This is a genomic window from Streptomyces sp. NBC_01352, assembly GCF_036237295.1.
Lineage (GTDB): Bacteria > Actinomycetota > Actinomycetes > Streptomycetales > Streptomycetaceae > Streptomyces > Streptomyces plumbiresistens.
The window spans coordinates 398,353-511,855 of record NZ_CP108354.1 but is presented as its reverse complement, the minus strand read 5'-3'; the positions used below and the strand labels follow the sequence as shown (position 1 = coordinate 511,855).

106 protein-coding genes and 9 pseudogenes (2 of these 115 running past the window's edge) are annotated in these 113,503 nt (G+C 69.2%); 64 read left to right on the top strand and 51 right to left on the bottom strand.

Features of this window, described 5'->3' with window-relative positions; genetic code table 11:
- The 13 genes from OG252_RS02600 to OG252_RS02540 form a co-directional block, all read left to right on the top strand.
- Window positions 1–583, top strand: partial view of a phosphotransferase family protein gene (locus tag OG252_RS02600; protein WP_329333335.1) — the 3' portion only. Its footprint begins 392 nt before the window's first position; 583 of the gene's 975 nt are visible here — the last part of the coding sequence; its start codon lies off the left edge, out of view; it ends in the stop codon at window positions 581–583.
- Between the two features lie 40 nt (window positions 584–623).
- The gene (locus OG252_RS02595; protein ID WP_266452207.1) at window positions 624–1,880 is read left to right on the top strand and encodes an acyl-CoA dehydrogenase family protein; all 1,257 of its coding nucleotides are present in this window, start codon (window positions 624–626) and stop codon (window positions 1,878–1,880) included.
- Window positions 1,877–2,653, top strand: a complete 777-nt coding sequence (locus OG252_RS02590) for an SDR family oxidoreductase (RefSeq protein WP_266452209.1) — start codon at window positions 1,877–1,879, stop codon at window positions 2,651–2,653. The genes OG252_RS02595 and OG252_RS02590 overlap by 4 nt, the downstream gene beginning before the upstream one ends.
- Window positions 2,654–2,757: 104 nt before the next feature.
- Window positions 2,758–3,498, top strand: coding sequence for an SDR family NAD(P)-dependent oxidoreductase (locus OG252_RS02585; RefSeq protein ID WP_266452211.1), 741 nt, complete (start codon window positions 2,758–2,760; stop codon window positions 3,496–3,498).
- An 86-nt stretch (window positions 3,499–3,584) separates the two neighbouring features.
- The gene (locus OG252_RS02580) at window positions 3,585–4,361 is read left to right on the top strand and encodes an enoyl-CoA hydratase-related protein (RefSeq protein WP_266453198.1); all 777 of its coding nucleotides are present in this window, start codon (window positions 3,585–3,587) and stop codon (window positions 4,359–4,361) included.
- A gap of 60 nt (window positions 4,362–4,421) precedes the next feature.
- Window positions 4,422–5,570: an acetyl-CoA C-acetyltransferase gene (locus tag OG252_RS02575; RefSeq protein ID WP_266452213.1), complete on the top strand. Its 1,149-nt coding sequence runs from the start codon at window positions 4,422–4,424 to the stop codon at window positions 5,568–5,570.
- Window positions 5,571–5,675: 105 nt separating this feature from the next.
- Window positions 5,676–6,296, top strand: coding sequence for a TetR/AcrR family transcriptional regulator (locus OG252_RS02570; RefSeq protein WP_266452215.1), 621 nt, complete (start codon window positions 5,676–5,678; stop codon window positions 6,294–6,296).
- 172 nt (window positions 6,297–6,468) lie between these two features.
- On the top strand, window positions 6,469–7,644 hold the full coding sequence (locus tag OG252_RS02565) for an ABC transporter substrate-binding protein (RefSeq protein WP_266452216.1): 1,176 nt from the start codon (window positions 6,469–6,471) through the stop codon (window positions 7,642–7,644).
- Window positions 7,645–7,710: 66 nt separating this feature from the next.
- Window positions 7,711–8,070, top strand: coding sequence for a nuclear transport factor 2 family protein (locus tag OG252_RS02560; RefSeq protein WP_266452217.1), 360 nt, complete (start codon window positions 7,711–7,713; stop codon window positions 8,068–8,070).
- Window positions 8,071–8,117: 47 nt separating this feature from the next.
- Complete coding sequence (locus OG252_RS02555; protein WP_329333331.1) at window positions 8,118–8,504, top strand: hypothetical protein; 387 nt, start codon at window positions 8,118–8,120, stop codon at window positions 8,502–8,504.
- A gap of 66 nt (window positions 8,505–8,570) precedes the next feature.
- Window positions 8,571–8,891 carry an EthD domain-containing protein gene (locus OG252_RS02550; RefSeq protein WP_329333329.1) on the top strand — a complete coding sequence of 107 codons (321 nt, stop codon included), beginning with the start codon at window positions 8,571–8,573 and terminating at the stop codon, window positions 8,889–8,891.
- Window positions 8,892–9,028: 137 nt separating this feature from the next.
- On the top strand, window positions 9,029–10,528 hold the full coding sequence (locus tag OG252_RS02545; protein WP_329333327.1) for a class I adenylate-forming enzyme family protein: 1,500 nt from the start codon (window positions 9,029–9,031) through the stop codon (window positions 10,526–10,528).
- Window positions 10,529–10,630: 102 nt separating this feature from the next.
- Entirely contained in the window at window positions 10,631–11,671 is a 1,041-nt protein-coding gene (locus OG252_RS02540; protein WP_329333325.1) for an MBL fold metallo-hydrolase, read from the top strand.
- 94 nt (window positions 11,672–11,765) lie between these two features.
- On the opposite strand, the gene OG252_RS02535 is transcribed toward OG252_RS02540, so the two are convergent.
- The 3 genes from OG252_RS02535 to OG252_RS02525 are packed head-to-tail and all read right to left on the bottom strand — an operon-like array spanning window position 11,766 to window position 14,787.
- The gene (locus tag OG252_RS02535; protein WP_266452225.1) at window positions 11,766–12,524 is read right to left on the bottom strand and encodes an SDR family NAD(P)-dependent oxidoreductase; all 759 of its coding nucleotides are present in this window, start codon (window positions 12,522–12,524) and stop codon (window positions 11,766–11,768) included.
- Between the two features lie 35 nt (window positions 12,525–12,559).
- The gene (locus OG252_RS02530; RefSeq protein ID WP_329333323.1) at window positions 12,560–13,588 is read right to left on the bottom strand and encodes a phosphotransferase family protein; all 1,029 of its coding nucleotides are present in this window, start codon (window positions 13,586–13,588) and stop codon (window positions 12,560–12,562) included.
- A complete protein-coding gene (locus OG252_RS02525) occupies window positions 13,585–14,787 on the bottom strand; it encodes an acyl-CoA dehydrogenase family protein (RefSeq protein WP_329333321.1) in 1,203 nt (400 codons plus the stop codon). Before OG252_RS02525 ends, OG252_RS02530 begins: the two co-directional genes overlap by 4 nt.
- A gap of 132 nt (window positions 14,788–14,919) precedes the next feature.
- On the opposite strand from OG252_RS02525, the gene OG252_RS02520 reads away from it, so the two are divergent.
- The 4 genes and pseudogenes from OG252_RS02520 to OG252_RS02505 all read left to right on the top strand — a co-directional run bounded on the left by OG252_RS02520 (window position 14,920) and on the right by OG252_RS02505 (window position 17,191).
- A complete protein-coding gene (locus OG252_RS02520) occupies window positions 14,920–15,648 on the top strand; it encodes a TetR/AcrR family transcriptional regulator (protein WP_329333319.1) in 729 nt (242 codons plus the stop codon).
- Between the two features lie 16 nt (window positions 15,649–15,664).
- Window positions 15,665–15,973, top strand: a pseudogene (locus OG252_RS02515) (SDR family oxidoreductase); the annotation flags it as partial.
- A 22-nt stretch (window positions 15,974–15,995) separates the two neighbouring features.
- Window positions 15,996–16,307 (top strand): hypothetical protein, encoded by a 312-nt coding sequence (locus tag OG252_RS02510; protein WP_329333318.1) that lies wholly within the window; start codon window positions 15,996–15,998, stop codon window positions 16,305–16,307.
- A gap of 32 nt (window positions 16,308–16,339) precedes the next feature.
- Window positions 16,340–17,191 carry an arylamine N-acetyltransferase family protein gene (locus tag OG252_RS02505; RefSeq protein WP_329333316.1) on the top strand — a complete coding sequence of 284 codons (852 nt, stop codon included), beginning with the start codon at window positions 16,340–16,342 and terminating at the stop codon, window positions 17,189–17,191.
- A gap of 773 nt (window positions 17,192–17,964) precedes the next feature.
- Here OG252_RS02505 and OG252_RS02500 read toward each other — a convergent pair.
- Window positions 17,965–19,218: an MFS transporter gene (locus OG252_RS02500; RefSeq protein ID WP_329333314.1), complete on the bottom strand. Its 1,254-nt coding sequence runs from the start codon at window positions 19,216–19,218 to the stop codon at window positions 17,965–17,967.
- Between the two features lie 158 nt (window positions 19,219–19,376).
- Window positions 19,377–19,616 carry an AMP-binding protein gene (locus OG252_RS02495; RefSeq protein WP_266452237.1) on the bottom strand — a complete coding sequence of 80 codons (240 nt, stop codon included), beginning with the start codon at window positions 19,614–19,616 and terminating at the stop codon, window positions 19,377–19,379.
- A 104-nt stretch (window positions 19,617–19,720) separates the two neighbouring features.
- On the opposite strand from OG252_RS02495, the gene OG252_RS02490 reads away from it, so the two are divergent.
- Window positions 19,721–20,086: an iron chaperone gene (locus OG252_RS02490; RefSeq protein WP_266452239.1), complete on the top strand. Its 366-nt coding sequence runs from the start codon at window positions 19,721–19,723 to the stop codon at window positions 20,084–20,086.
- 198 nt (window positions 20,087–20,284) lie between these two features.
- Here OG252_RS02490 and OG252_RS02485 read toward each other — a convergent pair whose 3' ends face one another.
- A complete protein-coding gene (locus OG252_RS02485; RefSeq protein WP_266452241.1) occupies window positions 20,285–21,019 on the bottom strand; it encodes a dienelactone hydrolase family protein in 735 nt (244 codons plus the stop codon).
- 825 nt (window positions 21,020–21,844) lie between these two features.
- Window positions 21,845–22,318, bottom strand: a complete 474-nt coding sequence (locus tag OG252_RS02480) for a hypothetical protein (RefSeq protein WP_266452248.1) — start codon at window positions 22,316–22,318, stop codon at window positions 21,845–21,847.
- A 186-nt stretch (window positions 22,319–22,504) separates the two neighbouring features.
- Here OG252_RS02480 and OG252_RS02475 point away from each other — a divergent pair, with 186 nt between their 5' ends.
- Entirely contained in the window at window positions 22,505–23,320 is an 816-nt protein-coding gene (locus OG252_RS02475) for a sulfite exporter TauE/SafE family protein (protein ID WP_266452252.1), read from the top strand.
- A 413-nt stretch (window positions 23,321–23,733) separates the two neighbouring features.
- On the opposite strand, the pseudogene OG252_RS02470 reads toward OG252_RS02475, so the two are convergent.
- Together OG252_RS02470 and OG252_RS02465 are read right to left on the bottom strand one after the other, a co-directional pair.
- A pseudogene (locus OG252_RS02470) lies at window positions 23,734–23,918 on the bottom strand (Tn3 family transposase); the annotation flags it as partial.
- A 458-nt stretch (window positions 23,919–24,376) separates the two neighbouring features.
- The gene (locus OG252_RS02465) at window positions 24,377–25,108 is read right to left on the bottom strand and encodes a MerR family transcriptional regulator (RefSeq protein WP_329333309.1); all 732 of its coding nucleotides are present in this window, start codon (window positions 25,106–25,108) and stop codon (window positions 24,377–24,379) included.
- Window positions 25,109–25,162: 54 nt separating this feature from the next.
- On the opposite strand from OG252_RS02465, the gene OG252_RS02460 reads away from it, so the two are divergent.
- On the top strand, window positions 25,163–25,450 hold the full coding sequence (locus OG252_RS02460; protein ID WP_266452256.1) for a hypothetical protein: 288 nt from the start codon (window positions 25,163–25,165) through the stop codon (window positions 25,448–25,450).
- A gap of 379 nt (window positions 25,451–25,829) precedes the next feature.
- Here OG252_RS02460 and OG252_RS02455 read toward each other — a convergent pair whose 3' ends face one another.
- Window positions 25,830–26,387 (bottom strand): hypothetical protein, encoded by a 558-nt coding sequence (locus tag OG252_RS02455; RefSeq protein ID WP_266452258.1) that lies wholly within the window; start codon window positions 26,385–26,387, stop codon window positions 25,830–25,832.
- Between OG252_RS02455 and OG252_RS02450 the strand changes: the two genes are divergently transcribed.
- The 6 genes and pseudogenes from OG252_RS02450 (at window position 26,386) to OG252_RS02425 (ending at window position 31,840) form a co-directional block, all read left to right on the top strand.
- Window positions 26,386–26,520 (top strand): hypothetical protein, encoded by a 135-nt coding sequence (locus tag OG252_RS02450; protein WP_266452260.1) that lies wholly within the window; start codon window positions 26,386–26,388, stop codon window positions 26,518–26,520. The two genes, OG252_RS02455 and OG252_RS02450, sit on opposite strands and share 2 nt — an antisense overlap.
- Window positions 26,508–26,978: pseudogene (locus tag OG252_RS02445) on the top strand (amino acid permease); the annotation flags it as partial. The gene OG252_RS02450 and the pseudogene OG252_RS02445, both read left to right, overlap by 13 nt.
- A 296-nt stretch (window positions 26,979–27,274) precedes the next feature.
- Window positions 27,275–27,364 (top strand): K(+)-transporting ATPase subunit F, encoded by a 90-nt coding sequence (gene kdpF / locus OG252_RS02440; protein WP_055544543.1) that lies wholly within the window; start codon window positions 27,275–27,277, stop codon window positions 27,362–27,364.
- Window positions 27,365–27,372: 8 nt separating this feature from the next.
- Window positions 27,373–29,037, top strand: coding sequence for a potassium-transporting ATPase subunit KdpA (gene kdpA, locus OG252_RS02435; RefSeq protein WP_266452265.1), 1,665 nt, complete (start codon window positions 27,373–27,375; stop codon window positions 29,035–29,037).
- Entirely contained in the window at window positions 29,034–31,166 is a 2,133-nt protein-coding gene (kdpB, locus tag OG252_RS02430; protein WP_329333305.1) for a potassium-transporting ATPase subunit KdpB, read from the top strand. The genes kdpA and kdpB overlap by 4 nt, the downstream gene beginning before the upstream one ends.
- Before the next feature lie 5 nt (window positions 31,167–31,171).
- Window positions 31,172–31,840, top strand: a complete 669-nt coding sequence (locus OG252_RS02425; RefSeq protein WP_266452267.1) for a potassium-transporting ATPase subunit C — start codon at window positions 31,172–31,174, stop codon at window positions 31,838–31,840.
- Window positions 31,841–31,997: 157 nt separating this feature from the next.
- Here OG252_RS02425 and OG252_RS02420 read toward each other — a convergent pair whose 3' ends face one another.
- The gene (locus tag OG252_RS02420) at window positions 31,998–33,194 is read right to left on the bottom strand and encodes an RNA-guided endonuclease InsQ/TnpB family protein (protein ID WP_329333303.1); all 1,197 of its coding nucleotides are present in this window, start codon (window positions 33,192–33,194) and stop codon (window positions 31,998–32,000) included.
- Window positions 33,195–33,349: 155 nt separating this feature from the next.
- On the opposite strand from OG252_RS02420, the gene OG252_RS02415 reads away from it, so the two are divergent.
- Window positions 33,350–34,033: a response regulator gene (locus OG252_RS02415; protein ID WP_266452270.1), complete on the top strand. Its 684-nt coding sequence runs from the start codon at window positions 33,350–33,352 to the stop codon at window positions 34,031–34,033.
- 45 nt (window positions 34,034–34,078) lie between these two features.
- Window positions 34,079–36,622 (top strand): sensor histidine kinase, encoded by a 2,544-nt coding sequence (locus OG252_RS02410; protein ID WP_329333301.1) that lies wholly within the window; start codon window positions 34,079–34,081, stop codon window positions 36,620–36,622.
- Window positions 36,623–36,724: 102 nt separating this feature from the next.
- Here OG252_RS02410 and OG252_RS02405 read toward each other — a convergent pair whose 3' ends face one another.
- The 6 genes and pseudogenes from OG252_RS02405 to OG252_RS02380 form a co-directional block, all read right to left on the bottom strand.
- Window positions 36,725–38,548: a WD40 repeat domain-containing protein gene (locus OG252_RS02405; RefSeq protein ID WP_329333299.1), complete on the bottom strand. Its 1,824-nt coding sequence runs from the start codon at window positions 38,546–38,548 to the stop codon at window positions 36,725–36,727.
- A 322-nt stretch (window positions 38,549–38,870) separates the two neighbouring features.
- Window positions 38,871–39,596, bottom strand: coding sequence for an SDR family NAD(P)-dependent oxidoreductase (locus OG252_RS02400; RefSeq protein WP_329333297.1), 726 nt, complete (start codon window positions 39,594–39,596; stop codon window positions 38,871–38,873).
- Between the two features lie 252 nt (window positions 39,597–39,848).
- Window positions 39,849–40,175, bottom strand: coding sequence for a carboxymuconolactone decarboxylase family protein (locus OG252_RS02395; RefSeq protein ID WP_329345061.1), 327 nt, complete (start codon window positions 40,173–40,175; stop codon window positions 39,849–39,851).
- A gap of 77 nt (window positions 40,176–40,252) precedes the next feature.
- Window positions 40,253–40,660, bottom strand: a complete 408-nt coding sequence (locus OG252_RS02390; protein ID WP_329333295.1) for a (R)-mandelonitrile lyase — start codon at window positions 40,658–40,660, stop codon at window positions 40,253–40,255.
- 519 nt (window positions 40,661–41,179) lie between these two features.
- A pseudogene (locus OG252_RS02385) lies at window positions 41,180–41,479 on the bottom strand (SDR family NAD(P)-dependent oxidoreductase); the annotation flags it as partial.
- 408 nt (window positions 41,480–41,887) lie between these two features.
- A pseudogene (locus OG252_RS02380) lies at window positions 41,888–42,153 on the bottom strand (IS110 family transposase); the annotation flags it as partial.
- Window positions 42,154–42,341: 188 nt separating this feature from the next.
- On the opposite strand from OG252_RS02380, the gene OG252_RS02375 reads away from it, so the two are divergent.
- The 3 genes from OG252_RS02375 (at window position 42,342) to OG252_RS02365 (ending at window position 44,704) form a co-directional block, all read left to right on the top strand.
- Entirely contained in the window at window positions 42,342–42,545 is a 204-nt protein-coding gene (locus OG252_RS02375; protein WP_266452275.1) for a cold-shock protein, read from the top strand.
- 120 nt (window positions 42,546–42,665) lie between these two features.
- Window positions 42,666–43,556, top strand: a complete 891-nt coding sequence (gene ku / locus OG252_RS02370; RefSeq protein WP_266452278.1) for a non-homologous end joining protein Ku — start codon at window positions 42,666–42,668, stop codon at window positions 43,554–43,556.
- 686 nt (window positions 43,557–44,242) lie between these two features.
- Entirely contained in the window at window positions 44,243–44,704 is a 462-nt protein-coding gene (locus OG252_RS02365) for a hypothetical protein (protein ID WP_329333292.1), read from the top strand.
- Window positions 44,705–44,783: 79 nt separating this feature from the next.
- Here the strand turns inward: OG252_RS02365 and OG252_RS02360 are convergent, their stop codons facing one another.
- A complete protein-coding gene (locus OG252_RS02360; RefSeq protein WP_266452282.1) occupies window positions 44,784–45,635 on the bottom strand; it encodes an MBL fold metallo-hydrolase in 852 nt (283 codons plus the stop codon).
- 372 nt (window positions 45,636–46,007) lie between these two features.
- Here OG252_RS02360 and OG252_RS02355 point away from each other — a divergent pair, with 372 nt between their 5' ends.
- Entirely contained in the window at window positions 46,008–46,355 is a 348-nt protein-coding gene (locus OG252_RS02355; RefSeq protein WP_329333289.1) for a hypothetical protein, read from the top strand.
- A gap of 180 nt (window positions 46,356–46,535) precedes the next feature.
- On the opposite strand, the gene OG252_RS02350 is transcribed toward OG252_RS02355, so the two are convergent.
- The 5 genes and pseudogenes from OG252_RS02350 to OG252_RS02330 all read right to left on the bottom strand — a co-directional run bounded on the left by OG252_RS02350 (window position 46,536) and on the right by OG252_RS02330 (window position 50,798).
- Window positions 46,536–46,748, bottom strand: a complete 213-nt coding sequence (locus OG252_RS02350; protein WP_266452284.1) for a hypothetical protein — start codon at window positions 46,746–46,748, stop codon at window positions 46,536–46,538.
- Between the two features lie 796 nt (window positions 46,749–47,544).
- Window positions 47,545–47,982, bottom strand: a pseudogene (locus tag OG252_RS02345) (DNA polymerase III subunit alpha); the annotation flags it as partial.
- A 101-nt stretch (window positions 47,983–48,083) separates the two neighbouring features.
- Complete coding sequence (locus OG252_RS02340) at window positions 48,084–48,722, bottom strand: SMI1/KNR4 family protein (RefSeq protein WP_329333287.1); 639 nt, start codon at window positions 48,720–48,722, stop codon at window positions 48,084–48,086.
- A 211-nt stretch (window positions 48,723–48,933) separates the two neighbouring features.
- Window positions 48,934–49,209, bottom strand: coding sequence for a hypothetical protein (locus OG252_RS02335; RefSeq protein ID WP_266452289.1), 276 nt, complete (start codon window positions 49,207–49,209; stop codon window positions 48,934–48,936).
- A gap of 755 nt (window positions 49,210–49,964) precedes the next feature.
- The gene (locus OG252_RS02330; RefSeq protein ID WP_266452291.1) at window positions 49,965–50,798 is read right to left on the bottom strand and encodes a PIG-L family deacetylase; all 834 of its coding nucleotides are present in this window, start codon (window positions 50,796–50,798) and stop codon (window positions 49,965–49,967) included.
- Window positions 50,799–51,429: 631 nt separating this feature from the next.
- Here OG252_RS02330 and OG252_RS02325 point away from each other — a divergent pair.
- The 6 genes and pseudogenes from OG252_RS02325 (at window position 51,430) to OG252_RS02300 (ending at window position 58,204) form a co-directional block, all read left to right on the top strand.
- The gene (locus OG252_RS02325; RefSeq protein WP_329333282.1) at window positions 51,430–51,855 is read left to right on the top strand and encodes a hypothetical protein; all 426 of its coding nucleotides are present in this window, start codon (window positions 51,430–51,432) and stop codon (window positions 51,853–51,855) included.
- A gap of 159 nt (window positions 51,856–52,014) precedes the next feature.
- Window positions 52,015–53,022: an ATP-binding cassette domain-containing protein gene (locus tag OG252_RS02320; RefSeq protein WP_329333280.1), complete on the top strand. Its 1,008-nt coding sequence runs from the start codon at window positions 52,015–52,017 to the stop codon at window positions 53,020–53,022.
- Window positions 53,019–53,812: pseudogene (locus OG252_RS02315) on the top strand (ABC transporter permease). The gene OG252_RS02320 and the pseudogene OG252_RS02315 overlap by 4 nt, the downstream one beginning before the upstream one ends.
- Before the next feature lie 855 nt (window positions 53,813–54,667).
- Window positions 54,668–55,987: an aminotransferase class I/II-fold pyridoxal phosphate-dependent enzyme gene (locus OG252_RS02310; RefSeq protein ID WP_329333278.1), complete on the top strand. Its 1,320-nt coding sequence runs from the start codon at window positions 54,668–54,670 to the stop codon at window positions 55,985–55,987.
- Between the two features lie 64 nt (window positions 55,988–56,051).
- Window positions 56,052–56,945, top strand: a complete 894-nt coding sequence (locus OG252_RS02305; protein ID WP_266452299.1) for a dihydrodipicolinate synthase family protein — start codon at window positions 56,052–56,054, stop codon at window positions 56,943–56,945.
- Between the two features lie 2 nt (window positions 56,946–56,947).
- Complete coding sequence (locus OG252_RS02300; RefSeq protein WP_266452301.1) at window positions 56,948–58,204, top strand: MFS transporter; 1,257 nt, start codon at window positions 56,948–56,950, stop codon at window positions 58,202–58,204.
- Window positions 58,205–58,441: 237 nt separating this feature from the next.
- Here OG252_RS02300 and OG252_RS02295 read toward each other — a convergent pair whose 3' ends face one another.
- Window positions 58,442–59,518 carry a carbon-nitrogen hydrolase family protein gene (locus tag OG252_RS02295; RefSeq protein WP_266452303.1) on the bottom strand — a complete coding sequence of 359 codons (1,077 nt, stop codon included), beginning with the start codon at window positions 59,516–59,518 and terminating at the stop codon, window positions 58,442–58,444.
- Window positions 59,519–59,808: 290 nt separating this feature from the next.
- Between OG252_RS02295 and OG252_RS02290 the strand changes: the two genes are divergently transcribed.
- Window positions 59,809–60,699: a helix-turn-helix domain-containing protein gene (locus OG252_RS02290; RefSeq protein WP_329333274.1), complete on the top strand. Its 891-nt coding sequence runs from the start codon at window positions 59,809–59,811 to the stop codon at window positions 60,697–60,699.
- Between the two features lie 323 nt (window positions 60,700–61,022).
- On the opposite strand, the gene OG252_RS02285 is transcribed toward OG252_RS02290, so the two are convergent.
- Window positions 61,023–61,670 (bottom strand): TetR/AcrR family transcriptional regulator, encoded by a 648-nt coding sequence (locus OG252_RS02285; RefSeq protein WP_329333273.1) that lies wholly within the window; start codon window positions 61,668–61,670, stop codon window positions 61,023–61,025.
- 180 nt (window positions 61,671–61,850) lie between these two features.
- Between OG252_RS02285 and mhpA the strand changes: the two genes are divergently transcribed.
- The 13 genes from mhpA to OG252_RS02220 all read left to right on the top strand — a co-directional run bounded on the left by mhpA (window position 61,851) and on the right by OG252_RS02220 (window position 75,616).
- Complete coding sequence (gene mhpA / locus OG252_RS02280; RefSeq protein ID WP_329333271.1) at window positions 61,851–63,407, top strand: bifunctional 3-(3-hydroxy-phenyl)propionate/3-hydroxycinnamic acid hydroxylase MhpA; 1,557 nt, start codon at window positions 61,851–61,853, stop codon at window positions 63,405–63,407.
- On the top strand, window positions 63,404–64,492 hold the full coding sequence (locus OG252_RS02275; protein WP_329333269.1) for an alpha/beta hydrolase family protein: 1,089 nt from the start codon (window positions 63,404–63,406) through the stop codon (window positions 64,490–64,492). Before mhpA ends, OG252_RS02275 begins: the two co-directional genes overlap by 4 nt.
- Before the next feature lie 9 nt (window positions 64,493–64,501).
- Window positions 64,502–65,371, top strand: coding sequence for a dioxygenase family protein (locus tag OG252_RS02270; RefSeq protein ID WP_266452313.1), 870 nt, complete (start codon window positions 64,502–64,504; stop codon window positions 65,369–65,371).
- Window positions 65,368–66,438: a maleylacetate reductase gene (locus OG252_RS02265; RefSeq protein ID WP_266452315.1), complete on the top strand. Its 1,071-nt coding sequence runs from the start codon at window positions 65,368–65,370 to the stop codon at window positions 66,436–66,438. Before OG252_RS02270 ends, OG252_RS02265 begins: the two co-directional genes overlap by 4 nt.
- 707 nt (window positions 66,439–67,145) lie before the next feature.
- Window positions 67,146–67,538 carry a YybH family protein gene (locus OG252_RS02260; protein ID WP_266452318.1) on the top strand — a complete coding sequence of 131 codons (393 nt, stop codon included), beginning with the start codon at window positions 67,146–67,148 and terminating at the stop codon, window positions 67,536–67,538.
- A 118-nt stretch (window positions 67,539–67,656) separates the two neighbouring features.
- On the top strand, window positions 67,657–68,178 hold the full coding sequence (locus OG252_RS02255; RefSeq protein ID WP_266452320.1) for a helix-turn-helix transcriptional regulator: 522 nt from the start codon (window positions 67,657–67,659) through the stop codon (window positions 68,176–68,178).
- Window positions 68,179–68,526: 348 nt separating this feature from the next.
- The gene (locus tag OG252_RS02250; protein ID WP_266452322.1) at window positions 68,527–69,123 is read left to right on the top strand and encodes a DUF1269 domain-containing protein; all 597 of its coding nucleotides are present in this window, start codon (window positions 68,527–68,529) and stop codon (window positions 69,121–69,123) included.
- Window positions 69,124–69,271: 148 nt separating this feature from the next.
- Entirely contained in the window at window positions 69,272–70,390 is a 1,119-nt protein-coding gene (locus OG252_RS02245; protein WP_266452324.1) for a glycosyltransferase, read from the top strand.
- Between the two features lie 319 nt (window positions 70,391–70,709).
- Complete coding sequence (locus OG252_RS02240; protein WP_266452326.1) at window positions 70,710–71,516, top strand: IclR family transcriptional regulator; 807 nt, start codon at window positions 70,710–70,712, stop codon at window positions 71,514–71,516.
- A gap of 100 nt (window positions 71,517–71,616) precedes the next feature.
- Window positions 71,617–72,624 carry a PDR/VanB family oxidoreductase gene (locus OG252_RS02235; protein ID WP_266452332.1) on the top strand — a complete coding sequence of 336 codons (1,008 nt, stop codon included), beginning with the start codon at window positions 71,617–71,619 and terminating at the stop codon, window positions 72,622–72,624.
- Window positions 72,625–72,671: 47 nt separating this feature from the next.
- Window positions 72,672–73,883, top strand: coding sequence for a cytochrome P450 (locus OG252_RS02230; protein WP_266452343.1), 1,212 nt, complete (start codon window positions 72,672–72,674; stop codon window positions 73,881–73,883).
- Between the two features lie 18 nt (window positions 73,884–73,901).
- Window positions 73,902–74,987 carry an S-(hydroxymethyl)mycothiol dehydrogenase gene (locus tag OG252_RS02225; RefSeq protein ID WP_329333263.1) on the top strand — a complete coding sequence of 362 codons (1,086 nt, stop codon included), beginning with the start codon at window positions 73,902–73,904 and terminating at the stop codon, window positions 74,985–74,987.
- Window positions 74,984–75,616, top strand: coding sequence for an MBL fold metallo-hydrolase (locus OG252_RS02220; RefSeq protein WP_329333261.1), 633 nt, complete (start codon window positions 74,984–74,986; stop codon window positions 75,614–75,616). Before OG252_RS02225 ends, OG252_RS02220 begins: the two co-directional genes overlap by 4 nt.
- A gap of 97 nt (window positions 75,617–75,713) precedes the next feature.
- On the opposite strand, the gene OG252_RS02215 is transcribed toward OG252_RS02220, so the two are convergent.
- Window positions 75,714–75,863, bottom strand: a complete 150-nt coding sequence (locus OG252_RS02215) for a hypothetical protein (protein ID WP_266452349.1) — start codon at window positions 75,861–75,863, stop codon at window positions 75,714–75,716.
- Window positions 75,864–76,733: 870 nt separating this feature from the next.
- On the opposite strand from OG252_RS02215, the gene OG252_RS02210 reads away from it, so the two are divergent.
- From OG252_RS02210 to OG252_RS02200, 3 genes are all read left to right on the top strand, one after another.
- Complete coding sequence (locus OG252_RS02210) at window positions 76,734–77,726, top strand: aldo/keto reductase (protein ID WP_266452351.1); 993 nt, start codon at window positions 76,734–76,736, stop codon at window positions 77,724–77,726.
- Entirely contained in the window at window positions 77,727–78,317 is a 591-nt protein-coding gene (locus OG252_RS02205; RefSeq protein WP_266452353.1) for a TetR family transcriptional regulator, read from the top strand. It begins immediately after the preceding gene.
- Window positions 78,318–78,658: 341 nt separating this feature from the next.
- Entirely contained in the window at window positions 78,659–80,275 is a 1,617-nt protein-coding gene (locus tag OG252_RS02200) for an MDR family MFS transporter (RefSeq protein ID WP_266452355.1), read from the top strand.
- A 144-nt stretch (window positions 80,276–80,419) separates the two neighbouring features.
- Here the strand turns inward: OG252_RS02200 and OG252_RS02195 are convergent, their stop codons facing one another.
- Window positions 80,420–81,016, bottom strand: coding sequence for a DUF1269 domain-containing protein (locus OG252_RS02195; protein WP_266452357.1), 597 nt, complete (start codon window positions 81,014–81,016; stop codon window positions 80,420–80,422).
- A gap of 147 nt (window positions 81,017–81,163) precedes the next feature.
- Here OG252_RS02195 and OG252_RS02190 point away from each other — a divergent pair, with 147 nt between their 5' ends.
- The 3 genes from OG252_RS02190 (at window position 81,164) to OG252_RS02180 (ending at window position 84,379) form a co-directional block, all read left to right on the top strand.
- Entirely contained in the window at window positions 81,164–81,748 is a 585-nt protein-coding gene (locus OG252_RS02190) for a TetR/AcrR family transcriptional regulator (protein ID WP_266452359.1), read from the top strand.
- A gap of 651 nt (window positions 81,749–82,399) precedes the next feature.
- Entirely contained in the window at window positions 82,400–83,125 is a 726-nt protein-coding gene (locus OG252_RS02185) for a TetR/AcrR family transcriptional regulator (RefSeq protein WP_329333253.1), read from the top strand.
- A gap of 507 nt (window positions 83,126–83,632) precedes the next feature.
- A complete protein-coding gene (locus tag OG252_RS02180) occupies window positions 83,633–84,379 on the top strand; it encodes an SDR family NAD(P)-dependent oxidoreductase (RefSeq protein WP_266452363.1) in 747 nt (248 codons plus the stop codon).
- A 54-nt stretch (window positions 84,380–84,433) separates the two neighbouring features.
- Here the strand turns inward: OG252_RS02180 and OG252_RS02175 are convergent.
- Window positions 84,434–84,766, bottom strand: a pseudogene (locus tag OG252_RS02175) (IclR family transcriptional regulator domain-containing protein); the annotation flags it as partial.
- A gap of 112 nt (window positions 84,767–84,878) precedes the next feature.
- On the opposite strand from OG252_RS02175, the gene OG252_RS02170 reads away from it, so the two are divergent.
- The gene (locus tag OG252_RS02170) at window positions 84,879–85,604 is read left to right on the top strand and encodes a TetR/AcrR family transcriptional regulator (protein ID WP_329333251.1); all 726 of its coding nucleotides are present in this window, start codon (window positions 84,879–84,881) and stop codon (window positions 85,602–85,604) included.
- Between the two features lie 35 nt (window positions 85,605–85,639).
- Here OG252_RS02170 and OG252_RS52270 read toward each other — a convergent pair.
- The 13 genes and pseudogenes from OG252_RS52270 to OG252_RS02110 form a co-directional block, all read right to left on the bottom strand.
- Window positions 85,640–85,933, bottom strand: a pseudogene (locus OG252_RS52270) (nuclear transport factor 2 family protein); the annotation flags it as partial.
- A gap of 21 nt (window positions 85,934–85,954) precedes the next feature.
- Window positions 85,955–86,905, bottom strand: a complete 951-nt coding sequence (locus tag OG252_RS02165) for a PDR/VanB family oxidoreductase (RefSeq protein WP_266452367.1) — start codon at window positions 86,903–86,905, stop codon at window positions 85,955–85,957.
- Window positions 86,906–86,918: 13 nt separating this feature from the next.
- Complete coding sequence (locus OG252_RS02160; RefSeq protein WP_266452369.1) at window positions 86,919–88,211, bottom strand: Rieske 2Fe-2S domain-containing protein; 1,293 nt, start codon at window positions 88,209–88,211, stop codon at window positions 86,919–86,921.
- Between the two features lie 268 nt (window positions 88,212–88,479).
- Complete coding sequence (locus tag OG252_RS02155) at window positions 88,480–88,728, bottom strand: hypothetical protein (RefSeq protein ID WP_266452371.1); 249 nt, start codon at window positions 88,726–88,728, stop codon at window positions 88,480–88,482.
- A gap of 537 nt (window positions 88,729–89,265) precedes the next feature.
- A complete protein-coding gene (locus OG252_RS02150) occupies window positions 89,266–89,388 on the bottom strand; it encodes a hypothetical protein (RefSeq protein ID WP_329333246.1) in 123 nt (40 codons plus the stop codon).
- An 89-nt stretch (window positions 89,389–89,477) separates the two neighbouring features.
- Window positions 89,478–90,353, bottom strand: a complete 876-nt coding sequence (locus OG252_RS02145; RefSeq protein WP_266452375.1) for an oxidoreductase — start codon at window positions 90,351–90,353, stop codon at window positions 89,478–89,480.
- Between the two features lie 86 nt (window positions 90,354–90,439).
- Entirely contained in the window at window positions 90,440–91,198 is a 759-nt protein-coding gene (locus OG252_RS02140) for an IclR family transcriptional regulator (protein WP_266452377.1), read from the bottom strand.
- An 18-nt stretch (window positions 91,199–91,216) separates the two neighbouring features.
- The gene (locus OG252_RS02135; protein WP_266452379.1) at window positions 91,217–91,453 is read right to left on the bottom strand and encodes a hypothetical protein; all 237 of its coding nucleotides are present in this window, start codon (window positions 91,451–91,453) and stop codon (window positions 91,217–91,219) included.
- 119 nt (window positions 91,454–91,572) lie between these two features.
- A complete protein-coding gene (locus tag OG252_RS02130; protein WP_266452381.1) occupies window positions 91,573–92,763 on the bottom strand; it encodes a cytochrome P450 in 1,191 nt (396 codons plus the stop codon).
- A gap of 10 nt (window positions 92,764–92,773) precedes the next feature.
- On the bottom strand, window positions 92,774–93,916 hold the full coding sequence (locus OG252_RS02125) for an NAD(P)/FAD-dependent oxidoreductase (protein ID WP_266452383.1): 1,143 nt from the start codon (window positions 93,914–93,916) through the stop codon (window positions 92,774–92,776).
- Window positions 93,913–94,107 carry a ferredoxin gene (locus OG252_RS02120; protein WP_069758255.1) on the bottom strand — a complete coding sequence of 65 codons (195 nt, stop codon included), beginning with the start codon at window positions 94,105–94,107 and terminating at the stop codon, window positions 93,913–93,915. The genes OG252_RS02125 and OG252_RS02120 overlap by 4 nt, the downstream gene beginning before the upstream one ends.
- Before the next feature lie 801 nt (window positions 94,108–94,908).
- The gene (gene katG / locus OG252_RS02115) at window positions 94,909–97,128 is read right to left on the bottom strand and encodes a catalase/peroxidase HPI (RefSeq protein ID WP_266452386.1); all 2,220 of its coding nucleotides are present in this window, start codon (window positions 97,126–97,128) and stop codon (window positions 94,909–94,911) included.
- 33 nt (window positions 97,129–97,161) lie between these two features.
- A complete protein-coding gene (locus OG252_RS02110; RefSeq protein WP_266452388.1) occupies window positions 97,162–97,599 on the bottom strand; it encodes a Fur family transcriptional regulator in 438 nt (145 codons plus the stop codon).
- A 1,221-nt stretch (window positions 97,600–98,820) separates the two neighbouring features.
- On the opposite strand from OG252_RS02110, the gene OG252_RS02105 reads away from it, so the two are divergent.
- From OG252_RS02105 to OG252_RS02095, 3 genes are all read left to right on the top strand, one after another.
- The gene (locus OG252_RS02105) at window positions 98,821–99,231 is read left to right on the top strand and encodes a GlcG/HbpS family heme-binding protein (RefSeq protein ID WP_329333238.1); all 411 of its coding nucleotides are present in this window, start codon (window positions 98,821–98,823) and stop codon (window positions 99,229–99,231) included.
- A gap of 102 nt (window positions 99,232–99,333) precedes the next feature.
- Window positions 99,334–100,563, top strand: a complete 1,230-nt coding sequence (locus OG252_RS02100; protein WP_329333236.1) for an alpha-hydroxy acid oxidase — start codon at window positions 99,334–99,336, stop codon at window positions 100,561–100,563.
- A gap of 326 nt (window positions 100,564–100,889) precedes the next feature.
- Window positions 100,890–101,642 (top strand): dienelactone hydrolase family protein, encoded by a 753-nt coding sequence (locus OG252_RS02095; RefSeq protein ID WP_329333234.1) that lies wholly within the window; start codon window positions 100,890–100,892, stop codon window positions 101,640–101,642.
- Window positions 101,643–101,915: 273 nt separating this feature from the next.
- Here the strand turns inward: OG252_RS02095 and OG252_RS02090 are convergent, their stop codons facing one another.
- The 7 genes from OG252_RS02090 to OG252_RS02060 all read right to left on the bottom strand — a co-directional run bounded on the left by OG252_RS02090 (window position 101,916) and on the right by OG252_RS02060 (window position 108,025).
- Window positions 101,916–103,109 (bottom strand): cytochrome P450, encoded by a 1,194-nt coding sequence (locus tag OG252_RS02090; protein WP_329333232.1) that lies wholly within the window; start codon window positions 103,107–103,109, stop codon window positions 101,916–101,918.
- A gap of 16 nt (window positions 103,110–103,125) precedes the next feature.
- Complete coding sequence (locus tag OG252_RS02085) at window positions 103,126–103,803, bottom strand: CoA transferase subunit B (protein ID WP_329333230.1); 678 nt, start codon at window positions 103,801–103,803, stop codon at window positions 103,126–103,128.
- Window positions 103,803–104,585 carry a CoA transferase subunit A gene (locus tag OG252_RS02080; protein ID WP_266452401.1) on the bottom strand — a complete coding sequence of 261 codons (783 nt, stop codon included), beginning with the start codon at window positions 104,583–104,585 and terminating at the stop codon, window positions 103,803–103,805. Before OG252_RS02080 ends, OG252_RS02085 begins: the two co-directional genes overlap by 1 nt.
- 125 nt (window positions 104,586–104,710) lie before the next feature.
- Entirely contained in the window at window positions 104,711–105,514 is an 804-nt protein-coding gene (locus OG252_RS02075; RefSeq protein ID WP_266452403.1) for an SDR family NAD(P)-dependent oxidoreductase, read from the bottom strand.
- Window positions 105,515–105,594: 80 nt separating this feature from the next.
- Window positions 105,595–106,458, bottom strand: a complete 864-nt coding sequence (locus tag OG252_RS02070) for a fumarylacetoacetate hydrolase family protein (protein ID WP_266452405.1) — start codon at window positions 106,456–106,458, stop codon at window positions 105,595–105,597.
- Window positions 106,455–107,327, bottom strand: coding sequence for a fumarylacetoacetate hydrolase family protein (locus tag OG252_RS02065; protein WP_266452407.1), 873 nt, complete (start codon window positions 107,325–107,327; stop codon window positions 106,455–106,457). Before OG252_RS02065 ends, OG252_RS02070 begins: the two co-directional genes overlap by 4 nt.
- Window positions 107,328–107,410: 83 nt before the next feature.
- Window positions 107,411–108,025, bottom strand: coding sequence for a carboxymuconolactone decarboxylase family protein (locus tag OG252_RS02060; RefSeq protein WP_266452408.1), 615 nt, complete (start codon window positions 108,023–108,025; stop codon window positions 107,411–107,413).
- A gap of 115 nt (window positions 108,026–108,140) precedes the next feature.
- On the opposite strand from OG252_RS02060, the gene OG252_RS02055 reads away from it, so the two are divergent.
- Window positions 108,141–108,962 carry an IclR family transcriptional regulator gene (locus tag OG252_RS02055; protein ID WP_329333225.1) on the top strand — a complete coding sequence of 274 codons (822 nt, stop codon included), beginning with the start codon at window positions 108,141–108,143 and terminating at the stop codon, window positions 108,960–108,962.
- A 46-nt stretch (window positions 108,963–109,008) separates the two neighbouring features.
- Here OG252_RS02055 and OG252_RS02050 read toward each other — a convergent pair whose 3' ends face one another.
- The 3 genes from OG252_RS02050 to OG252_RS02040 form a co-directional block, all read right to left on the bottom strand.
- Window positions 109,009–109,764, bottom strand: a complete 756-nt coding sequence (locus OG252_RS02050) for an SDR family NAD(P)-dependent oxidoreductase (protein WP_266452411.1) — start codon at window positions 109,762–109,764, stop codon at window positions 109,009–109,011.
- Window positions 109,765–110,036: 272 nt separating this feature from the next.
- A complete protein-coding gene (locus OG252_RS02045; protein WP_266452413.1) occupies window positions 110,037–111,413 on the bottom strand; it encodes an FAD-binding oxidoreductase in 1,377 nt (458 codons plus the stop codon).
- Window positions 111,414–111,542: 129 nt separating this feature from the next.
- Window positions 111,543–112,289, bottom strand: a complete 747-nt coding sequence (locus OG252_RS02040) for an SDR family NAD(P)-dependent oxidoreductase (protein ID WP_329333222.1) — start codon at window positions 112,287–112,289, stop codon at window positions 111,543–111,545.
- Between the two features lie 675 nt (window positions 112,290–112,964).
- Between OG252_RS02040 and OG252_RS02035 the strand changes: the two genes are divergently transcribed.
- On the top strand, window positions 112,965–113,503 hold the 5' portion of the coding sequence (locus OG252_RS02035; protein WP_266452417.1) for a hypothetical protein. The gene runs 4 nt beyond the window's last position; only the first 539 of its 543 coding nucleotides appear in the window; the start codon lies at window positions 112,965–112,967; its stop codon lies off the right edge, out of view.

Here is a 113,503-nt window from a genome sequence, read left to right as displayed (position 1 = left end):
CTCCGTGCTGCGGCGGCTGCACGAGACCGACGTCGGCACACCCGGCCTGGACGCGCCCGAACCACTCGACGCCGCCGGTGAGCTGGCACGCTGGAGCCGCACCCTGCACGCCGTACCGTCCGAACTGCGGCCAGGAGGCGAGGAGTTGCTCAAGCGCCTCACCGACGACGTGCCCGAGGGTCTGCCGCCGGTGCTGCTGCACGGCGACTTCCGGCTCGGGAACGTGCTGTGCGTCGGCGAGCGCGCGGTGGCGGTCGTCGACTGGGAGATCTGGAGCGTCGGCGACCCACGCATCGACCTGGGCTGGTTCCTGCTCTTCGCCGACCACCGCAACTTCCCGCAGCTCGGCCGCGCCGTACCCGGCCTGCCCACCGAGGCCGAACTCCTCGACGCCTACGGCGATGGCGGCCCGGCGTTGCCCGCGATGGACTGGTTCCGCGCCCTGGGCCGCATGAAGATGGCCGCGATCATGGGCCACAACCTGCGCCGGCACCGCGAGGGCAAGCACCACGACCCGGACCAGGAGCGACTGCCGCCCACCATCGCCGCGATGATCCGCACGGCGCGCGACATCCTCGGCTGACCCGCACCCGCCAGGCACACCACAGCATGAGGAGCAACTCGTGGACTTCGGATTCTCGCCCCGGGCGAGTGAACTCCAGGACCGTATGCGGTCGTTCATGGAACAGCACGTCTTCCCCGCGGAGGCCGTCTACGACCGGCAGCTGGCCGAGGCGGACGACCCGCACGCGCTGCCGCCGGTGATGACCGAGCTGAAGGAGAAGGCACGCGCCGAGGGCCTGTGGAACCTCTTCATGGCGCACGGCGACTGGGGCGCCGGACTCACCAACCTCGAATACGCGCCCCTCATGGAGCTGGCGGGCCGCTCCATCATCGGCCCCGAGGTGTTCAACTGCTCGGCCCCCGACACCGGCAACATGGAACTGCTCGCGCTGTACGGCACCCCCGCACAGCAGGAGCGCTGGCTGCGGCCCCTGCTGGCGGCCGGGATCCGGTCCTGCTTCGCGATGACCGAGCCCGAGGTCGCCAGCTCCGACGCCCGCAACATCCGCACCCGCATCACCCGCGACGGCGACAGCTACGTCGTCAACGGCCGCAAGTGGTACACCTCCGGGATCCTCGACCCCGACTGCAAGCTGATCATCCTGATGGGCAAGACCGACCCGGACGCGCCCACCTACCGCCAGCAGAGCATGCTGCTCATCCCCCGCGACACGCCGGGCGTCACCGTCCTGCGCGACCTGCCGATGTTCGGCTACACCGACCGGTGCGGCCACGGCGAGGTGCTCTTCGAGGACGTCCGCGTGCCCGTGGAGAACATCCTCGGCGGTGAGGGCGACGGATTCGCCATCGCCCAGGGGCGGCTCGGGCCCGGACGCATGCACTACGCGATGCGCGCCGTGGGCTTCGCCGAGCGCGCCCTGCAGCTGATGTGCGAACGCGCCACCGAGCGGGTCGCCTTCGGCGGGCCCCTCGCCGACCGCGGCGTGGTGCGCGAGTGGATCGCCCGCAGCCGTATCGAGATCGAACAACTACGGCTGCTGGTACTGAAGTCGGCCTGGCTGATGGACACCGTCGGCAACGCCGCCGCCCGGATGGAGGTCGCCGCGATCAAGGTGGCGGCGCTGGAGGTCGCCCACAAGGTGGTCGACCGCGCCGTCCAGACACACGGCGCGGCGGGCGTCAGCGACGACACCGTACTGGCCCGGCTGTTCTCCATCACCCGCGCACTGAAGATCGCCGACGGGCCCGACGAGGTGCACCTGCGCACGGTCGCCCGACAGGAACTCGCCCGGTACAGGAAAACCGACCCGAAGGCCGAACGGCAGACGGCCGACACGAAGGCAGGGGCAGCGTGAGCGCCGACACCCTCGACGGCAAGGTGGCCGTCATCACCGGCGGATCCCGCGGCATCGGCCTCGGCATCGCCACCGCCTACCGGACCGCCGGCGCGCACGTGGTCATAGCGGCGCGCAAGGCGGCCGGACTGGCCGAGGCACGCGAGGAGTTGCTGCGCGTCAAGGGCGACGGCGACGTCCACACCGTGGTGGCCAACGCCGGCGAACCCGACCAGGCCGAGGCCTGCGTCGACGAGACCATGACCCGCTTCGGCCGCGTCGACATCCTCGTCAACAACGCGGCGACCAACCCGTACCACGGCGACCTGCTCGACCTGGATCTGCCGCGCGCGGAGAAGACGGTACGGGTCAACCAGTACGGGATGATCGCCTGGACCCGCTGCGCCTGGCGCGCCTGGATGGCCGAGCACGGGGGAGCGGTCGTCAACATCGCCTCCGTCGGCGGACTGATCGTCGACCCGCACATCGGCTACTACAACGCCACCAAGGCGGCCATGCTCCACATGACCCGGCAGCTCGCCTACGAACTCGGGCCGCGAGCACGGGTGAACGCCATCGCCCCCGGCCTGATCAAGACCGAACTGGCGCGTGCGGTGTGGGAGGTCCGGGAGCCCATCCTGACCGCCAAGCTGCCGATGCGGCGCCTGGGCACGGTGGAGGACGTGGCGAACGCGGCCCTGTTCCTCGCCTCCGACGCCTCCTCCTGGATGACCGGCCAGACCCTGGTGCTCGACGGCGGCGCGACCGCCCTGCCGATCGGAGTCGACGAGTGAACGCGCCGCGACCCGCCGAACGGGAAGAACGACCGAGCCCGCCGCGCCCCGCGGACGGAGAGGGACGACCGAGCCCGCCGCGCCCCGCCGGTGACCTGTTCTCGTTGGAGGGCAGGACGGCCATCGTCACCGGTGCGTCCGCGGGGCTCGGCGCCCGGTTCGCGAGCGTCCTCGCGCAGGCCGGCGCCACCGTGTTCGCTGCCGCCCGCCGCGTCGACCGGCTGAAGGAACTCGCCGACTCCGACGCGCGCATCCACCCGGTCGCCTGCGACGTCGCAGTGGAGGCCGACCGTACGAGGCTCATCGAGGCGGCGCTGACCACCACCGGCCGCATCGACATCCTCGTCAACAACGCCGCGACCTCGGGCGAGACCCGTGCCGAGGACGAGTCGCCGGACGCCTTCGCCGACGTCCTCGGCGTCAACCTCACCGCGCCGTTCCATCTGGCCCGGCTGACAGCCGAGGCCCCGGCCCCGGCGAGCGGCGGCAGGAGCATCATCAACGTCTCCTCCATCCTCGGCCTGGTCTCGGCCGCACCCCTCGGCGGAGCGAGCTACTCCGCGTCCAAGGCCGGCCTCATCGGCCTGACCCGTGAGCTGGCCGGACAGTGGGGCTGTAGCGGGACACGCGTCAACGCGCTCGCCCCGGGCTGGTTCCGCACCGAGATGACCGAGGACCTCTTCGGCGACGAGCGCTCCCGCCGCTGGGTCGAACGCAACACCCTGCTGCGCCGCGGCGGCGACGGCCATGAACTCGACGGCGCACTGCTGTTCCTGGCCTCGGACGCGTCCTCGTACTGCACCGGACAGGTCCTGACCGTCGACGGCGGATGGACCGCGCGGTGACGGGCACCGGACCGGGCGCGCAGGACCGCGCGACGGCCGACGCCGGCCCGGGTGGCGCGGATCGCGCGGCGAGCGTCGGCGTCGAGATCCAGGACGACGGCCTCGCCCGCGTCACGCTGCGCCGGGGCCAAGCAGGCAACGCGATCGATCTCGAGACGGCGCGCGGACTCCTCGACGCGGCACGGGCCTGCGAACGTGAGGCCGTACGGGCCGTGCTGCTCACTGGCGAGGGGCAGTCCTTCTGCGTCGGCGGCGACCTCAGGGAGTTCTCCCGGCTGACCGGTGAGGCCCTGGAGAAACACCTCGTCGCGGTGACCGACGCGCTGCACGACGCCCTGCGCACGTTCGCCTCGATCGACGCGCCCATGGTGGCCGCCGTCCAGGGCGCCGTCGCCGGCGCGGGCATCGGCCTTGCCGCGGCCGCCGACGTGACACTCGCGGCCGACAACGTCACGTTCACCGCCGCGTACACCGGTATCGGCTACTCGCCGGACGCCGGGGTGAGCTGGCAGCTGCCCCGCCTCGTCGGGCCCAAGCGGGCGGTGGAGCTGCTGCTGACGAACCGCCGTGTACCGGCGGCGGAAGCCGCCATGATCGGTCTGGTGAGCCGTGTCGTCCCGTCCGGCGAACTGGCCGCCGAGGCCGAGCGGACCGCCGAGGCCCTGCGCCGCGGCCCCACCCGCGCCTTCGGCGCCACCCGCCGCCTCGTCGCCTCCGGTCAGACGGCGGATCTCACCCGGCATCTCGACGACGAGGCCCGTGCGCTCGCCGCCGCGGCCGCCTCCGACGAGGGCAGCGAAGGCGTCGCCGCGTTCCTCGACAAGCGGGCGCCCGACTTCACGCGCACCCCCTCCCGGCCCTGATCACTCAACTCGTCCAGGCCCCAGATCACTCAACTCGCCCTCCGAACCAGGGAGCCCACCGTGTCGGAAGCATTCATCGTCGGGGCCGTCCGTACCCCGGTCGGCCGCCGCAAGGGCACGCTCAGCGGCGTGCACCCGGCCGATCTCGGCGCCCATGTGCTGCGTGCCCTGCTGGAACGTACGGGAGCCGACCCGGGCGCGGTCGACGACGTGTACTTCGGCTGTGTCAGCCAGATCGGGGCCCAGACCGGAAACATCGCCCGCACCGCCTGGCTGTCGGCGGGGCTGCCCCAGCACGTACCCGGAACCACCATCGACCGTCAGTGCGGCTCCTCCCAGCAGGCCGTGCACTTCGCCGCCCAGGCCGTCGGATCCGGTGCCGCCGACCTGGTCGTCGCGGGCGGGGTGGAGGTGATGAGCCTGGTGCCGATAGCCAGCCCCATGTTCGTGGGCGAACAGGCGGGTATGGGCAGTCCCTTCGCCGGGGACGGCTGGCGCGAACACTTCGGGGACCAGGAGGTCTCGCAGTTCCGTGGCGCCGAGCTGATCGCCGAGAAGTGGGGCGTCTCCCGCGAGGACATGGAACGGTTCGCGCTCACCAGCCACCAGCGGGCCCTCGCCGCGCAGGGCGGCGGAGCCTTCGACGACGAGATCATCCCGGCCTTCGGACTCGCCGCCGACGAGGGCCCGCGTGCCGACACCACGCTCGAGAAGATGGCGGGACTGAAGACTCTCAGCGAGGACGGGCGGCTGACGGCCGCCGTCGCCAGCCAGATCTCCGACGGTGCCGCCGCCCTGCTCATCGCCTCCGCGGACGCGGTCCGCCGCCACGGTCTGACCCCCCTGGCCCGCGTGCACACCATGGCCGTGGTCGGCTCCGACCCGATCCACATGCTGACCGGCCCGATCCCGGCCACGGAGAAGGTCCTGGACAAGGCGGGCCTGTCCATCGACGACATCGACCTGGTCGAGATCAACGAGGCCTTCGCCTCCGTCGTCCTCGCCTGGCAGAAGGAGATCGGCGCCGTCCAGGAGCGGGTCAACGCCTTCGGCGGGGCGATCGCGCTCGGGCATCCGCTCGGCGCGACGGGCGCCCGGCTGATGACCACGCTCGTCCACCAGCTGCGCAGGACCGGCGGCCGCTACGGTCTGCAGACGATGTGCGAGGGCGGCGGGATGGCCAACGCGACCGTGCTCGAACGCCTCTGACCGGCCATGCTCGAACGCCTCTGACCGGATCCGATTGGCAACTGAGTTCAGCTTGGGTTTACTCTCGGGTACGGACACGGTGGGTGACGGCCATGGAGAGGGAGCATGACGAGGATCGTTGAACCGGAGGCGGGCCCGCGGTCCAAGCGCGCGGCCATTCTCACGGCCGCGGTGGACTGTTTCGGTGAGACCGGCTTCGAGGCCACCAAGTGGTCGACGGTTGCGGAGCGCGTCGGCATCGGGCAGACGGCCCTCTACCACTACTTCGAGTCGAAGACCCACTGCCTGCTCACCATCATGCGGCTTGAACTGCAGCGCTCCCACGACCGGTTCGTGGAGGCGACGAAGGACGCCGCGGACCCCGTCGAGGCGCTGCGGGCCGCGGTCCGCGCCGCCTACGACGTGTCCCCGCAGGAGGTCCTGCAGATGCGCATCCTGCAGAACCACATGGATCTGCTGTCCGGTTCGCGCAGGTCCAAGCGCGAGGAGGACGAGCGCGTCGCGGCCCGCCAGCTGGTCCAGGTCGTGGAACGGGACTGGACGACGCTGCTGGTCAAGGGCATGTCCCAAGGCTCCTTCCCGCTGCGTGACGCGCAGCTGCTCGGTGCGGGTGTGCTCGGGCTGATCGTCAGCGTGTGGCGGTGGTACCGGCCGTCGGGACCGACCCCGCTCTCGGAGGTCAGCGAGCTGATCGAGGGCGCGTGCGTCCGGATGGTCGCCTCCTGACGCGCTGAGCGGTCACCACACCTCGCGGCCCTCCGACGGACACCCCGTCGGAGGGCCGCACTGCTTTCTCAGTACGTGACGAGCCATTGCCAGGGCTGTTACCGCGGGATTAAAATCCAAACTGAACTGAACTTAACTCAGGTTGATCTGAGGAGGGGTCTTGCGACGACGCATGACACGCTCGCTCATCGCCGCAGTCACCGCCCTGCTCGCCCTGACGGCGAGCGCCTGCGGCGCCGGCGGCCCCGCGGCGCGGGACGACGTCATCAGGATCGGCGCGTGGTACCCGCTCACGGGAGCCCTGGCCTCGTTCGGCATCCCCGAGAAAGCCGGCGCCGAGGCGTACTTCAAGTCGGTCAACGCCCGTGGCGGGATCAACGGACGCAAGATCGACTGGATCGTCAAGGACAACGCCTACGATCCGCAGCAGACCGTGCAGATCGCCCGCCGGCTCGTCGACCAGGACGGAGTGGTGGCGATCGTCGCCACCAACGGCACCGCCCAGTCCCAGGCCACCTTCCCTTTCGTACTCGAGCAGTCGAAGGTCCCCGTCCTCAACACCCTGGGCGGAGACAAGTCCTGGTACCAGCCGGCCCGCGACGGACTGTTCGGCATGCAGACCCTCTACGAGGACCAGGCATCGGCGCTCGGGCAGTGGGCGGCACGCGACGGGGCGAAGAAGGTACTCGTCGTGCACAGCGACCCAGCGGCCTTCGTGAACGTCGCCAAGGAGATCGGCCCGGCCGCCCGCAAGACCGATCCGTCGGTCCGGGTCAAAAGCCTGTCGGTCAAGTTCCAGACCACCGACTACAGCCCGGTGATCAGCAAGGTGAAGCGTGAGAAACCCGACGCCGTCGTGGTGATCCTCGCCGCCGCCGAGGCCGCGTCCTACCTGAAGGAAGCCAAGCTGCAGGGGCTGTCCACCCCCGTCTACGGCTACGCTCCGGTCGCGGCACAGTCCACCCTCACCCTCGCGGGCAAGGCGGCCGAAGGCGTCAAGGCGGTGCAACTGGTGAAGTCACCCAACGACGACGACCCGGCCATCAACGAGTTCCGCTCCGCGATGGCGAAGTACGAGCGCGGGCAGCCGGCCGACTTCATCACTCTGTGGGGCTGGGCCGCGGCCAAGGCGTTCGTCGAGATCGCCCGAACCATCGACGGCCCCGTCACCTCCCAGTCGCTGATCGCCGCCTACCAGAAGGCCCGAGCGGTCGACACCGGCGTCGCACCGGTCCTCAACTTCTCCGCGGACCACCACCTCGGCACCCGTGACGTCCAGAAGGTCGTCGTCAGAGACGGCCGCTGGGAGTCACAGGGTGACTTCTTCACCCCGCCCGCCCGTGACTGAATCCCGCGCGCGACTGACGTGCGTCCGCGACGGAAACCAGCCATTCCCAGCATGGAGAGGACTCCCATGGCCGGCGTAATCCCCGACTACATGGCCCGCATGGACAGCGACGACCCCCGTCAGGCACTCGAACTCCTCGTGCCCGACTTCCGATTCCTGATCGCATTGCCCGGTCGCGAGGCGACGGGAACCTCCAGGGACGACTTCGCCGCCTACATCGCCGGCCGCAACGCCGTCGAGAGGGGACACGAAATCCTCCGGCACAGCTCCGACGGCGATCTGGAGACCGTGTACGGAGTGGTCACCGAGTCCGGGAAGAGTGTCGGCTCCTTCCTGTCGGCCGCCGTCGTCACACCCGACGGACGCATGGCGCGCTACCAGTCGTACTTCAGCACCACCTACGACCTCATCGACCGGCCGCACTAGCCGCGCCCCAGCCCGGCACACACACCCACCGATCCCTGGGAGCCGACATGACCGACACCTCCACGGACGCCGCCCCCGCACCCTTCCTCACCGCCTGGTTCGACATCCTCGACAGCGACGAACCGACCCGGATCCTCGACCTGATCAGCGACGACTTCACCCTCTCCATCCTGTTCTCCACCGGCGACGGCAACGCGACCGACTTCGCCGGCGACCGTGCCGCCCTCGTCGGCTATCTCGAACAGCGCGAGAAGGGCACCCGCACCCACCATCTCCTGTCCGCGACCACCCTCGGCCAGGACGAGCTCTTCCTCGGCGAGGTGCGGCGCGCGGGAGTGCCCGAGGCGAGCTTCGTCGCCGCGGGCCGGGTGGACGGCCACGGACGTCTGCAGCGCCTGCTGATCGGCCGGTCGTCCGAGATCCGCTTCACCTGAACCCACCGGGCCCCATGCAACGGCCCATGCGACTCCGCTTCGACCGGACACCCACGGAGGACCGTCATGTACAACCTCGTCCTGCTGGCCGCCAGGCCCCCGGAGTGGACGCACGAGCAGTTCATCGACTGGTGGCGCGGCGACCACGCCGAGCTGACCTACCGCCTGCCCGGGCTTCGCACCTGGCGGCACACCGAGATCGACAAGGCGCTGGAACCGCGCTCGGACGGCTGGGACGGCATCTCCGTGCTCAGCTTCGACTCCCCGCAGGACCTGAAGAAGGCCCTCGCGAGCCAGGAGTGGGCCGACGCGATCGCGCAGGTCGGGGACATGAAGGGCCGCCGCATCGCGGTGATGGGGCACGAGGCGCAGCTGTTCGGCGGCTGAGACCGCCGGAGCGAGCGTCCACCCGTTCCGTCAGCACGGCATGCGTCGGGCAGGCACCACAGCGTTCATCACAGAGTTCACCACCGCGTTCACCACAAAGTTCTTCACGGAGTTCGGCCACGTAGCGAGGAAGCGGGATGCGACAGGTAGTGCGGGAGTTCCAACGAAGGGCCGAGCAGGCGGACTTCGTCGCCGTCATCGACGACGAGGGCAGCCATACGGCGCGCGAGCTGCTCGCCGAGGCCGGCCGGCTCGCCGAGGCGATGTTCCCCGCCGGCCCGGGCGGCACCGTCATGCTCCAGGCCGACAACTCATGGCGTACCGTCGCCGGCTCCCTTGCCGTGGGACTGCGCGGAGGGGTCCTCGCGGTGGTCAACCGGCACACCACCCACGCCGAGTTCGCCGCGGCCTGGGAGGACATCCGCCCGGACGCCGTCGTCGCCGAGGCCTCGGCGAGCGACGAATGGGGGCTCCCCGAACTGCTGCCGGGCCCGGTGGACGCGGTGCTCGACGGCTGGACCTGCCGTGCCACGGACAGCCCGCGTGATGTGTCACGGTGGTCGGGAGGTGTCCTCATCGGACTGACCTCCGGCTCGACCGGGCGGCCCAAGGGCGTCGTGCAGTCCGAGGAGGCCCTGCGCTACGCCGGCGCGAGCACGATCGACATCAACGGCCTGGCCCCCGGCGACGCGGTGGCCGCGATCGTGCCCCTGTCGTCGACCGCCGCCTACTGCTTCGGCGTGTATCTCTCCCTTCTGCTGGGCGGCCCGCTCGTCCTGACGGCGAAGTGGGACCGGGCCGTCGCGCTGCGGCGGATGTCCGAGACCGACGTCCGCTGGACCATGTGCGTACCGACGATGGCGCTGCAGATGGGAGCCGAGGCGGCCGGATCCGGCGTGCTCTCGCACGTCCGCGCCATCACCGTGGGCGGCGGTCCCATGGACCGCGGCGCCCTGGCACGGGCCGAACGGTCACTGGGCACCAAGATCCTGCGCGTCTTCGGCATGTCGGAGTGCCTCGGCCACACCTCGCCCCGCCCCGACGACCCCGAGGAGATCAGACTCGGCAGGGACGGCCGCCCCTTCCCGGGCACGCACCTGCGCGCACTGACCCCCGACGGCGCCGAGGCCGGACCGGGCGTCACCGGCCGCGCACAGGTCCGCGGCCCCTCCCTGTTCGTCGGCTACGCCCGCGACGGCCGGGTCGAGCGGCCGACGCTGACCGAGGACGGCTTCTTCCCGACCGGTGACCTGCTGCTGACCCACGAGGACGGCACCGTCAGCATCATGGGCCGCGAGAAGGACATCATCATCCGCGGCGGCCGCAACATCGACATCACCGAGATCGAACGGGCGGTCGCCGGGTACCCGCGGGTGGCCAGGGCCTGCGTCGCCGCGGTCCCGGACGAGGTGCTCGGCGAACGCGTCGCGCTGCTGGTCGTCACCGAGGACGGACACGGCATCGACCTGGCCGAGGTGACCGGACACCTGGAGAGCGTCGGACTGTCCAAGTCCAAGTGGCCCGAGTTCGTGTACGACGTCGAGGAGTTGCCCCAGACCAAGGTCGGCAAACTCGACCGCAGCGGAGCCCGCGCACTCGCCCACCGGCTACGCACGGGCACACCCGACTTGGCCTGATCAAAGGCGATCCGGCTTGACCTAAGGACGGACCCGGCGGGGTCGCACACCCGCGCACCCCGCCGGGTCCGGTCCCCAGCGAAACAGACTCATTGGAGAATCATGACAGCGCGGTTCGACCAGGGCCCATGGGCCGCAGCCGGAGTCCAGACCGTCCAGCCCGGAGTGCACCGCGTTCCCCTGCCGCTGCCCAACGACGGCCTGCACGCCGTCAACGTCTATCTGCTGGAGAACCTCGCGGAGGACAACGGCATCGTCATGATCGACGGAGGCTGGGCGATCCCCGAGGCGCGCAAGGCGCTGGAGGAGGCGCTGGCCGCCATCGGGCGCGACCTCGGCGACATCAGCCACATCCTGGTCACCCACATCCACCGTGACCACTACACCAACGCCGTGGAACTGCGTCGGCTGCTGGGCTCGCGGGTCTACCTGGGCGCGGGTGAGCGGCCGGGGCTGGAGATGCTCGACCGGCTGCGCAGCGACGAACCCGCCGGCTCGCTGGAGACGCTGCGCAGGGGAGGGGCGGCCGAACTCGCCGACGAGATCGCGGCGATGGACCACGGCGGCTATGACCCGAGCGTGTGGGAGGCCCCCGACCAGTGGCTCGGCGCGGAAACGCTCCGTTTCGGCGACCGCGAGCTGCGCGTCGTACCGACTCCCGGGCACACCAAGGGACATGTGGTCTTCCTGGACGAACAGCGCGGGCTGCTGTTCGCCGGCGACCACGTCCTTCCGCACATCACCCCGTCCATCGGCTTCGAGCTGACCGAAGCCGGCGGGCGCCCCCTGGCCGACTACCTGGACTCGCTGCGGCTGATGACGCGGTACGCCGACACCCGTCTGCTGCCCGCGCACGGGCCGGTCACCGACAGCGCCCACACCCGCGTCGCCGAACTGCTCACGCACCACGACGACCGGCTCGCGAAGAGCCTGACGGCGCTGGGCGAGGACACCCTCGACGCGCACGCGGTGGCGCGCAAGCTGGGCTGGACGCGTCGCGAGGTGCCGTTCGGCGACCTCAACGCCTTCAACCAGATGCTCGCCGTGAACGAGACGGCGGCCCACCTGGACGTCCTGGTGCTGCGCGGACGCGCTGCGGTGGCGTTCGTGGGCGGGGTGAACCAGTACACGCGTGTGCGCTGACACGGCACGTGTACAGGGGGAGGGGCTCGGTCATCGCCGCGCCCCTCCTTCCGTGTCAGCGGACCATGTCGGGTGGAGCTCGTCGGGGACCTCGTCAGCGGGCCGTCCAGCCGCCGTCCACGTACAGCTCGGATCCCGTGATGAAGGTCGCGTCCTGGGAGGCCAGGAACGCCACCGCGCCCGCGACCTCGTCGGGCCTGCCCAGCCGCCCCATCGGGGTGCCCTCGACCATGGCGGTGTGCCGGGGCGTGCCCCGCCACAGTTCCCGGGAGAGGGGCGTCTCGATGAAACCGGGGTGGATCGAGTTGACGCGGACGCCGCGCGTGGCCCAGTGAAGTGCCGCGTTCTTCGTCATCAGGCGGACCGCGCCTTTCGCGGCGTGGTAGGAGAACTGGCTGCCGAAGCCGCCGACGGTACCGAAGATCGACGCGATGTTGACGATCGAGCCGCCGCCGGAGCGTTCGATCGCGGGACCGCCGTGCTTCATGCCGAGCCACACCCCGCCCTGGGTGACCGCGATGACCTTGTCCCAGGACTCCTGGGTCTCCGTCTCGACCGTCCGCATCTCGGCGATGCCCGCGTTGTTGACCAGCACCGACAGGCCGCCCAGTTCGGCGACCACACGCTCGACCGCGCCGCGCCACGCCTCCTCGTCGCTGACGTCCAGCGCGAGGCCGAGCGCCCGCGCCCCGTCACCCGTCAGCTCCTTCGCCAGGTCGTCGCAGCGACCGGCGTCCACGTCCGTCACGACCACCGTCGCGCCCTCCGCGGCGAGCCGGTGCGAGACGGCGTGTCCGATGCCGCCGGTCGCACCGGTGACCAGGGCGATCTGTCCGGACAGTCGGTCTCCCACGGGCTCTCCTCGTTTCGGCGTGTGCGCGGTCACGGTCATGGCAGCACTTCCAGCCCCGAGCGCAGCAGCGCGGGGACCGCGGACCCGACCCGTTCGAACCCGGTGCCGACGGTCTGTCCCGCGCGGTAGCGGGCGTGGATGCCCTCCGCGATGACGGCGAGCTTGAAACAGCCCAGGGCCTGGTAGTAGGGCAGGGCGTCGAGGGTGCGGCCGGATTGCGCGGCGTAGCGCTCGGCCAGTTCGGGCCCGGTGGGAAAGCCGGGGTTGGCCGTCGGGACGTGGCGCGCCGCGAGGACCGGTTCGCAGGTCGGGTCCCAGTACATGAGGAGCATCCCGAGATCGGCGAGCGGATCACCGAGCGTGGCCATCTCCCAGTCGACGATCGCCGCGATCCGGCCGTAGCCGTCCGGCGCCAGGATGGTGTTGTCCAGGCGGTAGTCGCCGTGCACGATCGCCGGGGCGCCACTCACGGGCACGGCGCGGGCGAGCCTGGTGTGCAGTTCGTCGATGTCGGGCAGCGAACGCGTGGCGACCTTCTCCCACTGCCCGCGCCAGCGCCGCACCTGACGCTCCAGATAGCCGTCCGGCCGGCCGAAGTCACCGAGCCCGACGTCGGAGGCGTCGACCGAGTGGAGTGCCACCAGCGCGTCCACGAGCGCGTCGGCGGCCCGTCGTGCCTCGCCGGGCGGCAGTGCGGCAGCGTCGTCGCCGTCGCGCAGTACTGGCCCCTCCACGAAGTCGACGACGCAGAACGGCGCGCCGATCACCTCCGGGTCCCGGCACGACAGCACGGCACGCGCGACGGGCACCCCGGTGCCGCTGAGGGCGGCGACGACGCGGTACTCGCGGTCCATGTCGTGCGCCGTGGGGGTCAGCACCCCCAGCGGGGGCCGGCGCAGCACCCACCGGTGCGTCCCGTCGGTCACCTCGTACGTCAGATTGGACCGCCCGCCCTGGAGCAGCCTGATCCTCAACGGACCGGCGCACTCGGGGACATGGCGTTCGAAGTACCGCTGCAAGGCGGGCAGGTCGACGCCGACCACGGCAGCCTCGGCTGCGGTCACTGTGCGGCCACCCGCTCCCGCGCCGCCCGCACCGCACGCTTGGCGATGGCCCACCGGTGGGTCTCGGACGGACCGTCGTAGATCCGGAAGGGACGCACCTCCCGGTAGAGCCGGGACAGCGGGGCGTCCCCCGAGATGCCGAGCGCGCCGCACACCTGCACGGAGCGGTCGACCACCCGGTTGACCGCCTCGGAGACGTACGTCTTGGCGATCGAGGTGTGCTGGGCGGCCGAGCGGCCCTGGTCCAGTTCCCAGCAGGCCCGCCACAGCACCGCGCGGCTGGTCTCGATGTCGATCTCGGAGTCGGCCAACAGTTGCTGCACCATGCCGAGTTCGGCGAGCGGTTTGCCGAAGGCGTGGCGATTGGTCGCGCGCTCCAGGGCGATGTCCTGCGCCCGCCGGGCCACGCCGAGCCAGCGCATGCAGTGCGTCATCCGGGCGGGCCCGAGGCGGACCTGCGCGTAGGCGAATCCCTGGTCCACCTCTCCCAGGACGGCGCTGTCGGCGACTTCGCAGCCCTCGAAGAGGATCTCGCTGTGTCCGCCGAACAGGCCCTGGTCCAGCGTGTCGATGTTGCGGACGATCTTCATTCCCGGGTTGTCGGCATCGACGAGGAACATCGTGGCGCCGCCCGCGTCGCCCGGTCCGCCGCTGGTGCGGGCCATGCAGATGGCGAAAGCGGCCCCGTCGGCGCCGCTGATGAACCACTTGCGTCCGTCGATCCGCCAGCCGCCGTCGATCCTGGCCGCGGTGGTGGCGAGGGCGCGCGGATCGGATCCGGCGCCGGGCGCCGGCTCGGTCATCGCGAAGCAGGACCGGATCTCACCCGCGGCCAGCGGCCGCAGGTAGCGCTCCTTCTGCTCGTCCGTGGCGACCACTTCGAGCAGATGCGTGTTGCCCTCGTCGGGTGCCGCGCAGTTCAGAGCCAGCGGCCCGAGCAGCGAGTACCCGGCCGCCTCGAACACCACTGCCTGGCCGCACAGGTCGAGTCCGAGCCCGCCCCATTCGGTGCCGACGTGGGGTGCGAACACCCCCGCGCCGCGGGCCGCCTGCTGGAGCCGGCGGCGCAGTGGTTCGGGACCGGCGTGGACGTTCCCGTCGCACGCCCGCTCCTCGGGTATCACCACGTCCTGTACGAACGCGGTGGTGCGCCGTGCGACGTCGGCGACCCTCTCGTCGATCTCGAACCCGATGGGCATGTTCACTCCCGAGCTTGGCTACTGACCATTAGCCATCTCAGGGCTGAAGGGGTCGGCCTGTCAAGGGCTCGGGCTATAGTGGCTACTTCAGCAGACGAAATCGACTAATGGTCGATAGCCTCAGGAGTGCACGTGAGCTCAGCCCAGAGCGAGGGGCGCGGCAGGTCGCAGACCGGATCGCGCGGCGGGTCGTACGAGCGGCCGCACCGGCCGGCCCGGGCCGAGGGCACGCCCGTCACCGACCGCCGGTCGGCGATCCGTCAGGCCGCGCTTCGTCTCTTCGCCGCACAGGGCTACCGGTCCACCACCATGGCCGACATCGGAGCCGCCGTGGGCATCCGAGGCCCGAGCCTCTACAAGCACGTGGCCTCCAAGCACGAACTGCTGGCCGAGATCATGATCGGCACGATGGAACAGCTCATCGCCGACAACATCGTGGCCGTCTCCGGCACCGACGACGTCCGGGAACAGCTGCGCCGCTCCGTGGAGGCGCACATCCGCTACCACGCCCGCCACCGCCTGGAGGCCTTCGTCGGCAACCGCGAGATCGCCAGCCTGGACCAGCCCGACCAGGACCGGGTACTCGGCCGCCGCAGCGACTACGAGCGCCGCTTCCGCGAACTCATCGAGCAGGGCGCCGCCGAGGGAGCCTTCCACGTGCAGTCGGCCCGCATCGCCTCGTACTCGATCCTCGACATGGGCATCGGCGTCGCCAGCTGGTTCCACGAGGGCGGCGAGTTCTCCGTCGACCAACTCGCCTACCAGTACGGCGACATCGCCCTGCGCATCGCGGGGGCGCGCCGGCACGGCGGCACGGCGGCGGGGGAGGAGCCGGCAGCAGGGAGCCACCTGCGCCCCTGAGCCCGATCGCGAGACCGTTCGCAACGCGGGCTCCAACGTCCCGTCCGTCCTGGCCTCGCTGACCAAGGGCGGTCTGCAGTCCGCCACCAAGTCCCTCGCCATCGAGTACGCCACGCGAGGCATCCGCGCCCATGCGGTCTCGCCCGGCACCATCAAGACCCCCATGCACACGGAGGAGACCCACGCCTTCCTCGCCGCCCTGCACCCGGTCGGGCGGATGGGCGAGGCGAGCGACATCGTCGACGCCGTGCTGTACCTGGAGACGGCCCCCTTCGTCACCGGCGAGATCCTGCACGTCGACGGCGGCATGAGCGCGGGTCACTGAAACGTCAGACAGGAGGAACACCATGCACGGCACCACCGACGACCACGCGGTCCTGCACGGCGTCCTCGACCAGTGGAAGGCGACCGTCGACGCCCACGCCCCGGAGCGGGTCGCCTCCCGCTTCACCGAGAACGCGATCTTCCAGGGGCTGCACCCCTACAGCGTCGGACGGAAGGGCATCGCCGACTACTACGACTCCCAGCCCCTCGGCCATCTGGACGTCGACTTCTCCTTCACCGACCGCCCCACCCTGGGCGTCAAGCTCTCCGTCCTGGTGCAACGGGTGGAGGACGGCTGGCTGATCGGCCACTATCAGGTCTCCCGTCTCGACTAGGCTGATCAGCCGTTCGAACGGTGAGGGGGAGCATGATCGACGTCGACGGATATCTGGCCGTGCTGGGGGTGGCCCGGCCGGCGACCCCGACGGCCGAAGCGCTGTGGGCACTGCACCGGGCGCAGGTGGAACGGGTCGCCTACGAGACCCTCGACAACCAACTGGGACGGTCGACGGGCATCGGCGCCGCGGAATCCGTGGCCCGGATCATGCGCGGGCGCGGCGGCTACTGCTTCCACCTCAACGGGGCCTTCGCCGCGCTGCTGACAGCCCTCGGCTACGACGTCACCCTGCACCGGGCCGGGGTACAGGACGAGGTCGAGGACCCCGAGGGCCCGGCCGGCGACCATCTCGCGCTCACCGTGGGGCTCGACGGCGAACGGTGGCTGGTCGACACCGGGCTCGCCGGCGGAATGTACGAGCCACTGCCGCTGCGCGAAGGCACCTACACCCAGGGGCCGTTCACCTACGCGATGGCCCCGTCGGTGGTGGTGCCCGGCGGCTGGCGGTTCACCCATGACCCCCGCGGCGCCTTCACGGCGATGGTCTTCGCGCCGGAGCCCGTGGAGCTGTCCTCCTTCGCCGCGGAGCACCACCGGCTGTCCACTTCCCCCGAGTCCGGATTCGTCCGGGTCCTCCAAGCCCAGCTCCGTGACGCCAAGGGCGTGGACATGCTGCGCGGCTGTGTGCTGCGCCGGATCGACGCCGAAGGCGTGTACGAGCGGACCATCGACTCGTCCGACGACTGGTACGACGTACTGGCCGACGTGTTCCATCTGAACCTGACCGACGTCGACGCCCCCGCGCGGGCGGCGCTGTGGCACCGCGTCCACACCGCACACCAGGAGTGGGAGGCCGCGGCACAACGTGAAACCACGCTCTGACGGGACGGTCGGCCCACCGATTCCCGCCCGCTGTAACCGGGCGGCCTTCTACGATCCGGTGCATGCTGGATCCCCAGGACCCGGTAACCGGTCCACTCGGCTGCGCTGAGCCGCGGCCGACGCCCGGGATCCTGGGGCGCAAGTGCCCGCGAACCTCGAGGCGGAAGAACTCGCCCTGGCGCGTGACTTGGCACTCCGAGGCCTGCACGAGTCCGCCTGGGCCCCTACCGGGCGGGGCACGTCGTCGCCTGGGACATGTGCATGGGGATCGCCTTCCCCTTCACGCCAGACCCCGACGAACTGCGGGAACTGTGGCCTCCGCGTCAACGCGGTCCGCGCAGATGCAGCGCGAACGCGATGAGCTGCCCCATGGCACCCATGCGGAGCACCGCGCGGCGGTGACACTCAGCCTCAACGGCGCTCCGATCACCCGGCAGCGCGCCCAACTGCGCCTGCGCTACCGACTCACGGCTCCCATACCACCGCAGTGGTATGGAGCGAAGCCCCTGACTCGACCCGGGTGAGCTCGACCGCGTCAGGGAGGACCTGGCACGCGTGAGGCGGGGCATGCGCCCCTCGTCGCGATGGCCAGCGCCGCCCCACGATGGGTAGGGACACACGCTCACCCAGACACCGACGAACTGCGCACCACGACCGCGGCCATGCCGTCTCGCTCCTCACACAGGACCCCGAGCGTGCGCACCGTTTCGCCAAACGCACCCTCGGGGACCTGGAGACCGCCGGTTCCGACGTCCCCATCGCCGTACTCGCCTTCACGGCGATACATCTTCGGTGCCCTTGCCTGTCTGCTGCGCCTCGTCTGCGGAGTTGACTGCTGCAACCATGAGAGGGCGGGTTGCTGGCCTTCTCACGGCCGGAGCGATGAAGAAGCTCGCCGCCACGCAAGCCAGCACGACGAGCATGGCCGACCGCAGACCGTAGTGATCGCCGATGAACCCCAGTCCGGGCGGGCCGACCAGGAAGGCGATGTATCCGATGGTCGCCGCGAAGCCGACTCGTGCCGCCGATTCCGGCCCGGAGTCTCCCGCGGCCGAGAGCGTAAGGGGAAAGCCGAGTGAGGAACCGAGCCCCCAGAAGAGCACTGAGATGCCGGCCAGCAGAGGACTGTCAGAGAAGATCACCAGGCTCAGCCCCACGGCCGCGGATGCCGCGCTGCCACGAACGACAGCCGGGCGACTGAAGCGCTCGAGGAGGAAGCCGCCGCTGAAGCGCCCGATGGCCATCGCCGCAGCGAAACCCACGTAGACGACGGACCCCATCGTCGCGTCGAGTCCGTGGCCGTCCACCATCAAAAGGGGCAGCCAGTCATTGGCCGCGCCCTCCGCCAGCGCCATCGCCAGGACGATCGCACCGATCAGCGCCAGCCGTCGGTCCTTCCAGACCTTCGGCCGGGTGCCGGCCTTCGCTTCATCGACGGCGTCATCCTTCCGCCTGCGCCCTGTCCCATCGGGCACGGCCCGAAGGGCATACGCGCACAGGGAAACGCACACCAGAGTGATCACGCCGAGGTGCCAGTGCACGGGCAGGGCGGCTGCGGTGGCTCCCATACCCAGCGCGGCGCCCACGACAGTCCCGAGGCTGAAGAACCCGTGCAGCGTGGGCAGGACCGTGGTGCCCGTGAGTCGCTCGACGTCGGCTCCGTCGACGTTGATCGCAACCTCTCCCGCTCCCATGCCCGCACCCATGACACAGAGTCCGCCCGTGACAGTGACGGACGATGTGGTCAAGCTCCCGAAGCCGATGACGAGCGTGCTCGCGACCACCATCGACGTTCCCAAACCCATGACCGGTCGGGTGCCGAACCTCGACACGAGCGTCCCCGAGCAGAGGATTCCGATCATGGATCCAACCGAGAGACCGAAGAGGATGAGCCCCATCTCCCCGGTAGAGGCGTGCAGGCGGTCTCTGATGTCAGGGGTCCGAGTCACCCAGGACGAGATGGAGAGCCCCGGTATCAGGAAGAAGAGAAACAGCGACCGCCGGCGGCGGCGCGTGGCAAGGTCCATCAGGGAAACTCTCCAGGGAAGCGAAGCATGCGAAGTCCACGAGAGGAGCGACGAACACCTCAGAGGCGACGACGAGTCAACTGATCTCCCCCTTCAGGATCCTGCCCGTTGCCTTGATAGGAGCATGTCGACGAACTCGACGATGCGCGGGTACTCGATCAAGGATGCGGGGTCTCGGGCCTCCGGTCGCAGCCCTTCATCACGTGGTGGCCGTTGACGGCGATCTCACCGATCCCCTCGGGATCATCCTTGACCTGCGACCAGTCGTCGTTGACCAACTTCACCTCCACGACTGGGATGGGCACTCCGACAGAACCTACCCGTCGCTCCTGGCCGAGCTGCGCGAAGGAGACCGGGGGAGACGTCTCCGACAGGCCATAGCCCTCGAGGATCGTCACGCCGAAGCGCTCCTATGACGGCCATGACGGCCATGACGGCCTGTACCCGTGGTGTCGCTTCCGCGGCCGGCGCATGCGGCCCCCATGCGGCCTACACTCACGGAATGGCGCAAAGCGGGGCACACGATGTCGACGGCTATCTGGCAGAGGTGCCTGAGGAGCGCAGGGACGCCTTGGTCAGGCTGCGGCGGTTGTGCCGACAGGAGCTGAAGGGCTTCGACGAGGTCATGGCGTACGGGATGCCCGCGTACGAGCGTGAGGGTGCCGCTGAGATCGCGTTCGCGAGTCAGAAGCAGTACATCTCCTTCTACCTGATGCGCAGCGACGTGCGTGCGGCGTTCGCCGAGCAACTGGCCGGGCAGGACATGGGCAAGGGTTGTCTGCGATTCCGTAGGCCCGAGGCCATCGACTTCGACCTGCTGCGGGGCCTGCTCAAGGCGGTCTCGGCGCAATCCGGCACGATCTGCTGACACCGCCGGGTCGCCGGGCCGGAGCACGAGAGATGCCGATCAAGGTGATGGAACGCAGGCGCCACTCGTCCGACCACTGAGGGAAACGAGTATCCCAGCAGGTGTGAGGGCGGGCTAAGCCCGCCCTCACCACGCGCTTCGAAACATCGCCAGGACTCCGAAGCCAGGTACTTCAGGTTCGGTTTCCGAGCCGGAGCCTCACCGGTTGGCCAGGGTGCGGTCGAGGAGCGGCAGCAGGTGGTCCCAATGGCGCTGCAGCGCGGCGGGGTTGAAAGCGTCGGTGTCGGACATGGTGAAGCCGTGGACGGTACCGGGGTAGATCTCGGAGGTGTAGCCGACCCCCGCGGCATCCAGGGTCTGGTTGAGCTCGGCGAGGGCCGCGGGCGTCATGTCACCTTCGGCGTGGCCGAGGTGGACCTGGGCAGTTATCTTGGCGAGGCTGTCGGGCCCGTCGGCGCCCACGGGACCGTGGAATGCGGCGACGGCGGCCACCTGGCCGGGGTGGGCCGCGGCGGTGCGCATCGCCAGAAGGCCGCCTATGCAGTAGCCGGTCACCGCGAAGGGTCCGGCGCCGACCTCGGGCTGGGCGGTGAGGAACCTGAGGTAGGCGTCGGCGTCGCGCAGGACACGTTCTGCGGTGTGCGCCTCGAGCAAGGGCATCAGCTGGGCCATGACCTGGGGCCGGGCCTCTTCTCCGATGTGTGCGGGAAGTTCGATCAACGGTGCCGGGCCGTGCCGGTAGAAGGGGTTGGGGACGAGCACGTAGTACCCGTGTCCGGCCAGTTCGCGGGCCATCTCCCGCAGCACGGGCCGGATGCCGAAGCCGTCCGCGTACATCAGCACCCCTGGGTGCCGCTCGCCACTGTCGGGGAAGGCGGCGAAAGCGTCGGCCTGGCCGTCGGCGGTGGGAATGTGCAGCGTCTTGGTGGGCATGCGTTCTCCTGTCGTGGTTGACGTGTCGAGCTGTGATCAACACGACAGGAGGCGGAGCCCGCGCGGCAGCGCCGGACCCTAGATCCAACAGCGGGCCGGTGTCGGCCCGTACGGCGCTCAGGAGAGCACCGGGTCACCAATCCGTGTGTGGCGCAAGGCCGTCCCGGTAGTCATCGCCGCACAACGTAGCCCACCGGGCAGGCTCGATGCCAGCCCTCTACAGGCCACGGTGCTATTCGCGAGAATAGGCTTGGTTGGCACCTCGGATCCTGAACCCGGTCGACGCGCTGCCCGTGACAGCGACGCCGATCTTGAGTCTGCACGGGCCTCACCACTTTGGCGGTCAGGTCGTCGCGGGGCTCCGGGCGGCCACGCCTTTCCAGCCATCGGACAGCTATCCGCATGACAGCCATACCCAGAGCCCCTGGGCGCGTTCCCCAGCCGGCCGCCGACTGCACTTCGCCACCGTCCGGCTCCGGGATTTCATCGTGCACGCGGCCTGCCGCTTTCCGTCGGGCTCGGCGTCGCGGTGCCCGACGGACCTGGGCACAAAGCACAGTTGCGGGCCCGCAAGCCGACCCGGCTCGCCGAACACCCGGAGGCCGCGGCCCGGGGCCGGTGTTCCCGTCCGCGGGACGGTTGGGTGGAGTACATGCGAGGATGCCCGGCTGACGCCGGCTCCTCACAGGGCAACATCTCGGTCCACTGTACTTTCGGTGCCAGGTGCTGCCAGCTACGGCCGACAAGCGGTGTCTGGCCCGGCGCCCGCTGCCTGGACCGGAGCCCGAAGAACAATTACAGAGCCACGAAGCATGGATCGGAGCCTCACTGCTCATCCAGGGATGGCTGCCGGGCAAGGAACTCCTCGAACGCCGCCTTCTGCTTCGGATCCATGAAGCCTTGGCGGACATTGCGGGCCTGCTCCTGGAGCCAGTGCGCCTCGTCGGGGTCCAGGAGCTCGGCGACCACCACGCCCTTGCGAGCAACCGCCGTGCGCCCTCCTACGCGACGACGAAAGAGCGTGAACGCGCCGTATTCCGCTGGGTGGGCCAGCTCCGGCTCCTCCGCCACAGCGCGGTTCTCGTCCCCAGCGTCACCCTTCGGGTAGGCGGTGGGGGCCCAATGCTCCCAGAGCGCCAGCGTGGCCGCGGGCACTAGCACCGCGCGCTCCGCCTCTTCACGCCCCTCCCACATGAACGTGACAGTGACGGGCTCGCCGACCGCCTCGGCCAACCCGAGCACCCTCTCCATCTCGTCGTTGATCGGGTAACCCGCCACTACATCGATCTGAATGCCCATGGTGCCTGAGGCTACTGGCCGCTTCCGACATCCCAGGCCCACAACCCCTGTGCCTCGTCGACCAGGGCGCATCAGGGGATCGTCCGAACCCGGTGATCACCGACTGAGCGCCTGTCCGAGGCAATCCCGCGACGGAGAGCAGCCGCTCCACACAAGCAGGGACGGCCACGAGCGAGGATGCCAGTCGTGACCACTGACCAGACCCTCGTTCCTTTCCGCTCGACGCGCTCGCTGCCCGTGGTGTTCGGCGTGGGAGGGGCCATCGGAGTTTTGGGCGGGATGATCGGTCTGGGCGGTGCGGAGTTCCGCCTGCCGCTCCTGGTCAGCTTGTTCGGGTTCGCCGCGCTTTCGGCGGTCATCCTGAACAAGGCGATGAGCCTGGTAGTGGTCCTGGTCGCGCTGCCTGCCCGGCTGTCCGCGGTCCCGGCCGCCGAAGTGGCCGCGCGCTGGCCGGTCGCGGTCAACCTGCTGGCCGGCAGCCTTGTGGGAGCCTGGGCGGGAGCATCCTGGGCGGTGCGGATGCGCAGCAGCACCCTCTACAAAGTGCTGTCGGCTCTGATGGTGCTCATGGCCGCGGCCCTCCTGATCACGCACACCAGCACCCTGGACTCGCTCTCGCTGCCGCTGTGGGCGCAGGTGCCCTGCGGAGTCGCGGCCGGCTTCGCCATCGGGGTGGTCGCAGCGATCATGGGCGTAGCCGGAGGCGAACTGCTGATCCCGACGATCGTGATGCTGTTCGGCGAGGACATCAAGACAGCTGGCAGCCTCTCCCTGCTCGTCTCCCTGCCGACCATGCTGGTGGCCTTCGCCCGCTACAGCCGCGACGGCAGCTTCGCCGTGCTGGGCGCCAACCTCCGCTTCACCTTGATCATGGCCGCAGGCTCGATCGCCGGCGCGGTGCTGGGCGGGCTACTCCTCGGCGTGTTCCCAGACCTGGTGCTCATCCCCGTATTGGCCGTGATCCTGCTCGTTTCCGCAGCCAAACTCGCCCGTCACGACTGACGGCACCCAGGCGAACAGGGCACTTCCGTCCTGAGCGCTGCGCTGAAATCACGCCGATGACATGTGAGTTCGGACGCGTGCTGAGACAGGCGGCGACTGTGCCGCTGCACGGCCTCGCGGACGGCCCCAACCGCCGTGAGCGGTCTCACCGGGCGAAGCCGTAGTAGCCGCGGCCAGCGGTTGTCAGCGGTGCCGTCGCCCGAGCAGGCGGTGGTGACGGCCAGGAGGACGCCGAAGCAGGCAAGAGCACGTTTCCGCATGATGATAAGACCCCCGGTCCACCCCAAAGGTTGCACCTTGCCCAGCGTCACACCCTCGATGCCGCGCAGCTCCTCCACGATCTCGTCGGCGTGCTGGGTCGAGGTGGCCGAGAGAGCGTGGGTGTCGATGCCCAGGCGGTCGGCGTCGCCTTTCACGTCGTGGCCCTGCGCGCGGAGACGAGCGACAGCCGCGTCCAGGTAGCGCGTGTTCCACAGCACCACGGCATTGGACCAGGCCGAGGGCGGCGAGCTGGTTCCTCTCGGCCCGCGCGGTACGCCTGGCGGATCTGGCCCCGGCCACCGTGGCAGATCGCGCGGGCGAGCCGGTGGCGGGACTCGACGGTGTCGCCTCGGTGGGCCGGCGCTGTCGAGCGGTCCGCATACTCGGTGAGCGTCGCGGTGCCGTGCGTGCGGTGACTGCTAAGGCCGGCCGCTGCCCCGTGTGCGCGGGCTCCGGCACGGCGTGCGGCCCCTGCAGCGGGCTCGGCAGGCCGAGATGACCAGAGCAGGAGCGGATGCGCAGTCACATGTCGTGCGGCGGCTCGCCGACCGCCGTATGCGAAGGCGACATGGACGAGGAGCAGACTCGCCTATGGATGATCGCGCGGGCTGCCGGGTAGAGGGGGACTTCCATTTCGCTGAAGCGTGTGGGTCAGCGTTCGGCGCCCCGCTTGAAGGTCGAGCGGGCCGACGGGTAGCCGAGCAGCCCGAGCCCGGCGCACCGGCGAAAGCCGTCCACGCGTCGTTGCCGGTCCGCTCCGCACGCAGTGTGGACCGGGCGTCCGTGCACGGCGAGTCACGCGTCCAGGTGCGCGCGGATGAGCGTGTCGAGTCGCTGCCAGGCCGGGGACGAGGCGTTGACCGTGCCTTGGATGAGGGCGGGGATCTCGGAGGCCGCATCCAGCTGGGGTGGTTCGTCGGGTCCGTAGCGATCCCGGGTTGCCTCGGTGATCCGGCGGGCCAGGTCGTCGATGCGGGGATCGTCGGCGTCGAGGTCGTGTGCCTGGTCGTAGTCGAGGAAGAGCCGGCGCAGCACGGGGTCGGCCAGGGCCTCGGCCTGGTCGTGAAACAGGGTGATCGCCTGCTCTGGGTGGGTGGCGAACACGAGGATCCACAGGTCGCGTTGCAGGTCCACCCAACGGGGGGTGAATCCCCAGCGGGCCAGGTCCTCCAGATGGGCACCGACCTCGGTGGGCAGCGGGGCCGGCTGCCCTGCGGCAAGCTGGCGCAGGCGCCTCTGCGTTGCCCGCAGCCCATGGATGCGGGCCGTCAGGTCGTCGTCGATCTCGTGCAGCGCCTCCTGGAACTCCTCGTCGGACGCTGATCTCAGATCCCGGATACGGGCCAGGGGGACGCCGGATTCGGCGAGGGTGCGGATCTTGATCAGGTCGATGGCGTCCTTGGCGCCGTAGCGCCGGTAGCCGGACGCATCGCGGTCGGGTTCGGGGAGCAGCCCTTTGTCGTGGTAGACGCGGATTGTCTTGATCGACACTCCGACGTACTTGGCCAGCTGCCCGATGGTGATCACCTGGCCATCGTCCCACTTGACCCTTCCCCTGGGGCAGGGTTGCAGCATGGCGTCATGGCGAACATGCATGTCGATCGGGAGACCCTGCGCGAGCTGGCCGATGAGGGCAACGAGACCGCTTTGGACCGGCTGGCCGACCTCGCCGACGCAGCCGGCGACCTCGGAGAGCTGAGCGAGCTGCTGGACGAGGGGTCCATGCACGCCGGGTTCCTGCTCACCCGACGCGCGGTCGCGACCAGAAACCTGCGTGAGCTGCAACGGATCTCCGACGCCGGGTACGACGAGGCCGGCAACGAGCTCGACCGACTGTTGAAGGCACCGGCCGACGGGCAGCGGGAATGAGGATCCGAGCGGCCGCTGCGGTGGGGTTCCAGGCCGTTGCTGTCGGGGTCGGCTCGCCGCTCGCATGCTCGGGCCAGAGTGGTGGGCATGGCTGAACCGGTGCTTGCGAGCGATGGACGGTGAGGAGGGCCGACGTCTGCTGCGGTTCCTCCGCCGCGGCACGGGTTCGGTGGTCACCTCGCGCTCGGATGGTGCTGCCGGCTCCGGGCATGGCAGTGGCGAGGATCGCGGGTCGACGTTCACGGAGCGACCGGCCGGTCCGCGACGCTACTTCATCCTCACGGATGCCATGTCCGTCGCACACGCCCAATGCGTGGACTTGGTGGCCGGCACGGTGACGAGCACGAGGCGGGTGACCGTGCCAGATGAGCGGCTGCTCTCATCCCAGGCCGGAGACCTTGAATACCGTCAGCGCCGTCTCCCGGTCGATCTGCTTCGACAGCCGGAGCAGCGCGCTCGTCCCGCACGTCAGCGATCCGCGGGTGGCGGAGACGCGCGCGTCCTCGTCGAGGCGGTGCCACACCGGTGGGTTGGCGATCAGAACGCGGGGGTCGATTTCGAGCCGCCCGCCGAACGTGTCGCGCAGTACGAGCCGCTGTCCGACACCGTTCAGGCATCGGACGGACACCAGATGGTCGGTGCGCACCCGCCGCTCCCGCAGCAGCCCGCGCGAGGCCAACCAGCCCTCGCCCGCGGCCACCCGAGACGGGAACAGCACCAGGAAGAGCAGGACGGCGAGGGTGGCCCAGAGCGCGCCGCGCCACAGCGTGAAGCTGCCGGCGGCCCGGTCGATCCCGAGCAGGAGGCCGAGGAGAACAGCTGAGCAGCGGATCGAGCTGCGGAGGTCCGCGGCCCAGCGGTGGTCGTATGCCGCTTCGGAGGGCTGGTGCGCGAGATCGCTGACCGTGTCGTCTCGCGCATCGTCGGAGTGTCCCATGGCGCTGACGCTAGGCACCGAGACGGCCGACGCCTCGCGTCTTGATGTCTCCCTGATGGGCTCTCTGCCCGATGTTGACGCCACGGCCAGGGCGGGCGCGGGCGCCAGGTTCTTGTTCGCCACCGTCGTGTAGGTCAGAAGGCGTCACGGCTCGGCCTGGGCCGCATCCTGGAGCCGCCGCACCGAGACCGATCCGTTGTGATCGTCCCGGTGTCCAACCCGTCTGTGCTGACCTGTGAAGCCCTGAATGCCGCCGCCTCGCTCGGCGACGAGGTGCACGCGGTCACCGTCTGTCATCCGGACGCCGAGGAACCGGTCGCAGACCGCCACGCTGGAACGGGATGGCCCCAGTGGAATCCGGGCGTGCCGCTGGTCCGCCTCGTCTCCGAGCACCGCGCCCTCGGCCGCCCGATCGCCGCGTACGTACGAGGGATCGCCGGGCCCGGCACCCGGGTCACGGTCCTGATCCCCGAGGTCGAGCCGGACCGGCTGGGGCAGCGGCTGCTGCGGAACCAGCGGGGTGCGGTCGTGGTGCATGCCGTACGACGGGGCACGGATGCGGTGATCTGCCGGCTGCGGTTCCGCATCTCCTGGCCGCTGCGCCCGAACGGCCCGCACCTCACCGGTGTGGGCCGTCGGCGTTCCCCGGGAGGAGCTGGTCCGGCGACCGTGGGGGAGTCCGGCGTATGGGTTCCGTCAAGAGCGGACGGGCCGCCGTATGGGAGGCGTCAACGCCCGCCGAATCCGGCCGACGAGGCGCTTTCCTCTAATCGTCCGTTCGATCCGACCCTCATCTAGGAGCTCGCGATGGCCGACCTGGCCTTCGTCGTCACCACGATCGCGGTCTTCGCGCTGGTGGCCCTCGTCGCCAAGGGGGTGACGAAGCTGTGACCGCCGAGAACATCGTCGGCCTGATCGTGGCCGTCGCCCTGCTGGGCTATCTCGTCCTCGCCCTTGTGTTCCCGGAGAGGTTCTGAGTCCTGATATGAGCCCCGTCCTCGCCGGTGTGCTCCAGCTGCTCGCGCTGATAGCGGCGCTGGCACTGGCATACCGCCCGCTCGGCGACTACATGGCCCGGGTCTACTCCTCCGACAAGCACCTGCGTGTCGAAAAGTGGATCTACAAGGGCATCGGCGCCAACCCGAACACCGAGATGCGCTGGCCCGCCTATCTGCGCGGTGTCCTTGCCTTCTCCGCGGTGAGTGTTCTCTTCCTGTATCTGCTGCAGCGCGTGCAGGGCAGCCTGCCCGGCTCGCTGGGCTTCTCCTCGATCGACCCGGACCAGGCGTTCAACACCGCCGCCTCCTTCGTGTCGAACACCAACTGGCAGTCGTACTACGGCGAACAGGCCATGGGCCACGTCGTGCAGACCGGCGGGCTGGCGGTGCAGAACTTCCTGTCCGCCGCGGTCGGGATCGCCGTCGCGGTGGCTCTGGTGCGCGGCTTCGCCCGCTCGCGGACCGGGGAACTGGGCAACTTCTGGGCTGACATGGTGCGCGGTGTCGTACGCATCCTGCTGCCGATGTCGGTGATCGCCGCGGTCGTGCTCGTGGCCTGCGGCGTGATCCAGAACTTCTCCGGGATCCACTCGGTCGGCCAGTTCATGGGCGGCTCGCAGGAGTGGAACGGCGGCGCGGTCGCCTCGCAGGAGGCCATCAAGGAGATCGGCACCAACGGCGGCGGCTACTTCAACGCCAACAGCGCGCATCCCTTCGAGAACCCCAACGCGTTCTCCAACCTCTTCGAGATCTTCCTGCTCCTGCTGATCCCGTTCGCGCTGACGCGGACCTTCGGCCGGATGGTCGGTTCGCTGCGGCAGGGTTACGCGATCCTCGCGACGATGGCGACCATCTGGGTCGGCTTCATCTGCCTGATGTGGTGGACCGAGTTCGCCCACCACGGCCCGGCGTTCGAGATCGCGGGCGGGGCGATGGAGGGCAAGGAGACCCGCTTCGGCATCGGCGCCTCGTCGATCTTCTCGATCTCCACGACGCTCACCTCCACCGGTGCGGTGGACTCCTTCCACTCGTCCAACACGGGTCTGGGCGGCGGCCTGAACCTGCTGGGCATGCAGCTCGGTGAGATCGCGCCCGGCGGAGTCGGCTCCGGCCTCTACGGCATGCTGATCATGGCGGTCATCGCGGTGTTCATCGCCGGCCTGATGGTCGGCCGTACGCCCGAGTACCTGGGCAAGAAGATCGGCACGAGCCAGATCAAGCTGGCGGCCTGCTACATCCTCATCACCCCGGCGCTGGTGCTCGTCTTCACCGCCGCGGCGATGGCGCTGCCGACTCCGGTGAACTCCATGACCAACAGCGGTGCGCACGGCTTCTCCGAGATCCTGTACGCGTACACCTCGGGTGCCAACAACAACGGCTCGGCCTTCGCCGGTCTGAACGCGGACACGCAGTGGTTCAACACCACGATCGGTATCGCGATGCTGCTCGGGCGGTTCCTGCCGATGGTGTTCGTGCTGGCGCTGGCCGGCTCGCTCGCCGAGCAGAAGCCGGTGCCGGCCACCGCGGGCACGCTGCGCACCGAAAAGCCCCTGTTCACCGGGCTGTTGGTGGGCGCGATCCTGATCATCACCGGTCTGACCTACTTCCCCGCCCTTGCGCTGGGGCCGCTGGCCGAGGGGCTGGCGTCATGACCACCGACGTAACGAATCAAGAGGACTCGATGTCCACCTCGACTCCGACGCTCGCCCCCCACCAGGACGCACCGACCGGCCACAAGACCGGCGAGGGCCGCGTCGGTGCGGGACTCTTCGATCCCAAGCAGCTGCTCAGGTCGCTGCCGGACGCCTTCCGCAAGCTCGATCCACGGGTGATGGTCAAGTCCCCTGTGATGTTCGTGGTGTTGGTCGGGTCGGTGCTGACCACGGTGTTCTCGTTCAAGGACCCGGGCGACTGGTTCGGCTGGACGATCAGCGCCTGGCTCTGGCTCACCGTGATCTTCGCGAACCTGGCGGAGGCGGTGGCCGAGGGGCGCGGCAAGGCGCAGGCCGACACCCTGCGCAAGGCCAAGACCGACACCGTCGCCCGGCGGCTCGTGGGGGCCCGCGAGGAGCAGGTGCCCGGCACCGAGCTGCGCATCGGCGACCTGGTCGTCTGCGAGGCGGGTGACATCATCCCCGGCGACGGTGACGTCGTCGAGGGCGTGGCGTCCGTGGACGAGTCGGCGATCACCGGTGAGTCGGCCCCGGTCATCCGGGAGTCCGGCGGCGACCGCTCGGCCGTCACGGGCGGTACGAAGGTCCTCTCCGACCGCGTCGTCATCAAGATCACGACGAAGCCCGGCGAGACCTTCATCGACCGCATGATCAACCTCGTCGAGGGTGCCGCCCGGCAGAAGACCCCGAACGAGATCGCGCTGAACATCCTGCTCGCCTCGCTCACGATCATCTTCCTGCTCGCGGTGGCCACCTTGCCGCCGCTCGCGGACTACGCGGGCACGCACCTCACCATGGTCGTGCTGGTGGCGCTGCTGGTCTGCCTCATCCCGACCACGATCGGCGCGCTGCTGTCCGCGATCGGCATCGCGGGCATGGACCGGCTGGTCCAGCGCAACGTCCTGGCCATGTCGGGCCGGGCCGTCGAGGCCGCCGGCGACGTGTCGACCTTGCTGCTCGACAAGACCGGCACCATCACGCTCGGCAACCGGCAGGCCGCCGAGTTCGTACCCGTACGCGGGACGCCCGAGGCCGAGCTGGCGGACGCCGCGCAACTGTCGTCGCTGGCCGACGAGACGCCCGAGGGCCGCTCCATCGTCGTACTGGCGAAGGAGAAGTACGGGCTGCGTGAGCGTCACCAGGGCGAGCTGTCGCAGGCCGAGTGGATCGCCTTCACCGCGCAGACCCGTATGTCGGGCGTGAATGTCGACGGGCGGAAGATCCGCAAGGGTGCGGCCGGTTCGGTCATCGCGTGGGTGAAGGAACAGGGCGGCACGGTTGCCGAAGACGCCGACGCGATCACCGTCGCCATCTCCGAGGCGGGCGGCACCCCGCTGCTCGTGGCGCTCGAAGACACGGAAGGCGCCCGGGTGTTGGGCGTCATCCACCTCAAGGACGTCGTCAAGGAAGGCATGCGCGAGCGGTTCGACGAACTGCGCCGCATGGGCATCAGGACCGTCATGATCACGGGCGACAACCCGCTGACCGCCAAGGCGATCGCCGAGGAGGCCGGCGTCGACGACTTCCTCGCGGAGGCCACCCCCGAGGACAAGATGGCCCTCATCAAACGCGAGCAGGCGGGCGGCAAGCTCGTCGCGATGACCGGCGACGGGACGAACGACGCACCCGCGCTCGCGCAGGCGGACGTCGGGGTGGCGATGAACACCGGTACGTCGGCCGCCAAGGAGGCCGGCAACATGGTCGACCTCGACTCCAACCCGACCAAGCTCATCGAGATCGTCGAGATCGGCAAGCAACTCCTCATCACCCGGGGCGCGTTGACGACCTTCTCGATAGCCAACGACGTCGCGAAGTACTTCGCGATCATCCCGGCGCTGTTCGCGGCGGTCTACCCGGGCCTGGACAAGCTCAACATCATGAACCTGTCCTCGCCCGACTCCGCGATCCTGTCCGCGGTCATCTTCAACGCGCTGATCATCATCGCGCTGGTCCCGCTCGCCCTGCGCGGCGTGCAGTACCGGCCGGTCAGCGCGGACAAGATGCTGCGGCGCAACCTCGGCATCTACGGCCTGGGCGGGCTGATCGCCCCCTTCATCGGCATCAAGATCATCGACCTGCTCATCTCCCTCATCCCCGGGATCGGCTGACCGCCATGAACAACTCGGTTACGAACACTGCCCGGTTGCTCTGGGCCGGGCTGCGCGCCCTCCTCGTGCTGACCGTGGTGACGGGCATCCTCTACCCGCTGGCCATCACCGGCGTCGCCCAGGGGATCTTCCCCGGCAGGGCCAACGGCTCGGAGATCAAGGCGGACGGCAAGGTCGTCGGCTCCTCGCTCATAGGCCAGGCGTACAACCTGCCGCTCAAGAAGGGCCAGGAGACCCCCGAGCCCGACCTGAAGTGGTTCCAGGGGCGCCCGCAGAACGGCCTGGGCACCAACAGCGTCAACACCCAGTACAAGCTGATCCTGTCCGGCGCCACCAACCGATCCGGTGACAACGCCGAGCTGATCAAGTGGGTCAAGGACGCCAAAGCGGCGGTCATCAAGGACAACTCGGTGAACGGCTACACGGTCAAGCCGTCCGACGTGCCCGCCGACGCGGTCACCTCTTCGGGCTCCGGCCTGGACCCGGACATCTCCCCGGAGTACGCCGACCTCCAGGTCCACCGGATCGCCGAGAAGAACGGCCTGCCCGTCGCCCGGGTCCAGAAACTCGTGGACGAGCACACCGACGGCCGCATCCTCGGCTTCATGGGCGAGCCCACCGTCAACGTCCTCGAACTCAACATCGCGCTCAAGGAACTCGTGGCCAGGAGCTGATGGCCTTACGCGACCCGGGCGGGAGTCGGCGGGCCGGGAGGCATTCCCGGTCCGTCAACCCCGGCGGCCCTGACATGGGTTCCGCATCCTCTGGCTCTCCGTGCAACAGGAAGGCGCACACCGTTGACTTCCTCCCCCTCGTGAACGAGGGGGATTCCTACGGCTCGCGCCGTGGGGTTTTCTGCTTCACCGCCGACTGCCCGCCCGGAGAACTCCGTTGAGGTCTTACACCAGCTCCACAGACAGACACCGCCAGCCCGGCGGCCAGAAGGTTCTTCGCCGCGTTCACATCCCGGTCATGCGCCGCACCGCACGCGCACGTCCACGTTCGGACGCTGAGCGGCATCCTGTCCTGCACGGTGCCGCATACGGAGCACAGCCGGGAGGAGGGGAAGAAGCGGTCCACCGCGATCACTTGACGCCCGTACCAGGCGGCCTTGTACTCCAGCAGGCAGCGGAACTCGCTCCAGCTCGCATCCGAGATGCCCCGGGCGAGCGTGCGGTTCTTGACCAGGTTACGCACGGCCAGGTCCTCGATCACGAGCGTTTGGTTGTCACGCACGAGCCGAGTCGTGAGTTTGTGGAGCAGGTCGTGGCGCCGGTCGGTGATCCGGGCGTGGATTTTGGCGACCTTACGCCGGGCTTTACGGCGGTTGGCACCGTCGCCCTTGGCCTTGCGGGACAGCTCCCGCTGGGCCCTGGCGAGCCGGGCGCGGTCACGGCGTTCGTGCCGGGGGTTGGCGATCTTCTCACCCGTGGAGAGGGTCAGCAGGTGGTTGAGGCCGACATCGATGCCGACCGCGCTGTCGGTGGCGGGAAGCGGTGTGACATGGGGGTCCTCGCACAGCAGCGAGACGAACCAGCGCCCGGCCGCGTCCTGAGACACGGTCACCGTGGACGGCGTCGCCCCGTCGGGCAGCGGCCGGGACCACACGATGTCCAGCGGGTCCGCCATCTTCGCCAGGGTCAGCTGGCCGTCCTGGAAACGGAACCCGCTGGTGGTGTACTCCGCCGACTTCCGCGACCTCTTCCGCGACTTGAAACGCGGGTACCTCGCCCGCCTGGCGAAAAAGTGGGTGAACGCGGTCTGCAAGTGCCGCAGCGTCTGCTGCAGCGGCACCGACGACACATCGTTCAGGAACGCCAACTCCTCGGTCTTCTTCCACGCCGTCAGCATCGCGGAGGTGGCGTTGTAGTTGACCCGCTCCTGGCGCGCCCACGCCTGTGTGCGGGCGTCGAGCGCCAGGTTGTAGACCTTCCGCACGCACCCGAACGTGCGCGACAGCTCCGCTGCCTGCGCATCACTGGGATAGAAGCGGTACTTGAACGCCCGCTTCACATGGTTCGCGGCCACGCCCACAAACTAACCAGCCGGCAGGTCAACATCAAACCTGCGGGTCAGGGGGACTGCGATCCGCCTGGCGGCGCATCCCAGATCCGTGCCCTGCTCCGCAGGGATCTCGTTTCCTCCCCCGACTAAAGGCGAGGGTATCCACGAAAGGATTTCCGATGACCCGGGTACTGGTCGTAGAGGACGACCCCCAACTCGTACGGGCGCTCGTGATCAACATGCAGGCACGGCAGTACGGAGTCGACGCGGCCCCCGACGGCGCCACCGCGCTCCGGCTCGCCGCCGCCCGCCAGCCCGATGTGGTCCTCCTCGATCTGGGGCTGCCGGACATGGACGGCACGGACGTCATCAAGGCCCTGCGCGGCTGGACCAAGGTCCCGATCCTGGTGCTGTCCGCCCGCCGGGCCTCCGACGAGAAGATCGCCGCGCTCGACGCGGGCGCCGACGACTACATCACCAAGCCGTTCAGCATGGACGAACTCCTGGCCCGGCTGCGCGCCGCGGTCCGCCGCACGGCAACCGTGCCGCTCACTCCCGAGACGACGCTGGTCACCACGGACGACTTCACCATCGATCTGCTGGCCAAGAAGGCCATCCGGGCCGGCCGCGATGTGCGCCTCACACCCACTGAGTGGCATCTGCTGGAAATCCTGGTCTGCAACCCCGGCCGGCTCATCACACAGAGGCACCTGCTGCAGGAGGTGTGGGGTGCTTCGCAGAGCAACAAGACCAACTATCTGCGTGTGTACATGGCCCAGCTGCGGCGCAAGTTGGAGGCGGACCCGGCGCACCCCCGCTACCTGATCACCGAACCTGGCATGGGCTACCGCTTCGAGAGCTGACCCGCTCCCGACCGTTCTGCCCGCATACGACGTAGAGACGAGACCATGGCACGCGGCAAGTTCCGGATATACCTCGGCGCGGCACCGGGCGTCGGCAAGACGTACGCGATGCTGTCCGAGGCGCACCGCCGTGTCGAGCGGGGCACCGACTGTGTGGTCGCCTTCCTGGAACACCACAACCGGCCCCGCACCGAAGTCATGCTCCACGGCCTGGAGCAGATCCCCCGCAAAGAGCTGGAGTACCGGGGGAGCGTCTTCACCGAGATGGATGTCGACGCGGTCCTGGCCCGGCACCCCCAGGTCGCTCTCGTCGACGAACTCGCCCACACCAACATCCCCGGCTCCCGCAACGCCAAGCGCTGGCAGGACGTCGAGGAGCTGCTCGCGGCCGGGATCGACGTCGTCTCGACGGTCAACATCCAGCATCTGGAATCGCTGGGGGACACCGTCGAGTCGATCACCGGGGTGCGGCAGCAGGAGACCGTCCCCGACGAGGTCGTCCGGCGGGCGGACCAGATCGAGCTGGTCGACATGTCACCGCAGGCGCTGCGCCGGCGGATGGCGCACGGCAACATCTACAAGGCCGACAAGGTCGACGCGGCCCTGTCCAACTATTTCCGCCCGGGCAATCTGACCGCGTTGCGCGAGCTGGCCCTGCTCTGGGTGGCCGACCGGGTCGACGCGTATCTGACCGAGTACCGCAGCGAACACCGGGTGTCGAAGATCTGGGGCTCGCGGGAGCGGATCGTCGTCGGCCTGACCGGTGGCCCCGAGGGCCGCACGCTGATCCGCCGCGCTGCCCGGCTCGCCGAGAAGGGCGCCGGGGGCGAGGTGCTGGCCGTCTACATCGCCCGCAGCGACGGACTGACCAACGCCTCGCCCAAGGAGCTGGCCGTCCAGCGCACCCTGGTGGAGGACCTGGGCGGCACCTTCCACCACGTCATCGGCGACGACGTCCCGTCGGCTCTGCTGGACTTCGCGCGGGGGGTCAACGCCACCCAGATAGTCCTCGGCGTCTCGCGGCGCAGGGGATGGCAGTACGTCTTCGGGCCCGGTGTCGGCGCCACGGTCGCCCGGGAGTCGGGCCCCGACCTCGACGTCCACCTGATCACCCACGACGAGGCCGGCAAGGGCCGCGGGCTGCCGGTCGCGCGAGGTGCGCGGCTCGGTCGTCCGCGGATCATCTGGGGCTGGCTGGCCGGGGTGGTCGGCCCGACGCTGCTCACGCTGCTGCTCACCAACGTCGACGCCGAACTCGGCCTCGCCAACGACATGCTGCTCTTCCTGACGTTGACCGTGGCGGCGGCCCTGCTCGGCGGCCTGCTCCCGGCGCTGGCCTCGGCGGCCTTCGGGTCGTTGCTGCTGAACTACTACTTCACCCCGCCCCTGCACCGCCTCACCATCGCCGATCCCAGGAACATCGTCGCCCTCGTGGTCTTCTTCGGCGTGGCGGTATCGGTGGCCTCCGTGGTGGACCTGGCCGCCCGTCGTACGCATCAGGCGGCCCGGCTGCGGGCCGAGTCGGAGATCCTCTCCTTCCTGGCGGGCAGCGTGCTGCGCGGCGAGACCAGTCTGGAGGCCCTGCTGGAGCGGATGCGGGAGACCTTCGGCATGCAGTCGGTCGCCCTGCTGGAGCGGGAGAGCGAGGTGGCCCCGTGGACCTGCGCGGGCAGCGTGGGCCCACAGCCCTGCCAGTACCCCGAAGACGCGGACGTGGACATGCCGGTCGGCGACCACATGGCGCTCGCGCTGTCCGGCCGAGTGCTGCCCGCCTCCGACCGCCGGGTCCTCGCCGCGTTCGCCGCCCAGGCCGCCGTGGTCCTGGACCGCCAGCGCCTGCAGTCCGAGGCCGACCAGGCCAAGGAGCTCGCCGAGGGCAACCGCATCCGCACCGCCCTGCTCGCCGCCGTCAGCCACGACCTGCGCACCCCGCTCGCCGGGATCAAAGCCGCCGTCTCCTCCCTGCGATCGGACGACGTGGCCTGGTCCGAGGAGGACCAGGCCGAACTCCTGGAGGCCATCGAGGAGGGCGCCGACCGACTCGACCACCTGGTGGGCAACCTGCTCGACATGTCCCGTCTCCAGACCGGCACCGTCGCCCCGCTGATCCGCGAGATCGACCTCGACGAGGTGGTGCCCATGGCCCTGGGCGGCGTACCTCAGGCCAGCGTGGAGCTGGACATCCCGGAGACCCTGCCGATGGTCGCCGTCGATCCGGGCCTGCTGGAGCGGGCGGTGGCCAACCTGGTCGAGAACGCGGTCAAGTACAGCCCCGCCGACGAGTGCGTCCTGGTGGCTGCCAGCGCCATGGCAGACCGGGTGGAGGTGCGGGTGGTGGACCGCGGCCCGGGCGTCCCGGACGAGGCCAAGGACCGCATCTTCGAGCCGTTCCAGCGCTACGGCGACGCCCCGCGCGGCGCCGGCGTGGGCCTCGGCCTCGCGGTCGCCCGCGGCTTCGCCGAAGCCGTGGGCGGCACCCTCGACGCCGAGGACACCCCGGGCGGCGGCCTCACCATGGTCCTCACCGTCGCGGCCGCGTCCGACCGCCGACCGCTCCCACCCGGCCTTCCGGCGACCGCCACCTCCTAGACCGTAGGGATTCGCCACCTCCTGGACCGTATGGATTGCGGAACGCTGCAGAAGAGCCGTGCCCCGCACAGTGCCCAAGCGGTCGCCTGGCCGGCCTCCGTGTCACCTACCGGACTCTGGCGTGTCGGCGTGTTCGGGGTCCCACCGGCGATCGTACGCGGCGATCTGCGGGTGCTCGCGCCAGTGTGTCAGCGCCGTGAGCAGCTCCCGCCAAGTCCGTTCACCGGAGAGGAGTTCGGCAGCGGAACGCTGGGTCCGTTGAATGGCGGCGGCATCGATGTCGGCGAGCGGAAGCCGGCTGAGGGACCGGAGGCGTCCGTCCCACAGCCGCCACACGGTGACGATGTCGTCGGAGTCGGCGGTGACGATGGTGCTGCCGCCCGCGGTGGCCGAGAGGCGATTGATGGGGTTCTGGTTCTCGTCGGCCAGGATTCCCTCAACGCCGCCGCCCGGTAGCCGCCACAGTTCGACTCCGCGTCCTCCCGGGCCGAATCCGGCGAGGAGTTCCCCGCCGCCGAGTGTGCGCCACTTCGATGGCTTCGAGCCCTGAAAGGGAATGAGGCGGTCTTCGGTCCCCTCGGGCAACCGCCAGGTGTGAATGCCGTTCAACACGCCGGCGGCCAGCAGCGAGCCATCGGGAGTTGCCACGGCTTCCCCGATCACGGTGCCGATCGTCTTCGGCTTCCGACCGTGCGCGGCGACATCCCACACTTTGACCAGACCGCCGCCGGTGCCGACGGCGACGAGTGTTCCCCGGTCCGACACCATCACCTCCGGGACGAGTTCCCCGAAGTGCACCCTGTCGATGAGGGCACGGTCAGCCAGCCGCCACAGCAGGATGGTTCCGTCGGTATGCGCCGAGGCCAGTAGCCTGCCGTTGCGCGACGTGGCCAGGCGGTTCACCGCCCGGTCGGAGCCGACCAGAGTTCCGGCCGGTGCGCCCGACGGCAGGGGCCACAGATTGATCCGGCCGCCCCGGTCGCCGACGACGAGGAACTGCCCATCCTCGGTGATCAGCATCGCGTTGGGGGAGTCCAGATGCCCACGAATGACTCCGGCCGGCTTCCCGGAGACAAGCTGCCACAAGGACGCGGCCTCCTCGACGCCACCCGGTGCAGAGATCGGCCAAGGCCGATGGACACGGTGCTCCACGGCAAGGAGCTTGCTGTCCGGTGTCACAGCCAGCCGCCACCCGGTGGCCTTGTCGCGGGGGATGGTGCCTTGCGCCACGGCCGAGGGCAGCGCCCACAGGCCCACCCCGCGATCGGTCCCGACACACACGCGGGAGCCGTCCGGCGTCACCGCCAGGTTCCGCACGCTGCCCTCGACTCCGGACAACCGGGTGCCTTCGGCCGGAACCCATCCGGAGCCCAGTACCGCCCGGCTCGCGCGGGTAAGGGCGCTCAACTCGGCGAACGCGCGCCGCTCCACGGGGTCGGCGGGTGTCCACTCGGCCTCGTCGAGCATGCGCAGCATCCGCGCTCCCCACGCCGGCGGTGCCGCGAACACCAGCCGCCACAAGGACTCCCACCGCCCGGTCGCGCCGAGAATGCCGACGATGGCCGACCAGTCCCGATCGGTCACCACGGCAAACTGTCCGGACGGCCGTCCGCCCACGACCGCCCACACCCATTCCAGGCAGGTCTCGGCGCGGGCGCGTTCGGCCAGGCGGAAGCGGAGCATGTCGTCGCCGCGGTCGTGCACCTCGCGCAGCGCCGCCCCCGTCGCGTCGAGCCTGCGGTATCGCTCGACGTCGCCGGTCAGGAACGAGACCACCGCGTCACGGGGACCATCCGAATGCCGGTAGCCGGCCGCCTCGACCAGACGAGTGAGCCACGGATCGCCTGTCTCCAACAGCGCATCGCAGGCCGCGTCCACCAGCGTCTGCTCGGCAAGGCCGGTGAACGCCGTCCGCGCGAGGTCCACGACCTTGTCGTCCCGGTGAGAGACCAAGAGGGACACGGCAATCCCCGCGAGAGCCCGGACCGAGACCGGCGTTCGAAGCTTTGCGAGCCGCCGCACGGCCCGTCGGCGCTCCCACCAGCCGCCCGACTTCACCCGCTCGACGAGAACCCCGACAGTGTCCATCCCGCTCCGTCAACTCGCTGGAGACCGAACCCACATCACTGACGCTATGGCCAGGTCTCGGGGACCGGTCCCTACGACAGCCGGGCGATGGCCCTGGGTGCCCCAGAGACCGTGTGGGTGATGAGGGTGTTGCGGGCACGCCGTCAACGCTCCTGACCGCTCAGAGCGCGGTGCCCGTCTCCTCGGCCAGCGTTTGCAGGAGGCGGTCCTGGAACGCCTCGTCGTGGACGGCGCGGTGCGGTTGCAGCCGCTCGCGGTGGTACCAGTACCCGCCGGTGGTCAGGGCCTGGGGTTCGTCGCTGGAAGCGAGCCATTCCTGCGTCCGATGGCCGAGCTCCAGGTCGTCCGGGGCGCCCGGTCCGCCCATCCTCGTCGGTACCCAGCCCGGATCGACCGCATTGCTCAACACCTCTGGGCGCAGGCGAGCCATCGCGGCGGCCAGCGTCGTGACGAACAGTTTGCTGTCCGAGTAGGAGCCTGCGCTCTTGCCCCGCCAGTCGACCCCGTCGAGCGAGGGCTGCCCACCGAAATGCGAGCCGCTGCTGAGGTACACCAGTCGGCGCGGCCCGCGCAGCAGGACCGTCAGCAGGTACGGCGCGACGATGTTGACCGGCATGACCGCCGGTCCGCTCCACACGCCCGCGTTGTGGATGACGGCGTCGAGCGGCTGCGCGTCGTTCAGCTCGGTGGCGATGCGCCGTACGGCGTCGCGTTCCGTGAAGTCGCCCACCACGAGGTACGCCCCACGGCCGACCAGCGTGTCGAGGCCCGCAGCACGCTGCTGGCTCCGGGCGTGCGCCACCACGTCGTGTCCGGCGGACAGCAGCGCATCGGCCGCGGCCCGGCCCAGGCCGTCCGCGGAACCGGTCACCAGGATCCGGCTCACGATCGCACCATCCCTTCGATGCACGAGGCCCCGGCGGGCGCCACGGCTCCGAGCCTGAGTCCCGCGCACACCGTCGCCGGGAGCGTGGTCACGCCGAGAGGCGCTGTGACGGTTGCTTTGTCCCGTCGGTCGACGCGGAGGTTGCCGACGAGGCTCATGACTGGTTCTCGCATGGGGAGAGTGTCCTTCCGTTCGTGATCGCTGCCCAGGGCTCGCCAAGAGGGGAGGAGCTCGACGGCTCCTCCTCGCAGCTCAGGCCGAGAAGACCTGCTTCGCGACGGTGATCGCCGTCATGGCCTTGGGCCAGCCGGCGTAGAACGCGAGGTGTGTGATGGCCTCGATGAGCTCGGTCTCGGTGACGCCGTTCTCCTTGGCCCGCCCGAGGTGGAAGCGCAGCTGGTCGGCATCGCCGCCCGCGATCAGGGCTGCCACGGTGATCAGGCTGCGGTCGCGGGCGGCCAGCTCGGTGCGATTCCACACGTCCTCGAACAGGACGTCGTCGGTCAGCTCGGCGAGTTTCGGAGCGAAGTCGCCGAGCATGCGGCGTCCGCCGCCGATCTGCTTGGACTGGTCGGTCATCTCGGTCATCGAAATCCTTTCGTCGCCCCCGGGGCACAGCCGACGGAACTCGTGCTGAATCGGGGGCCGTTGCGGTGTCAGCGGCTGCGGGGGCGGTTGTACTGCTCGTCGGTCACCGGCTCGTTCCAGATGGTTTCCTCGCTGCCGTCGTTCTTGCCCTCCCACATGGCGATGTGCTCCATGAAGCGGTCGGGGGTGGCGCCGTGCCAGTGCTCCTCGTTCGGAGGGCAGGTGACGGTCTCGCCGGGGTGCGCTTCGAAGACGGTGCCGTCGCGGGTGCCGATCAGGGCGGTGCCGGAGACGACATGCAGGGTCTGCCCCAGCACGTGCGAGTGCCAGTGGGTACGGGCGCCCGGGGAGAAGCGGACCAGGTTGGCACGCATCCGGGACGGCTCCTTGCCCGCGTAGATCACGTCGAACCAGACGTCGCCGGTGAACCAGTCCGCGGGAGCCTTGACAGTGGCCTGTTGCTTGACGAATTCCATGGTGTCTCTCTCAGAAGTGCAGGGATGTGGGATGGATCAGGCGGCGTCGGTGTGGGTGAGGCCGAGCCCGGCGCGGGAGGTGTCGTCCTGGGCGAGGAGCTCCTGGGCTTTTGCCCCGACGGCTGCGCGGCAGTCGTCGCCTGCCACGAACCGCAGCGAGGGCTGGTCCTGGCCTGCGACCTTCAGCAGGGCGGCGGCGAGCTGGGCCGGGTCGCCGGCATGCTGGCCGTTTCATGGATCGCCAGGTCTTCATCGTGGCTGCGGTGCGCTCGGCGTAGTCGTCGATGGAGAGCTCCGCCCAGGTGGTGGAGGTGTCGTCCAGCAACCCGGTGCGGAAGAAGCCCGGCTCGACGATCGTGGTGCGGATGCCGAACGACTCGACGTCGTGGCGCAGGGACTCCATGAAGCCCTCGATGCCGAACTTGGCCGCCGAGTAGGCGACGCAGAAGCCGACGCCGACCACCTCCGCCAAGTCGCCAAGGAGGAGATCGTGATGACGTGCCCGGACCGTTGCTTGCGCATGACCGGCAGGACAGCGCGAGTGACGTGTTCCTCGGAGAACCCGGCGGAGAAGTCAGCGGCGTTGTTGATCAGGGCGTCGATCCGGCCGAAGCGGTCTACGGCCGTCTCGGCGGCGCCCGGGTCCGTGATGTCCAGGGCGGCGGCCAGCAGGTTGTCCTGCTCGCCGCCCAGCACCTCAGCGACGCGCTCAGGACGGCGGCTGGTGGCCACGACCTGGTGACCGGCGGAAAGGACCTGGCGGGCGATGTCCGCGCCCAGCCCGCATCCGGCGCCGGTGACGAAAAGGACCTTGCTCATGATGGGGGAGTGCTCCAAGCGGATGATGAATGCGGGACTGAGGAGAGGGCCAGATGACCTGGACACGGGCCTTGGCGCGAGCTCTCTCAGCTCCTGGGGCCAACCCTTCGGCAGGCCAACAACTCCTCGGTCGGGAAAGCCGCGGACCCGCTTGTGACAGTCTGTGCCGGACCGGGCCCTCCGGCAGCTGCCGCAACCCCGGACACTGAGAGGTGTCCGGTCCCCGACCGCCGCCACAGTCGATGAAACCGCAGCTCGAAGAGGTGAGGAAGTGTCGGTCGTTCCCGGTACTGACAGGGCCCCCTCACCTATGCGGTCCGGCTTAGCCTGGTACCGCGTGAGTACCGAGAGCGACATCCGCGAGTTCCTGGCCAGCCGACAGCCGGTCCGCACGATCGCCTTCGTCCATCGGTCACGGGTGAACGGCCTCTGGGAGGGGCCGCGCCGCATCATCGCGGTCTGTGCGGCCATGCAGAACGCCCAGCGCAGGCGGCGGTGGTATCGCTTGGGCCGGTGGTTGTTGCCGGTGGTTGTTGCCGGTGCGGCAGCCGGCGTCACGCGGCACCGGGGCGAGGCCCGCGTGAGGCCAGACGGCCGGCGCTCACGTAACCGGACAAGTCGCCGACGATCGCGACCAGCTCAGCGCTGAGGATCGGCCCCATGCCGGGGAGCGAGGGTTCCGTGTAGTCGCCGGCGGAGGAGCGGTGTTGCGTCGAAATTCAGCAGTCGTGGTTCCGAAGTGTCCGTTCGCCCGTGATCACGGTCGCGGGCGATTTTGCTTTCTCAGTGTTCCTCCGGGCCAGGCGATCACCTCCGGATTCGACCATGCGAGTCCGTTCCGAGCTGTCTTGAAGGAGAAGCTATGGCTACCGGCACCGTGAAGTGGTTCAACGCTGAGAAAGGCTTCGGTTTCATCGCGCAGGACGGCGGCGGCCCCGACGTCTTCGCCCACTACTCCAACATCGACGCCCAGGGCTTCCGCGAACTGCAGGAGGGCCAGAAAGTCGAGTTCGACATCACTCAGGGGCCAAAGGGCCCGCAGGCCGAGCGCATCCGCCCCCTGTAGCCCCGGCAACACGTTCCCGGAGGCCGGCAAGCGCCTGGCCTGCGGTCGCCCCGTCTCGAAAAGCGAGTGAACGGCAGCGTTCGAGGTGCGATCACTGCTGGTCAGGGGTGCGATGGAATCATGCCGCAGGCCATCGCGAAACTGTCGATCTCCTGGGGTCTGGTGGCGATCCCGGTGACCGTGCATGCCGCGACCGCGCCGCATCCGGTCCCCCTGCACCAGGTCCACACCCGGTGCGGAGGCGGCCGGGTACGGCTGCATCGCTTCTGCGAGCGCGAGGGCGTGGAGGTTCCGTACGACGAAGTGGCGCCGGGCTGGGAGGCCGATGACGGGCGGGTGGTCGTCCTCTCGAATGCCGACCTCGCCGATCTGCCGCTGCCGAACTCGCCCCGGGCGATCGAGGTCCTCGCATTCGTCCCCGCGGACCGGATCGACCCGCTTCTCCTACACAGGCCCTACTACCTCGGGGTCAGGGGCGGCCCGGCCGCCGCGCGTCCCTACGCCCTGCTGCGCGATGCGATGCGCGAAAACGGCCTGGTGGCCGTCGTACGCCTCGCGCTCCGCGGTCGTGAGTCCTTGGCCCTGCTGCGGGTCCGCGAACAAGTGATCACGATGCAGCCTCTGTTGTGGCCCGATGAGCTGCGCCCCACCGAGGACATCGCCGTGCCGCGCACCGAGCCTCCACGCCGCCAGGAGCTGGACATGGCCCGCTCACTCATGGACGCGATGAGTACCGACTTCCGCCTGGAGGAGCAGCATGACGACTACCGGCACGCGGTGGAGCAAGTCGTCGCCGCCCGCCTTGCGGGCTCGAAGCCGCCCCATGCCCACGCCCACGCCCCCGCGCCGGTGACCGGCGCGGTAGTGGATCTGATGGCGGTCCTGGAACAGAGCGTGGAAGAGGTTGAGGAGCGGCGCCGCACCAGCCCGGCCGCGAAGAAAGGGGCGCGGGCGAAGAAGACGGAGAAGGCCAATCCAGCGACGGCACCGGGGAACCGGCCCACCGGCTGATGCGGGAGGCTGCCTTTCGCGTGACCGGGCGGAATGGCCATGGAGCATATCCAGGGACAGCCCGTTACGTAGCTGCCTCACGGGGCTTCCCGCGGTCTTGGTCACCTGGGCGGCCGGCCAGGTGGCGGCTCATCCTCCGGCCCGGTGGCTCCGGCTGCACTCACACGGCTTGGGGCGTGCGACAGCATCACCGCCGTCTGCCAGCGAAGGGAGGCGATCGCCTCGGCCAGCTGGTCACGCAGGCACGCACCCGCATCGAACCCGGCCGCCCGCAGACCATCTGGCCCCACCTGACCGCCCACCTCTGCATCTCTCAAGCGAGCCGGTCCGCAACGACAAGGACCGCAGCAGCCGCAACGATCACCGCTGAGTAGACGACCATCACGGCCCGGCTCCACTCGCCGTCACGCTCGACGCCCGCACCCAGACCCTCCCGCTCGGACTGGGAGCCGGTAAGGCCGAGCAGTGCCGCATGTGACACAGCGTCATCAACGCGAGGATTCACGCCCGGACCAACGCGTGATCAAGACTCTCGACGCAGCGCAACCGCCATCACCACTCATTCAGCCCACACCCGCCCGCCCCTCACCACGACGCATCGCATTGTGTTCCCTACCTGCGCTGAAGCTCGCAGCCGGGGCATCCAGGAGCACCCCCACCACAGTGATGACGGACGCGCTCGTACGGTGTTGGAAGATGCCCGCGAGGCACATGAGGCGGTCGCCGACCAGTTCAGGGCGGATGCGGCCATCGCGCCGCCCGGCCCCTACCGGCACATGCTCGAGCGCCAGGTGGGCGACGTCCAGGAGAGCCTTCAGCGCATCGAGCACCACGTGCGCGAGCTGCGGCCCAGCAGCGGGCTTGTCGGGGCCAGCGTCGATATGGCGCGGTTCGTCTCACGCAGCGCCGTGCGCGCCGCCATGCTTCTGCCGCTGGCCATCGGATCCACGCTCCTGACGGACACGCTGCGCAGGCGGCGGCCGAACGCCGGACGGCTGCTGCTGCGGAACGCCGAAGACGAATACCCAGTCACCGCCCAGGCGCTTGCGACCTGCCGGGCCGGCCAGAGCATCCCACTGTCATCTGAAAGCTCCCCTCGCCCCACACCGAGATCATCACGGCAGGCGAGACACGGGCCCCAGTCCTAAGCACGGCCCAGCCGAGCGGCAGGTTTCTGGTCGTAGGCGCCGGAGTGCAGCAGATCCCAACGCCGCGCGGCAGCGCCGCTCACGTCCCCGACGGTCGCGGCTGCTCCGGCGGAACTGAGCTCTCGGCAACCGCCATCCACTGGTCCAGGTCGGTCTGGGTGAACTCTGCCCACGGTGGGATCCCGGGGAGCTGGTGGAGGAGGTCGTAGGCCTCGGGGATCTGGGCTCCGCGGAGGACCGGGCAGTGGCAGCCGGCGATGACCTCGGCGTTCAGCTGTTGGAAGTCGGTGACGACCGCCCCGAACTTTTGGACGTCCAGCAGGGCGACCCAGGGGGAGACCAGGCTTCCGCCGAAGAACTGGCCGTCGCGGAATTCGTCTGGCGACAGCGCCGCCATTTCGGGCATAGGGGTCGGCACGTTCGTGGCGAAGGTGTCTACGGCCCACAGGACGCTGGCCTTCGGGTCGAAGAGGGCGCGGGTTGTGGGGTTGTCGTACAGGGGCGGTCGCTTGGCGACCAGGGTGCGATCGCCCGCGTCGATCGTGTCGCCGTCGTTCATGAAGCGGCACCGGTTGATGGGAGTCTCCCACTCGTCGGCCATGCGGCCGATGGAGAACCATGTCGTCAGCAGGGTCGCGTTCGGGCATTCCGCGAGGACCGCCAGGAGGTTGCCGGCGTGGTCGCGGTCATCGTGGGTGAGGAAGATCCACCGGACGTCCAGGGGATCCACGATGGACCAGGCTGCCTCCAGCCACTGGGAGCGTACTGCGGGGGCCCCGGTGTCCACGAGGACCGGCTCGGTTCCCCGGATCACCATCGAGTTCATCGGGAAGTGGCCGACCGGCGGGGCCTCAAGGGCCCACGGGATGACGAACGTCTCCTTGGCGATCTTGTACGGCTGCAGAAGGTCGAAACTCTCTATGGTTGTCATCGCTGCTCTCCCTAGGACGGAGTCGCCGCAGCGTCCATGAATCCAGTGCAGCCCCGTGCCGGGCTGTCGTCAAACGGAGAACTCGTGACGGTCGGCTTCGCTGAGTGACGAGGGGTGCGCGGTCGGCGCTGGCCGGTCCCGGGCCGTGCTTGGGCGGGTACGAGAGCACTGGCGCCATACCGGCACGCGGGGCTGATATCGGAGCCGGACGCGTCACCCGGCCGCCGCACCGTGGGCAGCCCGGCCCGGCGGCGGCGCCGACACGTGCAGCACAGGCGACTGCGATCGGCTCAGCTGGATGACGCTCAAGGCCGAAGACGAAAAGCGAGAGCTGAGCATCATGCGGCCCCGACGACAGGATGCCCGGTCGGGATGAAGCGTGTGTCTCCGCGCCGACCGATACAGCGGGGAGTGAATGCCGACGGCATTGACGGGTACGTCGACGACATCGGTACCTACCTCCTCATGGGAGGCACCATGTCTGTCTGGTCGTGGATCCGTGAACACTCGCGGCACAAAGGCGGTGAGCCACCCTCCAGGGCTGGAGACACCGCAGAAGTCGGCTCCGGCAAGCCACAGGACACGGGCGGTGAACCGGAGGCCGACGCACCGGACCAGCACAGCACGACAGGGACGACACCCAACGACACGTTCGTGGGCCGGGTCGCCGGTGACGACCCCGGCTCCCTGGAAACGGGCGCTGAGAAACGCGCTGAATAGCGCGGCCGAACCGGCGGTTGCCCCCCCCAGAGAACCCCCGGGCCCGTTTGCCGCAACCGCTTCGAAGAGGCGCGCCTCGCATTGACGCACCTCGCATTGACGCGCCCCGTGCAGGCGGGCCGCCTGCTCCTCTGCCTGCGTGCGAGATCGTCACCGCGCGGGGAAGGGGCGCTCGTACGTTCAGCGCTTCCACACCTCTGGGCCGCCTTCATGCCATTCGATCAGGCCGGAGTCGGCGACATCCAGTTCGTCCCAGCCGGTCAGGCCGGCGTTCTGCAGGAACACGGTGAGGTCGTGAAGGCTGTACGCGGTGCCGAGGATCCGATCGTCAATTCCCACCTTGCGGCCACCGGTCTCCAATGGCGGGTAGACGATCACGCGGCGCTCGGACATGGCACCAGCCTCACCCACGACGCGTAGCCACGCATCCCGGCTGCGGAGGATTCCTCACAGAAGCAGAGCACCGGGCAGCTGATTCTGTTCAGGAGATCCGATCTCTGAACAGAGTCATGCAGCACCTCCTCGACGCAACAGCCCCAGCGGTGCTGCTCATCACCGAGCCTCGGAGTACCGGCCTCTCCACCAGTTGGACGGCAGTGTGGAGGCTGCGGGGTTTCGGGTGTGGGTGCGCCCCGGAGCATGTGCGGCCGGTCGACGGCGTCGACTACGACCAGGTCGTCACCGAGCGGCTGGAGAAGACGCCGCAGTGGTGGGCGACCCCGACGGTGGACCGTACGACCCGACCCGGCGTCTGGCTGAGCTGCTACCGGGACGTGCGCCGGGATCGAACCAGTAGCACCGGACAAGCACAGGGTCGGGGGAGTCGCCGCAGCGCGCTGACCTGCGGTTTCGCTCACGTCGCCTCCCTTCTCCCTTCCCTGGCAGTGCGCGGGATGTGTGCTCGACGAACAGCCTGCCGATGCGGTGATCTACGCGGCCAAGCCCTGGACGGCCGCCTCGTACGTGGCCGTCGCAGCATTCGAGGCGCCGCCGCCCAACCTTCCTTATCTACTCGAAAACTACTCGAAGTCGTACTGGTGCAGGACGTCTTCGAAGTGTGGGTCGTCCTGGCGGAGCGGAGCCCGGCCGAGCGCCTTGGAGAAATGCAAGGCAGTCATCCACTGCGCCGAGCACGACGCGTACCTGGACGTACATCACTGAGCATCGCCACGCGGCAACAACCGCTTCGGCCGTCGTTGATCAAGAACAAGCTGAGCTGGGCGATGCCCGCGTCGGCCCTGTCCGACAGGACGTGCTCGAGTCCGAAGAGCGGGTGGTCTGAGACATGGAGGCCGAGCATCTCCCGTTCTTGGGCGAGCAGGTAGGCCTTGTCCCACTCGTCCTCGGAGAAGGTGACGTCGAGTCCGAGGACTTACTCGCTGGTCTCCTCCTTGGCCATGCTGCCGACAAGGTCGAACTGCCCCTCGGCCTCCTTGCGCTTGACCGCCACCACGTTGTCGATCATCGGCTCGAAGTGCGCGGTCAGCCCCATGTGGGTGCGCTCCATGCTGTTGAAGGCGCTGGCTTTGACCAGCGATTCCGTGGCGTGCTTGTTGCAGACCACCGCCTGGACGTTCTCAAGGTAGTCGGGGAAGGACGTGTGCTTCCCCTTGGTCCTGCGGCACCGGTGAGCACCTCCCCCTCCCTGCTGGCCCTTCCGGCCGCCCCACCTGGACTGGTGGGCGGCTCGGCGGTCCGCCGAGAGTGTGGTGATCCGTCCCGCCGCGCTCAGGTTCGGATCCTCCACTCAAGGCAGTGGTGGCCCGATTCGTCTTCGTAGGGTGCGGGCCAGTAGTACAGGAAGGAACCGTCAGTCTCCAGAGCGTCGGCCAGGACGCGGAAGAACTCCGTCAGGCTGGTTGCCCACAGGGTCCCGTCCAGATCTCCGGACCCGATGCCCATCTCATACACGTGCCCGTATGAGGGCCCGGGGCGGTGGTCGACGAAGGCGACACCGCCGTCGTTGGGAAGTGCGAACGGCACGCAGCGATGCAGGTTCACAGCCAGCGCGTCCTCCTCCCACAGGTCGGCTTCGATGTTGTCCTTGGCGACGTCCACGAGCACGTCGTACATCATCACGATGTCGTCCACACCACTGAGCCGGTGTCCCGACGGAAGAAACGCACCAGCAGGCAGAAGCCTGCGTGAGCCAGGGACCGCAACAGGTTCAGCGGCTCCATCGTGTTGTTGCAGCAGGGCCTTGAGCTCCGGATGCAGGTCGAAACCGAGCCGTGATTCCAGCTCGATGAGCCGTTCGCGCCCCGCCGGCGCTCGCAAGGTCGCCTGATCGGCGGGTGAGTTCGACCTGAGCCACGACTCAAAACGAGTCCATTCACGATCGAACGCAGGAAGATCCATCTGTGTCATGCGCCGAAAGATAGACGGTCGCACTGACAACGAACTCCCGCACCTCGTTGACCGGTCTGAGCCGTAAGACGCCGCATCCTCTTGTCACCGTGATCAGGGTTGGGCCAGGCGGTCGGAGGCCCTGGGCGGTCATGGCCCGGCAAGAGGCTCAGGGCCTCCGCTCGAGGCCAGACGGTCTGCGCGGGGCACCGCCCTTCCTGAGGCCGCCGCATTACACGTGTCGGACAACCTGATACATCGTGTGGGAGACGGGTGCCGGATGCGGGGCGCTGTTCCAGCCGATTTCCTCGGCGCGCTGCTCGATCGCCTCTCGCGCGGCGTGAGCTGCGGCTTCGTCCTCGAAGAAGGCGATGGACAGTCCGTTGCCCGTGGCAGGATCGACGAGGTGATACGCGCCATGGACACCGGACACGGTGGCGGCGGCCTCCAGCACCCAGTCCCGGTCGTCAGTCGGCATCGGTTCCCACACGGCCACTCTTGCGATCATCGCCGCCTCCTTCTGGTTGCTTTGACAGTCCAGCATGAAGCAACTCGGCGGAGCCCCTGGCCAATGACGCACTCACGCGACGTCGCAGCCGCGGCCTCGGCGAGTGCGGGACCACGCTGGCGCCAGTACCAGCGTCTGAACCCACGGGCGAGGGCTCGGTAGCCTGATATCCGGTAGCTCCTGGACCAAAGTGGTCGCGGCCAACTTGAGATTTGAGCAGGCGTTCGCCACCGTCGGGCTCCCCGGTGGGCTCTGGGGGCGGTGCTGGCACCGTCAGGGCGTTGCGTCCGGCGAAGCGGCGGCCGCTGACTCTTGCGGGCATGCCGGGCGGCGGTGAGCTTCCAGGCTGAGGACAACAGGGTCTCGCGGCTGGTATCGGAGACCGGCGTCGTGACCTGCGGCTTCTTCCGCTGTCCGCTGCCTCGTGGCGTGTCGGACATCGGTCGGAGTCTCAGCTTCGTGTCGCTTCCCCGGCGGTCTGTCCTGATCGGAGCAGACCGCCGGGCTTGTGACCTGGGCTGTCGAGCACCTTCCGAGCCAGCCGCCCGCAGGTCTCCCACCTGTGCGGTTGCCTTGAGAGACGAGCGCAGTGTCGGGTCGGCAGTGCGGGAACGCGTCGACTCCGCGGGCGAGCGGCTGGTCGTGGGGTGTCGGAGCGGAACTCGCGTGATGCCTCGGTCAGCCTCCGGGTGTGTGACCGGCTCGATCGCGCTGTGCGGCCGATGAGCTTTCCCGGGCCCGGGTCGGACGGGCGATCAGCGCAGTCCGGCGAAGAGATCGTTCTCGGGCACGGCGGCGCCGGTGGCGTCCTTGACACGTACGAAGGTCTCTATGCCCATCAGGTCACCGAACCTCTCCTTGCCCATCTTGAGGAAGAAGATGTTCTCGCCCTGACTGGCGTGCGCGGCCAGCGCATCGAACTTCTGGCCGCTGAACGCGGTGGTGTCCACCCACGTGGTGATCTCGTCGTCGGGAAGGCCGATCTCGGCCATCGCGGCGGCCTCGGCAGGATCCGGCTCCGGCATGTCCTCATTGAACTCGCGCATGATCTCCCCGAACCGCCCCATCATCGAGCGGGGCATCGTGGTCCAGTACACCTTCGGTGTCAGCGCGGTCATCTCCAGCGCCGCCATCGTGATGCGGTGGGCCTGGATGTGGTCGGGGTGGCCGTAGAAGCCGTTCTCGTCGTAGGTGACTACCACATCGGGTCGGTAGTGCCGCATGAGTTCCGCAAGTCGGGAGGCGCCTTCCTCCACGGGGGTCTGCCAGAAGGATCCGGGGGCGTCGTTGCTCGGCCAGCCCGTCATCCCGGAGTCGGCGTAGTCCAGCATCTCCAGATCGCTGATCTTCAGGACGTCACAGCTCTCCTCGAGTTCTTGACGGCGTATCGAGGCGACGGCCGCAGGATCGTGTCCGGGGTCGCCCGGCTTGACGCCTCCCGTGCCGTCACCGCAACCGCCGTCGGTACACGTCACGAGAACCGTGCGGATGCCTTCCGCCGCGTACCGCGCGAGGACCCCTCCGGTTCCGGTGGCCTCGTCGTCGGGGTGGGCGTGTACTGCCATGAGCGTCAAGGGCCGGTCAGTCATGAAAAGTCCTCCTGCAAAAATACGTCTTGGTCCGAGTGCGCGGCGGGCGGACCGCGATCCCGGGGCCGGATTCTGGGACCCGGACCCTGGTGGGCGGACGACCTTGTGGTCCCCGTGTTCCCCGTCCGTGCGGCGCCGGTGCCTCGGTGGATGCAACAGTGCCTGCCGGACCGGCTGTTCCCGACGTGGCCGTTTGGCCTTCAGGCATCGGCGTTCCCACGCGAACGAGGTACAGGCGGTACCTGCACGTCTCAGCGCCACGTCGGATCCGGCTTCGATCCGGCACCAGGCCCGAGACCCCGACACGAATTTTAGAGCCTACAGATGTAGGTTCTCGCCGCCCGTGGCATTGCCCGATGCTTCGACCTGCGGCTTCTCGGGGTGTCCCACGACCGGTGGCATGCCTTCTGTCTCACGGTCATGTCATTTACTCGGGCACTGACCACGGTTCCGCAACTAGAGCACCGAGGTGCCTTGTCGAGTCTCAGGGGGAAGCTTGACAATTCGGCGTCGGGTGATGCTTGACGTCTGACCCAAACGATCTCATGCCGCGGAGCGGCTTCGTCTCGCTGTTCGAAAGTCCTTCCCCTGCCCCGTTGGGTGGTCCTCGAAGCGACAGTAGGGTTCCCGCATGGCGGAGGCGGAGATGGCCCGGAGGGCGCCCAGACAGCTCACCGAGATGCGCGATGTGTACGACCTCCTGGAGGAGGTGCGACTACGCCCGGGGATGTGGGTGCGAGGTAGTTCGCTTCAGCATCTGAGTTCCATGCTGTTCGGCTATCACGTGGCGTTGAAGGTTCACGGCGCCGAGGAATTGCTTGACTTCCGGCAGGGCGGCCCGTTCACCGACTGGCTGTGGCCGCGGCTGGGGTATGAGTACGAAAGCTCGCTGGGCTGGGCGGTCGAGATCGAGCGCATGGCCGAGGCCACGAACCGGCCCGCGATCGAGCTGTTCTTTGAGCTGCTCGATGAGTTCCGTGCTGAACAGGGCATGCCGGGGCCTAGCTGGGGCGATCCCGGGAGCGGAAGGGCAGAAAGGATCACCCACCCCGGCTAACGGTGAGCCTGCCGACCGGCAGCCCTGCCCCGCTGCTCGCAACGTCCGCACAGGTCAGACACAGCGACGCACCACAGCTACCCGAGGCAACCCCCGGTTTCAGGGCGCTGAAAGCACCCTGAAACCGCGCTGAATGCACCCTGCCGCAACCTCTGCGCCATGACGACAACGACATCCCGCTCACTCGCCATCGCGGCCAAGGGGCTGGCCAAGGCCTACTGCGACAAGACCGTCCTCGACGGTATCGATCTAGCTGTGCCGACCGGCACCGTCTTCTCGCTGCTCGGCCCGAACGGCGCCGGCAAGACCACCGCCGTGAAGATCCTCTCCACCCTCATCAGGGCAGACGCCGGCGAGCTGCACGTCGGCGGCCACGACCTGGCCGCCGACCCGCAGGCCGTGCGGGCCGCGATCGGTGTCACGGGACAGTTCTCCGCCGTGGACGGGCTGATCACCGGCGAGGAGAACATGCTCCTCATGGCGGACCTGCACCACCTCTCGCGCGGTGAGGGCCGTCGTGCCGCCGCCGAACTGCTGGAGCGCTTCGACCTGGTGGAGGCGGCGAAGAAGCCCGTTTCCACCTACTCCGGCGGCATGAAGCGCCGCCTGGACATCGCCATGACGCTCGTGGGCAGCCCGCGGATCATCTTCCTCGACGAGCCGACCACCGGCCTCGACCCGCGCTCCCGCCACACCATGTGGGGCATCATCCGCGAGCTCGTCTCCGACGGGGTGACCGTCTTCCTCACCACCCAGTATCTGGAGGAGGCGGACGAACTCGCCGACCGCATCGCGGTGCTGAACGACGGCAGGATCGCCGCCGCAGGGAGCGCCGGCGAGCTGAAGCGGCTCATCCCGGGCGGACATGTCCGCCTCCGCTTCACCGACCCGGCCGCCTACCAGTCCGCCGCTGTCGCGCTCCGCGAGGTGACCCGGGACGACGAGGCGCTGTCGTTGCAGATCCCCAGCGACGGCAGCCAGCGTGAGCTGCGTGCCGTCCTCGACTGGCTGGACTCGGCCGGTGTCGAGGCGGACGAGCTGACGGTGCACACGCCCGACCTCGACGACGTGCTCTTCGCCCTGACCGGCGGCACCAACCAGCCCAAGACCAACCAGCCGAAGACCAACCAGCCGAAGACCAACCAGCCCAAGGAGGGCGTCCGATGAGCGCCCTGTCTCTCGCCGTGCGGGACTCGTCCACGATGCTGCGCCGTAATCTGCTGCACGCGCGCCGCTACCCGTCCATGACGCTGAATCTGCTGCTCACGCCGATCATGCTGCTGTTGCTCTTCGTCTACGTCTTCGGGGGCGTGATGAGCGCGGGCATCGGGGGCGGCGGTGCCGACCGTTCGGACTACATCGCCTATCTCGTCCCGGGCCTGCTGCTGATGACCATCGGCAGCACCGTGATCGGGGCCGCGATCTCCGTCTCCATGGACATGACGGAGGGGCCGATCGCGCGTTTTCGCACGATGGCGGTCTACCGCGGGTCCGTGCTGGTCGGGAACGTCGTGGGCAGCGCGCTGCAGGTGCTCGCCAGTCTGGTCCTCGTCGGTGCCATCGCGGTGGCCATCGGCTTCCGGTCCACGGACGCCACCGCCCTGGAGTGGCTGGCGACGTTCGGACTGATCGCACTGTTCACCCTGGCGCGCTCACCTGGATCACGGTCGGGATGGGGATGGCCGGCCCGAATCCCGAGGCCGCCGGCAACATGGCAACGCCGCTGATCCTCCTCCCGCTCATCTCGTCCGCCTTCGTCCCCATCGACGCGATCCCGGGCTGGTTCCAGCCGGTCGCCGAGTACCAACCCTTCACGCCCGCCATCGAGACCCTGCGCGGCCTGCTGCTCGGCACCGGGATCGACCACAACGGGTGGCTCGCGCTGGCCTGGTGTATCGGCCTGACCGCACTGGGCTACCGCTGGTCGACCGCGCTGTTCAACCGCGACCCGCACTAGCCGCCAGGACAGCGCGGGCCGCCTCCCGCAGCTCGCCCCGCTCCAGGGCGGCGTACTCCCGGCCGCCTGGACCGTTTTCCGCGCAACACCCGCAGTCGTTCCGTCAGCGCGATCATCCGCACGGCACGGGCCTCGCCGGAGGCGAGCCCTGCCATGCCGAGCGCGTGGAGCACCGTCCCGAACAGATGGAGATCCATGGGCGAGCCCCCGGGCCGAACACCTCACCATGCGTTGGCAGGCGGGCGGTACGACAGCGGACGGCTGTTGCGTGAGATTCAACGGCGCGGCTACCAGGGCACCAGCCGCAGCGTCCGACGCTGGCTCGAACCGCTCTGTGCAGGCCCCGGCACCAAGAGAGCATGAGGCACCCACGGCCCAGCAAGTCGTCGACTGGCTCACAGCCCACCCTGGCCCAACTTCGACCTGCTCCGATGACACTGGCCGCCGTCACCCGTGGTCTCGCGACGTCAAGGTCAGTCCCCGTCAGCTTCCGCGCAGGCCGTCGTGAATCACTACCCCGACATCCTCGCCGTGATCGCGTGACACGCTCGGCGGGACACGACCTCTGTTTAACGGCCCCCCTGGCTGTGGTGACCAGCTCAGCTCGGGCCTCCTAAATGTCGAGATGTCCATCGGGTCGTTGGTCGCGCCTGCTTCCTAGCGTGCTGTCGCTGGTCATGACGGTGCGAAGCCATGAAGCGCTCATCAGCGTCGGCTGGCGAGCAGTGGAGCTGATGAGCCGCTGAAAGCACGTCAGTGGCTGCCGCAGGTGGTCATGAGCCCTGCCGTTCGTACCCATGACCCGTAGTTTGGCATAGGACAAAACTGCTAGGGTCGATGCCAGGAGGTGATGACGTGCAGATCAAGGGGACTGCCGCGGCTGAGATCGCAGGCAGTGTCCGGGACCTGGTTGCTTCGGGAGAGCTGGCGCCGCGGTCAGTGCTGCCGCCGGTGCGGGCGCTCGCCGCCGAGCTGGGTGTCAACCGGAACACGGTCGCCCTGGCGTACCGGCGGCTTGTCGAGGCCGGGGTGGCCGAGACCCGAGGTCGAGGCGGCACGGTGATCGCGGCGGTGCCGCAGCTGGCCCGTGAAGGTATCGGCGTCGGAGGCGACGCGGTCGACCTGGCCAGCGGCAACCCCGATCCGGAGCTGCTGCCGGACATCCTGGCTGCGGCCAGGGGTGGGCACTACCGCCCTCCCCTGTACGGGGTGCCCGCAGTCGACGCGGGGTTGGCGGCGTGGGCCTCCGCCGACTTCGCCGAGGACATCGAGCAGCCGTTCCGGACGCTGGTGGCGCACGGAGCGGTCGACGCCACCGAACGCCTCCTCAACGCCCACCTCGCCCGCGGCGACACGGTGGCGATCGAGGATCCCTGCTTCCTGGCCAGCATCGGCACGCTGCGGCTGAACGGCTATCGGTCCGCGCCGGTCCAGGTCGACGCGGCCGGCATGCGTCCCGACGCCCTGCGGGTCGCACTGGAGGACGGCGCCCGTGCGGTCGTCTGCACGCCCCGCGCCCACAACCCGACCGGCGCGAGCCTCACCGAGGAACGGGCGGCCAGCCTCCGCGCGGTCCTTGCCGAACACCCTCAGGTCCTGGTGATCGAGGACGACCACTTCTCAGCGGTCTCCGCACGGCCGTACTGCCGAATCACCCCTCCGACCACCGCGCGGTGGGCTCTGGTGCGGTCCGTGTCCAAGTTCCTCGGCCCGGACCTTCGCCTCGCCCTCGCAGCCGCCGACGCCGAGACTGCCGTGCGCCTGGAGGCCCGGTTGAGCGCCGGCACCACATGGGTGAGTCATCTGCTGCAGCACGTCGTCCGCGAATTGCTGTTCGATCCCGGTGTCCTGGAACTCCATGAACGGGCCCGCGAGGCGTACGCACGCCGCAGCGGCCTGCTTGTCGACCGGCTGCACGCCCATGGGATCAAGGTCCCTTACCGGCCCGACGGACTGAATGTATGGGTCGAACTGGACGTCGACGGCCGGTCGGCGGTCGAAGCCCTGGCACAGCGGGGCTGGGCTGTCCGGCCCGGCTACCTCTTCGGCCGTGACCCGTCCACCCATCAGGGCGCCATCCGGGTTACCAGCTCCACCATCAGCGAGCCGCAGGCCGAGGCGTTCGCCGCCGAACTTGCCGCAGTCGTGGCGGAACTGCGTACGACTGGCAGCTGACCATGACCGTTCTCTCTCCCTCGAAGTCCTGCGAAGCCCTGTGAAGTCCCTTGAAGGAGTCATCATGTTCCGCGGCCTGAGCGCCTTCCCCCTCACACCCACTGATGAACACGGCATCGACGAGACGGCATACGCCACGCTCGTCGCTCGCCTCGCAGCAGTCGGCGTGGACTCGATCGGCGCGCTCGGCTCCACCGGTGGCTATGCCTACCTCACCCGGGAACAGCGTGCCCGCGCTGTGAGGATCGCGGTCGAGGCCGCCGATGGCGTGCCGGTCATGGTCGGTGTCGGAGCGCTGCGCACCGCCCATGTCCTGGCGCTGACCGAGGACGCGCAGAAGGCGGGGGCCTCCGGTGTGTTGCTCGCGCCGATGACGTATCAGCCGCTCACCGAGGAAGAAGTGTTCGGCCTGTACGAGGATGTCACCCGCGAGTTGTCCGTGCCGCTGTGCGTGTACGACAACCCTGGCACCACACATGTGAACTTCACCGACGAACTGCACGGCCGGATCGCCCAGTTGCCGAATGTCGGCTCGATCAAGATTCCCGGTGTGCCCGAAGACCCGGCGCAGGCCGAGGCCAGGGTCGACGCACTGCGGACGTTGATCCCGGAGACGGTCACCATCGGCGTGAGCGGCGACTACACGGCCGCCCGAGGTCTGAATGCCGGGTGCGACGCCTGGTACTCGGTCATCGGCGGTACGTTCCCCCAGACCGCGCTCGCTCTCACTCGCGCCGCTCAGAGCGATGACGCTGAACGGGCGCGGGACCTGTCCGACGAACTCGAGCCGCTGTGGGCACTGTTCCGCAGTCACGGCAGCCTGCGTGTCATGTCCGCTGCCGCTTCTCACCTCGGCCTGACGGGGGAGCCGAACCTGCCGCTTCCCCTGCGTGGGCTGGACGAGGCCGCGCGTCAGGACGTCGTCGCCGTGCTGAGCGCCCTCAAGCTCACCGCCTGAGCATGCGCGCCGTGAACCATCGGGTCACCGAGACCGGCGCCAGCGCGGCGAGCGTGTCGACTTCGACGGGTGGCCGCAGGGGCGGCCTGGTGCGCTACGTCGTCGCCGCGGCCCTGGCCCGCACCGCCGACGGGGGAGCGGTCGTCGCCGTCATCCTGCTCGTCACCTCGTCCGGTGGCTCGGGGACGCTCGCAGGTGCGCTCGGCGCGTGCGTCACCGCACCACACCTGCTCGGCCCGTTCGTCGCCCGCCCGTTGGACCTGGCGCGGGACGGACGCAAGGTCATCGCGTCGGCCTGCCTGTTGTACGCCGCCGTGCTCGCCACCGGTGTCCTGACCTACGCCCGTGTGCCCGCCCTGGTCACCGCGCTACTGCTGGCCGTGGCCGGTACCTGCGGCCCTCTGCTGACCGGTGGCATCAGCAGCCGGCTGCCCGCGATCGTCGGACCGGAGACGCGTACCCAGCGGCGGGCGCAGGGCTGGGATGTGGCCACGTACGGCATCGGTGGCACCGTCGGTCCGTCTCTCGTGGCGGCCCTGTCGGGCTGGGCCTCTCCCTCCGCCGCCGCGCTCGCTCTGGCGGGCGGAGCCGGTGTGGCGGCGGGTGGCGTGCTCCTCCTGCCCTACGCCCCTGCGGCCCACGGCGGGGACAGGGCTGCGATCCTCAAGCCGGGGCCCACGCTGGCGCTGATGGCTCGCACCGGCCAACTGCGGCGCACCGTCTACCTGACCATGATCGTCGCGCTCGGTGTTGCCGCACTCCCGATCACCGCAGTGCACATGACCAAAGTGATGGGTATCGACACATCCACCGCAGCGGTGCTGACCGCCGCCTACGGACTCGGCAACCTGGCCGGCTCCGCGGTGGTGATGGTCGTCCCGCTCACCGGCGATCCGGACCGCCTCATGCGCCGTCTCGCCCTGGGGGTCGTCGTCGGCCTCGGCGTGGTCGCCGCGAGCCACGCCTTCCCCCTGTCCGTTGCGGCGTACGGGCTGACAGGTGTCCTCAATGCCCTGTTCTTCGCCGCCACTTTGGCTGCCCGCACCGAGTACGCGCCCGCGGGGGTACGCGCTCAGGTCTTCATGTGGGTGGCGGCCTTGAAGATCACGTCGGGATCCGCGGGTACCGCCCTCGCCGGTTCTCTCACGGGCTTGGACGTCCGTCTTCCTCTGCTCCTCGGCGCCGTCGGGATTTCGGCAGCTGTCCTGGCGGCGACGCTCGAGAAGCGGGCCGACAAGAGCCTCGCAGGTTCACGCTGACCGAGCATGGCGGGCACCTCCCGGGTGCCCGCCGAGCGAGTAGATCCTTTCGTGACGGGCAGTCACAGGCGCGTGTACTTCGCGCTGCCGAAGAACAGCGCAGTCATGGAAGCGGTTGTCGGGACAGCGTGGTGGTGAGTCATCGCCTGCTGGCGCCGGCATCTACGACCGGCTGCACAAGGCAGCCCTCCGAGTGGCCGGGGCCACCGCCGCGTCCAGGATCCGCGTCCACCCGAATCAGATGGCCTCGGCATGGGTCGGCCCAGCGGGGCTGACTGGGCATGAACCGGTCGGCTGGTTCTGCGGTGCACCTAGTGGGCCGACAGCCGCAGCGCCGCGATCCTGGTCGATCCTGGGTGTCGGCCGGGAGCCGCTCAGGGGCAACGGGGCGTCGGTATTGACGGCGAAGTTGAAGATGTCGGGGCGGGCGTAGTGTCCGGCGCTGTCAGCGAAGTACTTGGCGTAGGCGATAGCGCCCAGATCGAGATCGGCGTACACGATGCCGGTGCCGTCTCGGTGGGGCTCCTCGAGCCACTTGCCATCAGGACCGATGAAGCCGCAGAGACCGCCGCCGAGTGTAGGCACGTCGCCCTCACGCTGCACGTCGAGTTTGTCGATGATTTCCTGGGTGATCGCACCCTGCACCACGATGACGTAACACTGGTTGCGGATCGCATAAGCGCTGGCCAACGTGGTCGTGTAATGATCGAAGGAGCCGGCGTTGGGATCAGCGTGGGTGGCGTTGATCGCCGGCCACGCTGCGACATGGATCTGTTCGCCCAAAGCGGCCAGTGCGTAGGCGCTGAGATCCATGCTGTGCTCGAAGCAGATCAGACCGCCGAGTTTGCCGAAACCGGTGTCGATGACGAAGACATCGCGACTGTCGCCCCGACCCCAGACGGTCCGTTCTGCATTCGTCGGCACCAGCTTGCGGTGGCGCGAGACCAGTCGACCCTGCGGTGAGTAGTAGGCGAGGGTGTTGTACAGGGTGCCACCATCCTTTTCGTCCATACCCATCACCACCCACACCCCGGCACGTTTGGCCGCGTCCGCGATCGCGTCCGACGCTGCACTGGGCAGTTCGACGCTGTTGTGAAAAAGCTGCGCGAACAGTGGGGCGGCGTACTTTGCGGTGTGAGACCAAACCCAGTATGGGTACCCGGGCAGGTAAGTTTCGGGAAAGGCCACCAGCTGGGCGCCGTTCGCGCCGGCTTCGGCGATGAAGCCGCGAGCCTGTTCCACGCCCGCCTCAAGATCCAGGAAGGGCGCGGCGGCGTGAACCGCGGCCGCCTTGACGATGAATTGTTCGCTCATGCGGCGGACGCTAGGAGCACGACCCGGCAGTGTTTTGGATATCCGTGCAGAGGCGCACGAGAGGCAACCGCTACTGGACTTCCCGCCCTGCCCCCTCCTAGGATGCGCCATCCCACGAAGGTTTCGAAGAGGGTGACGACTCACGCCAGGCCGCCGTGTGGCCGCTGTCGCCCCCGTTACCCGGACTTCCCGGGGGCTGAGGTGAGGCTGCCATGGTGAGATTGACGATCTCGGCCGGTCCCTCGAGCGGAGGGACCGGGCCGGCCTGGGACAGATTCGACTCCGGCACCGTGGCAGCACCGCTTCGCAACCAGATATGGGGCCGGATGACGGCCCATTACCTGGTACCTCTGGAGCTGCATGCGCGTGGCGACTCGATCCTGGGTTCGCTCGCCGGACGAACGTCGGGATCGGTGAACTTCGCCAATTTGCGAGCCACCGCGCACTGGGGTGTACGCACCGTAGGATCGGCCGCTGACGGCGTGGGCGCGGGGCGCTACAAACTCGCCATGGGCGTCGAGGGACGCGTCACCGTCGAGCAGTATGGCCGTGAAGCCATCCTTCTCCCCGGACAGCTGGCCATCTACGACACCTCCGACGACTACCGCGTCGGCAGCAGTCAGCGCTTCGGAGTACTGATCACGATGATCCGCGCCGATGTGCTGGATCTGCCCCCGGCACGCGTTGCCGCCCTGTCCGCCACCACGCTGCCCGAGGATTGCGCAGCCGCGCTCAAGCCGCTGATCCTTGACCCGCTGCACGACGACAGCCGACTGGAGCCCGCCCTGGCGGCGATCAGTCAGACGCTGAGGCGAACCGCACCTTCGGTCCGTCGATCGATTCGGGACCACGACCTGGCTGGCGAAGCGCTCGAGGTCATTGAGGAACGGCTAGCCGATGCCCGGCTCAGTCCCGGTTTCCTCGCGGCCAGGCTGGGAGTTTCGCGCCGTCGGCTCTACCAGGCTTGTGCCGCAGAAATCGGACCGGTCGCGGGGTACATCCGGAGCCGGCGACTGGAGACCGCACGGGAGTTGCTTGGATCACCTGAGCTCGCGGGACACACCGTGGCAGAAGTCGCTGCCGATGTGGGCTTCCCGGATGACGCCCACTTCAACAGACTGTTCGCGGGCGAGTACGGCGTCCCCCCAGGTCGCTACCGAACCATCGCACTCGGATCCTGACCGACAGATCCGGGCAGACCAGACCAAACGGTCGGCCATGCTCGTCGCGCATGACGGCCTCGCGGACAGCTTCGTAGCGCCCACGGCTGGGCTCGGCGCATGGCCACGCAGGCGCCCGGCGTCCGCCGAAGCCCTGCCCCAGCTCCTGCTGCTCCTCGATGACTGGTCAGCTGTTGCGCAGCGACCCCGGACTGCCCGCCGCGTATCTGGCAAGGGATGGATGTGAACCGGTAATCACATCGAGGATGAGGCAAGGTTCACATGTGGCCACATCGCTCGCCAGGACTTGTGTGCGCACCTCTTTGCGGCGGCAGGCCCGGGGGTCAGCTGCCTTCCGGGGCGTCGAGGAGGTAGGAGACGACCGCTGTCTGAAGGTGGCTGCGCAGTTCGTTCCAGGGAAGTGGGCGGTCGGACTCCAGGAATTCGCCCTGCGTCACGCGGTGGGCGATCGAGGCGTAGATCAGGCGGTAGGCGAAGTCGAGCGCGGCCTCGGAGTCCGCATGTGCGATGGGGGTGTGGCGCAGTGTCTCGGCGAAGTGGCGGTTGCCCTCGATGCTGACGCGGGAGCCCTCGATCCGTACCGCTTCGTGCCGGGTGCCGAGCAGCAGGAAGACGCGCAGCAGGGCTTCATGCGCCTGGAACGCGTCGGTGACCGCACCGACCGCCTCGGCGACGGTCACGGCCGGATCGCGCAGGATCCGCAGCCGCTCCGGGGACATGTGTTCCATGATCTCGGCCTGGAGGTTGTCGGTGAAGGCGCGCTGGATGGCCACTAGGAGTCCTTCCTTGTCACCGAACCGGCGGTAAATGCTGCCGACCGCCATGCCGGCCCGCTCGGCGACCGCGGCCACGGTCAGCGCGTCCACTCCGCCCTCTTCGAGCAGCGCGTACCCGGCCTGCATGAGGTCCTGCTGCGAACGGCGACTGCCTTCCCGGAGGGCGGCAGGTCTGCGGGTGGGGGACTCGGTCATCTGCGCAGTTTATCGGCCGGGCCCTTGACGTCCATGTTGCCGTTGTGTGAATCTCGCTTCACTCGAAGTGTGAATCCTGATTCACGCAAGCTGTGGCGGACACCGCACGGTCGCGCCCCAGCCTTTCTCTTCCCACCACGACCCCTCGCAACGGCGCGGGGCTGTCTCTGGAGGCGTCTGATGGCTCCGCACTATGACATCGCCGTCGTCGGCTACGGTCCGACCGGACTCGCCGCGGCGTCCCTGCTCGGTCGGCTCGGCCACCGGGTGGTGGTCTGCGAACGCTGGCCGACCCTGTACGGGCTGCCCCGGCTCACCCACGTCGACGACGAGACCGCCCGCACCATCCAGGCGGCCGGCGATGTCGACGAGGCGCTGCGCGACTCGTCGATGTGTCAGTACCTGTGGGTCAACGGCAAGGGCGAGACCCTGGTGAACATCCCGGCGAACCCCAGTGGCCCGATGGGGTATCCGGATCACATCTCCATGTACCAGCCGGACGTGGAGAGCGCGATCGACAAGCGGCTGCGCGGCTACGGCACGGTCGACGTCCGTCAGGGCTGGGCGGTCACCGGCCTCGACCAGGACGACGACGGCGTGACGCTGCGCCTGCGCGGCTGGAACGCCGACGCCTACGCCGCCGACGGGCCGCACGCAGACGTCCGAGCCCGCTATCTGATCGCCGCCGACGGCAGCCGCAGCGAAGTGCGCGAAATGCTCGGCGTGGAGCGCCAGGACTTCGGCTTCAACGAGCAGTGGGTCAACGTCGACGCCGAGTGGCTGCGTCCCCAGCCGCCGGAGTTCGCGTACGGCACCCAGTACTGCGATCCCGCGCGCGGGCACATGACCATCAACATCGGCCACACCCGTCAGCGCTTCGAGTTCGCCCTGCTGCCGGGCGAGACCCGCGAGGAGATGACCGCCCCGGAGGCCGCCTGGCGGCTCCTGCGCGAGTACCACGACCTGGGCCCGGACGATGTGCGGATCACCCGGCAACTGGTCTACGGCTTCGAGGCCCGCATCGCCAACCGCTGGCGCACCGGCCGGGTCTTCCTGGCCGGCGACGCCGCCCACACCATGCCGCCGTACCTCGGCCAGGGCGCCTGCAGCGGCCTGCGCGACGCCACCAACCTTGCGTGGAAACTGCACCTCGTGCTCGGCGGCCAGGCACCGGACGCGCTCCTGAACACCTACGAGAGCGAGCGCCGCCCGCACGTCACGGCCCTCACCCACGCCGCGATCGGCCTCGGCAAGGTCGCCAACATGCATGACACCGAGGCAGCGGCTGCCCGGGACGCGGCCTTCTTCGCCGGGAAGGTGCCCCCGCCGCCCCCGTTCCCACCCCTTACCCACGGAGTGCTGCGCCCGGGCACGGACGCGCCGGCCGGCACCCTCACCCCGCAGGGCCGTATCCGTCTGCCCGACGGCCGCACCGGACGCCTCGACGACCTGACCGGATACGGGTTCACCCTGGTCGCGGCCGAGGATCCGGCCGCCGCCCTCGGCCCGGAGCGGCTCGCGCGGCTGGAGCGTCTGGGCTGCGCCGTGGTCGCCCTCGACACGGTCGACGACCTCGAGGGACGCCACCGTGAGTACCTCCACCTGCTCGGCGCGGTCGCGTATCTGGCGCGCCCCGACTTCGTCCTGTTCGGCACCGCCGTCGACAGCACCGACATCGGCGCGCTCGTGGACGCCCTCGACACCGCGCTGACCGCACCCGTGAAGGTGATGGCATGACCGAGAAGCCGGAAACGTCGACGCTGTCGCCACTGGTCGCCGCCCAGCACCGGGCCATGCCCTTCACCAGGCTCACCGACTGTGGCATGGATCCAAGCGACGCCCGCCGCCTGCTCGCCGACACCGCGGCCGGGACCCCGTGGCCGGACGCCGCCGCGGCCCTTGCGGAGGCGCAGCTCGAACGCGCCCGGCGCGCGGAGGATTCGGGACATCGCACGACCGCCCGGCAGGCATACCGGTTCGCCGCCGGGGCCCTGATGTTCGCGCAGATGGCGCATCAGACCGACACCGCGGAGAAGCGGGAGCTTTACGCCCGGCACACGGCCGCGGTCGCCGCTCTCGCGGCCGGGGTGGAGCGCGTGGAGATCCCGCACCGCGACGGCGTGCTCGGCGGCTGGCTGTGCCTGCCGGCCGGCACGCCCCGGGCCACCGTGATCGCGTGGGGTGGGCTCAGCAGCTGGGGCGCTGCGTATCTGCCGGTAGCTGACGCCTACACGGCGCGCGGCCTGGCCTGTCTGCTCGTCGAAGGGCCCGGCCAAGGCGAGTCACGGCTGAGCCACGGGCTGTACGTCGACGAACGCGTCACCGACGGCTTCGCCCGCTTCGTCGACCTGGTCGAGGCCGATCCCCGCCTCGGCGGCCCGATCGGCGTCCAGGGCATCAGTTTCGGCGGTCTGTTCGCCGCCCATCTGGCCGCCGCGGACTCGCGCGTCGCCGCGGTGGTCGTCAACGGTGCTCCGGCGACACCGACGGTCCCCGAATTCCGTACCGCCCGCGAGCAGCTGTCCGCCGTGGTCGGCACGGACGAGCTGGGCCGGGTGATCGAGGTCATGGACGGCCTGCGCTTCGACCCGGACAAGCACCGCATCACCTGCCCACTGCTCCTGCTGCACGGCAGCCAGGACCCTCTGGTCCGCTACGAGGACCAGGAGCCCTTCCTGCGCGCCGCCGACCCTGCCACCGCCACGGTGCGGATCTGGCCCGACGGCGAGCACACCCTCTACAACCACGCGGCCGAACGCGACGCGCTCACCGGGGACTGGTTCACCGACCATCTCACCGGCCGGAGCACCTCCGCGAGTTAGGAACACCAGGTGGACTTCACCGTCGAGACCGCCACCGACGCGGTGGTGGACAGCTTCCGGGAGACCAAGGAACAGCGGCTGCGGCAGGTCATGGAGAGCCTGACCCGTCACCTCCACGACTTCGTGCGGGACATCGAACCCACGATGGAGGAGTGGGAAGCCGCGATCGGATTCCTCACTGCCGTCGGCCACAAGTGTGACGACACCCGCCAGGAGTTCGTCCTGCTCTCCGACGTCCTGGGCGTCTCCATGCTCGTCGAAACCCTGAACGGTGCCGAGCACGGCACCGAGAGCACCGTCCTGGGCCCCTTCCACATGACGGTCTCGCCGCACCGCGAACTCGGCGACACCATCGACCTGCTGGGCACCGGCCACCCGTGCGTCATCTCCGGCCGAGTGACGAGCGCCGACGGCACACCCCTGCCCGCTGCCGAACTCGACGTCTGGCAGTGCACCGAGGACGGCTTCTACGACGTGCAGCAACCCGACGTACAACCGCCCGGGAACGGGCGCGGTCTGTTCCGCACGGACGACGAGGGCCGCTTCTGGTTCCGCGGCGTCGTCCCCTCGCACTACCCGATCCCGACCGACGGCCCGGTCGGCGGTCTGCTCGGCGCCACCGGCCGGCATCCCTACCGGCCCGCCCACGTGCACTTCATCGCGCGTGCCGACGGCCATCGGCCGGTCACCACCCACGCGTTCGTCGCGGGCAGCCCGTACATCGACTCCGACGCGGTCTTCGCCGTGAAACGCGGTCTCATCACCGACTTCACCGAGTCGCACGACGAGCGGGACGCCGAACGCTTCGGCGTGAGGGCACCCTTCACCCACGCCACGTTCGACATCGTCCTGGCCACAGCACCGGAGGCCACGCCATGACCACCCAGCAGCCGAGTTTCACCTACGAAGCCTTGCCCATGAGAGTGGTCTTCGGCGCCGGAAGCCTTGCACAGATCCCGCAGGAGGTGGAACAACTGGGCCTGCGCCGACTGCTGGTGCTGTCCACCCCGGCGCAGGAGAAGCTCGCCGAGCACGCCGAGACGCTGCTCGGAAGAGCCTGCGCCGGCCGCTTCACCGAAGCGCGGATGCACGTACCCGCCGACATCGCAGCGGCGGCCGTCAAAGCCGCGCGTGAGACCGGCGCGGACGGGTGTCTGGCCATCGGCGGCGGTTCCACGATCGGCTTGGGCAAGGCGATCGCCCTGGAAACGGGGCTGCCCGTGATCAGCGTCCCGACCACCTACGCGGGCTCCGAGATGACCCCCATCTGGGGCCTGACCGAGAACGGCCGCAAACGGACCGGCCGCGACCGCAGGGTCCTGCCCCGCAGCGTGGTCTACGACCCCGAACTCACCCTCGGCCTCCCCGTTGGCATGTCGGTGACCAGCGGCTTCAACGCCGTCGCCCACGCCGTCGAAGCCCTGTACGCTCCCGACGCCTCACCGATCATCTCCCTGATGGCCGAGGAAGGTGTCCGTTCCCTGGCCACCGCCCTGCCCGCCATCGTCGAGGACCCCCTGGACCCTCAGGCGCGGTCGGACGCACTGCGGGGGGCCTGGCTGTGCGGCGCCTGCCTGGGGGCCACCACGATGTCGCTGCACCACAAGCTCTGCCACATCCTCGGCGGCACCTTCGACCTGTCCCACGCCGAAACCCACACCGTCCTGCTCCCGTACGTCGCCGCCTTCAACCTCCCGGCGGCACCGGCGGCCGCACAGGCACTGAGCCGTGCCCTGGCCACCGACGACGTGCCGGGGCACCTGGCCCGGACGAGCGTCGAACTCGGTGCCCCGCGCTCCCTTGCCGCCGTCGGCCTGACCCAGGACGACGTGGACGAGGTCATCGGCCAGGCAGTGGGCCGGCCTTACGCCAACCCGCGCCCGGTCACGTCCGATGCCCTTCGGTTTCTGCTCACGGCAGCGTTGAACGGCGCCCTCGCGCCCTGACAGGTGCCCAGGTAAGGGTGCGGAGGTCATCCGAGGGCGGGGTCCAACAGTTGGGCGATCTCTTCTCGGCGCCAGAATCCGGCCGCCTGTGCAGGCGGGAGAACGTCTGCGCCGATGGGGAAGCGGGCCAGTCGTCGTGCAAGCAGGCGGCAGGTGGGCACGGGTCGCTCCGCAACAGCCGCCCCCAGTCGCCGGCGAGCAGCAGAAGCTGCGGCAAGGCAACGCCGGGCTGGGGGTGCCGTGGAACGCCTGGGCCAGATGCCGCTAACCCCCCCACCACACCGGGGCCGAGATCTGGGTCGACCCAGGACAAGCCCGTCGCCCCTGGGGAGTCGTGCCGAGTTGTCGCCTTCGGCACGGTGCGGCGTCGGTTGGCTGGTGCTGTGACCGCGTAGCTTCGCCGGGTTGGTGGTCGGGGCGGTTGGATGTGCGGTGGCCGAGCCTGTCCGTGGGCGTGTGTCTTCTGCCTGTTCGCGGCGTTCGGAGCGACAGCCGCTGACCAGTTGCGCACCGGCCGCAGACGCCCCGCCCTGGGGTGCGCGGCACGGGAAACACGGCGTGCGTGGATCGGTGGAAGTGCGCGGGGCTACCAGCGTGGCGGCAGGCCCGTGACGACTTGGCAGTCCGTCGTCGCCCATCGGTCGTTCTGCCGATGTGGCGTACGGGGGCGCCGCCCTACTGTCACGGCACGCGCCCGCGCGGCGCCGTTGGCAAGAAGGAAGCATGACCGCATCCACCCCCGTGAACTGCAGAGCCGGTTCCTCGAAGTCTTCCTGGCCAAGGACCTCGATGGGTTGCTGTCGCTGTACGAGGACACCGCGGTGTTCGTCTCGCAAGGCGGTGAGAACGCGGTCGGAACCTCTGGGGTTCGGGAGGCCCTCGCCGGGCTCCTCGGGGTCGCGCAGACGTTTTCGCTCACCCCGACCTTCGCCGTCGAGGCGGATGGTGTGGCACTCATGCACTCCGACTGGTCCTTGGAGGGCCGCGATCCCGCGGGCAATCCCCTTTCGCTGAGCGGCACCACCGTCGAGGTGGCCCGCCGCCAGAAGGACGGCTCCTGGTTGTACGCCGTCGACAGCCCGTTCGGCGCTGCCGAATGACGCCACACCACTGCGCCCGGAACAGCAGGAGAGCGTGAGCCGAGGGCACCACCCAGTGCCTGTTCACCACGGACGGCCGCTACGTCGGGGTCCTCAGCATCGGAGCGACCCGGCCGCCGTGGTCGATGGCCTGCGGCAAAGTGACACAGGCGACCAGCCGTCCGAACCGGACGACGGCGTCTGGGCCATGACCGTTCCCGATTCCCCAGGTGCGCCGTTCGTATCCGTCAACGGCGGTCTGCTACAGCGTCCCGGGGCCGACGGGGTCTTGCTGAGCGATCTCATCCGCACCACGGCACGGTCTCGGCCGTTGCCGACGACGATCCTCGTGATCCACGCGCAGCAACTGCTCGAAGTGCGTCTGACACGGTCCGGCACCGTGACCCAAGCCCTCTGTCGGCCATGCGCTCGTCCCGGCGGACTGGCTCTCCGCGAACTCCAGGTCATGGCCGAACTGACCCGCGGCCGCACGAACCGCGAGATCGCCGGCAACCTGTCGATCGGGGTGCGCACGGTAGCCACGCACATCGAGCACATCTTCGCAAAACTGGACCTTCCCAATCGCGCCGCAGCAGCCGCCCGAGCGGCCGCTTGGGGGCTCGAACCGAACCAGGGTCACAACAACAAAGGCATGCTTTGAACAAGCTCGGATGAGGGAGGAGCGAGGCGCGCGGGCGCATACCTGCGCCAGTGGGCGCCCAGGGGAAGGCACCTCTCAAGGTTGAGGACTTCCCCGCCGGGGACCGGCGCTCGAATCAGTCCATCGCCCGCCGACACGAAGGCATGAGGCACCGAGGTGTGCGGCCGATGCCGGCCCGTTGGGCGACGGCGGCGTGGGTGGGCGATCTGTGAGACGTATTGACTCACAACCATTTCTGGTACATGCTGTCTCACAGAGGTAGGTGGGGGTCCCGTGCAGGCGGGCGCCGCTGCCGTCCACCGTCGTATACGGGCCCGTTGCGGCTCTGCCGACCCTAGGAGAGAGCTCATGTCCGTGAACGAGAACGCCGTCGCCCTCCGCTTCGCCGACCGCGCCGCCGCATACCAGGCGCTCAGCGAACTGAAGTACCTCAGCCCCGCCACGACCGAGGTCCGCGCCGCCGTCCTGGTCGAGCGCCTCGAGGACGGCGCGGTGCGCGTACCCGAGGGCATGGACGGCGAGGAGGGACGCAACACCGCGGTCGGCGGGCTGGTCGGCTCGCTCGTCGGCATCCTCGGCGGGCCCCTCGGCGTGCTGATGGGCTGGGGCGTCGGCGCGCTGATCGGGGGAGGCCACGACTACCAGCGGGCCGAACGGGCCACCACCGCCGTCGGCGTCTTCGCCCAGCAGGTCCCGCCGGGCGGCACGGCCATCCTGGCCGAGGTCAGGGAGTCCGACACCCAGGCCCTGGACCAGCTGGCCATACGCTACGACGCCATCCTCGAACGCCGCCCGGCCGACTCCCTCCGCACCGAGCTCAAGGCCATGGAAGAGGCCGCTGACCGGAGCAGGAAGGAGGAGGCGAAGCAGCAGCGTGACCGCGAGCGCGCCGAGAAGAAGACGCGGCACGGAGCCTCGACGCACAAGCAGCCGGCCACCGCGTAACCGGGACGGGCCAATGGATGTGGGGCAACTCCCCTCGGCCCCGCATGGTGAGGGCGGGCCCACCCCGGCCCGCCCTCACCGCCTTCACCCGCCCGGCCCGTGAGAGGGCACCGCCACCCTTCACCCCCCCCCACGAGGAGTACACGTCATGCGAATCCTGTTCAGCGCCCCGGGCTCGGCCGCGCATGTCTTCCCCATGGTCCCGACCGCCCAGGGCCTGCGGTCGGCCGGTCACGACGTCCTGTTCGCCGGGCAGGCCCCGGTCAACGTGCTGAGGCCGACCGGGTTTCCCCTGGTCGAGGTGGGTGACGGAACCACCACGGCCGAGATCTTCGCTCGCTTCAGCACGAACGGGCCGAAGGAGCTCACGCAGGAGGAGATCAACCGCTTTGCTGTGATCGGCTTTGCCGAGCACAGCCGGTCGGCCCTGGGCGACCTGGTCCGGCTGGCCGAGACGTGGCGGCCGGACGTGATCGTGCACGCCACGATGCAAGGTACGGCGCCACTCGTCGCTGCCTTGCTGGGCATCCCCACAGTGGTCCACAACTTCGGTGTGACCGCGGGGCTGCCCTACGTCGAAGGGATGGCCGCCGAGTTGGCCGACGAGTACCGGGCCCGGGGGGTGACCGGGCCGCCCGAGCGCACCGTGCTCGACGTGGTCCCCGCCTCGCTCGGCGGCGACGGCACGGGCTGGCGGGTCAGGTACGTGCCGTTCAACGGCGGCGGCCCGGTGCCGGCGGACCTGGTCGCGCGCGGCGGGCGGCAGCGGGTCGTGGTCACGCTCGGCACGGCGCTGTCGCGGACGGCAGGCGCGCGGTACGTCGACCGGCTGATCGAGCAGGCGGCCATGGTGGACGCCGACTTCCTGCTCGCCCTCGGCGGCGCCGACCTCGCTCCGCTGGGCGAACTGCCGCCCAACGTAAGGCCGTTGTCGGACTGGGTGCCGCTCGCACAGCTGCTGGCCGGCTGCGACGCCGTGGTCCACCACGGCGGAGCGGGCACCATGATGGCGGCGGCGGCCGTCGGCATCCCGCAGCTGTTCCTGCCGAGTGGTGCCGACCACTTCACCAATGCCGCGGCTGCCGTTGCGCAGGGCTTCGCCCTGCGCACCGAGCCCCAGGTGGTGGACGGCGACCTGCTCGACACCCTCCTGAACGACGACTCCCTGCGCAAGGCCGCCCTTGCGATGCGTGACGAGATCGCCGCGCTCGCCTCCCCGGCCGACCTGGTGGGCGACATCGAGGACCTGGCGACGGCAGCGCGCTGAGCACCGTGTCGCCTCCCGCCCTGGCTGCCGGCCGACATGCCGGCGGCCGATGCACAGCGCGCGCAGGACGCGTTGCGCGTGGAGGTCCAGCGGGGTCTGCTGCTCACTCTGTTGTGATGGGCCCAGCGCTGCTGCGACGATGACCGCGCCGAGGGTGCGGTTCGGCTGCGCCGCCGTTTTGTGAAGCTGTTCGAGGGGTGCCCACGATCAGGATGTGGACCACTATGCGGGCGCGTTAGGTGTGCGGCACAGATGCCGACCCGTTCACTCCATGAACCATCGGGCTTGACCTGTCTGGAAGGAGTCCGGTGAGGGCCAGGTGAGGACACAACACGGTGAGTCGGTTCTGGCGAGGGCTGTGCGGATCTTCGAGGTGTTGACGCCGGAGGAGCCCGCCCTGACCGTCTCGGAGATCTCCCGGCGTACGGGGTTGCACGTGGCGACCGTTTCGCGTCTGGTGGCCGAGCTGGTGTCGTTCGGGTTCCTGACCCGGGACGACGACCGCCGGTTGCGGAGCGGCATGCGTCTGTGGGAGCTGGCCACCCGCGCTTCGCCCTCCCTGTCCCTGCGCAATGCGGCCATGCCGTTCATGGAAGGCGTCCACGACGTCGTCGGCCACCACGTGCAGCTCGGTGTGCTGGACGGCGATGAGGCGCTGTTCCTGGAGCGGCTGACGGCACCGGGCGCGGTCATCAACTACACCCGCATCGCGGGTCGCCTGCCGCTGCACGCCTCCTCCATCGGCCTGGTCCTCCTCGCCCATGGGCCTGCTGACCTGCGCCGACGGGTGCTCGACGGACGCCTGCACCGGTACACCCCGAATACCCCCGCCACCGCCGCGCGGCTGCGGGCCGTTCTGGCCGACGTGCGGCAGCAGGGATACGCGTACTGCCCGGGATACGTGCATCCGGACGCCATGGGCGTGGCGGCACCGGTGCGTGACGCGAGCGGTGAGGTGGTGGCCGCGCTGGCGGTGATCGTCCCCAACGAGTCGGGGGCCTCGTCGGTCGTGCCCGTGGTGCGGACGGCGGCACGCGGCGTCTCCCGTGCGCTGGGGGCACCGGATGCTCCGGGGCGGGGCCGAGCGCCCGGTGACTCAGGTGGTGGTAGGGCAGCGGCCGTATGACAGCCGGCGGAAGTATGTCTCTCACTGGTTGAGAATGCCGTCGCGGCCGTCCGTCGTCGCCGCGCATCCTGCGTGCAACCCAACGACGGGAGGCGACAACGTGGTCGGAACCAGTGTGGTTGCGGATGCCGGATCCGGCGCCGGTCCGGGACGGCCGGCGCCGAGGGACGCGGCGACTCTGACGGTCTCCGCCAGGGAGGACATCGCCGAGGGTGTCGTGTCGCTCACCCTCACCCACTCGGGCGGTGCCCGGTTGCCGGACTGGACGCCGGGATCCCACATCGACCTGGTGCTGCCGGAGGGGACGACCCGGCAGTACTCCCTGTGCGGCAACCGATGGGACGCGCACACTTACAGGATCGCCGTGCTGCGGGAGCCCGCGGGCCGGGGAGGGTCCGCTTACGTGCACGACCGGTTGAGCTCGGGGGACCTCGTTGGGGTCGGTGGCCCGCGCAATCACTTCCCCCTCGTACCGTCGGAGAAGTACCTCTTCATCGCGGGCGGCATAGGCATCACGCCGCTGCTGCCGATGGTGCGGCAGGCCGAACTGCTCGGTGCGGAGTGGCAGTTGCTGTACGGGGGGCGTACGCGGTCGTCGATGGCCTTCGGCGAGGAGCTTACGGAGGCCTACGGCGAGCGGGTGCACATCGTCCCGCAGGACGAACTCGGGCTGCTGGACCTGGCGGTCTGGCTGGGCACACCGCGACCGGACACCAAGGTGTACTGCTGCGGCCCCGCCCCGCTGCTCGCCGCCGTCGAAGCGGCATGCGTGGCCTGGCCGCCGTACGCCCTGCGCACCGAGCGCTTCACCGCCGCCGCGCAGACCCCGCCGGTCCGCAAGGCGCCCTTCGAGGTAGAACTGCGGCGCACCGGACGCACGGTCACCGTCACCCCGGACGTGTCCGTGCTGGAGGCGGTGCGCCGGGCCGGCGTGGGCGTGCTCTCCTCCTGCGAGCAGGGCACCTGCGGCACATGTCTGACGCCAGTGCTGGACGGGCGGCCGGACCACCGGGACTCGGTGCTGGCCGACCACGAACGGGCGGCGAACGACTGCATGTTTCTGTGCGTGTCGCGCTCGTGCGGCGACCGCCTCGTCCTCGATCTCTGAGACCGACCTCTGATCGCTGAGCCCTTTCCCCTTCCCAAGGAGCCGTGATGACCGAGGCACTGGAGCATTCCGTCGTGCCGCCCGTAAGTGACGTCGACCCGTTCGCCCACGACGTCCTGCTGGACCCCGAACCGCTGCACGAGGCGCTGCGCGATGCCGGTCCGGTCGTGTACCTCTCCCGTCATGACGCGTACGCGCTGGCCCGCTACGAGCAGGTCCATGCCGCACTGGTGGACTGGCAGCGTTTCGAGTCGGGTTCGGGCGTCGGCCTGGCCAACTTCCGGCACGAGGAGCCGTGGCGGACGCCGAGCCTGCTGCTGGAGGCGGACCCGCCCCGCCACGACGCCCCCCGCCGGGTGTTGCGGGAGATCCTCGCCCCGCCCGCCCTGCGCCGCCTGCATGAGACCTGGAACAACGTGGCGGAGGAACTCGTCGAGCAAGTCCTCGCCGAAGGAGCCGAGTTCGACGGCTTCACGGCGCTGGCGGAGGCGTTCCCACTGCGGGCCTTCCCTGACGCGGTGGGCCTCGGCCCGGACGGCCGGGAGAACCTCCTGCCGTACGGCAACATGGTCTTCAACGCCTTCGGCCCTCGCAACGACCTCGTCAGGGCGGACGCCCACCGGCTGTCCGAACTGTCGGCATGGGTCAACGCCCAATGCCGGCGGGAGGCGTTGAGCGAGGACAGCTTCGGAGCTGCCATCTGGGCGGCTGTGGACCGTGGAGATCTGACACACGAGCAGGCACCGGTGGTGGTGCGCTCCCTGCTCTCGGCCGGCGTCGACACCACCGTGCACGGCCTGGCAGCCTGCTTGTACGCCTTCGCCACCCATCCCGAGGAGTGGCAGCGTCTGCGGGAGCGGCCGGAGTTGGCGCGCGCCGCGTTCGACGAGGCGGTCCGCTGGCAGTCGCCGGTGCAGACCTTCTTCCGTACCGCCACCACCGACGTCGCCATCGCCGGCACGGTCATCCCCGCTGACACGAAGATCCTCATGTTCCTCGGCGCGGCCAACCGCGACCCGGCCCGCTGGAGGGACCCCGACCGCTTCGACCCCACCAGGGACCCCTCCGGCCACGTCGGCTTCGGCATGGGCATCCACCAGTGCATCGGCCAGCACGTGGCCCGCCTGGAGGCCGAAGCGCTGCTGACCGCGCTGGCCCGACGCGTCGAGCGGTTCGAGGTGACCGGAACCCCGCGCCGCCACCCCAACAACACCCTGCGCTCATGGGCGTCCCTGCCCCTGCGCGTCCAGCCCGTTTGAGCAGGAGGGAATCCAGCAATGTCCCAGCAGGTACGAGGCGTCGTCGCGAGGGCCAAGGGCGCGCCGGTCGGCATCGAGACGATCGTGATCCCCGACCCGGGGCCGGGGGAGGTGGTGGTACGGATCCAGTCGTGCGGGGTCTGCCACACCGATCTCCACTACCGTGAGGGCGGCATCAACGACGAGTTCCCCTTCCTGCTCGGCCACGAGGCTGCCGGGATCGTCGAGTCGATCGGTGAAGGCGTGCCCGACGTGCAGCCGGGCGACTTCGTGATCCTCAACTGGCGTGCCGTGTGCGGCCAGTGCCGGGCCTGCCGACGCGGGCGGCCCTGGTACTGCTTCGACACCCACAACGCCCGGCAGAAGATGACCCTCGCCGACGGCACCGAGCTGTCTCCGGCCCTGGGCATCGGCGCCTTCGCCGAGAAGACCCTGGTCGCGGCCGGGCAGTGCACCAAGGTCGACCCAGCCGCGTCACCGGCCGCGGCAGGCCTGCTGGGCTGTGGCGTGATGGCGGGCATCGGCGCGGCGATCAACACCGGTGCGGTCACCCGCGGTGACTCCGTGGCCGTCATCGGCTGCGGAGGAGTCGGCGACGCGGCAGTTGTGGGTTCCCAGCTGGCGGGTGCGGCGAAGATCATCGCGGTGGACATCGACGACCGTAAGCTCGCCACCGCCGCGTCTCTCGGTGCCACGCACACCGTCAACTCGCGGGAAACGGACCCGGTGGAGGCCGTACGCGAACTGACCGGCGGCTTCGGCGCGGATGTGGTCATCGAGGCCGTAGGCCGCCCGGAGACGTACCGGCAGGCCTTCTACGCCCGTGACCTGGCCGGCACGGTCGTCCTCGTCGGCGTACCCACGCCCGAGATGAAACTCGAACTGCCGCTGCTGGACGTCTTCGGCCGCGGCGGGGCGCTGAAGTCCTCCTGGTACGGCGACTGTCTGCCCTCGCGGGACTTCCCGTTGCTGATCGATCTGTATCTCCAGGGCCGTCTGGACCTCGATGCGTTCGTCAGCGAGACGATCGCCCTGGACGGGGTCGAGGATGCCTTCGCCCGGATGCACAAGGGTGACGTGCTCCGCTCGGTGGTCGTGTTGTGACGGCCGCCCGCATCGGACACCTGGTCACGTCCGGCACCTTCAGCCTGGACGGCGGCACCTGGGACGTCGACAACAACGTGTGGATCGTGGGCGACGACGAAGAGGTGATTGTCATCGACGCCGCTCACGATGCCGACGCCATCGGCGCCGCCGTCGGCGACCGGCGGCTGCGGGCCATCGTGTGCACCCATGGCCACGACGACCACATCGACGCCGCTCCCGCTCTGGCCGACGCGACCGGTGCGCCGATCCTGATCCATCTCGACGACCGGCTGCTGTGGAAGCACACCCACCCGGACCGGAAGCCTGACGGCTACCTCTCCGACATGCGCCGAATCCGTGTGGCCGACATCGAACTGACGGCGCTTCACACCCCCGGCCACACGCCTGGAGCGATCTCGCTGCACGCCCCGGACCTGGGCACGGTGTTCACCGGCGACACCCTGTTCGCCGGCGGACCGGGGGCCACCGGGCGGTCGTACTCCTGCTTCCCGACGATCGTCCGTTCCATCCGTGACCGGCTGCTGGTGCTGCCGCCGGAAACGGTGGTCCGCACCGGCCACGGCGAGTCGACCACCATCGGTGCCGAGGCCCCGCACCTCGAGGAGTGGATCGCCCGGGGCCACTGAGTCCGACGAAGCCGCCGCCTTGGCCGGACGGCGAAGACGCCACGGTCGGTGCGCACGGTGCGTTGCGTTGCCGACCGCCGCCTGTGGACCAGGCCGGTCAGACCAGCTTTGTGACGATGTCAGCCACCTGCCCGGGCATCGACAGGAACGGTGAGGAGTCGATCGCCTCTGCGGAGGCCGGGTTGTCCCGGAAGGCGGCGTCCGCCTCGCCGATGACCTCCAGCTGTTGGGTCGGGCGGACCGCCATGTCCCAAGCGCAGGTGACATAGGCGCGGGGCACCGAGCCACAGGCGTCGCCGGTCAGCGTTGTCGCTTGGAGCGCGATGCTGACGGGAGCGTCTGGGGTCGGCAGGCCAAGGGCCGGTATCCGCCACGCATGTCCGTTCGGTGAACAGGCGCGTCAACCGGGGCTCGTAGCCCTTCGCTCCATGCGCCGGGTGATTGTCGGCCGAGCACCTCGTCGAGCGCTCCCCCCAACTCCGGCTAACGGCGGCACGGTTAGGGGTTACAACATTTGAAATCTGTAACCCCAATGTTGTACGGTCCACGCTATGGACGCACGAGTCCCAGGAGTCGCCACGGGTGGCCCGAAGGCCCTGTCGAACAATTGGGGCGGGCGGGACGAGGACGAGCAGCGCAGCACTCGACCTCGTCACCGGGGACGCCTGCGCCCGGGGCGCAGCCAAGGTCCGCACCGCGCGGGCGGCGTTACTGGCCGTGGATGGACTGCGCCTCACAATCCTGGCCAACCGATGCCAAGGATGAGGCCGGTTGCGGTGTGGCGGGTGCACGGGCGCGGTGTGTCGCTTTGCGCCGGTGACATCGGCGACGCGCCGGCGTCGGACTTCGCCTCCTCGTCGCCGTTGCGCGGGGTCGCTCTGCCCAGGAGGGGCATGCCCCTGCTCGCTGCCGTCGAGGTGGACGAACTCGCCGCCGACTGCGCGAAGCCGGGGCGGCGCGCCTGCCGGTGCCCGGTTGGAGCTGGTGGCCAGTGTTGTGGACGCTCCGGCGTCGCACCGAGGCGGAGGGGTCGGAGCGCCGGTCGTTGGCACGGCTGCTCAGTTGCACAGTCAGCTATGAGCACAGTCAGGTGTTCGTTCACCGGGAGGTATGAGTCATGGAAACACGGCAGCTGGGGGCCGGTGGTCCGCGTGTCTCGGCGTTCGGTCTGGGTTGTATGAGGATGTCGAACAGCACCGCTGCGGCAGATGAAGCGGAGGGCATTGCGACGATCCGTGCCGCGCTCGATGCGGGAGTCACCCTGCTGGACACCGGTGACTTCTACGGAACAGGCCACAATGAGGAGTTGATCCGCCGGGCGTTGTCCGCCGGGGGCCGGGAAAAGGCCGTTCTCAGCGTGAAGTTCGGAGCGATGACGGATCCTGATGGGAACTTCGGCGGCATGGACGGGCGTCCGCAGGCCGTGAAGAACTATCTGGCCTACTCGCTGCAGCGGCTCGGCACCGACCACGTCGACATCTATCGCCCGGGCCGCCTCGATCCGACGGTGCCGATCGAGGACACGATCGGAGCCATCGCCGAGATGGTGCAGGCCGGGCACGTGCGTGCGATCGGACTGTCGGAAGTCGGTTCGGAGACGATCCGGCGGGCTCACGCGGTTCACCCGATCGCCGATCTGCAGGTCGAGTACTCCCTGTTCAGCCGCGGCATCGAGGGCGGTGTCCTGGACACCTGCCGGGAGCTGGGCATCGCCGTCACGGCCTACGGCGTGCTCTCCTACGGGCTGCTGAGCGGAAACTGGACGCGGCAGGCCCCCTCACCGACTGACCTTCGGGCGTTGATGCCGCGCTTTCAGGACGGCAACGTCGAGAGCAACCTCAAACTGGTCCAGGCACTGCACGAGATCGCCGACGCCCGTGGGGCCACGGCGGCGCAGTTGGCCATTGCCTGGGTGCTCGCCCAGGGCCGCGAGCTGGGTGACATCGTCGCCATTGTCGGGTCGCGCACGCGTCAGCAGCTGGACGAGGCGCTGCCGGCGGCCGGGCTGGTCCTGACCAAGGAGGAGCTGGCAGCGATCGAGAAGGCAGTACCGATCTCCGCGGTCGCCGGGGACCGCGGAATGCCGGGTACGAGGGTCGGGGAGCGCTGAATGCGTTCGGGCACGGCGCTGGACGCCGAGACCGTCCTGGCCGCCACCGAGGACGTGCTGCGCCGCTACGGGCCGGAGAAGGCCACGGTGCTGGACGTGGCGCGCGCTCTGGGCGTCAGCCACGCCAGCGTCTACAAGCACTTCCCGTCCAAGGCAGCACTGCGCGAAGCCGTCACCCGGCGCTGGATCAGCCGCGCGCACGGCAACCTCGCGGCGGTCGCGGCCGACACCCGTTTCGCAGCGCCCGAGCGGCTGCGCGCCTGGCTCACGGCGCTGTTCGCCTCCAAGCGAGCGGTGACGTCCGAGGACCCGCAACTCTTCGCCACGTACCGGGTCCTGGAGGCCGAGCACAGTGGCGCGGTCGCCGACCACATTGCCGACCTGATTGAGCAACTGCGCGTCATCATCGCCGACGGAGTCGCCAGCGGGGACTTCACCTCGGCCGACCCTGCCGCGACGGCGCGGACCGTCTTCGAAGCCACCATCGGCTACCACCACCCCGTCCACGCCGCCCAGTGGCAAGCCCCAGGGGCCGACGCCGCCTTGGAGGCCCTCTGCACGCTCCTCCTCGACGGACTGCGCTCTCGCTGACCACCATTGCCCCCACCACCGGCCTGGCTGCGCCACGCGCGCATGCCTGAGGCTTCCGCGTCACCCGCGTAGCCATCCAGGCCGGCGATGGGCCTCAACAGCGGCTCGGGCGGCGGTCGGAGACCCTGATCGCCGCGTTCTCCCTGACCGCCCGTGCGCACCGGCATGGAGCGCCGGGGGAGCCAGGAGTCCTCTGTCACGGGGACTCCCCGGTTCCCTACGTCGAACGCTTCGTGGAACTCCTGCACGCCCTGCTGACCCCGTGACGGCCCGGTGGCCACGCGCACGCTCGGGCCGTCACGTGCTCCCTCGCCCTCACTCATTCACTCAAGGAGCTCCCCATGAGCGATTTGACTCCGGCCGTGGAGCCGCAGGAACACAACTCCTCCGGCTCGCCTCGCCACTTCGGCCTCATATTCGCCGCCCTCATGGCCGCGATGCTGCTCTCGTCCCTGGACCAGACGATCGTCAGCACCGCGCTGCCCACCATCGTCGGCGAGCTGCACGGCGTGAACCACATGGCGTGGGTGACCACCGCGTACATCCTCGCGGCCACCATCGCCATGCCCGTCTACGGCCGCCTCGGCGACCTGCTCGGCCACAAGGTGCTGTTCCTCGGAGGTATCGGCGTCTTCCTCGCGGGCTCCGTGGTCGCGGGCGCGGCACAGGACATGACCTGGCTGATCATCGGCCGGGCCGTACAGGGTCTGGGCGGCGGCGGACTGATGATCACCTCGCAGGCGGTCATCGCCGACCTCGTACCGCCGCGGCAGCGCGCGAGATACATGGCCCCGATCGGTGCCGTCTTCGGCCTCTCCGCCGTCGCCGGACCGCTGCTCGGAGGCTGGTTCACCGACAGTATCGGCTGGCGCTGGTGCTTCTGGATCAATCTGCCGGTCGGCGCCCTGGCCCTCGCCGTCGGCGCGTTCGCTCTGCGCCTGCCGCGCAGAGCCGTCGAGGTCGCCTTCGACTACATCGGCTTCGCCCTCATGGCGGCCGCGGTGACCTGCACGGTCCTGGTTGCCACCTGGGGCGGCACTGAGTACGCCTGGTCCGACCCGCTCATCATCGCCATGTCCGTCGGAGGCCTGCTGGCATGGGTGCTGTTCTTCCTCTCCCAGAGCCGTTCCGCGGAGCCGATCATCCCGCTGTGGCTGTTCCGCAGTCGGATCTTCAACATCGCCACCCTGATCGGGCTTCTGGTCGTCGGTATCGGCATGTTCGCCATCATCGGCTACCTGCCCACGTACTTGCAGATGGTGTACGGCCTCAGCGCCACCGAGTCCGGGCTGCTGCTCATCCCCATGGTCGTCGGCATGATGGCCACCGCCCTCCCGTCCGGACGGGTGATGAGCAACACCGGCCGCTACAAGATCTTCCCCATCGTCGGCACGGTCTTCGTGTGCGTCGCCGCGCTGCTGATGTCCACCCTGGACACCGAGACCTCACTCGTCCTGGTGTGCGTCTACGTCTTCCTGCTGGGCGCCGGTCTCGGCGGGACGATGCAGCCCCTGGTCCTGGCCGTGCAGAACGACTTCCCCGCTTCCGACGTGGGCACCGCGACCTCCGCCAACAACTTCTTCCGCGAGATCGGCTCCACCCTTGGCACCGCGGTCGTCGGCTCAGTATTCGCCCACCGCCTCACGGACCAGCTCAGCGACCGCCTCCCGGCCGACGCCGCCAGTACCGTGGGCGACCCCCACTCGATCACCCCGGCCCTGGTCCATTCTCTCCCGGCCGAGATCCAGGACGCGGTGATCCTGGCTTACCAGCACGCCCTGACACCGGTCTTCCGCTACCTGGTCCCCGTATTCCTCCTCGGCCTCGTGCTTGCCTTCCTCCTCCCGGAGAAGAAGCTCGCCGACGGCGACGGCGACGACCCCGCGACGACGCCGGCCGCCCAGCCCGGTGAGACAGGGCCGGACAACGCTGAGGTATCGGCGCCGACAGGGCAGTGAGCCGCAGGCGTCGGCCACACGATCCGGGACGGTCAACTGTTGGACAGGCCCCCGGGTGAAGGCGGTGAGGGCGGGCCGGGGTGGGCCCGCCCTCACCATGCGGGGCAGGGGGGAGCTGCCCCACGTCTGCGGCGCCCGTCCCGGTTATGCGGTGGCCTCCCGCGGCGGTGTCGCGCCGCCCTTCTTCGCCTTCTTCTCGGCGCGCTCGCGGTCACGCTGCTGCTTCGCCTCCTCCTTCCTGCTCCGGTCAGCGGCCTCTTCCATGGCCTTGAGCTCGGTGCGGAGGGAGTCGGCCGGGCGGCGTTCGAGGATGGCGTCGTAGCGTATGGCCAGCTGGTCCAGGGCCTGGGTGTCGGACTCCCTGACCTCGGCCAGGATGGCCGTGCCGCCCGGCGGGACCTGCTGGGCGAAGACGCCGACGGCGGTGGTGGCCCGTTCGGCCCGCTGGTAGTCGTGGCCTCCCCCGATCAGCGCGCCGACGCCCCAGCCCATCAGCACGCCGAGGGGCCCGCCGAGGATGCCGACGAGCGAGCCGACCAGCCCGCCGACCGCGGTGTTGCGTCCCTCCTCGCCGTCCATGCCCTCGGGTACGCGCACCGCGCCGTCCTCGAGGCGCTCGACCAGGACGGCGGCGCGGACCTCGGTCGTGGCGGGGCTGAGGTACTTCAGTTCGCTGAGCGCCTGGTATGCGGCGGCGCGGTCGGCGAAGCGGAGGGCGACGGCGTTCTCGTTCACGGACATGAGCTCTCTCCTAGGGTCGGCAGGCATCCCCGGCCTACGGGGCGGTGGTGCCTGGATTGGCGAGGTCTCCCTCATCTGTGAGACAGTATGTATCGAAGAGAGTTTGTGAGTCAACATGTCTCATAGAAGTCCCGGGAAAGGTGCCAGATGCCGCGTACCAACGACGATCCCCGCGCCCGCCGCAGCCGCGCCGCGGCGCTGGCCGCCGCCACCGAACTCCTCGTCGAAGGAGGACCGGAACGTGTCACTCACGCCGCTGTCGCCGAGCGGGCCGGAGTCGGTCGCGCCACCGTCTACCGGCACTGGCCGGACCAGCAGTCCCTCCTCTTCGACGCACTCGCCAACGACGTCCGTCCTCTGCTCACCTTCGACGAAGGCCCGGTCCGCCACCAGTTGGTGACCCAGCTGGAGCAAATGGCCGACTGGCTCAACCAGCCCGTCGCCGTATCGGTCATCGCCACCGTCGTCGAACGGGCCGAGCGGGACGAGGACGTACGGCGCATCCGTGAAGAGATGTTCGGCCACGCCGACGAGCACTTCGCGGGCGCGCTCGCCGCCGCCGTCGAGCGCGGCGAATTCCGTCCCGGTGTCGAGGAACACGCCAGAGAAGTGGTCTCCCGGATTCTCGGCCCCCTGCTGTTCCAGCGGTTCATGCTCGGCGCACGACTCGACAAGGACACGGTGATCAGTTCGGTCGACGCCGCGCTCGCCCCCTGGCTGCCGAACGCGTGATGGCCCGATGCGAAGCAGCGGGCCATCACGCATGCTGCTCTAAAGAGCTCGGGGGAGTGCGCTCCGGACATCGGCGGCAGCGCCAGACAGGTGGCCGCCACTGCGGCCCAGTGGAGCTCATGCCCGCAGCCGGTCCGCGAGGAAAGCCGAACAGCCTCGCCGAGGCCGGCCGGGAGCGGCTACGGGCTTGGGATGGGGGAGGTCGAGGAACCGCGCCGGGAGCGGGATCCCCAGCCGCTCATGGCGGCGTCCTTCGAATGGGCGAGCTCGGCTGCGGCACGCGCCCGGGCCCGTGACGAACCGGTGCAGCGCATCGCCCTCTCCCGTCGTACTCCGTCGTGGATCTTGGTAGGACGGCGGCCCCTCTCTGGCGCCGTGCGCCGGCAGTGGGAGAGACGGGGCGGTGTGGAGACGGCAGAGCGCACCGGGCTGTCTGCGCGGCGCATGCGGCTGGGCCGAGTCCGGATAATGCAGAGCGAGCGCCCTCGGTCGATCATCGTGACGTGTTCCTGCCCTTGCGGCAGTGGGCCGGGACCGTCAGATGACTCAGCAGTCGAGGGTGCTTGGGCCCGTGCGGGACCGGGCGCCCCTGTCCGCCCATGTTGTGTTGGTCGGGCTGAGTGGATCAGGCAGGGCGGTTATATTCGGAGGGTGATCGACAAGGACGGGCATGCTTCTGAGTCGGCGGGGCGGCGGCGTCATCGGCGTTCGGCTGATCCCAGGCGTCGGCATGATCCGGAGTTGACGCGTCAGAGCATCATGGACGCGGCGAACGAGGAGTTCGGCGAGCACGGCTTCAAGGGCGCCCGTGTGGAGCGGATCGCTGCCGCGGCCGGGGTGAACCATTCGTTGATCACTTACCATTTCGGTGGCAAGCAGGGTCTTTACGATGCTGTCACCGAGCGGTGGATCACTAAGGGCGCGACCATGATGAGCGGTGCGGAGCCGTTCGCCGAGATCGTCCGGGACTTCGTGCGCTGGGAGCACGACGAGAAGGTGTCGATCATCCGCACGCTGGTCCGCGGGGAACTCGAGGGCAATCCCCCGCCTCCCGAGGCGTGGGCGGCCCGGCTGCTCGACGTCGTCGACGAGACCCGGAGAAGGCAGGCCCGGGGTGAGATCCGGGCCGATCTGGATGTCGGTGCGTTGACGCTGGCGTTCTTCACCGCGGGGATGGCGCCGGAGATCCTGCCGCAGCTGGCCGCGACCGTCACCGGCGCGGATCCGGCCTCCCCGGAGTTCATCGACCGCTATGCCGAACAGCTGGCACGCCTGGTCCACACACTCGCCGAGGCTCCTCAGGACGGACCGGGGAGCCGGACGGTCCCCCCGCAAGGTGCCGGCGAGACGCAGGACGAGGACCACCCCGGCAACTGAGGGCGCCCCAACTCCGTGGGCGTCCTGAGCGCTTGAGGGCATCGACCTGGTGTTCGTTCGACCAGCTCGTCGACACGGTCCGCCGCACTGGTCCGCAGGGGGCCGCCTCGCCGTGGACGAGCACACGGTTCGGCCGGTGCTTTCCCGCCGTATGGGTTCCTCACCTGCGCCTTGATTCACGCATCCTGTGTTCCCTCCGATGCCTCTGTTGAAGGGACGAAGACTGGCGGGGGCGTCAGCTGAACGGGGTGTGCCGAAACGGATTCCGTTGAACGAAAACCGCTGTGTCGCCGCGAGCGGAAGCCACGCACCATGAGGGGCAAGGGGCTGCGTCGCATGCCTGGCTGCGGGGTGAGGTGCGTCGTTCGTCGAGGACACGGCGTTCGGCCTCTCCCGCCGATCGAGCCGGGGAACGCGTGCCGGGCCACTGGTCTTGAGGGGCCGAGCGGATGGCTGTGCGGGCAACGCTCAGGAATATCTCCGGCCCCACGGAAAGGGAGTTGAGTCATGGCGGGACGTCTGGCGGGAAGAATTGCCGTGGTGACCGGCGGTAGTGCCGGGATCGGTCAGGAGATCGCCCGGAAGCTGTCGTCCGAAGGAGCCGACATCGCGGTTGCCGATGTCGACGCGGCGCACGATACGCAGGAGTTGGTCGAAGGGAACGGCCGGCGGTTCATCAGCACGAAGGTCGACGTCTCCGACGCGGCTCAGGTGAACGCCTTCGCCGCGGAGGTCCGGGACGCGCTCGGCCCCGTCGACATCCTCGTGAACAACGCGGGCATCGTGCCCTTCGCCGGCATCGACGACGTGACGCTCGAGCAGTGGAACCGGACCTTCGCGGTCAACGTGACCGGAGCCTTCTTGACGGCCAAGGCGTTCCTCGAGGACCTCAAGCAGTCCACCGCCGGTCGAGTGATCAACATAACGTCCGGTAGCTACTGGGTGAGTCCGCCACCATTTGTCGCGTACGTCTCCTCCAAGGGTGCCCTCAACGGGTTCACCAACGTGCTGGCGGCCAACCTGGCGGAACACGATGTCACGGTCAACGCGGTCTCTCCCAGTCTGGTCCCCACAGCCGCCGCGCTCCGGAGCGCGGACGAGGCGTTCTTCGACATGACCGTACAGATGCAGGATCTGAAGCGACGACAGAGCCCGACGGACGTCGCCAACACCGTGGCGTTCCTGGCCTCCGACGAGGCCGCGTTCATCACCGGCCAGATCCTCGCCGTCGACGGAGGGCTCACACGTCGCTGACAGCACGCCTTCGTAGCGCGCGCAGGTGCTGGTGGGAAGGCGCCGTGAGATGGCGTCCGCGGCTCGGCGTACCGCGGGTGCCAGCCGGTTCATCTGCTCCGCTTCCGGTGCGAGAACGCCGAGTGCCGCGATGAACCGGCGCTCGGCGTCGAAGACCGGCGCGGTGACCGATGCTGTTCCGGCTGTGAGTTCACCTTGTGAGTATCCGATCCGTGCGTGCCGCACCTTGATCAGCTCGGCTTCCAGTCGGCCGGGGCCGGCGATCGGCCGCGTGGTGTACCGGCGTGGCGATGCGGACCGCGGGACGGCGCGGACGCCGGCGCCGTAGGCACGTCCTGGGCGCCGTAGCCCTGGATCCAGCCGCTGCTCACCGGCGGGACAGGACATGGCCAGTGCCGCTCGCCCCAGTGGCGACACGCTGGCCGCATCACGTCGGTCTGTCCGCCCATGTTGTGCTGGCCAGGCTGAGTGGATCAGGCAGGGCGGTTATATTCGGAGGGTGATCGACAAGGACGGGCATGCTTCTGAGTCGGCGGGGCGGCGGCGTCATCGGCGTTCGGCTGATCCCAGGCGTCGGCATGATCCGGAGTTGACGCGTCAGAGCATCATGGACGCGGCGAACGAGGAGTTCGGCGAGCACGGCTTCAAGGGGGCCCGTGTGGAGCGGATCGCTGCCGCGGCCGGGGTGAACCATTCGTTGATCACTTACCATTTCGGTGGCAAGCAGGGTCTTTACGATGCTGTCACCGAGCGGTGGATCACCAAGGGCGCGACCATGATGAGCGGTGCGGAGCCGTTCGCCGAGATCGTCCGGGACTTCGTGCGCTGGGAGCACGACGAGAAGGTGTCGATCATCCGCACGCTGGTCCGCGGGGAACTCGAGGGCAATCCCCCGCCTCCCGAGGCGTGGGCGGCCCGGCTGCTCGACGTCGTCGACGAGACCCGGAGAAGGCAGGCCCGGGGTGAGATCCGGGCCGATCTGGATGTCGGTGCGTTGACGCTGGCGTTCTTCACCGCGGCGATGGCGCCGGAGATCCTGCCGCAACTGGCCGCGACCGTCACCGGCGCGGATCCGGCCTCCCCGGAGTTCATCGACCGCTATGCCGAACAGCTGGCACGCCTGGTCCACACACTCGCCGAGGCTCCCCAGGACGGACCGGGGAGCCGGACGGTCCCCCCGCAAGGTGCCGGCGAGACGCAGGACGAGGACCACCCCGGCAACTGACGGCGCCCCAACTGCATATGGACCAGCTGCCACCCGGCCTCGTTGAGCACCCACACCCGCGTGGTGGCGTCCTGGACGGCGAACGGCGCGCGGTCGGGGAAGTAGGCGACGTGCATCTCCTGCAGACTGCTCACGATCGCCACCCCGTCGAACCGTTGCAGTGTGACGTCGTATGTCTTGATCTCTTTGATCCAGCCCATGTCGGCCGTGTGCTGGAGGAAGGTCTCCGCGCCGTCGATATGCCCTGCTGCGGCGTGCACGACGACGCACTCGGGGTGCATCAGACGGCGCATCACATGCCGCACAGCGGCGGTCACGGCCTCAAGCCACGAGGCTTCAGCCCGGTTCGGTCATAGGTCCAGTTCCAGGATGGGCGAGAGCGCCCGGGACGAGCAGGTCGCGAACATGCCTTCTGCGTGCTCGCCGGCGGTGAGCACCTCGTCGCGATGGTCGGGGTCGCCCGCCAGTACCCGCACGACACAGTCCCCGCAGATGCCCTGCTGGCATGAGTACGGCGCGTCCACGCCCTTCTCCAGCAGCACATCGAGCACGCTGCGCCCCTCGGGGACGAGGTACTCGGCCCCCGTGGAGGCCAGGCGTACGGTGAAGCCGCCCGAGCCGCCCGTACCGGGTTCCGTGACGGGCCGGGTGCTGCTGAACCGTTCCTTGTGCAGAACATGCGGTGGCCAGCCCAGCGCTTCGGCCTTGCCCAGCACGTAGTCCATGAACCCCGCCGGGCCACAGACGTAGGCCGCCGTGTCCAGGTACGGACCGCCGAGGTCGCGCTCCATGTCCAGCATCTGCTCCGGGTGTTCGTCATCGAAGTGAAAGGCGACGCGGGGGTTGCCTGTCAGCTCCGACACGAAGGCCGCGCGAGCGCGGCTGCGCGCACAGTAGTGCAGCGTGTAGTCGCCGCCCGCCTGCTCGAGGTGACGCACCATCGCCAGCAGCGGGGTGATACCGATGCCGCCTGCGATCAGCAGATGCCGCTGGGCCGTGACGAGGGGGAAGCGGTTGCGCGGTGCCGAGATCCGCAGCCGGTCGCCCACCCTGAGCGCGTGCATTGCCCACGAACCGCCGCGGGACTGAGGCTCCTTCAGCACGGCCAGGCGGTACCGTCCGCTCCCGGGCGGCCCGCACAGCGAGTACTGGCGGACCAGTCCCGAGTCGGTCAGCACATCGATGTGCGCGCCCGCGGTGTAGGCCGGGAACTCGGCCCCCTCGCCCGGGGCGAGGTCGATCACCGCGACATCGGGGGTCGCGAGGAAGTGGGAGACGACCACCGCTTCCGTCCACGTCACAGCCAGTCTCTCCTCAGGCTCCGGCCGCGGGAACAGCCGCCGCGGTGTCTTCCACTGTCCCCGTGGACACCGTGTACACCCCGGAGTCGACATGGCGCGGCGGCTCCTCCGTCATGCTCACGTTCAACGGGTCCCGGCCGGCCGCCACGTCGTCGATCATGGACTTCAGCATCCTGCGGAGCATCACCACGCCGCGGTCGGTGGTCGCCAGGGTCTCCTCGGAGTGCATCGGGATCGCTCCCTGAGACCCCTGTGCCTCACCGTCACCGGGGAATCGCTGGCGTTCCTCTTCGGTCAGTTCCCACGGATTCTTGCCGTTCTGCGTGAGCCCGAAGGCGAACCGGGCCAGGCGCTCGGGATCGCTGGAACGGATGGAGAAGAACACCCGGTGGTGCGTGTCGTCCATCGGGACTACCCACATGATGTGGTCGGGCCGCTTGTCAGTGGGCAGGTCCACGTAGTCCGGCAGCCCGAAGACGTTCGGCATGTGAAGTTCCACGCGGAAGGTCCGCACTCGCGGGTCGCCGTTCTCCGCCTTGTCCCGGATCAGCTCGTCGTACTTCGCTCCGAACTCCGTTTTGGTGTACGAGATGCTGTCCTGGAAGCCGTCGGGATCGTAGAAGTTCTCGGGGAGGCCGGTGGTGCCCGTGCCCAAGGCCTGGTAGCCGCTGTGCGTGGAGTGCAGCCAGCTGACGTGCGAGGGGTCGAGCGCGTTCTCGTACATGTTCAGCCAGCTGAAGTCGGACACCACGCCGGTCGGGGGCAGCCCGGGAATGGGCCACGCGGCGTAGTACTGGTCGCCCTCTTCCAGGGGTTCAAGGGCGGTGTAGCGGGGGAGGGCGGGCTTGCGCTCGGGCGGTCCCATGTAGACGAACACGAGGCCGTACCGCTCCTCGACCGGGTACCACGGCTGGCGCGCGGCGTCGCGGCGGCGGCCACGGTCGGGTTCGAGGGCCTGCTCCAGGCAGTTCCCCCGGACGTCGAACTTCCATCCGTGGTAACAGCAGCGGATGCCGTCCTGCTCGACACGGCCGTAGAACAGGCTGCTGCCGCGGTGGGCGCACCGCTCGAAGACGACGCCGGGCCGGCCCTGACCGTCACGGAAGACGACCAGGTTCTCGCCCAGAACGCGCGTACGGTGCGGAACGTCGCTGGTGAGCGTCGCCGACGTCGCGATCGGGTGCCAGTACCGCCGCAACAGCTCGCCCATCGGCGTGCCCGGGCCGACTTCGGCCAGCCTTGCGTCGTATGACGGTGTCTTGCGGCCGTAACCGGTACCGGTGTCCGCAGGGGTTGTTTCAGTCATGTCGATCTCCTCGACGTTGAGGGACAGCTAAATGCCGACGGAATGTCGTCACCGTCGCCTTCGAGCGCCACGGTGAGTGGTCCTCCGGCGAGTGGGAGGTTCTTCAGGTGTTCCGCCCGTCGGTGTGCCCGTCGGCGAGCCGGGTGCGGATGGGGATTGGTCGCCACGGTCGTGGGCCCGGTGACCCTGCCGGCACTGCCACGGCCGGCGCGGCGACGCCGGCCGCCCGCATGATGCCCCCGCTCAGATGTGTGCGGTTCGGTGAATGTCAGCCATACCAGTGCTCTTTGCGCAGGTGCCGGTCGAAGCACAGACCGGGGGTGAGGGCAACGCCCCGTCGCCCGGTGCCCGTTGCATCACGCGACGACCAAAGGTTCGCGGTGTCGACATGGCTCGGTCCGGTGCCGTCGGCACCGAGCACGACCGTCATGACACCGCCGCGATGGACCACGACGCCGGCGATTCGTTTGCCCTCGGTGGCGCTGAGCGCGATGTCGTAACTGAGCGGTTCCCTCATGGCGTTACCTCTCCTCGGGCGGAATCGCGGATTCCCGGCCGGGTCGCACTCGCGTGCTGCTGATCAGGCACTTGGGGTTTCGGACCTCGCGCGGCTCCACGCTGTGGAGCTCGCGACACCTGTGACGGACAGGGGGATGGACAGCCGACGACGCGGCGCTGTCGGGCAGGCCTTGTCGACCGCCCTACCTCTGCTCGAACGGCAACGTAGCACCGCGAAGTCCCTTCGCTTAATACTTCTGACAAAAGTTTGTCAGAAAATTCGCGCGGGCCGACGGCTCTCCGGTGGCAGCCCGGTCCAGGACGCCCGTGCGGCCCTGCGCAGCGCCGCGCGCGGGATCACCTGTCGACCAGCGATCTTCTTCAGAAGCCATGCGCCTGCTCGGCTCCCCTGCCAAGACCAGGTGCCGGCGGCTTCGGCGAGCGGTTCTGATCCATGTCTCGAAGAGTGGTGACAGAACGTCCGGCACCCAGAACGTCCGGCACCCGTCCGCAGAGTGATGGGACGCCGCTGACGACATCTCACGTGGAGGGTGGCTCATGCAGATTCGTCGTCGAAGGCATGCGCGCGCGGACCGGGCCCGAACTCCCCCTTCAGCCGCTCCCAGGGGTCGGCCGCCTTCAGACGCAGGCGCCCCCGTGTCTCCTGCTCCTTGGACATCACTCCGTCCCCGTGTGCAGACGGCTTGAGGACGTCGTACCGGACGGATCAGGAACCGTCATTGCCTGACAGACCCCACGAGTTCAACTTCAGCGCGGACTCATGACGAAGCTTGTATCGGTCAGTTCCTCGGACAGTGCCCAGAGGCGCTTCGCCGCCGCCGGATCGCTCGCGGCCGCGGTCGGGCTGACCAGTGCCGGGCCGCCGCGCATCCCCGAGATGCCGCCCGGCCCGACGTAACTCGCACCGGGAAGATCCTCGGTCGCGGCGAAGAGCGTCGGCAGGGCACCGGCCTCGGCATCCTGCGCGACCACCCGGATGAACATGCGCAGCATCGGTTTTGGGGTGCGCAGCAGATTTGTCGCCGCGAGGCCGGGATGCGCGGTGAGCGCACGCACAGGTGATCCGATCTCGCTGAGCCGTCGCTGCAATTCCAGCGTGAAGAGCAGGTTTGCCAGCTTGGACTGGCCGTAGGCCTTCCGGGCGTTGTAGTCGCCGGTGAGGTTCGGGTTGTCGAAGTTGATTCCGTTCACCCAACGGTGCGCAGCGGCGGAAACCGTCACGACACGGTCGGTGATGTGCGGCAGCAGCAGATTGGTGAGCGCGAAGTGGCCGAGGTGGTTGGTGCCGAAATGCGTCTCGAAGCCGTCCTGCGTGCGGCCTTCCGGCGCCATCATCACGCCCGCGTTGTTGATCAACAGGTCCAGATCGCCATCCCAGGACGCGGCGAACTGACGCACTGAAGCAAGGTCGGCGAGGTCGAGGTGGCGGACCTCGTGGCTGCCTGGGACCGCGGCTGCGGCCATCCTGCCCTTGTCGAGGTCGCGCACGGCGAGCACCACGTGCGCGCCGGCTGCGCCCAGCGCCTGGGCTGTGGGTATGCCCAGGCCGCTGTTCGCGCCGGTGACGACCGCGGTGCGGCCGGTCAGGTCAGGCATGTGGCTGATCTTCCAAGTGGCCGACATGGACTGCTCTTTTCGCTTCGGTGGGTCGGCTCGCGGACTGACGCGAGCGAGCCTTTCGCTCATAGGAATCAGGCTCGAGGAGAGCGTCAGGTACTGGTGGGAAGGCGCCGTGAGATGGCGTCCGCGGCTCGGCGTACCGCGGGTGCCAGCCGGTTCATCTGCTCCGCTTCCGGTGCGAGAACGCCGAGCGCCGCGATGAACCGGCCCTCGGCGTCGAAGACCGGCGCGGCGACCGATGCTGTTCCGGCTGTGAGTTCACCTTGTGAGTATCCGATCCGTGCGTCCCGCACCTTGATCAGCTCGGCTTCCAGTCTGCCGGGGCCGGCGATCGTCCGCGTGGTGTACCGGCGCAGCGATGCGGACTGCAGGACGGCGCGGACGCCGGGGTCGTCGGAGTAGGCCAGGATCACCTTTCCCACGCCGGTCGCGTGCAGGGGGAGGCCGCCGGCCACCTCCGCCACGTTGGCGACCGCCCGGGGCCCGGTGACCTTGTCGACGCACACGGCCTGGTGGTGGCCGGCGACGGCGAGGTGAACGACGGCATGGGTACGGGCTGCGAGTGACTCCATGACTGGGTGTGCCGCGCGGCGCAGGCCACGCTGTCGGGGTGCGGCGGAGCCGAGTTCCCACAGTGCGGTTCCGATCTGGAGAGTGCCGTCGTCGTTCCGCTCCAGGGCGCCCTCGGCCATCAGTTCGCGTGTCAGCCGGTAGGCGGTCGCCACCGGGATCTGTGACCGGCGTGCGAGTTCCGTGAGGGTCACTGGGGCGGTGCCGTGCTGGCAGGCATGCAGAATCGCGAAGACACGGCTGGTGCTGCTACGGCCCGGCTCATTGGAGGTGGGCATGATTTCGCCGGTGACGGCTCAGGCCGCTGGCAGGCGGAGCAGTCGGTGATCGGCCTTGCAGGACGCGGGCGCGACGGTGGCGCGGATACGCTTCTCAGGATCGCCGGCGTGCCCCCAACCGACGGTGCCCTTGGTGCCGGGCTCGGCCTCGGCGTCGAGGATCGCGGCGTGGACCTCGCCCGCGATCGTTCGGGGCCGTTGGATCTCACAGCAGGTTTCGCCCGGCATGTTCTGCCGCAGCGTGGTTTCAGTCATGTCCATCTCCTCGTCGTTGAGGGAGAGTGAATGCAGGCGGATGTCACAGCCTTCGGGGTTCTTCGAAGAATTTCGTCAGCGGAGTCCGTCAGGAGCGCAGTCGGGCGCTGCGGTGCACCTCAGAGCACGACGTCGAGTCGAGCCGGGCGGCGGGTCAGCAGGAGGCCCTCAGGCGGCTCGCGGTGGTAACCGGGGGCGAGCCGCAGTTCGGGGAAGCGTTCCAGCAGGTGTTCCAGGACGACGCGGGCCTGCAGCCGGGCCAGTGGTGCGCCGAGGCAGGTGTGGACGCCGTAGCCGAAGGCCATGGTGGTGGCCTGTCCCGCCGGGCGGTCGAGCGAGTAGTCCGCCGCGTCGGCGCCCCAGGCCCGTTCGTCCCAGTTGGCCGACTGGAGGCTGACGGCCAGGCGGTCGCCGGGTTCGACGGGGCAGCCGGAGATCTCCCGCTCCTGTGTCACCGTGCGCAGCACGTACTGCAGGGGCGCGTCGTGGCGCAGCGACTCCTCGACCGCCGCCGGGACGAGGGAGCGGTCGGCGAGCAGCCGTTCCCAGTGGCTGCGGTCGGCGAGCAGTTCGTGGAGAAGGTTGGTGATCAGACTGGCGGTGGTGTCCGTGGCGGCCACGATCAGCTGGAAGGCGTGGATGACGGCCTCGACCGGAGTGAACGGCGGCTCGCCGTCGGCTGGGTGCGCGAGACCGTCCAGGACGCCGTCCCCGGTGGCCGGGGCGGCGGCCCGGGCGGCGAACTGCTCTCCGAGGTAGCGGGTGAGTGCCACGAACTCCGGCATGTCGATCGGCATCTTCGGGAGGATGTCGTCGATCGCGTCGGCCCACTGGTGCAGGCGCTCCCAGTCCTCCTCCGGCAGACCGAGGAAGGCATACACCACCCGGGTCGGTACCTGACGGGCCAGGTCGTGGTGGAGCTCGGCCTTCTGGCCGGGCTGCCACGCGTCGAGGACGTCGGTCACTATCTCGCGGACGCGCGGTTCCTGCTTGCGGATCACGGCCGGAGCGAACCAGCGCCTGAGACGGGCGCGCAGTGCCGTGTGGTCGGGCGGGTCCAGCATGGTGATCGTTGCCGCCGGCAGGTCGGCTGTCGTGGCGGCGCCTTCCAGGCTGAAGTTGTCGACGGACGAGTACGTCTCGGGGTCGGTGAGGATGCCCCGTACGTCGTCGTGGCGGGCGAGGAAGTGCACGCCGGGGCGCGGCTGGGACACCGGGCAGCGGTCGCGGGCTTCGGCGAGCCGGGCCGCGGGATCGCCGTGGTGGGCAGGGTCGAGCGGATCGTACGGGGCGAGGTGCGGGAGAGCCATGGTCGCGTCCTTACGTATGGGCTTTCGCACTGGCAGGTACCGGTGCTGGTACTCCGGCTCCGAGGCGCTTGAGTTTGACGACGGGGAGTCGGTGATTGACTGCCACGGCGGTGGCCGTGCCCGCGTCGCGGCGCCATCTCAGCAGAACACTGCGGTCGTCCACCGACCCGGCGACGACTTCGGGAGTTCCGGCGAGCGGGAGTTCACCGCTGATCTTGATGTCGAGTCCCGACTGCTCGGTCCAGAAATAGGGGTCCGGCCGGTACGGGCGCGCCGCCTCGCCGTGCAGCAGGCTTGCCGCGGCCATACGGCCTTGCTCGACGGCGTTGGTCCAGTGGGGAGTTCGGCGTCCCCCACGCGATACGACGTCTCCGGCGGCGACGATGCCTGGGGCGACGCGGCAGCGCGCGTCGGCGACCAGGCCGCCGGCGGCGTCCAGCTGGAGGCCGGAGTCCTTCAACCAGTCGGTGTTGGGTACGTCGCCCGCCGCGCAGACGATCACGTCGGCCTCCAGGACCGAATTCCCGCAGCGCACACGGTGCTCATCGAGTACGTCGACGCCGTCCGGTGCGACCCGGACCTGTATGCCGTGGTCACGGGCGGCTGCGACGGCGAGATCGGCCAGCCACGGCCCGAGCAGCCTGAGCAGTGGCGGGAGGAGGTCGACGACGGTGACCTCCAGGCCGAGTGCGCGGCAGGTGCCGGCGACCTCCATGCCAAGGAAGCCGCCTCCCAGCACGATCGCACTGCGGGCCGGGGCCAGCCGGGTGGCGAGGGCCGAGGCGTCGTCCAGGGTGCGCACCACCAGATCGCTGTCGCCGGTGAGTCGGCGGGCCCGGGCACCAGTGGCGATCACCAGCCCGTCGTACGGCATGCCGGTGCCGTCGGCCGTTGTCACCAGACGGCGGTGCGTGTCGAGCCGCGCTGCCCGTGATCCGCTGCGGAACTCGATGTCCTCACTCGGGAGCGGCAACAGGGCCGACTCCACGGACTCACGGCCTGCCAACACGCCTTTCGAGAGTGGAACGCGCGAGTAGGGTGGATGAGGCTCCTCGGAGACAACGGTCACCTGGCCGTCGTATCCCTCGGTCCGCAGGCTCTGCGCCGCCGTGACCGCGGCGATGGACCCACCGACCACGATGACCCGTCTCACGGCTGGACCTTCAACGCCGCGACGGGACATACCCGAACGGCGGCCGCGACGACACTCTCGTGTTCCGCGACCACCTCGTCACTGGTCAGATGCAACTCGCCCTCATCGTCGAGCCGAAACACCTCGGGCGCGGTCTGCTCGCACAGCCCATGGCCCTCGCAGCGGTCGAAGTCGACCACGATGCGGGTCATCTCAATGTCCTTCCATGCGTACGGTGACGGGGAACGAAGCCGCGGCGGTCGCACCGCCGGGCTGGTTCCAGGCCTGCCGACCTCCGCCGACGAACGGCGGCCGAGGTGACCCCAGGGCTCCGCGAAGGTGTCGTTGAAGAACCGCTCGATCAGACGGGGGTGGGGGTGACGTCTCTTGGGAAACCGCGGTCGGCGCCGTGGACCAGGGGGTGCTTCTCCGTGCTCGAGGTGGCCAGCGCGTCGAACAGCCTGCGGCGCTGCGCGCGATGCCGTAACTCAGGGGGCCCTTCATGACATTGCCCTTTCGTGGGGCGGCATCGTGGATTCTCGGCCGGCGGGCACTCGCGTGCTGCTGACGAGGTCCGGCCGGGGATTTGCACCTCGTGCGCCTGCGTCGTGGTGTGCCCGATGCCACTCTGTCCGCAGGGGATGACAGCCGACCGTGCGGGTCTGTCGAGCGAGCCGTACCAGCCGTCCCACCTCTGCTTGACCGGCAACGTAGCACCGAGATGGCGCTTTGATTAATACCTTCGACAAAAGTTTGTCAGAGCGGTCTGCTGCGGGTCGAGGCTTGGGAGATCGTATTCGGTACGGCACCGAACGGAGCCGAACCCCGAGGGCTGTGGCCCGGGCTCGTATGCGACACCTCTGGCGGAGCGCCTCGCCCATAGTCGCCCCGCCCTGGTCGGTGGGTCGCCGTGTGGGCCCGCCGGCGCGGCCGTCGAAAAGGGCGGCCGTCAGGACATCCGAAACGTCAGGGTCGGCGCGTGCGGGCCGACCCTGACGTCGTGATCGAAACGGTCAGACAAGGTCGAATCGGTCGAGGTTCATGACCTTTTCCCACGCCGAGACGAAGTCCTTCACGAACTTCTCCTTCGCGTCATCGCTCGCGTAGACCTCCGCGAGCGCGCGCAGCTCCGAGTTGGACCCGAAGACCAGGTCGGCACGGGTTCCAGTCCACTTGACGGCATCCGAGGCGTCTCTGCCCTCGAAGCTCGTCCGGTCCTCGGAGGCCGACTTCCACGTCGTGCTCATGTTGAGCAGGTTGACGAAGAAGTCGTTGGTCAACTTGCCCTGGGTGTCGGTGAAGACGCCGAGTTTCGAGCCGCTGTAGTTGGCGCCGAGCACGCGCAGGCCACCGACCAGGACCGTCATCTCGGGCGCGCTCAGGGTGAGCAAGTTCGCCCTGTCGAGCAGCAGGTACTCGGCCGGCAGTCGGTTGCCCTTGCCAAGATAGTTGCGGAACCCGTCGGCGGTCGGCTCGAGCGCGGCGAAGGACTCCGCGTCGGTGTGCTCCTCGGTCGCGTCGACGCGACCCGGGGTGAAGGGCACGTCGATGTCGAAACCCGCCTTCTTGGCGGCCTTCTCCACGGCCGCCGAGCCGCCGAGCACGATCAGGTCGGCCAGGGAGACCTTCTTGGCGCCGGTGTTGAACTCCTGCTGGATGTTCTCCAGGGTGTGCAGGACCGTCGCGAGCTGCTCTGGGTCGTTGACCTCCCAGCCGCGCTGTGGCTCCAGACGGATACGGGCGCCGTTGGCGCCGCCGCGCTTGTCGCTGCCGCGGAACGTCGAGGCCGACGCCCACGCGGTGGAGACCAACTGTGCGACGGTCAGGCCCGAGTCGAGGAGCTTGGCCTTGAGGGCCGCGATGTCCGCGGCGCCGATGACCTCACCCTCGGGTTCCGGCAGCGGGTCCTGCCACAGCAGGGTTGCTTCCGGGACCTCCGGGCCGAGGTACAGCGACTTCGGGCCCATGTCGCGGTGGGTCAGCTTGTACCAGGCTCGGGCGAAGGCGTCCGCGAACTCCTGGGGGTTCTCGTAGAAGCGGCGGGAGATCGGCTCGTAGACCGGGTCGAAGCGTAGCGACAGGTCGGTGGTGAGCATGTTGGGGGCGATCTTCTTCGAGGAGTCGTGGCCGTGCGGCACCGTGCCCTCGCCCGCGTCGTCCTTCGGCTTCCACTGCTTGGCGCCGGCCGGACTCTCGGTCAGCTCCCACTCGTAGCCGAAGAGGTTCTCGAAGAAGCTGTTGTCCCACTGCGTGGGCGTGCTGGTCCAGGTGACCTCAGGGCCGCCGGAGATGGTGTGCGCGCCGTTGCCGGTGCCGAAGCTGCTTTTCCAGCCGAGGCCCTGCTCCTCCATGGAGGCGGCCTCCGGGGCGGCGCCGACGTGGTGCGCGGGGCCGGCGCCGTGGGTCTTGCCGAAGGTGTGGCCACCGGCGATCAGCGCGACGGTCTCCTCGTCGTTCATCGCCATCCGCCGGAAGGTCTCACGTATGTCGCGGGCCGCGGCGATCGGGTCCGGATTGCCGTTCGGGCCCTCCGGGTTGACGTAGATGAGGCCCATCTGGACGGCGCCGAGCGGGTTCTCCAGCTCGCGGTCGCCGGTGTAGCGCTGGTCGTCGAGCCAGGTGGTCTCGGGACCCCAGTACACGTCCTCCTCCGGCTCCCAGACATCCGCACGGCCGCCGCCGAAGCCGAACGTCTCGAAGCCCATCTGCTCCAGCGCGACGTTGCCGGCGAGGATCATGAGGTCGGCCCAGGAGAGGCTCTGCCCGTACTTCTTCTTCACCGGCCACAGCAGACGGCGGGCCTTGTCGAGGTTGGCGTTGTCCGGCCAGCTGTTCAGCGGGGCGAAGCGCTGCTGGCCGGCGCCGGCACCGCCGCGGCCGTCGCTGATGCGGTAGGTGCCCGCGCTGTGCCAGGCCATCCGGATCATCAGCGGGCCGTAGTTGCCGAAGTCGGCGGGCCACCAGTCCTGCGAGGTGGTCAGCACCTCGGCGATGTCCCGCTTGGCGGCCGCCAGGTCGAGGGCGTTGAACGCCTCCGCATAGTCGAAGTCATCGTTGAGAGGGTTGGTCACGGCCGGGTTCTTCGCAAGGATCTTCAGGTTGAGCTGCTCCGGCCACCACTGACGGCTTCCGCCGCCCTGGGTCGGGTGCGGGGCGCGCCCGTGCGCCACCGGGCACTCGTCGGTGCCCTCCGTTTCGGCGTCGGTGACGATCGCATCGGGGTTCTCGGACATGCAGAGTCCTTCCGGATATTCGGATCTCGGTGCTCAGATACTGCTGGCGGGGGAACAGTCGGGGCACAGGCCCCAGTAGATGACCTCGGCTTCGTCGATGGAGAAGCCGCGGTCATCGGACGCGGTCAGACAGAGGGCATCGCCGACCGCGCAGTCGACGTCGGCGACGGCTCCGCACGACCGGCACACGAGGTGGTGGTGGTTGTCCCCGACGCGGCCCTCGAACAGGGCCCGACTGCCGGCCGGTTCGACACGGCGTATGAGTCCCGCCGCGGTGAGGGCGTGGAGGGCTTCGTAGACGGCTTGAAGAGAGATATGTCCCAGGCGATCACGAACCCGGGAGGCGATCGCCTCGACGCCGAGGTGGTCACCAACCCGGATGGTCTCGAGCAACGCGACCCGGGCGGCCGTCACCCGCATGCCGGCACGGCGCAGCTCCTCTGCTGTGGCCGGATTCTGGGATGCGGTCATGACGCGGTATCTACTTTCGTAAAGTCAGTGAACGAATGGCTCAAGGTTGGTGCGCCGCGTCAGGCGACGTTCACTTCGGCGTGGCATCACGTGCCGCCTGCAACCGGCGGCTATCGGCCGCTCACTCCAGGGGACAAGCCGTTTGCGCGACCGACCCCAGTGCCACCCGGAGGCGAGGTCAACGGTTGACCCTGACCGCGGGCCGCCCGCACGCGTTCACCGACAGGGCCTTGCCGCCCTCATAGGTCACCCGCACGATCTCGCAGCCGTGTCCCCGCTGGTCGGCGCAGGGAGGGTCGTCGGGGAGCTGACCGTGCCGACTGACGGGTTCGGGTCGGGGGGCCAGCGAAGATCGGGGTGTTCCGGGCCGGAATCCCCGGCGGTTAAGCGGAGTTGGGACACCAGGTTGGGCATGTCCTCTACCCGGCCTGCGAAGTAGATGGCTGGTGGCCGGACCCAACCAGTTCGACAACTGGCGTGCCCGACGGCTGCCGGAGTGTGGGTGCACGACCGGCAGGTCGGCGGTGCCCATCTTGGCCTGGCCAGCCTCGGCCGGCCGGCGATCACCATCACTCGGTGGCCGCGGGGCCGCTCCATTTCCGTGCGCCGCATCGCCGCACCATCGCGTCAGGGATTCATGATCGAAACGCAATGCTCCCACTCCTCGTCGCGCGCCGATGGTGCACTGACTCGTGGAGCGTCGGCGGCATGATGTCGAACAGCACACGGGGACGATTGATGAGCGGCGGTGCCGCTTCTCGACCGTCGCTCGCGGACCACGGACAGCAACCATAGCCTCCCTGACAAAAGTTTGTCAGAATTGTTCAGTGAAGCGAGTTGCGGTGCTACGTTGTTCGCGAAGCGGAAGCGGGGCGGTACGTGATCCCCGGTCCGGCGGCGCCGAGTCCTTGGTCGTCGCCCTCTGAGAGAGCGTGACGACCGCGGAACCTCGCCGTGAGCGGGGACACGACTACGCCTTGGTCGGTGCGGCAGCGGATGGGTCGTGCTGCTACGCGACTTCCGGCCGGCTCTGGCTCTGATCCTCTCGCCCGATGGAGGCCGGCCGAGCGACGCACGGATGCCCCGGCCGACTTGGGCAGCCAACGACAACGCCTCCGTCATCGTTGGTGCCGGGAGGCATGCGGTCTTACCACTCTTGAGGCTACGAAACCGGTCGCGAGTCCGGTAACACGCAGGGAAGGGAACGATATGAGGGAACCGTTGAGCTATGAGATCGCGCGCCGGGCCGCGGAGGCGGTCCTTGAAGCGGCACGCGCCGAGGGCGAGCGAGTTTGCGTCTCCGTGACCAACCGGAGCGGTATCACGAAGGTCATTCTCGCTGATGACGGCGCTGGACCGATCGCGGTCGAGACGTCCCGCCTCAAGGCTTACACCGCCGCGGTGATGGGCGTATCGACCGCCGAGTTCGCCAAGTTCGCCGCGGAGCCGGTACTGCAGGCGTGTCCGCCTCATCTGGTGGACAGTCAGCTGCACCCGGTGCCGGGGGGATACCCGATCGTCACGGACGACGGCGAAGTCATCGGCGGCATCGGGGTGGGCGGGGCCCATGGAGAGGTCGACGCTCGCGTCGTCGGCAAGGGGCTGAAGAGCGTCGCCGACCTACTGACCTGAGGGATGACCGCAGCTGGAGAAGAGGGCGATCGGGGACGTCCTCCTAGGCAGGGTATGGCACGCGATATGCCCAGGGCGTGCCGGCAGAAGGGATGAATCACATTGACCGCCAAGGTGCACCGTCGCCTGCTGCGCCCAGCCGAGCTTCGTGAGCTGTTGCGCCCCGCTCCGGTCCAACTCACCGGCCTGGAACGACGGTTGTCGCGAGCGGCTTCCATCGCCGACCTTCGCGCGCTCGCGCGACGACGGGCGCCCAGGGCGGTCTTCGATTTCGCCGACGGCGGGGCCGGCGTGGGTGAACTCGCGCTGCGTCGAGCTCGTGAGACGTTCCGGCGCATCGAGTTCCATCCTTCGGCGCTGCGGGACGTCTCCCATGTGAGCGCGGAGACGATGATCCTCGGCAAGCCGTCCGCCCAGCCGTTCGCGTTCGCTCCCACGGGTCTTACTCGCATGATGCACACCGGAGGGGAACGAGCCGTCGTCGCCGTCGCGGAGCAGGCCGGGATTCCCTATGCCCTCTCCATGATGGGCGGTACCACGATCGAGGAAACAGCGCGGGCGGGCCCTCAGGCGCGGAAGTGGTTCCAGCTGTTTCTGTGGCGGGATCGGGGCCGCGTCAAGGATCTGGTCGACCGTGCGGCAGCGGCCGGGTACGACACGTTGATACTCACCGTGGACACCCCGGTCGCCGGGACTCGGCTGCGCGATGTCCACAACGGGCTCACCGTGCCGCAGCAGCTCACGTTGCGCACCTTCGTCAACGGAGCCCTTCACCCGCGCTACTGGTTCGATCTGCTGACCACCGAGCCACTCACGTTCGCCAACGTGGCGGCCTCCGAGGGCACGGTCGCCGACCAGATCGACCGCGTCTTCGATCCCGCGATCACGATCGCCGACCTCGAATGGCTCCGCGGCCACTGGCAGGGCAGTCTTGTGGTCAAGGGCATCCAGTCGGTGTCCGATGCCCAGCGGGTGGTGGACGCCGGAGCGGACGGCGTCGTGCTCTCCAGCCACGGCGGGCGGCAGCTGGACCGCGCCCCCGTACCGGTCGAGTTGGTCCCGGCGGTGCGCGAGCGGTTGGACGGGCGGGCCGAAATCCTGGTCGACACGGGTATGACGACCGGTGCTGACATCGTGGCCGCCCTGGCGCTGGGCGCCGACGCCGCGCTGGTGGGTCGTGCCTTCCTCTACGGCCTGATGGCCGGCGGTCAACGCGGGGTCGCTCGTGCCGTGGAGATCCTGGGCCGTGAGGTCGTCCAGACCATGGCACTGCTCGGGGTCAACAGCGTCACCGAACTACGCCCGGAGCACGTCTCGATCCGCTTCCCCTGACCACCGGCGCGAGCGCGCCAGGCGCGTAAGGCGAGACGATCGGGCCGGATCCTGCGCCTCTCCTACAGTGCCCACCACGCAAGGGCTGTGTCTGCCTGCTCCCTCGTCCGGTAGATCCCGGCCACCTGCGCCGGCCAACGCGACCCCCTCGTTCATACGCCCGGTCGGCCCGGAGCGTCACCGCCGGGCCCTGGCGGTCACCGCACCGCGTGGCCCTCGGCAGAGGCCAGGTCGCCTGCGCCGTAACAGGGCGGCTGCCTTCGGGCCCCGAGGATGACCCACTTACTGACAACTGTCCATGAAGCTCGGTAGAGAGTAGTGAGAGTATGGCCGACGAGATCAGTACCCCCAGCGCTGCCGGCGTCCCGTTCGCCGGCGAGAACGTCAATGTGGCCGGGCTGAACGCGTACCAGTCCCGCCCGCTGGGAGGCTCCACAGGCGGCATGTTGCTGTTGCCCAGTGTCAACGGGATCTCTCCGCAGTTGCGCGAGTTCGCCGACGGCCTGGCCGCCGCCGGAGTCACCGCGCTGTCCTGGGACCTCTGGCGCGGTCGGCCCGGCAGCGATGACCTGTCACAGCTGGAGACCCAGTTGCAGTGGGTGTCGGAGCTGAAAGACGAGTCCAGTCTGACCGAAATGGACCAGCTGCTCGACCACATGTTTGACGAGCTCGGTTGTCGACGGGTCGGAGTGATGGGCTGGTGCGTGGGCGGCCGGTTCGCGCTGCTGCTCGGTGGACGGGACAGCCGGTTGGCGAACGTGGTCGCCTATCACCCCACCGTGCCGGACACCCCGGCACCGAACCACACCCTGGATGCCACGGAGTTCACCGCCCGGATCGCCGCGCCTACCATGATCCTCTATCCAGGGGCGGACGAGGTGGTGTCGGTGGAGAGCTTTCGCCGACTGCAGGCCGCCCTGAACTCGCGGACCACCGGGCCGAGCATCGCGCATGTCTACCCCGGAGCCAGGCACGGATTCACGGGCCGGGCACAGCAAGGAGACCCGATCAACAAGGCGGCCACCGACCTGTCCTGGCCCCAGGTCATCGCGTTCATCCGGGCCACCACCCTTGTCTGAACGGACCCGTTCCCGCGCCTCGTCGGTGTCTTCGGCAGTGATCACCCGGTCCTGAAGACGGTCGGCCTTCCTGGGTGTTCGGCGACCGCGAACGCGGAACCGACGCAGCCGGGGGCAGGTCGTCCCCATCGGCAATTCGCCTTCGAGCGGGACATCCACGATCGCTCCGATGACCGAGCCCCCTTCCGCGGATCTGCGGAAGGGGGCTCGGTCCTGCGGTCAACGCCCCGTACAACTCGTGGCCGCACGGCGCGCGGGCGGCCTCGATGTCCGCTACCTGGATGCTCTCGGCGTCACGGTGACCGGGAGGCTTTCCAGACCCCGGATGACGTTGTTGAGGTGCCGCCGTGGCGGGCCGGCCAGCTGGATCGTCTCTGCATGATCCAGCAGCGCCGACAGGACCGCGTTGGCCTCCACCCGTGCCAGTCCCTGGCCGGCACAGGCGTGCACGCCGGAGCCGAACCCGACGTGGTCCATCGGCGCTCTGCCGATGTCGAACGTGTCCGGCTCCGGCCACTTGCGCGGATCCCGGTTCGCGGAACCGAACAACATCGCCACCCGAGCCCCGGCCGGGATCGTGGCGCCGTCGATCTCGACCGCCCGCGTCGTGCGGCGGAAGAACGTCTGCACCGGTGACTCGAAACGCACGACCTCCTCGAAAGCGGAACGGAGCAGGGTCCGGTCGGCGCGCAGGGCTGTCCAGGCGGTCGGGTGCTCGGCGAACAACCACAGCGCGCTGCTGATCGCGTTGATCGTCGTGTCCATGCTCGCCACCAGGTACGCCCGCAACAGCCGTCCCACCTCGTGCTCCCCGATCACGCCCCGATCGGCCGCCTGGTACAGCGCCTCGCCCCAGCCACCTGGCGTAAGGGTGTCGCGGTTCATCATCGAGATGAGCTTGTCGAGCAACCGGTCGGAGACCTGCACCGACGCCGTCGTCCGCTCGTTGAGAGGGCCGAAGGTGTTGAAGAACGCGTCGGCGAAGACGAGCACCTCGTCCCGGGCACGTAGGGGCATCCCGATCAGATCCGCCACCACCGTGAGCGGGAACACGCGCGCCAGATCGCGCACGACGTCGAACGAACCGCGGGCCACCACGGACTCGACCAGTTCGGTCGCGCGCCGGCCGATGTCGTCCTTGAGGCTCGCCAACGCACGCGGGGCCAGGCTCTCCGACAGCACAGAGCGCAGCACGTCGTGTTCCGGCGGGTCCGTCGCCAGCACACCACCCCGGCGGCGTTCGTTCAACGACGGCTCATAGCCCACGCTGTCCACGGAGGAGAACCGTTCGTGGTCGCGCAGCGCCGCCCGTACGTCTTCGTACCGGGGCAGGGCCCAGCAGTCGTAGCGTTCCAGGTACACGGCGGCGCCCGTCTCCCGCAGCACCGCGTAGGCGGGGTAGGGATCGGTCAGGACCTCGTCGGCGAAGATGTCCACATCGGACACCGGAGTAGCGGCCGTAGTCATCGTTGACTCCCATCATTCATCGCGGTGAACCGCACCCGCTCGTGTGTGAAGCCTCATTCGGGCCGCCCGCCTGCAAAGGTGACCCGGTCCGCGCCGCGACGTGTTCGGAGGTGACGCCGGGTGCCGTTTCGGCCAGGACGAGGCCGTCGGGGGTGACGTCGAGGACGCCGAGGTCGGTGATGATCCGGTGCACGCAGCGTTCGCCGGTAAGGGGTAGGCCGCACTCCTTGACGATCTTGGGGCTGCCGTCCTTGGCGGTGTGCTCCATCAGGACGATGACGCGGCGGGCGCCGTGGACGAGGTCCATCGCGCCGCCCATGCCCTTGACCATCTTGCCGGGGATCATCCAATTGGCGAGGTCGCCGTGTTCGGAGACCTGCATGGCGCCGAGGACGGCGGTGTCGATGTGGCCGCCGCGGATCATGCTGAAGGACAGCGCCGAGTCGAAGTAGGAGGCGCCGGGCAGGACGGTGACGGTCTCCTTGCCCGCGTTGATCAGGTCAGGGTCGACCTCGTCCTCTGTCGGGTAGCGGCCGGTGCCGAGGATGCCGTTCTCGGAGTGCAGGACGACGTGCACGTCCGGTGGCAGGTGGCCGGGGACCAGGGTGGGCAGGCCTATGCCGAGGTTGACGTAGGAGCCATCGGTGAGTTCGGCGGCGGCGCGGGCGGCCATCTGGTCGCGGGTCCAGGGCATCAGACGGCCACCGTCCCCCGTGTCGGGGACGCGGACGTCACCACGCGTTCGATCTGTTTGTCGGCGGCCTGAGCGGCCGTCAGTTCCACCACGCGCTGGACGAAGATGCCAGGTAGGTGGATCTCGTCCGGACTCAGCTCACCTGGCTCGACGAGTTCCTCCACCTCGGCGACGGTGATCCGACCGGCCATCGCTGCCAGTGGGTTGAAGTTGGCGGCCGCCTTGCGGAAGACGAGGTTTCCGTGGCGGTCGCCGCGCCAGGCGCGTACGAGAGCGAAGCCGGTGGTGATCGCGTGCTCCAGGACGTACGTGCGGCCGTCGAAGTCCCGGGTCTCCTTGGGCGGGGAGGCCACTGCGACCGTGCCGTCGGCCGCGTACCGCCAGGGCAGTCCGCCCTGGGCGACCTGCGTGCCCACCCCGGCGGGGGTGTAGAAGGCTGGGACGCCCGCGCCGCCCGCGCGCAGGCGTTCGGCCAGCGTGCCCTGCGGCACCAGCTCCACCTCCAGTTCGCCCGACAGGTACTGGCGGGCGAACTCCTTGTTCTCGCCGACGTAGGAGCCGGTCACGCGGGCGATGCGGCCGGCGGCCAGCAGCATGCCCAGGCCGTGGCCGTCCGTCCCGCAGTTGTTCGACACGACCTTCAGGCCGGTGGCGCCCCGGGTGTGGAGGGCCTTGACGAGCACCGTGGGAACACCGCTGAGGCCGAAGCCGCCGACGGCGAGTGACGCCCCGTCCGGGATGTCGGCGATCGCCTCCGCGGCGCTGGTGCTGACTTTGTCCACAAGGAGTCCTTCTGGGAGCTTCGTTTCCGCCCAGGAGCGCCGGCCACAATTGACCGGCCGTGGTCGGTGACGTGGCAGGCCTGCGTGGTGCTGCTTCTGGTAACCGACAATTCGACGCGCCTGTCTCAGGCGCCGATCATGTTGAAGCCGCCGTCGGCGTTGAGGTACACGCCGGTCATGTGGGCGGCGTCGTCGGTGGCGAGGAAGAGCGCGGTGCCCGCGAGTTGGGCCGGGCCGGGGATGCGGCCCATCGGGGTCTTGGCGATCATGTCCTCGCGGCGGCCGGACTTCCAGTCCTCGCGGCCCAGGAGTGTCTCGGTCTCGATGAAGCCGGGTGCGAAGGTGTTGACCCGAACGACGGGGGCGAGCGCCTGTGCGTAGGACTTGGTGATGCCGAGGATGCCGTACTTGGCGGCGGCGTACTGCGGAGCCCTCGCGCTGCCGCGCACGATGACGGTGGAGCCGATGTTGACGATCGCGCCATGGCCCTGGTCCAGCATCCGGGAGCCGAACTCGTGTGTGCAGAGCATGGTTCCCTTGATGTCCACGGCGAGCACGTGGTCGATGGACTCCTCGGTGAGATCGTGCCAGGACATCTGGTCGCTAGCCACGTCACCGACGTTGTTGACCAGCACGTCCAGGCCGCCGAACTGGATGAAGACCTCCTCGGCCATGCGGATCACATCGGTGTGGACGGCGATGTCGGCCTGCACGGTGAACGCCTCGCCGCCGACCTCCTTGATGCGGGCGACGGTCTTGTCGGCTCCGGCGGCGGAGCTGCGGTAGTGGACGGCGACGTTGGCGCCCTCCTGGGCGGCGCGTACGGCGATCTCTGCGCCGTAGCCGGTGCCGGCGCCGGTGACCAGGACGGTGCGGCCTTCGAAGCGGCGGGGGATCTGCGTGCTGTGGGCGGGGTTGCGCTCGGACATGGAGGTCCTTGTCTGCGATGGTCGGACGCGGGTTCCGGGGGCGGGGGTGATAGAGAACAGTCGGCGCGCTGGCGCGGCTCTCAGCTCCCGGACGGCTGCCGGGCGGGGCCGGTGAACTGCTGGCACATCTCGCCGATGCCCTCGATGCGGCTGACGAGTACGTCGCCATCGGTGAGGTAGCGGGGCGGGTTCATGCGATTGCCGACGCCCGCCGGGGTGCCGGTGAAGACCAGGTCACCGGGGAAGAGCGGCAGCACGGCCGAGAGCCGGGCGATGAGCTCCGGCACCGGGAAGATCATGGACTTGGTGCGGTCCTGCTGGACGGTCTCGCCGTTCAGCAGTCCGGTGATCTCCAGATCGTCGGGGTCGTCGAGTTCGTCGGGAGTGACCAGGACAGGGCCGATCGGGCCGAAGCCGGGGAAGGACTTGCCCAGGCTGAACTGGGCTGGTTTCCCCTGTAGTTGGGTGACCCGTTCGGAGAGGTCCTGACCCACGGCCAGGGCGGCCACCGCCTCCCAGGCGTGGTCCTCGCTCACCCGGTATGTCTCGCGACCGACCACCGCGACCAGTTCAACCTCCCAGTCGACCTTGCCCCGGGGGAGGGCGACACTGGTGTGCGGGCCGGTGACGCAGGCCGGGAACTTGGTGAAGACGAGCGGTTCTTCGGGCGGGGTGAAGCCGGCTTCCGCGGCGTGCGGTGGGTAGTTGAGGGCCACGGCGAACACCTGGCGGGGGCGGGGCACCGGAGCGCCGAGCGCGGTGGGGTCGACCGGGATGTCGTAGGCCTCCTCGGGCAGTCCGGCCGCCCAGTCGCGTAGGCGTGGCCAGTCCTCCAGCAGTGCCATCGGGTCGGTGGGCAGTCTGCCCTGCGAGGCCCAGCGGACGTTGGCGGCCCGGTCGCCGCTGACCACGACGGTGTGGCCGTCGAGGACGCCGAGCCTCACCAGTCCACCTTCTTGGGTGCGGGGGCCCCGTGCCCCTCCTGCCAGCTGACGATGGGAGTGCGCAGGACGCCGAGCCGCTCGACCTCTGCCTCGACGACGTCACCGGGCTTGAGGTACATCTCCGGGTCGCCGCTGAAGCCCGCGACGCCCTGGACGGTACCGGTGGTGATCAGGTCGCCGGCGCTGTAGCCCTGCGGGGAGTGGTAGGCGACGATGTGCGGGATGGAGACCGACATGCGGTTGGTGTTGGACTTCTGCCGGACCACCCCGTTGACCCGCAGTTCCATGTCGAGGTTCTGGACGTCGGGGATCTCGTCGGCGGTGACGATGTAGGGGCCGACGGGGCAGAAGGTGTCGATGGCCTTGCAGAAGGAGAAGACGCCGGACTCCATTTCTCGGCGCTGGATGTCGCGGGCGGTGATGTCGTTGAAGACGACGTATCCGGCGATGTGGTCGGGCGCCTCGTCGACGCCGAAGAACTTGCCGGGCTTGCCGATGACGACGGCGATCTCCAGCTCGTAGTCCAGCTCGCTGGTCAGGTGCTCCGGGTAGATGACCGGCTCCTCGGGGCCGACGATCGCGTCGACGTTCTGGAAGAACACGATGCCCTTGTGCATGGGGTGCGACCAGTCGACGTTCTTCGACTCGGCCTCGTGCTCACGGAAGTTGCCGGCTGTGTGGAAGAACTTCTTCGGCACGATCGGCGCGCGCAGCGTCACTTCGTCCAGCCGCAGCTGCTCACCGGTCTCCAGGACCTTGCCGTCGCGCTCGAAGTACCCGCGGGTGCTGTGGACTTCGAGGGGCAGCACGAGCCGTTCCTCGAGTTCCAGCCTGCCGACCCGCCCGTTGTCGAAGGTGATCAGCTTCACGATTCTCTGCTTTCTTTCGAAGAGTGAAAGCTAAATTCACTGTGTGAAGTTCGAGTTGAGTATTGAAGGGTCACCGTGGACTGTCAAGGCGTTGCCCAGGCGCTGAGGTCCGCGCCATCGGAACCGGATGCGCATCCCTCGCCCAGAAAGACCCGGAGCTGGAGGGCGAGCATCGAGTAGTAGCCGACCAGCGTCGTCAGCTCGAAGACGCCTCGCTCTCCGGTCACGGTCACGGCGTCGGCGTACTCGTCATCGGTCAACGTGCCGTGCCGCAGCAGTGCTGTGGTCACCCGCAAAGCAGCGCGCTCGGCCGGCTCGGTGAGCTCCGGCATCCGGCCGGCGCGCAGTGCGGCCATCTCCGGTTCGGCCAGACCGCCGCTGGTGCGGCCGACGGCTTCGTGAGCTTCGCGCTCGAAGGCGCTGCCCCAGTGGGCGGCCACGGCGAGGATCGCCATTTCCCGCACGCGATCGCTCAGCGAGGAGCTGTAGCGCACGGCCGCTCCGAGTGCCTGCGTCGCGAGACCCACCGGAGGGCTCAGCAACATGGCGTTGAAGGGGCCGCGCAACCGTCCCTCCTGGTCGGTCAGTTCGAACGCCTGCGGCCCCAAGGCGCGGGCGCCGCCGGTGATGGCCCGGTAGACCTCGGCCTGCTCCTCGTCCAGTTCGCCGGGCAACAGCCCACCCAGTCGCACTCCCATTCCGACCTCCTTGTCGCCCCATGGCGGGTGACTCTGATGACGACTTCCATACAATGAAAGTGACAGTGCTCCTCGTAGCGCCCACCATGCCCAGCAGACAGAAAGCGAGAACTTCGTGCCGCCGCGTGAACAACCGACCAGCTCCCTGCCGACCGACGGCTCCGCGGCGTCCAAACGCAGCTACCAGGTCGAGGCGCTGGCAAAGGGGCTGCGGCTGCTCGGGCAGTTCTCCGAACAGCGGTCGTCGATGAAACTGACCGACATGGCCGCCGAGGCCGGTGTGCCGCTGCCGACCGCCTTCCGGATGGCCGCCACCCTGGTGACCGAGGGGTTCCTGGAGCAGATGCCGGACGGCTCCTACCGCCCGGCTCCCAAAGTCCTCACACTGGGCTTCGCGGCGTTGCGCGGCATGGACGTCGTGGAACTCGCCGACGGGCCGCTGCGCCGGCTCGCCGCGACGACGGGCCAGACGGTCAACCTGGGCACCCTGTCCGGCGACCAGGTGCTGTACCTGGTCCGGCTGCGCAACAACAACCTGGTGACCGCGAACATCCAGGTGGGGTCGCGACTTCCGGCGGTATGCACGTCCATCGGAAAGGCCCTGCTGAGCAGCCTGGACGACACCGAGCTGGAGAAGCGCCTCACCGAGGAGTCCTTCACCGGGGCGACCGGCCCCAACGCCATCCGGTCGTTGGCAGAGCTGCGTCCGGTGCTGGCGCAGATTCGCGAGCGGGGCTGGGCGGTGCAGGACGAGGAACTCGCCTACGGGCTGCGCTCGGTGGCCGCACCCCTGTGCGACGCCTCCGGTGCGGTGGTGGCCGCGGCCAATGTGGCGGTACCCGCGATGGGGTTTCCCGTCACCCGCCTGCTCGACGAACTGCGCCCGAGCCTGCTGACCACGTGTCAGGAGATCACGCGGCTGCTCGGCGGAAGTTGAGGGACGGGGCAGCCCGCGGTGCCGTCCCGTCCGGCCACTTCTCGACTCAGACGAGTGTGCGGCCGCCGTCCACATACAGCACCTGCCCCGTGATGAATGACGCCCGTGCCGAGGCGAGGAACAGCACGGCACCGACCACGTCCTGCGGGGTGCCCAGACGCCCGGCCGGGACCAGGCTGAGCATTTCCTCCCGCATCCCGGGCCTGTCCAGGTACGCGCGAGTCAGTTCGGTCTCCGTGTAGCCGGGGGCGACCGCGTTGACGGTCACACCGTCGGCGGCCCACTCCCGGGCCATCACCTTCACCAGCTGGTCCAGTCCGCCCTTGGTCGCCGCGTAGGGGGCATGGTGCGGATGGGCGAGCCGGGAGGAGACCGAGGAGAAGAACACCATGCTCCCGTGCCCTGCCTGGCGCATCAGACGTCCCGCCGCCCGCCCGGCATAGAAGGCGCTCGACAGGTTCAGTGTGAGGATCCGGTCCCACGTCTCGTCCGGCGTGTCGACCACCGCCCGGCGGTCGTTGGTTCCCACCGCGTGCACCAGCACGTCCAGCCCGCCGAGCGCATCAGTCGCCGCCCGGACGGCCTCCTCGCACGCGATCGACGCCGTGACATCGGCCGGAATCACGTGCACATCGACGTCCGCGAGCGCCGGATCGTCCTGCAGAGCCTTGAGCTTCGCCTCGTCCACGTCCACGACGGCCAGCTGTGCCCCGGCGTCCGCGAGCCCTTGGGTGCAGGCGGCACCCAGGCCGCCGGCCCCTATGACAAGCGCACGGCTGCCCTCCATGCCCAACCAGGCCATGGCACACTCCTTCGCTTAACTTTCTACTGACGAAAGTCGCTTTCATATTTGACGATAGGCCTGCGGTGGTGCGATGTCCATCACGCTTGCCACCTGCAGCCCTTGGCCTCCGCCAGATCGCGACGCTTCTGTTTGCCGCTGGTTGGCGGGCCTCGATGCCGAAGGTGGTCGACGGATGTGGCGCGGACCACCGTCCCTGTGGAGGGCGATGTCACGCCCCGCACGCCTGGATCCGTACCAGGTGCGATTGGCGCGGCGGTGCGGCGAGCCGGTCAACGGGCGCCCGAGTCAGATGGTGTCTCGCCCAACAGGAACGACACGAAACGGCGGTCCGGATCCCACCGGTCACGCAGGGGTCCGAGACGGGACAGAGCGTCGGCGGAGAAGTAGGCGTCCGGTCCCAGTCCGCGGGACGCCATCGAGTCCGCGCCGATCTGGCTTCCGACGGCCACCGGTTCCAGTTGCCGGGCATGGTCGGTGACCCACGACTGCAGCTGGGCGTCCTGGCTTGGATCGTCCCCCACCGCGACCACCTCGATCAGGGTGTCGCCGAGCAGGGAGAAGGCCATGTCCGGCAGTTCGGGGACCCCCGCGAGGTTCTGCCAGTTGATGTGTGACCGGGGCGTGGGGAGCGAGGTGAGGGCTGCGTCGAGGGCCGGCACCAGGGCGGATGCCGCCGCGCTCGACATGATGTTGTCGTGCGCGTATCGAAGACCGGCCGGGTACAGGTCATCGACGCCCGTGAGGTGCTGCACGCTCCCGACCGTGGTGCCGTCATCGCCCCAGATCGCCTTCTGCCGCAGAGGGGCGTTCGTGAACAGCGCGAGCGCATCGTCGGCCTCGCGCTCGGAGTCGGCGAAGGCAACCGTGCCCAGCAGCATCGTCGGCCCGTCCGGCGAGTGGGTCACGTGCTGGGTGACACAGAGGGCCTGATCCACGATCGGTGACATCTCGTGACGGATCTCGTGCAGCCAACTGAGGAGTTCACCGCGCGCCGCGAACGGGTAGTTGTGCGCGGCGGCCTTGATCACGGCCGGCTTCGGCTGCATCTCCAGGTGGAAGGCGGTCACGATGCCGAAGAAGCCGGGACCTGCGCCTCGGGCCGCCCAGTAGAGATCGCTGTTCTGCGACTCATCAGCCCGCACCACTTCACCGTCCGCCGTGACCACGTCGACGGCCCGGACCAGACCACACCCGGGACCGTACGCACGCCAGTTCCATCCCAGGCCCCCACCGAGCAGGAAGCCCCCCACCGCCACCGTCGAACAGTGGCCGTGGGGGAAGAGCAACCCCAGCGGATCCAGCGTCAGGTCGAGGTCCTGTCCGATGGCCCCGGGGCCGACGACCGCGGTCCTGGCCCGGGCCTCGATGTCGATGCTCGAAAGGCGGGACACGTCGATGAGGAGCGCGCCCTCACGAACACCCGCGGCGGAGGTGCTGTGCCCGCCGGCGCGGACGGAGACCTGGAGCCCCCGCTCCTGCGCCAGCCGTACAGCAGTCGCGACATCGGCGGCATCCTCGGCCAGCACGATTCCGGCCGGACGCCTTGGAGGCTTACGGCCGTTCCAGACGGCGTCGCGGCGAGCTTGCTCGTAGCCCTGATCCTCCGACCACAGCAGCTTCCGCTCCAGTTCTCCCGCGAGTGTCACGTTCTTCCTTTCGATGGGGGCGCCGGGCGCTCAGGCACCGGTGAGGTGATCGAGGACAGCCGAAACGGTTCAGGTGAACGCCTCATCCGGCGTCACGCCAAAGGTCCAACAGCAGGTGCGAGACCGAAGTCAGCGGCGCGTGATTCCTCCGTCGACGACGATGATCTGGCCGGTGATGAACGCGGCTTCATCGGAGGCAAGAAATGCCACGGTGTTGGCGATGTCCTCCGGCTTCCCTCGCCGCTTCAGGTCCTGCATCCGCACGGTCTGGTCGAAGAACTCTTCACTTACTGCCTGGAGAGTCGTGGCTGTCTGGATCAGGCTGGGTGCGACGGCGTTGACCGTGACGTCATGGCCGGCCAGATTCGCCGCCAGCACGTGTGTGAGTCCGTTGAGGGCGCCCTTGGAGGAGGCGTACGCGACAAACGGTGGCGGGGTTGTCCAGTAAGCCGCCGCCGTTATGTTGATCACTCTGCCGGCGTCGGAATGCTTGAGGTCGCCGAGGAATGCCTTGGCTGTCAGGAACGGACCGTCCGCGTTGATCGCGAAGGTGTGTTTCCAGTGCTCGAATGTCGCGTTGTCGAAGTCGGCGAGGGGCACGATGGCCGCATTGTTCACGAGGATGTCGACAGGGCCCAGTGCGTCCCGGACCTCCCCGGCGAAGACATTCACCTGCGCCTCGTCGGACACGTCGACCTTCGCACTGAAGAACCGCTGCCCGGTCGCTTCCACGAGCGCCCTGGTCTCCTCCGCCGGGTTGATATCGGCAACCGCGATGTCGGTGCCTTCGGACGCCAGTTTTCGGGCGATCTCCCGGCCGATTCCGGCACTACCGCCGGTCACCACGGCAATTCTGTCCGTCAAACGTCCAGCCATGACACAACTCCTTTGTTCCGGCGGGCGAGAGAGGTTCGTAACCGTCGCCTGCGCCCCCAGGTGTCTCCGAGTGCGATGTCCCGGGTGCTGATCCGTGAGGTGCCTCCGTCCCGCAGGCGTCCGTGCAGCGGGTGGGGGCGGCAAGAGGTCTCGGGCTCGTCCCGGCGGTCGTGCCTTCGCTGGGCATGGCGTCCTCCCTGTCCGTGCGACGGCTCGGCGTGGATCGGCTGCGGTCGGCCGGTCCGGGCACGCGCCATGCTGCGTGGCCCCGGCGCAGGGAGGAACAGCACCTTCCGATGATTGGAAACGAGGTGCGGCGCAGCCCGGGCAGCCGACGCCGGCACCCGCCGGCAGCGCACGAGCGGCGTACGACGAGACGGGCGGGGAGTGTGACGGACCTGGGCGTCCGTCCCTCGACGCCTCCCGGAACAGCCGGGCCATCCTGACAAGCTCTTCCCGCTCCAGGCTGCTCAGGTGAGCATCGGTCGGGGGGCCGGCCTACTCACAGCGGTCTCGACGGTCGAACTTCTGACGAGCAGTGAGAATCGCCTTCTTTGAACCACAACTGACAATGGCTGCTCCGGGCTGAAGCCCTTTCCGGGTGTCTCATGCGCCTGACCCCACCGCCCGGGCATCACCCGCGCCGCTGCAACGTCCGTCCGATACGGTTCCGCCATGTCCGATCTCGACGCTCAGCAACCGTCGGCCTCCGGCTCCCCGGAACCCTCCGCCCAGAAGCTCGAAGCCCTGGGGGAGCGGCTCAAGGAACGGATTTACGCGGTGATCACCATGCTCGCCGTGATGGTCGGCCTGGCGCAGAACACGCATACCCGGCACAGCACGGCGGCGCTGTACGTCACGGGCACCGCGGTGGGCTTGTGGCTGGCGACATTGGTGGCCGACATGCAGGCCCACCGTGTCGTTCACCAACGGTTGGCCAACCGCCGCGAGGTACGACACCTGCTGTTCGTCAGCAGCCCGCTGCTCAGCTGCGCCGCGGGCCCGCTCCTGATGATCGGGCTGTCGGCGGGCGGCGCCCTCGGTCTGTCCACCGCGCTGTGGATCGCGGTCGGCGTGGACGTCGCCTCGATGGCGGTCTGGGGCTTCACGGGCGGGCGGCGGATGGGCGGTGGCGTACTGCTTTCCGGTGTGGCGGGGCTGATGGATGCGGCGATCGGCTCGGGCGTGGTGATGGTGAAAGTGATCACTGGGCA

Excerpts from the sequence above, each read along its gene's own strand:
- OG252_RS02200 (WP_266452355.1), top strand. The coding sequence starts at position 78,659 with ATGAGCGATTTGACTCCGGCCGTGGAGCCGCAGGAACACAACTCCTCC.
- OG252_RS02565 (WP_266452216.1), top strand. The coding sequence starts at position 6,469 with ATGACACGCTCGCTCATCGCCGCAGTCACCGCCCTGCTCGCCCTGACG.
- OG252_RS02335 (WP_266452289.1), bottom strand. The coding sequence starts at position 49,209 with ATGATCGCAAGAGTGGCCGTGTGGGAACCGATGCCGACTGACGACCGG.
- OG252_RS02150 (WP_329333246.1), bottom strand. The coding sequence starts at position 89,388 with ATGTCCAAGGAGCAGGAGACACGGGGGCGCCTGCGTCTGAAGGCGGCC.
- OG252_RS02375 (WP_266452275.1), top strand. The coding sequence starts at position 42,342 with ATGGCTACCGGCACCGTGAAGTGGTTCAACGCTGAGAAAGGCTTCGGT.
- OG252_RS02355 (WP_329333289.1), top strand. The coding sequence starts at position 46,008 with ATGAAGCGTGTGTCTCCGCGCCGACCGATACAGCGGGGAGTGAATGCC.
- OG252_RS02410 (WP_329333301.1), top strand. The coding sequence starts at position 34,079 with ATGGCACGCGGCAAGTTCCGGATATACCTCGGCGCGGCACCGGGCGTC.
- OG252_RS02560 (WP_266452217.1), top strand. The coding sequence starts at position 7,711 with ATGGCCGGCGTAATCCCCGACTACATGGCCCGCATGGACAGCGACGAC.
- OG252_RS02320 (WP_329333280.1), top strand. The coding sequence starts at position 52,015 with ATGACGACAACGACATCCCGCTCACTCGCCATCGCGGCCAAGGGGCTG.
- OG252_RS02490 (WP_266452239.1), top strand. The coding sequence starts at position 19,721 with ATGGCGCAAAGCGGGGCACACGATGTCGACGGCTATCTGGCAGAGGTG.
- OG252_RS02450 (WP_266452260.1), top strand. The coding sequence starts at position 26,386 with ATGGCGCTGACGCTAGGCACCGAGACGGCCGACGCCTCGCGTCTTGAT.
- OG252_RS02090 (WP_329333232.1), bottom strand. The coding sequence starts at position 103,109 with ATGACTACGGCCGCTACTCCGGTGTCCGATGTGGACATCTTCGCCGAC.
- OG252_RS02195 (WP_266452357.1), bottom strand. The coding sequence starts at position 81,016 with ATGTCCGTGAACGAGAACGCCGTCGCCCTCCGCTTCGCCGACCGCGCC.
- OG252_RS02305 (WP_266452299.1), top strand. The coding sequence starts at position 56,052 with ATGTTCCGCGGCCTGAGCGCCTTCCCCCTCACACCCACTGATGAACAC.
- OG252_RS02510 (WP_329333318.1), top strand. The coding sequence starts at position 15,996 with ATGCACGGCACCACCGACGACCACGCGGTCCTGCACGGCGTCCTCGAC.
- OG252_RS02075 (WP_266452403.1), bottom strand. The coding sequence starts at position 105,514 with ATGTCCGAGCGCAACCCCGCCCACAGCACGCAGATCCCCCGCCGCTTC.
- OG252_RS02425 (WP_266452267.1), top strand. The coding sequence starts at position 31,172 with ATGAACAACTCGGTTACGAACACTGCCCGGTTGCTCTGGGCCGGGCTG.
- OG252_RS02145 (WP_266452375.1), bottom strand. The coding sequence starts at position 90,353 with ATGTCGGCCACTTGGAAGATCAGCCACATGCCTGACCTGACCGGCCGC.
- OG252_RS02350 (WP_266452284.1), bottom strand. The coding sequence starts at position 46,748 with ATGTCCGAGCGCCGCGTGATCGTCTACCCGCCATTGGAGACCGGTGGC.
- OG252_RS02250 (WP_266452322.1), top strand. The coding sequence starts at position 68,527 with ATGTCCGTGAACGAGAACGCCGTCGCCCTCCGCTTCGCCGACCGCGCC.
- OG252_RS02500 (WP_329333314.1), bottom strand. The coding sequence starts at position 19,218 with ATGGACCTTGCCACGCGCCGCCGCCGGCGGTCGCTGTTTCTCTTCTTC.
- OG252_RS02415 (WP_266452270.1), top strand. The coding sequence starts at position 33,350 with ATGACCCGGGTACTGGTCGTAGAGGACGACCCCCAACTCGTACGGGCG.
- OG252_RS02550 (WP_329333329.1), top strand. The coding sequence starts at position 8,571 with ATGTACAACCTCGTCCTGCTGGCCGCCAGGCCCCCGGAGTGGACGCAC.
- OG252_RS02245 (WP_266452324.1), top strand. The coding sequence starts at position 69,272 with ATGCGAATCCTGTTCAGCGCCCCGGGCTCGGCCGCGCATGTCTTCCCC.
- OG252_RS02340 (WP_329333287.1), bottom strand. The coding sequence starts at position 48,722 with ATGACACAGATGGATCTTCCTGCGTTCGATCGTGAATGGACTCGTTTT.
- OG252_RS02215 (WP_266452349.1), bottom strand. The coding sequence starts at position 75,863 with ATGGCGGTCCGCCCGACCCAACAGCTGGAGGTCATCGGCGAGGCGGAC.
- kdpA (WP_266452265.1), top strand. The coding sequence starts at position 27,373 with ATGAGCCCCGTCCTCGCCGGTGTGCTCCAGCTGCTCGCGCTGATAGCG.
- OG252_RS02135 (WP_266452379.1), bottom strand. The coding sequence starts at position 91,453 with ATGACTGAAACCACGCTGCGGCAGAACATGCCGGGCGAAACCTGCTGT.
- OG252_RS02325 (WP_329333282.1), top strand. The coding sequence starts at position 51,430 with ATGGCGGAGGCGGAGATGGCCCGGAGGGCGCCCAGACAGCTCACCGAG.
- OG252_RS02480 (WP_266452248.1), bottom strand. The coding sequence starts at position 22,318 with ATGGGCATTCAGATCGATGTAGTGGCGGGTTACCCGATCAACGACGAG.
- OG252_RS02040 (WP_329333222.1), bottom strand. The coding sequence starts at position 112,289 with ATGGCTGGACGTTTGACGGACAGAATTGCCGTGGTGACCGGCGGTAGT.
- kdpB (WP_329333305.1), top strand. The coding sequence starts at position 29,034 with ATGACCACCGACGTAACGAATCAAGAGGACTCGATGTCCACCTCGACT.
- OG252_RS02110 (WP_266452388.1), bottom strand. The coding sequence starts at position 97,599 with ATGACCGCATCCCAGAATCCGGCCACAGCAGAGGAGCTGCGCCGTGCC.
- OG252_RS02050 (WP_266452411.1), bottom strand. The coding sequence starts at position 109,764 with ATGGCCTGGTTGGGCATGGAGGGCAGCCGTGCGCTTGTCATAGGGGCC.
- OG252_RS02285 (WP_329333273.1), bottom strand. The coding sequence starts at position 61,670 with ATGACCGAGTCCCCCACCCGCAGACCTGCCGCCCTCCGGGAAGGCAGT.
- OG252_RS02485 (WP_266452241.1), bottom strand. The coding sequence starts at position 21,019 with ATGCCCACCAAGACGCTGCACATTCCCACCGCCGACGGCCAGGCCGAC.
- OG252_RS02120 (WP_069758255.1), bottom strand. The coding sequence starts at position 94,107 with ATGACCCGCATCGTGGTCGACTTCGACCGCTGCGAGGGCCATGGGCTG.
- OG252_RS02160 (WP_266452369.1), bottom strand. The coding sequence starts at position 88,211 with ATGACTGAAACAACCCCTGCGGACACCGGTACCGGTTACGGCCGCAAG.
- OG252_RS02275 (WP_329333269.1), top strand. The coding sequence starts at position 63,404 with ATGACCGAGAAGCCGGAAACGTCGACGCTGTCGCCACTGGTCGCCGCC.
- OG252_RS02180 (WP_266452363.1), top strand. The coding sequence starts at position 83,633 with ATGGCGGGACGTCTGGCGGGAAGAATTGCCGTGGTGACCGGCGGTAGT.
- OG252_RS02190 (WP_266452359.1), top strand. The coding sequence starts at position 81,164 with ATGCCGCGTACCAACGACGATCCCCGCGCCCGCCGCAGCCGCGCCGCG.
- OG252_RS02140 (WP_266452377.1), bottom strand. The coding sequence starts at position 91,198 with ATGCCCACCTCCAATGAGCCGGGCCGTAGCAGCACCAGCCGTGTCTTC.
- ku (WP_266452278.1), top strand. The coding sequence starts at position 42,666 with ATGCCGCAGGCCATCGCGAAACTGTCGATCTCCTGGGGTCTGGTGGCG.
- OG252_RS02060 (WP_266452408.1), bottom strand. The coding sequence starts at position 108,025 with ATGGGAGTGCGACTGGGTGGGCTGTTGCCCGGCGAACTGGACGAGGAG.
- OG252_RS02230 (WP_266452343.1), top strand. The coding sequence starts at position 72,672 with ATGACCGAGGCACTGGAGCATTCCGTCGTGCCGCCCGTAAGTGACGTC.
- OG252_RS02225 (WP_329333263.1), top strand. The coding sequence starts at position 73,902 with ATGTCCCAGCAGGTACGAGGCGTCGTCGCGAGGGCCAAGGGCGCGCCG.
- OG252_RS02300 (WP_266452301.1), top strand. The coding sequence starts at position 56,948 with ATGCGCGCCGTGAACCATCGGGTCACCGAGACCGGCGCCAGCGCGGCG.
- OG252_RS02395 (WP_329345061.1), bottom strand. The coding sequence starts at position 40,175 with ATGACCGACCAGTCCAAGCAGATCGGCGGCGGACGCCGCATGCTCGGC.
- OG252_RS02505 (WP_329333316.1), top strand. The coding sequence starts at position 16,340 with ATGATCGACGTCGACGGATATCTGGCCGTGCTGGGGGTGGCCCGGCCG.
- OG252_RS02095 (WP_329333234.1), top strand. The coding sequence starts at position 100,890 with ATGGCCGACGAGATCAGTACCCCCAGCGCTGCCGGCGTCCCGTTCGCC.
- OG252_RS02540 (WP_329333325.1), top strand. The coding sequence starts at position 10,631 with ATGACAGCGCGGTTCGACCAGGGCCCATGGGCCGCAGCCGGAGTCCAG.
- OG252_RS02330 (WP_266452291.1), bottom strand. The coding sequence starts at position 50,798 with ATGACTGACCGGCCCTTGACGCTCATGGCAGTACACGCCCACCCCGAC.
- OG252_RS02130 (WP_266452381.1), bottom strand. The coding sequence starts at position 92,763 with ATGGCTCTCCCGCACCTCGCCCCGTACGATCCGCTCGACCCTGCCCAC.
- OG252_RS02460 (WP_266452256.1), top strand. The coding sequence starts at position 25,163 with ATGGCGAACATGCATGTCGATCGGGAGACCCTGCGCGAGCTGGCCGAT.
- OG252_RS02210 (WP_266452351.1), top strand. The coding sequence starts at position 76,734 with ATGGAAACACGGCAGCTGGGGGCCGGTGGTCCGCGTGTCTCGGCGTTC.
- OG252_RS02295 (WP_266452303.1), bottom strand. The coding sequence starts at position 59,518 with ATGAGCGAACAATTCATCGTCAAGGCGGCCGCGGTTCACGCCGCCGCG.
- OG252_RS02085 (WP_329333230.1), bottom strand. The coding sequence starts at position 103,803 with ATGCCCTGGACCCGCGACCAGATGGCCGCCCGCGCCGCCGCCGAACTC.
- OG252_RS02555 (WP_329333331.1), top strand. The coding sequence starts at position 8,118 with ATGACCGACACCTCCACGGACGCCGCCCCCGCACCCTTCCTCACCGCC.
- OG252_RS02525 (WP_329333321.1), bottom strand. The coding sequence starts at position 14,787 with ATGCCCATCGGGTTCGAGATCGACGAGAGGGTCGCCGACGTCGCACGG.
- katG (WP_266452386.1), bottom strand. The coding sequence starts at position 97,128 with ATGTCCGAGAACCCCGATGCGATCGTCACCGACGCCGAAACGGAGGGC.
- OG252_RS02155 (WP_266452371.1), bottom strand. The coding sequence starts at position 88,728 with ATGAGGGAACCGCTCAGTTACGACATCGCGCTCAGCGCCACCGAGGGC.
- OG252_RS02570 (WP_266452215.1), top strand. The coding sequence starts at position 5,676 with ATGACGAGGATCGTTGAACCGGAGGCGGGCCCGCGGTCCAAGCGCGCG.
- OG252_RS02390 (WP_329333295.1), bottom strand. The coding sequence starts at position 40,660 with ATGGAATTCGTCAAGCAACAGGCCACTGTCAAGGCTCCCGCGGACTGG.
- OG252_RS02545 (WP_329333327.1), top strand. The coding sequence starts at position 9,029 with ATGCGACAGGTAGTGCGGGAGTTCCAACGAAGGGCCGAGCAGGCGGAC.
- OG252_RS02205 (WP_266452353.1), top strand. The coding sequence starts at position 77,727 with ATGCGTTCGGGCACGGCGCTGGACGCCGAGACCGTCCTGGCCGCCACC.
- OG252_RS02360 (WP_266452282.1), bottom strand. The coding sequence starts at position 45,635 with ATGACAACCATAGAGAGTTTCGACCTTCTGCAGCCGTACAAGATCGCC.
- OG252_RS02265 (WP_266452315.1), top strand. The coding sequence starts at position 65,368 with ATGACCACCCAGCAGCCGAGTTTCACCTACGAAGCCTTGCCCATGAGA.
- mhpA (WP_329333271.1), top strand. The coding sequence starts at position 61,851 with ATGGCTCCGCACTATGACATCGCCGTCGTCGGCTACGGTCCGACCGGA.
- OG252_RS02455 (WP_266452258.1), bottom strand. The coding sequence starts at position 26,387 with ATGGGACACTCCGACGATGCGCGAGACGACACGGTCAGCGATCTCGCG.